General features: G+C 42.2%; 103 protein-coding genes and 2 tRNA genes (2 of these 105 running past the window's edge). 39 read left to right on the top strand and 66 right to left on the bottom strand.

Annotation, left to right across the window (positions count from 1 at the left end; all coding sequences use genetic code 11):
• The 5 genes from DC487_RS03445 to DC487_RS03425 all read right to left on the bottom strand — a co-directional run.
• A protein-coding gene (locus tag DC487_RS03445; RefSeq protein WP_317046319.1) for a TonB-dependent receptor crosses the window boundary here: on the bottom strand, positions 1 to 3 show its start. 2,322 nt of this gene lie to the left of the window's left edge; the window shows 3 of its 2,325 coding nt (coding positions 1–3); its start codon is at positions 1 to 3; the stop codon falls past the left edge of the window.
• Positions 4 to 24: 21 nt separating this feature from the next.
• A complete protein-coding gene (locus DC487_RS03440) occupies positions 25 to 840 on the bottom strand; it encodes an alpha/beta hydrolase (RefSeq protein WP_116774534.1) in 816 nt (271 codons plus the stop codon).
• Positions 840 to 1,739, bottom strand: a complete 900-nt coding sequence (locus tag DC487_RS03435) for a hypothetical protein (RefSeq protein WP_133228340.1) — start codon at positions 1,737 to 1,739, stop codon at positions 840 to 842. Before DC487_RS03435 ends, DC487_RS03440 begins: the two co-directional genes overlap by 1 nt.
• A 31-nt stretch (positions 1,740 to 1,770) precedes the next feature.
• On the bottom strand, positions 1,771 to 2,421 hold the full coding sequence (locus DC487_RS03430; RefSeq protein ID WP_116774532.1) for a hypothetical protein: 651 nt from the start codon (positions 2,419 to 2,421) through the stop codon (positions 1,771 to 1,773).
• Positions 2,422 to 2,508: 87 nt separating this feature from the next.
• Positions 2,509 to 5,424, bottom strand: coding sequence for an FAD-binding and (Fe-S)-binding domain-containing protein (locus tag DC487_RS03425; protein WP_116774531.1), 2,916 nt, complete (start codon positions 5,422 to 5,424; stop codon positions 2,509 to 2,511).
• A 240-nt stretch (positions 5,425 to 5,664) separates the two neighbouring features.
• Between DC487_RS03425 and DC487_RS03420 the strand changes: the two genes are divergently transcribed.
• The 4 genes from DC487_RS03420 to DC487_RS03405 all read left to right on the top strand — a co-directional run bounded on the left by DC487_RS03420 (position 5,665) and on the right by DC487_RS03405 (position 8,599).
• Positions 5,665 to 6,141 (top strand): Lrp/AsnC family transcriptional regulator, encoded by a 477-nt coding sequence (locus DC487_RS03420; RefSeq protein ID WP_116774530.1) that lies wholly within the window; start codon positions 5,665 to 5,667, stop codon positions 6,139 to 6,141.
• Positions 6,142 to 6,159: 18 nt separating this feature from the next.
• Positions 6,160 to 7,260 (top strand): EamA family transporter, encoded by a 1,101-nt coding sequence (locus DC487_RS03415; RefSeq protein ID WP_116774529.1) that lies wholly within the window; start codon positions 6,160 to 6,162, stop codon positions 7,258 to 7,260.
• 226 nt (positions 7,261 to 7,486) lie between these two features.
• Entirely contained in the window at positions 7,487 to 7,912 is a 426-nt protein-coding gene (locus DC487_RS03410; RefSeq protein WP_116774528.1) for a nuclear transport factor 2 family protein, read from the top strand.
• 123 nt (positions 7,913 to 8,035) lie between these two features.
• Positions 8,036 to 8,599, top strand: coding sequence for a DUF4230 domain-containing protein (locus DC487_RS03405; RefSeq protein WP_116774527.1), 564 nt, complete (start codon positions 8,036 to 8,038; stop codon positions 8,597 to 8,599).
• 671 nt (positions 8,600 to 9,270) lie between these two features.
• Here DC487_RS03405 and cmk read toward each other — a convergent pair.
• The 3 genes from cmk to topA are packed head-to-tail and all read right to left on the bottom strand — an operon-like array spanning position 9,271 to position 12,781.
• Entirely contained in the window at positions 9,271 to 9,960 is a 690-nt protein-coding gene (cmk, locus tag DC487_RS03400; protein WP_116774526.1) for a (d)CMP kinase, read from the bottom strand.
• Positions 9,960 to 10,373 (bottom strand): hypothetical protein, encoded by a 414-nt coding sequence (locus tag DC487_RS03395; RefSeq protein WP_116774525.1) that lies wholly within the window; start codon positions 10,371 to 10,373, stop codon positions 9,960 to 9,962. The genes cmk and DC487_RS03395 overlap by 1 nt, the downstream gene beginning before the upstream one ends.
• A gap of 2 nt (positions 10,374 to 10,375) precedes the next feature.
• On the bottom strand, positions 10,376 to 12,781 hold the full coding sequence (gene topA, locus DC487_RS03390; protein ID WP_116774524.1) for a type I DNA topoisomerase: 2,406 nt from the start codon (positions 12,779 to 12,781) through the stop codon (positions 10,376 to 10,378).
• A 295-nt stretch (positions 12,782 to 13,076) separates the two neighbouring features.
• On the opposite strand from topA, the gene DC487_RS03385 reads away from it, so the two are divergent.
• The 4 genes from DC487_RS03385 (at position 13,077) to DC487_RS03370 (ending at position 19,387) form a co-directional block, all read left to right on the top strand.
• On the top strand, positions 13,077 to 13,508 hold the full coding sequence (locus DC487_RS03385; RefSeq protein WP_116774523.1) for a hypothetical protein: 432 nt from the start codon (positions 13,077 to 13,079) through the stop codon (positions 13,506 to 13,508).
• Positions 13,509 to 13,678: 170 nt separating this feature from the next.
• Positions 13,679 to 14,761: an efflux RND transporter periplasmic adaptor subunit gene (locus DC487_RS03380; protein WP_116774522.1), complete on the top strand. Its 1,083-nt coding sequence runs from the start codon at positions 13,679 to 13,681 to the stop codon at positions 14,759 to 14,761.
• Between the two features lie 31 nt (positions 14,762 to 14,792).
• Entirely contained in the window at positions 14,793 to 17,954 is a 3,162-nt protein-coding gene (locus DC487_RS03375; protein ID WP_116774521.1) for an efflux RND transporter permease subunit, read from the top strand.
• A complete protein-coding gene (locus DC487_RS03370) occupies positions 17,954 to 19,387 on the top strand; it encodes a TolC family protein (RefSeq protein ID WP_116774520.1) in 1,434 nt (477 codons plus the stop codon). Before DC487_RS03375 ends, DC487_RS03370 begins: the two co-directional genes overlap by 1 nt.
• A 58-nt stretch (positions 19,388 to 19,445) precedes the next feature.
• On the opposite strand, the gene DC487_RS03365 is transcribed toward DC487_RS03370, so the two are convergent.
• Positions 19,446 to 20,300: a 4-hydroxybenzoate octaprenyltransferase gene (locus DC487_RS03365; RefSeq protein ID WP_116774519.1), complete on the bottom strand. Its 855-nt coding sequence runs from the start codon at positions 20,298 to 20,300 to the stop codon at positions 19,446 to 19,448.
• The gene (gene yihA, locus DC487_RS03360; RefSeq protein WP_116774518.1) at positions 20,297 to 20,911 is read right to left on the bottom strand and encodes a ribosome biogenesis GTP-binding protein YihA/YsxC; all 615 of its coding nucleotides are present in this window, start codon (positions 20,909 to 20,911) and stop codon (positions 20,297 to 20,299) included. The genes DC487_RS03365 and yihA overlap by 4 nt, the downstream gene beginning before the upstream one ends.
• 124 nt (positions 20,912 to 21,035) lie before the next feature.
• Here yihA and DC487_RS03355 point away from each other — a divergent pair, with 124 nt between their 5' ends.
• Both DC487_RS03355 and DC487_RS03350 read left to right on the top strand, forming a co-directional pair.
• A complete protein-coding gene (locus DC487_RS03355) occupies positions 21,036 to 21,956 on the top strand; it encodes an ABC transporter ATP-binding protein (protein WP_116774517.1) in 921 nt (306 codons plus the stop codon).
• 9 nt (positions 21,957 to 21,965) lie between these two features.
• Positions 21,966 to 23,279, top strand: a complete 1,314-nt coding sequence (locus DC487_RS03350) for an ABC transporter permease (RefSeq protein ID WP_116774516.1) — start codon at positions 21,966 to 21,968, stop codon at positions 23,277 to 23,279.
• An 83-nt stretch (positions 23,280 to 23,362) separates the two neighbouring features.
• On the opposite strand, the gene DC487_RS03345 is transcribed toward DC487_RS03350, so the two are convergent.
• Positions 23,363 to 23,680 (bottom strand): hypothetical protein, encoded by a 318-nt coding sequence (locus DC487_RS03345; protein WP_116774515.1) that lies wholly within the window; start codon positions 23,678 to 23,680, stop codon positions 23,363 to 23,365.
• A gap of 171 nt (positions 23,681 to 23,851) precedes the next feature.
• Positions 23,852 to 24,931: a class II fructose-bisphosphate aldolase gene (fbaA, locus tag DC487_RS03340; RefSeq protein ID WP_116775022.1), complete on the bottom strand. Its 1,080-nt coding sequence runs from the start codon at positions 24,929 to 24,931 to the stop codon at positions 23,852 to 23,854.
• A gap of 207 nt (positions 24,932 to 25,138) precedes the next feature.
• Between fbaA and DC487_RS03335 the strand changes: the two genes are divergently transcribed.
• Positions 25,139 to 26,263, top strand: coding sequence for a CofH family radical SAM protein (locus DC487_RS03335; RefSeq protein ID WP_116774514.1), 1,125 nt, complete (start codon positions 25,139 to 25,141; stop codon positions 26,261 to 26,263).
• A 249-nt stretch (positions 26,264 to 26,512) separates the two neighbouring features.
• Complete coding sequence (locus DC487_RS17190; protein WP_165798987.1) at positions 26,513 to 26,653, top strand: hypothetical protein; 141 nt, start codon at positions 26,513 to 26,515, stop codon at positions 26,651 to 26,653.
• A gap of 80 nt (positions 26,654 to 26,733) precedes the next feature.
• On the opposite strand, the gene DC487_RS03330 is transcribed toward DC487_RS17190, so the two are convergent.
• From DC487_RS03330 to DC487_RS03305, 6 genes are all read right to left on the bottom strand, one after another.
• Entirely contained in the window at positions 26,734 to 27,063 is a 330-nt protein-coding gene (locus tag DC487_RS03330) for a helix-turn-helix domain-containing protein (RefSeq protein ID WP_116774513.1), read from the bottom strand.
• An 85-nt stretch (positions 27,064 to 27,148) separates the two neighbouring features.
• On the bottom strand, positions 27,149 to 28,519 hold the full coding sequence (locus DC487_RS03325) for a Mur ligase family protein (protein WP_116774512.1): 1,371 nt from the start codon (positions 28,517 to 28,519) through the stop codon (positions 27,149 to 27,151).
• Positions 28,520 to 28,539: 20 nt separating this feature from the next.
• A complete protein-coding gene (gene prmA, locus DC487_RS03320) occupies positions 28,540 to 29,379 on the bottom strand; it encodes a 50S ribosomal protein L11 methyltransferase (protein WP_116774511.1) in 840 nt (279 codons plus the stop codon).
• A 2-nt stretch (positions 29,380 to 29,381) separates the two neighbouring features.
• On the bottom strand, positions 29,382 to 30,152 hold the full coding sequence (tpiA, locus tag DC487_RS03315; RefSeq protein ID WP_116774510.1) for a triose-phosphate isomerase: 771 nt from the start codon (positions 30,150 to 30,152) through the stop codon (positions 29,382 to 29,384).
• 5 nt (positions 30,153 to 30,157) lie between these two features.
• The gene (locus tag DC487_RS03310) at positions 30,158 to 31,375 is read right to left on the bottom strand and encodes a putative sugar nucleotidyl transferase (RefSeq protein ID WP_116774509.1); all 1,218 of its coding nucleotides are present in this window, start codon (positions 31,373 to 31,375) and stop codon (positions 30,158 to 30,160) included.
• Between the two features lie 141 nt (positions 31,376 to 31,516).
• Complete coding sequence (locus tag DC487_RS03305) at positions 31,517 to 31,765, bottom strand: type B 50S ribosomal protein L31 (RefSeq protein ID WP_116774508.1); 249 nt, start codon at positions 31,763 to 31,765, stop codon at positions 31,517 to 31,519.
• Between the two features lie 199 nt (positions 31,766 to 31,964).
• On the opposite strand from DC487_RS03305, the gene lysS reads away from it, so the two are divergent.
• Positions 31,965 to 33,686, top strand: a complete 1,722-nt coding sequence (lysS, locus tag DC487_RS03300; protein WP_116774507.1) for a lysine--tRNA ligase — start codon at positions 31,965 to 31,967, stop codon at positions 33,684 to 33,686.
• Positions 33,687 to 33,739: 53 nt separating this feature from the next.
• On the opposite strand, the gene DC487_RS03295 is transcribed toward lysS, so the two are convergent.
• Together DC487_RS03295 and guaB are read right to left on the bottom strand one after the other, a co-directional pair.
• The gene (locus DC487_RS03295; RefSeq protein WP_116774506.1) at positions 33,740 to 33,871 is read right to left on the bottom strand and encodes a 30S ribosomal protein THX; all 132 of its coding nucleotides are present in this window, start codon (positions 33,869 to 33,871) and stop codon (positions 33,740 to 33,742) included.
• 182 nt (positions 33,872 to 34,053) lie between these two features.
• Positions 34,054 to 35,529, bottom strand: a complete 1,476-nt coding sequence (gene guaB / locus DC487_RS03290) for an IMP dehydrogenase (protein WP_116774505.1) — start codon at positions 35,527 to 35,529, stop codon at positions 34,054 to 34,056.
• A 191-nt stretch (positions 35,530 to 35,720) separates the two neighbouring features.
• Between guaB and DC487_RS03285 the strand changes: the two genes are divergently transcribed.
• The 4 genes from DC487_RS03285 to gap all read left to right on the top strand — a co-directional run bounded on the left by DC487_RS03285 (position 35,721) and on the right by gap (position 41,374).
• Positions 35,721 to 36,188 (top strand): hypothetical protein, encoded by a 468-nt coding sequence (locus DC487_RS03285; RefSeq protein ID WP_116774504.1) that lies wholly within the window; start codon positions 35,721 to 35,723, stop codon positions 36,186 to 36,188.
• A 216-nt stretch (positions 36,189 to 36,404) separates the two neighbouring features.
• Positions 36,405 to 39,413: a protein translocase subunit SecDF gene (gene secDF / locus DC487_RS03280; RefSeq protein WP_116774503.1), complete on the top strand. Its 3,009-nt coding sequence runs from the start codon at positions 36,405 to 36,407 to the stop codon at positions 39,411 to 39,413.
• Positions 39,414 to 39,743: 330 nt separating this feature from the next.
• The gene (locus DC487_RS03275) at positions 39,744 to 40,349 is read left to right on the top strand and encodes a peroxiredoxin family protein (protein ID WP_116774502.1); all 606 of its coding nucleotides are present in this window, start codon (positions 39,744 to 39,746) and stop codon (positions 40,347 to 40,349) included.
• Positions 40,350 to 40,357: 8 nt separating this feature from the next.
• Entirely contained in the window at positions 40,358 to 41,374 is a 1,017-nt protein-coding gene (gap, locus tag DC487_RS03270; protein WP_116774501.1) for a type I glyceraldehyde-3-phosphate dehydrogenase, read from the top strand.
• Here the strand turns inward: gap and DC487_RS03265 are convergent.
• The 6 genes from DC487_RS03265 to DC487_RS03240 all read right to left on the bottom strand — a co-directional run bounded on the left by DC487_RS03265 (position 41,351) and on the right by DC487_RS03240 (position 45,510).
• Positions 41,351 to 42,127: a TIGR02757 family protein gene (locus tag DC487_RS03265; protein WP_116774500.1), complete on the bottom strand. Its 777-nt coding sequence runs from the start codon at positions 42,125 to 42,127 to the stop codon at positions 41,351 to 41,353. The two genes, gap and DC487_RS03265, sit on opposite strands and share 24 nt — an antisense overlap.
• Positions 42,128 to 42,133: 6 nt before the next feature.
• Positions 42,134 to 43,132: a GTPase ObgE gene (gene obgE / locus DC487_RS03260; RefSeq protein ID WP_116774499.1), complete on the bottom strand. Its 999-nt coding sequence runs from the start codon at positions 43,130 to 43,132 to the stop codon at positions 42,134 to 42,136.
• 23 nt (positions 43,133 to 43,155) lie between these two features.
• On the bottom strand, positions 43,156 to 43,734 hold the full coding sequence (locus tag DC487_RS03255) for an adenylate kinase (protein ID WP_116774498.1): 579 nt from the start codon (positions 43,732 to 43,734) through the stop codon (positions 43,156 to 43,158).
• A gap of 75 nt (positions 43,735 to 43,809) precedes the next feature.
• A tRNA-Arg gene (locus tag DC487_RS03250) sits at positions 43,810 to 43,883 on the bottom strand.
• Positions 43,884 to 44,036: 153 nt separating this feature from the next.
• Complete coding sequence (gene bshB1 / locus DC487_RS03245; RefSeq protein WP_116774497.1) at positions 44,037 to 44,756, bottom strand: bacillithiol biosynthesis deacetylase BshB1; 720 nt, start codon at positions 44,754 to 44,756, stop codon at positions 44,037 to 44,039.
• Positions 44,757 to 44,877: 121 nt separating this feature from the next.
• Positions 44,878 to 45,510 carry a DUF4294 domain-containing protein gene (locus tag DC487_RS03240; protein ID WP_116774496.1) on the bottom strand — a complete coding sequence of 211 codons (633 nt, stop codon included), beginning with the start codon at positions 45,508 to 45,510 and terminating at the stop codon, positions 44,878 to 44,880.
• A 145-nt stretch (positions 45,511 to 45,655) separates the two neighbouring features.
• Between DC487_RS03240 and DC487_RS03235 the strand changes: the two genes are divergently transcribed.
• From DC487_RS03235 to DC487_RS03215, 5 genes are all read left to right on the top strand, one after another.
• A complete protein-coding gene (locus DC487_RS03235; RefSeq protein WP_116774495.1) occupies positions 45,656 to 47,869 on the top strand; it encodes a RelA/SpoT family protein in 2,214 nt (737 codons plus the stop codon).
• 96 nt (positions 47,870 to 47,965) lie between these two features.
• The gene (locus DC487_RS03230; protein ID WP_116774494.1) at positions 47,966 to 48,457 is read left to right on the top strand and encodes a Fur family transcriptional regulator; all 492 of its coding nucleotides are present in this window, start codon (positions 47,966 to 47,968) and stop codon (positions 48,455 to 48,457) included.
• 153 nt (positions 48,458 to 48,610) lie between these two features.
• Entirely contained in the window at positions 48,611 to 49,882 is a 1,272-nt protein-coding gene (locus tag DC487_RS03225; protein WP_116774493.1) for an adenylosuccinate synthase, read from the top strand.
• 11 nt (positions 49,883 to 49,893) lie between these two features.
• A complete protein-coding gene (locus DC487_RS03220) occupies positions 49,894 to 51,186 on the top strand; it encodes an anthranilate synthase component I family protein (RefSeq protein ID WP_116774492.1) in 1,293 nt (430 codons plus the stop codon).
• 309 nt (positions 51,187 to 51,495) lie between these two features.
• Positions 51,496 to 52,557 carry a fatty acid desaturase family protein gene (locus DC487_RS03215; RefSeq protein ID WP_116774491.1) on the top strand — a complete coding sequence of 354 codons (1,062 nt, stop codon included), beginning with the start codon at positions 51,496 to 51,498 and terminating at the stop codon, positions 52,555 to 52,557.
• Positions 52,558 to 52,783: 226 nt separating this feature from the next.
• Here the strand turns inward: DC487_RS03215 and DC487_RS03210 are convergent, their stop codons facing one another.
• Positions 52,784 to 52,975: a cold-shock protein gene (locus DC487_RS03210; RefSeq protein ID WP_066754255.1), complete on the bottom strand. Its 192-nt coding sequence runs from the start codon at positions 52,973 to 52,975 to the stop codon at positions 52,784 to 52,786.
• A gap of 420 nt (positions 52,976 to 53,395) precedes the next feature.
• Between DC487_RS03210 and DC487_RS03205 the strand changes: the two genes are divergently transcribed.
• On the top strand, positions 53,396 to 53,599 hold the full coding sequence (locus DC487_RS03205) for a hypothetical protein (protein WP_116774490.1): 204 nt from the start codon (positions 53,396 to 53,398) through the stop codon (positions 53,597 to 53,599).
• A 36-nt stretch (positions 53,600 to 53,635) separates the two neighbouring features.
• Here DC487_RS03205 and DC487_RS03200 read toward each other — a convergent pair whose 3' ends face one another.
• Both DC487_RS03200 and DC487_RS03195 read right to left on the bottom strand, forming a co-directional pair.
• Complete coding sequence (locus DC487_RS03200; RefSeq protein WP_116774489.1) at positions 53,636 to 53,995, bottom strand: response regulator; 360 nt, start codon at positions 53,993 to 53,995, stop codon at positions 53,636 to 53,638.
• 1 nt (position 53,996) lies between these two features.
• The gene (locus DC487_RS03195; RefSeq protein ID WP_116774488.1) at positions 53,997 to 57,278 is read right to left on the bottom strand and encodes a CheR family methyltransferase; all 3,282 of its coding nucleotides are present in this window, start codon (positions 57,276 to 57,278) and stop codon (positions 53,997 to 53,999) included.
• Between the two features lie 822 nt (positions 57,279 to 58,100).
• On the opposite strand from DC487_RS03195, the gene DC487_RS03185 reads away from it, so the two are divergent.
• The 4 genes from DC487_RS03185 (at position 58,101) to DC487_RS03165 (ending at position 61,301) form a co-directional block, all read left to right on the top strand.
• On the top strand, positions 58,101 to 58,292 hold the full coding sequence (locus tag DC487_RS03185) for a hypothetical protein (protein WP_116774486.1): 192 nt from the start codon (positions 58,101 to 58,103) through the stop codon (positions 58,290 to 58,292).
• Positions 58,293 to 58,660: 368 nt separating this feature from the next.
• Positions 58,661 to 59,185: a hypothetical protein gene (locus tag DC487_RS03180; RefSeq protein ID WP_116774485.1), complete on the top strand. Its 525-nt coding sequence runs from the start codon at positions 58,661 to 58,663 to the stop codon at positions 59,183 to 59,185.
• Positions 59,186 to 59,466: 281 nt separating this feature from the next.
• Positions 59,467 to 59,934 (top strand): hypothetical protein, encoded by a 468-nt coding sequence (locus tag DC487_RS03170; RefSeq protein ID WP_116774484.1) that lies wholly within the window; start codon positions 59,467 to 59,469, stop codon positions 59,932 to 59,934.
• Between the two features lie 242 nt (positions 59,935 to 60,176).
• Entirely contained in the window at positions 60,177 to 61,301 is a 1,125-nt protein-coding gene (locus tag DC487_RS03165) for an acyltransferase family protein (RefSeq protein WP_116774483.1), read from the top strand.
• 5 nt (positions 61,302 to 61,306) lie between these two features.
• Here DC487_RS03165 and DC487_RS03160 read toward each other — a convergent pair whose 3' ends face one another.
• Complete coding sequence (locus tag DC487_RS03160) at positions 61,307 to 62,425, bottom strand: acyltransferase family protein (RefSeq protein WP_116774482.1); 1,119 nt, start codon at positions 62,423 to 62,425, stop codon at positions 61,307 to 61,309.
• Between the two features lie 107 nt (positions 62,426 to 62,532).
• Between DC487_RS03160 and DC487_RS03155 the strand changes: the two genes are divergently transcribed.
• Both DC487_RS03155 and DC487_RS03150 read left to right on the top strand, forming a co-directional pair.
• Positions 62,533 to 62,865: a PadR family transcriptional regulator gene (locus tag DC487_RS03155; RefSeq protein WP_116774481.1), complete on the top strand. Its 333-nt coding sequence runs from the start codon at positions 62,533 to 62,535 to the stop codon at positions 62,863 to 62,865.
• 6 nt (positions 62,866 to 62,871) lie between these two features.
• Positions 62,872 to 63,477, top strand: a complete 606-nt coding sequence (locus DC487_RS03150) for a DUF1700 domain-containing protein (RefSeq protein WP_116774480.1) — start codon at positions 62,872 to 62,874, stop codon at positions 63,475 to 63,477.
• A gap of 22 nt (positions 63,478 to 63,499) precedes the next feature.
• Here DC487_RS03150 and DC487_RS03145 read toward each other — a convergent pair whose 3' ends face one another.
• The 3 genes from DC487_RS03145 to DC487_RS03135 form a co-directional block, all read right to left on the bottom strand.
• Positions 63,500 to 64,669 carry a PepSY-associated TM helix domain-containing protein gene (locus DC487_RS03145; RefSeq protein ID WP_116774479.1) on the bottom strand — a complete coding sequence of 390 codons (1,170 nt, stop codon included), beginning with the start codon at positions 64,667 to 64,669 and terminating at the stop codon, positions 63,500 to 63,502.
• A 118-nt stretch (positions 64,670 to 64,787) separates the two neighbouring features.
• On the bottom strand, positions 64,788 to 65,849 hold the full coding sequence (locus DC487_RS03140) for a sialidase family protein (RefSeq protein ID WP_239016309.1): 1,062 nt from the start codon (positions 65,847 to 65,849) through the stop codon (positions 64,788 to 64,790).
• A gap of 191 nt (positions 65,850 to 66,040) precedes the next feature.
• A complete protein-coding gene (locus tag DC487_RS03135) occupies positions 66,041 to 67,513 on the bottom strand; it encodes a TlpA family protein disulfide reductase (protein ID WP_116774477.1) in 1,473 nt (490 codons plus the stop codon).
• Between the two features lie 195 nt (positions 67,514 to 67,708).
• Here DC487_RS03135 and DC487_RS03130 point away from each other — a divergent pair, with 195 nt between their 5' ends.
• From DC487_RS03130 to DC487_RS03120, 3 genes are all read left to right on the top strand, one after another.
• Entirely contained in the window at positions 67,709 to 70,957 is a 3,249-nt protein-coding gene (locus DC487_RS03130) for a SusC/RagA family TonB-linked outer membrane protein (RefSeq protein WP_116774476.1), read from the top strand.
• A 26-nt stretch (positions 70,958 to 70,983) separates the two neighbouring features.
• Positions 70,984 to 72,504, top strand: coding sequence for a RagB/SusD family nutrient uptake outer membrane protein (locus DC487_RS03125; protein WP_116774475.1), 1,521 nt, complete (start codon positions 70,984 to 70,986; stop codon positions 72,502 to 72,504).
• A gap of 413 nt (positions 72,505 to 72,917) precedes the next feature.
• A complete protein-coding gene (locus DC487_RS03120; RefSeq protein ID WP_116774474.1) occupies positions 72,918 to 74,081 on the top strand; it encodes a calcium:proton antiporter in 1,164 nt (387 codons plus the stop codon).
• A gap of 31 nt (positions 74,082 to 74,112) precedes the next feature.
• Here the strand turns inward: DC487_RS03120 and DC487_RS03115 are convergent, their stop codons facing one another.
• The 26 genes from DC487_RS03115 to DC487_RS17180 form a co-directional block, all read right to left on the bottom strand.
• Positions 74,113 to 76,122: a BCCT family transporter gene (locus DC487_RS03115; RefSeq protein ID WP_116774473.1), complete on the bottom strand. Its 2,010-nt coding sequence runs from the start codon at positions 76,120 to 76,122 to the stop codon at positions 74,113 to 74,115.
• A 184-nt stretch (positions 76,123 to 76,306) separates the two neighbouring features.
• Complete coding sequence (locus DC487_RS03110) at positions 76,307 to 77,476, bottom strand: PepSY-associated TM helix domain-containing protein (protein WP_116774472.1); 1,170 nt, start codon at positions 77,474 to 77,476, stop codon at positions 76,307 to 76,309.
• Between the two features lie 3 nt (positions 77,477 to 77,479).
• Complete coding sequence (locus tag DC487_RS17340; RefSeq protein ID WP_116774471.1) at positions 77,480 to 79,816, bottom strand: TonB-dependent receptor; 2,337 nt, start codon at positions 79,814 to 79,816, stop codon at positions 77,480 to 77,482.
• A gap of 185 nt (positions 79,817 to 80,001) precedes the next feature.
• Positions 80,002 to 82,437, bottom strand: coding sequence for a TonB-dependent receptor (locus DC487_RS03100; RefSeq protein WP_116774470.1), 2,436 nt, complete (start codon positions 82,435 to 82,437; stop codon positions 80,002 to 80,004).
• Positions 82,438 to 82,476: 39 nt separating this feature from the next.
• Positions 82,477 to 83,763, bottom strand: coding sequence for a GNAT family N-acetyltransferase (locus DC487_RS17185; protein ID WP_165799006.1), 1,287 nt, complete (start codon positions 83,761 to 83,763; stop codon positions 82,477 to 82,479).
• A complete protein-coding gene (locus DC487_RS03090; RefSeq protein ID WP_116774469.1) occupies positions 83,763 to 84,773 on the bottom strand; it encodes a FecCD family ABC transporter permease in 1,011 nt (336 codons plus the stop codon). Before DC487_RS03090 ends, DC487_RS17185 begins: the two co-directional genes overlap by 1 nt.
• The gene (locus DC487_RS03085) at positions 84,774 to 85,787 is read right to left on the bottom strand and encodes an ABC transporter substrate-binding protein (protein ID WP_116774468.1); all 1,014 of its coding nucleotides are present in this window, start codon (positions 85,785 to 85,787) and stop codon (positions 84,774 to 84,776) included.
• A 24-nt stretch (positions 85,788 to 85,811) separates the two neighbouring features.
• Positions 85,812 to 86,249 carry an urease accessory protein UreE gene (locus DC487_RS03080; RefSeq protein WP_116774467.1) on the bottom strand — a complete coding sequence of 146 codons (438 nt, stop codon included), beginning with the start codon at positions 86,247 to 86,249 and terminating at the stop codon, positions 85,812 to 85,814.
• A 6-nt stretch (positions 86,250 to 86,255) separates the two neighbouring features.
• Positions 86,256 to 86,975: a hydrogenase nickel incorporation protein HypB gene (hypB, locus tag DC487_RS03075; protein WP_116774466.1), complete on the bottom strand. Its 720-nt coding sequence runs from the start codon at positions 86,973 to 86,975 to the stop codon at positions 86,256 to 86,258.
• Positions 86,972 to 87,322: a hydrogenase maturation nickel metallochaperone HypA/HybF gene (locus DC487_RS03070; RefSeq protein ID WP_116774465.1), complete on the bottom strand. Its 351-nt coding sequence runs from the start codon at positions 87,320 to 87,322 to the stop codon at positions 86,972 to 86,974. The genes hypB and DC487_RS03070 overlap by 4 nt, the downstream gene beginning before the upstream one ends.
• 20 nt (positions 87,323 to 87,342) lie before the next feature.
• Positions 87,343 to 88,263, bottom strand: a complete 921-nt coding sequence (locus DC487_RS03065) for an urease accessory protein UreD (protein WP_116774464.1) — start codon at positions 88,261 to 88,263, stop codon at positions 87,343 to 87,345.
• A 9-nt stretch (positions 88,264 to 88,272) separates the two neighbouring features.
• On the bottom strand, positions 88,273 to 88,884 hold the full coding sequence (gene ureG, locus DC487_RS03060) for an urease accessory protein UreG (RefSeq protein WP_116775021.1): 612 nt from the start codon (positions 88,882 to 88,884) through the stop codon (positions 88,273 to 88,275).
• Positions 88,885 to 88,891: 7 nt separating this feature from the next.
• Positions 88,892 to 89,578 carry an urease accessory protein UreF gene (locus DC487_RS03055; RefSeq protein ID WP_116774463.1) on the bottom strand — a complete coding sequence of 229 codons (687 nt, stop codon included), beginning with the start codon at positions 89,576 to 89,578 and terminating at the stop codon, positions 88,892 to 88,894.
• Entirely contained in the window at positions 89,544 to 90,074 is a 531-nt protein-coding gene (locus tag DC487_RS03050; protein ID WP_116774462.1) for an urease accessory protein UreE, read from the bottom strand. Before DC487_RS03050 ends, DC487_RS03055 begins: the two co-directional genes overlap by 35 nt.
• Positions 90,074 to 91,927, bottom strand: a complete 1,854-nt coding sequence (gene ureC / locus DC487_RS03045; protein WP_116774461.1) for an urease subunit alpha — start codon at positions 91,925 to 91,927, stop codon at positions 90,074 to 90,076. The genes DC487_RS03050 and ureC overlap by 1 nt, the downstream gene beginning before the upstream one ends.
• A 19-nt stretch (positions 91,928 to 91,946) precedes the next feature.
• On the bottom strand, positions 91,947 to 92,318 hold the full coding sequence (gene ureB / locus DC487_RS03040; RefSeq protein WP_116774460.1) for an urease subunit beta: 372 nt from the start codon (positions 92,316 to 92,318) through the stop codon (positions 91,947 to 91,949).
• Positions 92,319 to 92,336: 18 nt separating this feature from the next.
• Positions 92,337 to 92,639: an urease subunit gamma gene (gene ureA / locus DC487_RS03035; protein WP_116774459.1), complete on the bottom strand. Its 303-nt coding sequence runs from the start codon at positions 92,637 to 92,639 to the stop codon at positions 92,337 to 92,339.
• Between the two features lie 38 nt (positions 92,640 to 92,677).
• Positions 92,678 to 93,877, bottom strand: coding sequence for a porin (locus tag DC487_RS03030; RefSeq protein ID WP_116774458.1), 1,200 nt, complete (start codon positions 93,875 to 93,877; stop codon positions 92,678 to 92,680).
• Positions 93,878 to 93,955: 78 nt separating this feature from the next.
• Positions 93,956 to 95,338: a HAMP domain-containing sensor histidine kinase gene (locus tag DC487_RS03025; RefSeq protein WP_116774457.1), complete on the bottom strand. Its 1,383-nt coding sequence runs from the start codon at positions 95,336 to 95,338 to the stop codon at positions 93,956 to 93,958.
• Positions 95,322 to 96,023 (bottom strand): response regulator transcription factor, encoded by a 702-nt coding sequence (locus tag DC487_RS03020; RefSeq protein ID WP_239016308.1) that lies wholly within the window; start codon positions 96,021 to 96,023, stop codon positions 95,322 to 95,324. Before DC487_RS03020 ends, DC487_RS03025 begins: the two co-directional genes overlap by 17 nt.
• 73 nt (positions 96,024 to 96,096) lie before the next feature.
• Positions 96,097 to 97,839, bottom strand: coding sequence for a hypothetical protein (locus DC487_RS03015; RefSeq protein ID WP_116774455.1), 1,743 nt, complete (start codon positions 97,837 to 97,839; stop codon positions 96,097 to 96,099).
• Between the two features lie 86 nt (positions 97,840 to 97,925).
• On the bottom strand, positions 97,926 to 98,966 hold the full coding sequence (locus DC487_RS03010; protein WP_116774454.1) for a hypothetical protein: 1,041 nt from the start codon (positions 98,964 to 98,966) through the stop codon (positions 97,926 to 97,928).
• Positions 98,953 to 100,962, bottom strand: coding sequence for a phospholipase D-like domain-containing protein (locus DC487_RS03005; RefSeq protein ID WP_165799005.1), 2,010 nt, complete (start codon positions 100,960 to 100,962; stop codon positions 98,953 to 98,955). The genes DC487_RS03010 and DC487_RS03005 overlap by 14 nt, the downstream gene beginning before the upstream one ends.
• Before the next feature lie 214 nt (positions 100,963 to 101,176).
• On the bottom strand, positions 101,177 to 101,842 hold the full coding sequence (locus DC487_RS03000) for a response regulator (RefSeq protein WP_116774452.1): 666 nt from the start codon (positions 101,840 to 101,842) through the stop codon (positions 101,177 to 101,179).
• Between the two features lie 12 nt (positions 101,843 to 101,854).
• Positions 101,855 to 103,540: an ATP-binding protein gene (locus DC487_RS02995; protein ID WP_116774451.1), complete on the bottom strand. Its 1,686-nt coding sequence runs from the start codon at positions 103,538 to 103,540 to the stop codon at positions 101,855 to 101,857.
• Positions 103,541 to 103,653: 113 nt separating this feature from the next.
• Positions 103,654 to 103,812, bottom strand: a complete 159-nt coding sequence (locus DC487_RS17180; RefSeq protein WP_165799004.1) for a hypothetical protein — start codon at positions 103,810 to 103,812, stop codon at positions 103,654 to 103,656.
• Between DC487_RS17180 and DC487_RS17365 the strand changes: the two genes are divergently transcribed.
• From DC487_RS17365 to DC487_RS02975, 5 genes are all read left to right on the top strand, one after another.
• Positions 103,812 to 103,937 (top strand): hypothetical protein, encoded by a 126-nt coding sequence (locus DC487_RS17365; RefSeq protein WP_262508148.1) that lies wholly within the window; start codon positions 103,812 to 103,814, stop codon positions 103,935 to 103,937. The two genes, DC487_RS17180 and DC487_RS17365, sit on opposite strands and share 1 nt — an antisense overlap.
• Positions 103,938 to 104,228: 291 nt before the next feature.
• A complete protein-coding gene (locus DC487_RS02990) occupies positions 104,229 to 105,146 on the top strand; it encodes a hypothetical protein (RefSeq protein WP_116774450.1) in 918 nt (305 codons plus the stop codon).
• Between the two features lie 57 nt (positions 105,147 to 105,203).
• Complete coding sequence (locus tag DC487_RS02985) at positions 105,204 to 105,533, top strand: hypothetical protein (RefSeq protein ID WP_116774449.1); 330 nt, start codon at positions 105,204 to 105,206, stop codon at positions 105,531 to 105,533.
• Positions 105,534 to 105,571: 38 nt separating this feature from the next.
• Positions 105,572 to 106,114, top strand: coding sequence for a C40 family peptidase (locus DC487_RS02980; protein ID WP_116774448.1), 543 nt, complete (start codon positions 105,572 to 105,574; stop codon positions 106,112 to 106,114).
• A 57-nt stretch (positions 106,115 to 106,171) separates the two neighbouring features.
• The gene (locus DC487_RS02975; RefSeq protein ID WP_116774447.1) at positions 106,172 to 106,774 is read left to right on the top strand and encodes an HD domain-containing protein; all 603 of its coding nucleotides are present in this window, start codon (positions 106,172 to 106,174) and stop codon (positions 106,772 to 106,774) included.
• A 3-nt stretch (positions 106,775 to 106,777) separates the two neighbouring features.
• Here the strand turns inward: DC487_RS02975 and DC487_RS02970 are convergent, their stop codons facing one another.
• Both DC487_RS02970 and DC487_RS02965 read right to left on the bottom strand, forming a co-directional pair.
• Complete coding sequence (locus DC487_RS02970; protein WP_116774446.1) at positions 106,778 to 108,001, bottom strand: MFS transporter; 1,224 nt, start codon at positions 107,999 to 108,001, stop codon at positions 106,778 to 106,780.
• Between the two features lie 150 nt (positions 108,002 to 108,151).
• Complete coding sequence (locus DC487_RS02965) at positions 108,152 to 109,585, bottom strand: phytoene desaturase family protein (protein WP_317046318.1); 1,434 nt, start codon at positions 109,583 to 109,585, stop codon at positions 108,152 to 108,154.
• A 454-nt stretch (positions 109,586 to 110,039) separates the two neighbouring features.
• Between DC487_RS02965 and DC487_RS02960 the strand changes: the two genes are divergently transcribed.
• Positions 110,040 to 110,900: a sigma-70 family RNA polymerase sigma factor gene (locus tag DC487_RS02960; protein WP_066753499.1), complete on the top strand. Its 861-nt coding sequence runs from the start codon at positions 110,040 to 110,042 to the stop codon at positions 110,898 to 110,900.
• Positions 110,901 to 111,072: 172 nt separating this feature from the next.
• Complete coding sequence (locus DC487_RS02955; RefSeq protein ID WP_116774444.1) at positions 111,073 to 111,573, top strand: ribonuclease H family protein; 501 nt, start codon at positions 111,073 to 111,075, stop codon at positions 111,571 to 111,573.
• A 218-nt stretch (positions 111,574 to 111,791) separates the two neighbouring features.
• Here the strand turns inward: DC487_RS02955 and DC487_RS02950 are convergent.
• From DC487_RS02950 to DC487_RS02930, 5 genes are all read right to left on the bottom strand, one after another.
• A tRNA-Leu gene (locus tag DC487_RS02950) sits at positions 111,792 to 111,873 on the bottom strand.
• Between the two features lie 190 nt (positions 111,874 to 112,063).
• Entirely contained in the window at positions 112,064 to 112,852 is a 789-nt protein-coding gene (locus DC487_RS02945) for an L-fucose dehydrogenase (protein WP_116774443.1), read from the bottom strand.
• An 8-nt stretch (positions 112,853 to 112,860) separates the two neighbouring features.
• Entirely contained in the window at positions 112,861 to 113,688 is an 828-nt protein-coding gene (locus DC487_RS02940; RefSeq protein WP_116774442.1) for an amidohydrolase family protein, read from the bottom strand.
• 42 nt (positions 113,689 to 113,730) lie between these two features.
• Positions 113,731 to 114,582: a fumarylacetoacetate hydrolase family protein gene (locus DC487_RS02935; protein WP_116774441.1), complete on the bottom strand. Its 852-nt coding sequence runs from the start codon at positions 114,580 to 114,582 to the stop codon at positions 113,731 to 113,733.
• 15 nt (positions 114,583 to 114,597) lie between these two features.
• Positions 114,598 to 115,343, bottom strand: the 3' portion of a protein-coding gene (locus DC487_RS02930) for an SDR family NAD(P)-dependent oxidoreductase (RefSeq protein WP_116774440.1). Its footprint extends 19 nt past the window's final position; only the last 746 of its 765 coding nucleotides appear in the window; its start codon lies off the right edge, out of view; it ends in the stop codon at positions 114,598 to 114,600.

The following is a 115,343-nucleotide window of genomic DNA, read 5'->3' as shown; positions in this document are numbered from 1 at the left end:
CATGAATAATTAGTAGTGTGAATTCTATCTTTCTGAGTCAACGAAAAACTGATGAAAAAAGGCAAATTGATAATCAAGCGATTTGCTAACATAAGCCCAGTCATGCTTGCCTGGCATACTTTGATAATGGTGCGGTATGTTGAGATAAGTCATGCGCTCGTGCAGACGCAAGTTGACCTCGTGAAAGAAATCATCGCGGCCGCAATCAATGTAAATTGGTAAAGGCTTGCCACCTGCTAAATGCAGCATTTCCATTATGGTATGCGACTGCCAAGATGCGGAGTTTTCTACATAGCTCCCTAGTCGCTTTGCCATATCCCAATTATTGGGAAACGGACGAATATCCACACCGCCGGCAATACTTCCTACGGCGCCGTATACATCCTGATGTCGCAATGCAAGATATAACGCGCCATGGCCGCCCATACTAAAACCGGTAATCGCGCGATAGCGTGATTCTTCGTTTGCAGGATAATTGGCAGAAATATAGCTTACCAATTCGTTGGACACGAAAGTCTCGTACTGAAAATCCTTATCCCCGTCGATGTCCCAATACCAGGAGCTGTAACCACCATCGGGACATACGACTAAGATTTGATAGCGATCTACCAAATCCTGTAATTGCGCCACGCGCTGAATATAATCGTGGTATTTACCACTGAAGCCGTGTAGTAAATAGAGGGTTGGCAGTTTGGAGTTGAGCTTGTTCGTCGGTTGTACGACGACTGCCTTGATATTTTTCTGCATGCTATTGCTATACACCTCAACGGTATCGACTTGTGCGCCGATCAGCTGCTGACACAACAGCAGGAAAGACAGCAACATAAAAGGTAGCTTCATTATTTGACTAATTGATACCTGTAAAGGTACGATTCCAATCCTAATGGTCGCTCACTAATCGTATAAAATCTTAGTCCATCACGGTCAAAAGCAATTCCTTCGCCTTGCGGCTCGGGCGCGTAAGGCACTTCTACATGAGATTTGCGCAGCGCGGTAACAACAGGCTCTGAAGGATTGCGTTTCCAATGATAGATACTGGTCAAATTTTTTACCAAAATATCTTGTCCGTTGGCCGATATATCAGCAGCCGTCACAAAAAATAAGGGTAATTCCGCTTCTCTTTTTAAGACGTATGGTTTACTCGATTCAGCTAAGTATGAAGTTTGCTTTTGCACGAAGTCGGCGCTATACACGTGGACATGGAAGTCGCGCTTGGTAATTAAGATAAGTTGATTGGTCAGTGGATCTACGAAAAATGCTTCCGCATCTCTCGGCCCATCTGGATACACGGCTTCAAAGCTGTTGATGTGTGCAATCACCGCCTTACGCACTCCTTTTTCCCAAACGGGCTCTGCGAATTCATGGAAAGTGATCTGCTTTCTTTTAGCACGATTATCGCCAATGTCACCAACTACCAAATGGTATTTACCATCGCGCATCATCCAAGCAACCTCTTCAAAATCGCGTGCTACTACACCTTCTAGCGTATAAGTACACAATAGATTTGCTGCAGAATCGATTAAATAGATATGCGCATCGTCACCACTATCATTGTGTACCCAAAAGCAATTTGGATTGGCCACCGAAGGTACAATACCTGATAATTCTTGCAAGGCAGGATTTTTCACCTTGCCTAGGGCTTGGCGATCAGCTGTTGGATGCACCTGCGCGTTTATAAGGCTGGATGATAGCGCAACCAAACTTAAAATCAGGCACAACCTGACATACGTCAATTTCATATTATTTGTCACTTCCTAAATAGGAATTTTCTTAGTTTGCAGCAAAGGCAGCAATAATTTGAGCGCGGAAAGAGTTATCTTTTTCGGAGATTTCAAACGACTTACGATACGTATCTAATACTGCAAATACTTCTGCCTCGGCACCTAGGTCATTCTCCAAGAAAAGTTTAAAGCTGTAAGTCGCTTGTTTATTCTTGTTCAAATCAATGGCTTCATTATTAGAAGAAAACACCAATGGCGCAACGGTATTCATCGTCATCTTTCCGGTATCTTTCAAGTCAAATAATTCTTGTAAAGCTTGCACAAAGTGATCCGAATCTGCTCCGAGCGATGAAAAGCGAATCGCTCCCGGTACGAATCCATTTTCTTGATCTGGCTCGCCCGTCGCGGTAACACCTGCGGCAATCTCTTTCAGCACTTCGATTTTCAGTCCAACGGTATCTTCTTTAAACAGCGATTTCGCCGTGTAAATGATCGTCGAATCGGTCTTCTCTTCGCCAACAATATTTAGAAAAAACTTATACTTAGCTGCTTTCTCATCATTAACAAATGGACGACTTTCTAGTATTTGCTGATCATTATTTGAATCCGCAGTTCCATTATCCTGTTTCTGTGGCGATTGACAACCTAGCATTGCCCCAAGCAATGTCACCATTCCTATAATAGCATATTTCATATTCATAGCCTTTCGTTTTGATCGTTTAACAAATCTGCAAAAAATTAGTTTGAGTCGGAAATGTGTGATGATGATATTTTTAACCCATTTTCTTTAGACCAATGCATCATACAGTACCTCCACCGGATGATAAGCCCGTCGATCGCTACCATCTGCAATCTGATGCCGACATGATGTACCTGCCGCCACAATGATGTCCTCTGTCGCTGTCGAACGCACCGCAGGCAATAATACCAACTCGGCAATGTTCATCGACACTTCGTAATGTTCTTTCTCATAACCAAATGAACCAGCCATACCGCAGCAACCGGATGGAATAAGCTCCACTACGTAGTTAGTAGGAAAAGAAAGTACATTCTTTGTGTGCTGCATCAGTTGAAAAGCTTTCTGATAACAGTGACCATGAATTTTTATTTTTTTTGCATCGCTGATGAAAGCCTTTTGAGCAATATTGCCGCGAAGCATTTCTTGATCCAAGAATTCCTCCATCGTTAGCGCATAGCGAGCCAAGTGCTGTGCCGCTGATTTCCAATCGGTATCGGCCAAGTCCAAGTACTCATCTCGAAAAGTCAAAATAGCCGAGGGCTCAACGCCTATAATTGGTACGGCATCGTTCACTAATGGTGATAGTTTCTGGACATTATAGCGAGCGAGTTCTTTTGCTTCCTTGACAAATCCTTTGGAGAGATACGTACGTCCACTCTCTTTGTGATCGGGAATAATGACTTCGTAACCTAAGCGTTCGAGCAGTAGAATGGTTTTCTTACCGATTTCCGCATCGTTATAATTCGTGAACTCATCACAAAATAAATAAACTTTTCGCACAGCTGATGGCGACTTCCTATCCCTCGAACTCCAACGCTTCAAAGTCGTGCTGGCTACCGTTGGCAAAGAACGTTTGTGGGCGAAGCCCAATAACTGCTTTACAGCAGAAGATGCTATCGGAGAACGGACAACTGCATTATACAGCGGAGCAACTAGAGAAGCCAACTGTTGTGACTTCGTAAAATTTGCAATTACACGCGAACGAAATGATGGACCAAATTGATCGTAATACTGCTGCAGAAATTCGGCTTTCATCTTCGCCATATCTACCTGCGATGGGCACTCGGTTTTGCATGCTTTGCAACTCAGGCAGAGATCCATCACCTCTTTGATTTCTTCATGTGCAAAACGATTTTTCTGCGTAGACGAAGTCAAAAATTGCCTTAATACATTAGCTCGTGCCCGTGTGGTATCTTTCTCATCACGCGTGGCCATGAAAGAAGGACACATCGTACCGCCACTAATTTCCGTTTTGCGGCAATCGCCAGAACCCGAACATTTTTCGGCAAGCCGAAGAATACCTTCTTGTTTCGTGAAGTCAAAGTATGTGGTCACCAATTCTTGCGGATTTCCCACCTCATATCGAAGCGCCGTATCCATCGGTGGCGTGTCCACAATCTTTTGTCGGTTGAAAATACCTGCCGGATCAAAGATCTGTTTCACTTGCTGTAACAGTGCGTACACCTCTTCGCCCAATACTTTCCCGATGAATTCTCCGCGCAATCGTCCATCACCATGTTCTCCACTCAATGAACCATTGTATTTTAAGACCAGATCAGTCGTCTTTTCCAATATCCTGCGAAACTGCTTGACACCTTCCGGAGATTTGAGATTCAAGAACGGTTCAATATGCAGTTCGCCGGCACCAGCATGCGCATAATACGATGCAAGCACACCTTCTTCGGCCAGCAATGCCTGCACATCAGCTACGTAAGCCGGTAAATCTTCGGGTGCGACAGCACAATCTTCTATTAAGTTTACCGGTTGGGAATCGCCCGGCAAATTACGAATCAAACCTAACCCTGCTTTACGCACATCCCACACCAAATTAGATTGATCTCCCATCACTAGTGGATACGCATAGCCTAAATTTTGTGATTGCAAATCGGCTTTCAACGCCTCGGCTTGCGCTACTACTTGCTCAACCGTATCGGCACGAAACTCAACAATAAGCAAGGCCGCAGGATCACCAGATATAAAAAATCGATTGTGCTGATAAGTTGGATGGCCTACCGTGAAATCTAAAATATATTTATCAATCAATTCAGAAGCTTGCGGTTGATGCTGCAACGCCACCACATTGCCATGCATGCAGGAGATCATATCGACAAAATGCACACACAGAACGCCAACTTCCTTTGCAGGCAGCGGCATCAACTGCAGTTTTGCTTCGAGTATAATCCCAAGTGTACCTTCGGAGCCCGCCAGCAATTGACAGAGATTAAATGGTCGATCCTCGTCTGCCAGCAAATCCAGGGCATAACCCGTATTTCGTCTGGTCAACGTTTTTTTGGGATAGCCCTTCGCTATGGCCGATCGATTGGATTTATCTGTTAGCAAATCATTCAACTTTCGATAGACTTCGCCTTCACGCGTTTGCAAATGAAACTTTTGCAGCAATTGCGCAGGCGTCAAAGCTTTCACCTCGATGTGTGATCCATCGTCCAATAATAATATCGCCGACAGCAAATTTTGACGCGTATCTCCCCAAACAATAGAATGCAAACCAGAAGAATTATTGCCCACCATGCCGCCGATCATCGCACGACTTGCGGTGGATGTTTCCGGACCAAACATCCAACCGAAAGGTTTTAGGAATGCATTCAGATCATCGCGTATCACACCAGGTTGTACTCGCACCCAACCTTCTTCTTGATTTAATTCGACAATACGATTAAAGCACCGCGACATATCAAGCACAATTCCATTTCCAACTACCTGGCCAGCCAAGGAAGTACCGGCAGTACGCGGAATCAGCGTCGTCTGGTTTGTTCGAGCAAACTCAATCAATCGCTGCACGTCGACATCATCTTTCGGAATAGCTACTGCCAAGGGCAATTCTTGGTAGATTGAAGCATCTGTGGCGTAGGCCAATCTCATCGTATGATGGGCAGGAATATCATTATCGTAATATAGTTCTCCGCGCAAAATTTGGGAAAGCGACCTCAATACTTCCTTATTCATAAATCTCTCTACAATAGCATGTGGGTGAATGGTCTAACAAACATAATTAAAACCATTTTCATTCTTTCTAAATACTACAATGATAGTCTTATATACAACCACTTAAAATAAGAACATAATTCTCTAAGAAAGATATCAAACAGGTTTATATTCTAATTTAACACAACCAAATGAATATAATTCATAATTTACAATAAATTAACGAACAATATTCATTTTAATGATTACTTTTGCGCCACAATGGAGAAAGTGGAATATAATTTGGATCAAGTCGACCTGCAAATCCTTCGGATTATGCAGCAGAATGCACGCACCAATAATGCGGATATCGCACGTGAATTGGGCATGGCACCATCGGCTATTCTGGAGCGCGTGAAAAAGCTGGAGCATAAAAGTGTTATTCTAGATTATCATACCCAGATTAATCCAGATGCTTTGGATCAAAAAATGCTGTCGTTCATTTTCATTAAATCACACGACAACATTGGCGATCAGCGCGTCGGTCTTTTATTGGCCAAGATTCCCGAAGTATTAGAAGTACATGATATTGCCGGCGATGATGGTTATTTAATCAAAGTGCGCACCAGCGATTCAGGCGGTTTGGTAGATCTGATGCGAAATACCCTGAGTCAAATTGAAGGTATTATATCGACTCGTACCACCATTGTACTGGAGACAGTAAAGGAAAGCCACAAATTGGTTATTCCTAATTCTTAACATTTTAGATTTTTTGTGATGGTAAAACAACTACAATCGCCAATTGGGCTAGTCATATTTGCTTATCTGGTCGTCTATATTGTCTGGGGATCAACCTTTTTCTTTATAGAAAAGGCGTTGCATGCCTTTCCTCCTTTTGTCATTGGCTCTATTCGTTTCTTGACGGCAGGAGCACTACTCATGGGATACTGTAAGCTGAAAGGTTATCGACTTTTTGAACGCACTGCGGTAAAACAAGCTGTATTTGTTGGTTTCTTATTGCTATTCTTAGATATGGCTGCCGTGATCTGGTCAGAGCAATTCATCTCTAGCGGGATTGTATCTATTATATCTGCTGCTACCGTCATCTGGTTTGTCGTATTGGACAAACCACGATGGAAGGAGAATTTCACCAGCCCGACCACGGTAATCGGTTTGGTGATGGGATTCATTGGTGTATTGATGCTGTTTGCCGAACAAATATTTAACAGTAACGGAGATGAACACGATCAATCGATGGTGCTTATCGCGATGATCGTCATGACTATGGGTACCATCGCATGGACAATCGGATCACTGTATAGTAAATACAGCAGAAAACCGAGCGATGATGATAACGCCGAAGACAGTAAGTCTGGAAAAACAAAAGATTTGCACGTGAGCGTCAAAACTGCTTGGCAAATGTTAACCGCTGGTGTGGTATTTACCATTGTGGGTTCTACGAATGGTGATTACGCAAAGTTCGACGCAGCCAGCGTACCGATTGAATACTGGGGAGCGATTGTTTACCTTATTATTATGGGATCCATCTTAGCGTTCAGCTCTTACATTTGGCTATTGCAAGTCCGGCCTGCTACCGAGGTAAGTACCCATGCCTATGTGAATCCTATTGTTGCGCTCTTGTTAGCCCATTTTTTCACAGATCATGTGGTTACCGGACTCCAGATTCTTGGTTTATGTGTTGTACTGAGCAGCGTTCTCTTGATGAACTGGAATATGTACTCAGACAGTAAACTGATTCACAATTTTAAAAGAAAACGTCGAATCAAAAAGCTACGTCACATGGCACCAAAATCGAGCATTCCACGCATCGTGGAAATTGCTGAATTCGCGGAAACAACAAGAAAAGAAAAAGGTTAAAAATATTTAACATATAACGCTGCAACATTCCGTTCTTTCCTCGCGTCTTGAAGTTATGAAAGTAAGCATATAGATCGGCCAAGTGCTATCGAAACAGTAGGTGAAATTTTTACCGGTAAATCTCCCCAACTGACCGAATATAGCACGGTGCTAGTCGAATTACCATTCTGCTGAGGCCATTTGTACGCTACTTTTGAAGAAACAATTAAACATAACTTCAAACAATATGAAAAAGATATTCATCACCCTCATCGCAGCAATCTTGGTAAGTCTAAGTATGAACTCCTTTGCTGCCCCACTGGTAAATCCTTTAAAGAATTACAATTCTAACCGTATCGTCGCTACGTATGTAGAGATGATCTCATCTGGCAATTACGAATGGAGCGAGCACTTGCTATCAAAAGACTTCGAATATGTCAACGATGTAAACCGCACAAAAAACACCCGCTCTGAATATTTGAGCTTCTTGAAAAAGAATAAAGGTTTGAAATACGATTGCACCAGCAAATTTGAAATTTTGGATGAAGTAGGCAATACCAGCATTGCAAAAGCAACGATGGACTTCGGTCACTTCACCCGTGTAGACTATATCACATTAAGCCGTGTGGATAACGGATGGCAAGTGAGTAAAGTCGTGACCACTTACCCTTAGAAACTGGGTATTTTGTTTCAGTGTGTGTAAAGCCTACATTAGATGTAGGCTTTTTTTGTGTTAAATACGCGCTATTAAACCTTTTAGTGCATTGTTGGTCTGTTATTTGAGTATTTATTTATTATGAGAAAGATCTTTATTACATTGCTTATTCTCGTCCTATTGGGCTTCGCTGGATGGATGATCTGGAAAAGATTTAGCCCAGTGGATAATGTTGAATCCAGACATCAGATTCTGGTAGAACGTATTGAAGCTATGGGCAAACTGGAATTGGTGAAATATCGATTGAGTGATGTAGTGGAACATAAAAATATTAGCACGTATCTGCCAGATGCTTCTGTATTATTGATCGTGAAAGCGGATGCTGTTGGTTGTGTGGATTTATCTCGGATCACACCGAATGATATTGAAGTTATTGGCGACTCGCTTACGATACAGTTGCCGCGTCCGGAGATTTGCTATGTGCGCATTGATCACGACAATTCCCGTGTGTACGATACGAAGATGGCTTTCTTCCGCGAAGCGCAATTGGTAGATGCCGCTTATAAGGCAGCCGAAACGCAGATCATGAAAGAAGTACGGCAATCGGATATTCTGGAACAGACGAAATCAAATGCATTACATGTATTTCGCCCATTGCTGGAAGGATTGGGATATGCAAAAGTAAATCTATCATTCGCGCCGTAGGCGCTTGGATGATCGCTAGACAGGTGAACTTTGTTAAAGAAATGTTAATATCTAACATTTACACAACATCCGAGAGAGCTCGGCGTTTTAGTAGTATAATTTCATAATTTAGGTTAATAATTGGTTTGGTAAACTCCTGAAACTCCCCGTTTCAGGAGTTTTTTTGTATGCGTTTTTAAGGGTTTTGTAAGCTCTTGTCAAATCATAACGTCATCGCGAGGCGACGAAGCGATCTATTTTTTTCAAGTTAATAGAATTGATATAGTTAATAAGGTTAATAATAAGATTGCCGCAACCCCGTACCTCGGCTTCGCAAAGACGCAGCTATAGTGAGGATTGCAAATATCATATCGTCATCGCGAGGTACGAAGCGATCTATTTTTTCAAGTTAATAGAATTGATATAGTTAATAAGGTTAATAATAAGATTGCTGCAACCCCGTACCTCGGCTTCGCAAAGACGGCAAGTTCATTAGTACAAGCGAAGGAATAAATCGCGTCATTGCGAGAAGGCACGACGAAGCAATCTACAACATTTCATAAAATAAATCGATGAAATACATGGAATGAGATTGCCGCAGCCTCGTGCCTCGGCTTCGCAAAGACGTAGCATTAGTAAGGATTGCAAACATCTAATCATACCATCATCACGATAGCACGAAGCGATCTAGCTTACTTTGGAGAAGCCTTTTTCGCCTGCTGATACAGATCCAACACAAAATCCAATTGCTGCTCCTGTGTTAATTGAGAATTATCCAATACAACCGCATCTTCGGCTTGGCGCAGCGGACTTTCTTCGCGAGTACTATCAATATGATCACGATGCGCTAGGTTTTCCTTCACCTCTTCCATCGTGAGCTGCTCGCCTTTGGCAGCCAACTCAGCGAAACGTCGTTCTGCACGGATATACGGATCAGCGGTCATAAAGATCTTGAGATCCGCTTGCGGAAACACCGTTGTGCCGATATCACGGCCATCCATCACGATATTGCGTTTTGCACCCAATTTTTGCTGCTGCGCGACCATCGCTGTACGCACTTGTTTCAGTGCACTTACCTCACTTACCAACGAAGATACTTCCATCGTACGAATCGCATCGGAAATGTCTTCGCCGTTCAACAAGATTTGAGTTTGTTGGCTATTAGGAATAAAATCAATGTGTATATCCGCAATGGCTGCCGCGACTTGCGCGTCGTCGTTCATATCCACGTTATTCTGTATAAAATACAGTGTGACGGCACGGTACATCGCGCCACTATCTACGAAAACGAAGTTTAATTTCTTTGCCAAAGCTTTGGCAACCGTGCTTTTTCCGCAGGACGAAAAGCCATCAATAGCAATCACAAAGTTGTTCTTCGCCATTAGTTCTGACCTCCTATCATAACGCCCGGTTTTCCCACAAAAGGAGTTTTAATAAGGTTTTCGTCCACAATGCTTTCTGGCAGGAAGATGTATTTCTTATCATACATCACATTATCTACGTAATAACTGACCCAATATTCATTCGTCAGGCCAAATACTTCGGTATCAATCGCCTCAATCTTGATGGCTGACTGAGCAAGCACATCTCCCAAGAAATGTCGCAAGGTGGTGGTTTTTACCTCTCTGCTATCTTTGACACCATATCCTTTGGAAGATACCAAGACATTTTGCAGTTCGGCCTTTTGCTCATTGATTAAGTATACATTCCACACCTTACCTTGTGGCGAATCGCTCTCTAAAACGACCGCTACATCCACTCCCGACACCTTATTTTCCGGCAGATCCTTTTTCATGATTAGGATTTCTTTTTTGTAGTTGCTTTTTTAGTCGTCGTCGCCTTTTTCTTAGGAGCTTTAGTAGCTGTTTTAGCAGCGGCTTTGGTGGCTACAGCACCTTTTTTAGGTTTCGGTGCTGTTTCAGCCCATTTGAGCACATCTTCGTAGGTGATTTTTTCAACTTCCGTGCCTTTAGGGATTTTGATATTTTGCTTTCCTAATCGAATAAATGGACCCCAACGGCCATTTTCGATCTGCGCATCTGGATTCTCGTCGAATACACGGATCACTTTATCACGATCTTTCTGGCGTTTCTCCTCAATAATAGTCACCGCTTCTTGCTCTGTCACATCCAAGGGATCTACTCCTTTTGGTAGTGAATAAAAAGAACTGTCGTGGCGAATATAAGGGCCAAAACGACCAATCGCGACCGACATATCCTTATCTTCATAAACGCCCACTTTCTTCGGCAATTTGAAGAGTTCCAAGGCATCTTCTAGCGTGATCGTTTCAATCATCTGCCCTTTACGTAAGGAAGCAAAACGTGGTTTCTCTTCGTCATCTGGTGATCCAATCTGTACGAGTGGACCAAATTTTCCGACACGCACACTGATCGGTTTGCCAGAAACTGGATCTACACCCAACTCACGCTCACTATTCGCACGATCAGCATTCTCCATGGTATCTTGCACTTCACTGTGGAAAGGGCCATAGAAATCCTCTAACATATCCGTCCATTCCTTCGCACCATGTGCGATCTCATCAAACTCCTTCTCCACCTTGGCGGTGAAATGATAATCCACGATTCCTTTAAAGTGCTGAATCAGAAAGTCATTTACCAACATACCGATATCGGTCGGAAACATTTTATTGCGCTCCGCGCCCGTTATCTCGGTTTTGGTCTCCTGAATGACTTCTTTATTTTTAACGGTCAATACATCGAACTGACGCTCGCGACCTTCTCGTTCTTCTTTGACCACATAACCACGATTCTGAATAGTCGAAATCGTTGGCGCGTAGGTAGATGGTCTACCAATACCTAGTTCCTCCAATTTTTTCACTAAAGACGCCTCCGTAAAACGCGCTGGCGGTCTCGAAAAGCGTTCCGTAGCCGACAAGTCGTTCAATTGTAGCGCTTGTCCCTTTATCAAAGGTGGCAATAAGGCATTATCACCATCATTATCCAATCCGCCTTCTTGATCCTCATCCATCGATTCCATGTATACTTTTAGGAATCCGTCGAATTTCATGATCTCACCATTTGCCACAAATTCTTCGGCACGGGTAGATATGTGAATCTTAGCTACCGTTTTTTCGAACTCGGCTTCGCTCATTTGAGAAGCAATGGCACGCTTCCAAATCAACTCGTAAAGCCGTTTCTCTGACGCGTCTACATCTACGGTATGATTAGCGAAGTAAGTTGGACGAATCGCCTCGTGTGCCTCTTGGGCTCCGGCTGATTTGGTTCTGTATTGGCGTTGTTTGTGGTATTTATCACCATATGCATTCACAATCTCTGCGCGAGCGCTTTCAATTGCGGTATCCGATAAGTTTACCGAATCGGTACGCATGTAGGTGATATGCCCAGCTTCGTACAATCTTTGGGCGACTTGCATCGTGCGCGCTACCGAAAAACCCAGTTTTCTACTCGCTTCTTGTTGCAAGGTCGATGTGGTAAATGGTGCAGATGGACTGCGTTTCGCAGGTTTCTTTTCTAATGAATTGATCTCAAAGGCAGCGGCAATACAATCTTGCAAGAAATCATGCGCTTCTTGCTTCTTATCAAAGCGTTGCGGCAGCTCAGCCTTAAATAATTCACGTCCATTGCCCGTAGAAAATATGGCGGTTACTTTAAAGGAAGCAGTTGCTTCAAATTTATTTATTTCGCGCTCTCGATCTACAATCAAACGAACCGCCACAGATTGTACACGACCAGCCGATAAAGAAGGCTTTACTTTGCGCCATAAAACGGGCGACAATTCGAAACCTACCAAACGATCCAGCACACGACGTGCTTGTTGCGCATACACTAAATTATAATCAATTTTTCTTGGTGCTTCTATCGCTTTTAAGATAGCAGGCTTGGTAATCTCGTGAAATACAATTCGCTTAGTACTGTCATCTTTAAGACCTAAAGTCTCAAAAAGATGCCAAGAAATAGCTTCTCCCTCGCGGTCCTCATCGGATGCTAACCATACGGTTTCCGCTTGCTTAGCGAGTTTCTTTAATTCGCTAACCACCGCTTTTTTATCGGATGGAACTTCGTAGCGTTGTTCGAACTTATTGGCGGTATCAATAGCATCGTCGGTTTTTACCAAATCCCGGATGTGTCCGTAGCTAGATTTTACCAGGAAATCTTTACCTAAATAACCTTCAATCGTCTTAGCCTTTGCAGGGGACTCTACTATCAATAAATTCTTCGCCATTAATGCCTCTTTAGATTCTTGCAAAGAAAACGTTTTTAGAACGCATTGCCAATAATATTAGCCTAATTTTGTCGGAAAAGTTAATAATAGGATCAAAAGTTGACAACAAATCAGCAATAATCTGATCTAAGTAATTGTGGGAAGATACTATTATTTACAGTTTTCATGGTGATTTTACTCGTATTTGTGCTAGGGCTGTGATTTTAGTCATGTCAAAAAAAATAATACATTGTTCGATGGATATTAATAAAAATTTAACATCGCGTTTTCCGACTTTTTTTTACATTTGCAGCGCATGGAAACGCGCATGAATCGGTTGTTGGCCCTATTAGGGTTTTGGATGTTTACCATCTATATGGTATCAGGCCAAACTATGCCAGACAAACTACGCACTGTTCCGCCCCTCGCTGTACAATGCGAATTTATCACCGCATCTACTACCAACACCACTACCCCACCTACCCTACAACATCATCAATATTCTACTCACGCTTCTTCTCATCACGCTACCGATCAAGCAATTGAACAAGTAGAAGAAATATCGGTCAAAAAAGAGGATGCTGCACCGCATGCAGATCGCTTTGCACAGCAAGGCTTCCATCCTAGATGGTGCTACGATGAGCTCGCTCAATCCGTAACTTGCTTACCGACTTACACTAGACATATCGCCAACCAACTGGCGATACGTACCGAACGGTACATCCTATTCCAAGATTTTCGCATTTAGCCTTCTTCCCTTCTCCTATCTGGAGCTTTGCTAAACTGCACTAATTATAGCAGTTAGCGTTCATTTGGTGTACCATCGCCTGTGCAGCTACAATTTGCATCTGCGCCCACTACGCCATCTCCCAAAACGTATTTATTAAATCAATTTCTGATAAAAACATCATATCTAGTATGAAATTTAACACCATTTTGTATAGCTTGGTATCGGTATGCATAGCTACATCTTGCCAACAAAAGCACACGCATACAGAAGAAGAAGGTCACTACACGGCCACCTCACCTTTAGTACAAGACACCACGATTACCAAACAATATGTCAGCCAGATCCGTTCGATCCGACATATTGAAATCCGCTCACAAGAGCGTGGCTATCTAGAAAAGGTATTCGTAGACGAAGGACAGTACGTGCACAAAGGACAGCTCCTATTCCAAATCATGCCCAATGTTTATAATGCAGAGTTTCATAAAACAGAAGCCGAACTGGAAACCACTCGTATAGAAGTGCTCAATGCGCAAACCTTATTTGATAAAAATGTGGTCTCTGCCAATGAACTGGCATTGGCAAAAGCCAAATACAAACGTGCTGAAGCCGAAATGGAACTCGCTAAAACGCATCTGCAATTCACACGCATCACCGCACCTTATGATGGTTATGTGGATCACTTAAATCTTCGACTAGGAAGTTTGGTCGATGAGGGCGATCTATTGACCAGCCTGTCCGACAATAGCCAGATGTGGGTGTATTTCAATGTACCAGAGGCCGAATACCTTAATTATAAAAACAACGCCAGCGAGCATAACCTCGATCAGGTGCAGCTCTTTTTGGCCAATCAGCAGGTGTTTGAAAACGCAGGTAAAGTTGAAACCATCGAAGCGGACTTCAACAACGAGACGGGTAACATTGCTTTCCGGGCTACCTTTCCTAACCCGAAAAACATCTTGAGAAATGGACAGACAGGTACGATCCTCATGGCTGTACCCATGCCGCATGCGGTGATTATTCCGCAAAAAGCCAGCTTTGAAATCATGGACAAAAGATATGTGTATGTGATCAATGCCGATAATCAAGTGAAATTGACTCCGATTCAGATCAAAGCGGAAATGCCCGATTTATTTATTGTAGGATCTGGATTAAGTGGAAAAGAAAAAATCTTGCTCGAAGGCATTCGTAAAGTACAGGATGGCGATAAAGTGGTAGTCGACTATGAAGCACCGCGCGAAGCGATGAGCAAACTCACCTTGGCTAGCGAATAAGTTATACGTCCACCTTAAAGTATTAAGAAACATGTTTGAAAAATTTATAAAACGGCCGGTGCTTGCCATCGTCCTCTCTATTGTGGTCGTGTTCCTCGGCTTATTGGCCATCGGCACACTTCCGATTTCGCAATTTCCAGACATTGCCCCTCCTGTGGTCGTCGTTAATATTGCTTACCCTGGCGCCAGCGCCAATGTATTGACTGAATCCGTACTCATTCCGATGGAAAAATCCATTAATGGCGCACCGGGAATGAAATACATGACTTCCGATGCCACCAGTGCGGGTGAAGCGACGATCATGGTTTATTTTGATTTGGGAACAGATCCCAGCCAAGCGATGGTCAATGTGAAAACGCGGATTGAGCAAGTCACCAACCGACTACCTGAACTCGTACAACGCGAAGGTTTGGTGGTAAGTTATACATCGCCCAATATGCTGATGTACGTGAATGTGTACAGCAAGGATCCCAATGCGGATCAGAAATTCCTGTACAACTTTGCCAACGTCAATGTCATCCCAGAAATCTCCCGACTAAACGGCGTAGGTAGTGCCAAAATTTTGGGAAGCCGGATTTACGCGATGCGGATTTGGTTGAATCCAGATCGCATGCGCGCCTACAACATTTCTACTGATGAAGTGATGGAGGCGATGAGCCAACAAAGCATCATCGGAACACCAGGTCGCCTCGGACAAAGTACGGGCAAGCGCTCTCAATCGCTGGAATACGTGCTTACCTACAAAGGCCGGTACAATAAAACCGATCAATACGAAAACATCATCATCCGATCCAATCCCGAAGGCGAAAGCTTGAAATTGAAAGACATCGGAACGGTGGAGTTAGGCAGTGAATTCTATGATATTTATTCTAACCTAGACGGCTTGCCTTCCGCCTCCATTACCTTAAAACAAAACTACGGTAGTAATGCCAATGAGGTGATCAAAGAGGTAAAAGATAAGCTCGAAGAGATCAAAGCTTCTTCTTTTCCTCCTGGAATGGATTATAAAATTACCTACGATGTATCCAATTTCTTAAATGCTTCCATTGATAAAGTCGTACATACCTTGGGCGAAGCGTTCATCTTGGTAGCCCTCGTGGTTTACCTGTTTTTGGGCGATTGGCGTTCTACGCTGATTCCGATTATTGCCGTTCCCGTTTCGCTCATTGGTGCATTTATGTTTATGCAGGCATTTGGACTTACCATCAACCTCATCACACTCTTTGCCTTGGTGCTGGCGATCGGTGTGGTGGTGGATGATGCCATTGTGGTCGTCGAAGCCGTGCATGCCAAGATGCATGAAAAGCATTTGCGACCTTATGCTGCCGTAGTAGAAGTCATCAAAGAGATTAGCGGCGCAGTAATCGCGATCACCTTATTAATGACGGCGGTGTTTGTTCCCGTGGCATTTATGACCGGACCAGTCGGTGTATTCTTCCGGCAATTTGCCATCACGATGGCCTGTTCCATTGTCATTTCAGGTTTCGTAGCCTTGACACTCACACCAGTGCTTTGTGCGATGCTTCTAAAACCGCATAAAGGCAAGAAGGCCAAACTCAATCCTATCGAGAAATTCTTGGCTGTATTCAACAAAAAATTCGATCGTTTGAATGTGCGTTATGCCTTGTTCTTAAAACGCATTGTCAACCGTCGCGTGGTGACCTTTACCTTATTGGCAGCATTTGCGGTCGGTATTTTTGGTATTTCAAGAACGCTTCCTTCAGGTTTTATACCTAATGAGGATCAGGGAATGATTTACGCCATCGTACAAACGCCTCCAGGATCTACTTTGGAACGCACCAATGATCTGGCGCGCCAACTGCAAAAAGCAGCTGAGCATGTGGATGGCGTGGCTTCGGTAACAGCTTTGGCGGGTTACGAAATCTTGACCGAAGGTCGTGGATCCAATGCCGGAACCTGTCTGATCGAGCTCAAAGATTGGTCGGAGCGGACGCACAGCGTACCGGAGATTATCGAACAACTCGAAGAGCACACCAAGAATATTGCGGGTGCAACGATTGAGTTCTTTGGTCCACCAGCCGTACCGGGTTATGGTGCAGCAGGCGGTTTTTCACTTCGTCTATTAGATAAAACCAATACTGATGACTATAAAGCATTGGAACAGGTGAATGATGAGTTTATGACTGCTTTGCGTAAGCGTAAAGAATTGACGGGTATGTTTACCTTCTTTTCGGCGAACTATCCGCAATTTGAACTAGAAATTGATAACGAAGCTGCCATGCAAAAAGGTGTGAACATAGAAAATGCGATGAACAACCTCTCTATCTTGATTGGTAGTACGTACGAGCAAGGTTTTATCCGCTTCGGTACTTTTTATAAAGTTTACGTGCAAGCATCGCCCGAATACCGCGCTTTGCCAGACGATATTATGAAATTGTACGTGAAGAATGATCGCGACGAAATGGTGCCTTACTCCGCTTTCATGACCATGCACAAAACGCAGGGATTGAATGAGATTACACGTTATAATATGTATCCATCATCGGCTATTAAAGGCGAACCAGCTAATGGCTATAGTACAGGAGAAGCCATTCAGGCAATTCAAGAAGTAGCCGCACAAACTTTACCAAGAGGTTATGACATTGGTTGGGAAGGATTAACAAAAGATGAAGCCGCTCGTGGTAACGAGGCGATCTATATCTTCTTGGTCGTGCTCGGATTTGTGTATCTGGTATTAGCAGCGCAGTACGAAAGTTTCATCATTCCGCTATCGGTTATCTTTTCGCTACCTGCCGGAATATTCGGCACCTTTTTATTACTCAAGATCATGGGCTTAGCCAATGATGTGTACGCGCAGGTGGGATTAGTCATGCTCGTCGGTTTGCTCGGTAAGAATGCGGTATTGATTGTGGAGTTTGCGATGCAAAAACATGCCGAAGGACTATCAATCTATCGCGCTGCTGTGATGGGCGCGCGCGTACGTTTTCGCCCGATCTTGATGACATCTTTTGCTTTTATCGCTGGTATGATTCCGATGGTGATGGCGCACGGACCGGGCGCGATCGGAAACCGCACTATTGGTGCTGCCGCCGCCGGTGGTATGCTGCTCGGTACGATCTTCGGCGTTATCGTCGTACCTGGATTGTATTTCATCTTCGGAACGATCGCCAACAAACGGAAACTCATCAAAGACGAGGAAGAAATGCCTTTGCTCGAAAAAATTGAAAACTAATGAAAAGAACAACTTTATTATATAGCACCCTGCTCGTAGCATCCGCTTTAGCAAGCAGCTGCGGCACGCCAAAGATCATCGAAAAGCAAGCATCTACTGCAGCTTTGCCGCAAGCCTACGCACAGGCAGATTCTACGCGGAACATAGCCGATCTACATTGGAACAAATACTTCAACGATCCGCATTTGGTGCAACTGATAGATACCGCATTATTACACAATCAGGAATTGAATGTGATGCTGCAAGAGATCGCCATCTCGAGCAATGAGGTGTTGGCACGCAAAGGGGAATACTTACCCTTTGTCGGTGTGCGCGGTGGCGCTGGCGTCGAAAAACGCAGTGAAAATACGCCATTGGGTGCATTGGAAAGAGAAGTGGAGATTCGCCACGGAAAAGAAAATCCAGAACCAATGCCCGACTTTGGTGCCGCATTGTTTGCCAATTGGGAAATCGATATATGGCATAAGTTGCACAATGCCACGAAGGCGGCGCAGCTACGTTTCTTATCTTCGGTAGAAGGCAAGAATTTTATGGTGACTAATCTGGTCGCGGAGATTGCCAACAGCTATTATGAGTTATTGGCGCTCGATCAGCAACGCATCATCTTGCAACAAAATATCGCTTTGCAAGAGAATGCCTTGACGACTGCCAAAGTGCAAAAACTGGCAACTCGCGTCACAGAATTGGCGGTCAAAAAGTTTGAGGCTGAATTGCTTAAAACACAAAGCCTGCAGTTTGAAATAGATCAGCACATCGTAGAAACGGAAAACAAACTGAACTATCTAGCTGGTCGTTTTCCGCAGCACATTGAGCGCACCACTGCCGAGTTTGATGAAAACACGTTAGCCGCTCTGGACGCTGGGCTGCCAGCACAATTGCTGGAAAATCGCCCTGATGTGCGCCAAGCAGAACTCAGCATGGCAGCCGCGGATCTGGATGTAAAAGTGGCCAAAGCACGTTTCTATCCTTCCTTGGGTATTTCGGCCTCGATCGGCTATCAGGCATTTAATCCTGCTTATCTATTGAAAACGCCACAATCGCTGGTCTATTCGCTCGCTGGAGATTTGATGGCACCGTTGGTGAATAAAAAAGCCATTCAGGCAGATTACCTAACGGCCAATTCCAAGCAAATTCAGTCGGTATTTGAGTATGAACAGACGGTATTAAATGCTTACGTAGAAGTGGCGAATCAGCTTTCTAAATACCACAATGCCGTAGAAGGAACGCGCTACAAGAACCGGCAAGTCAATGTACTCAATGAGTCGATACAGATTGCCAATGATCTATTTAGCGCAGCACATGCCGATTATATGGAAGTGCTGACCACACAACGGGATGTGCTCGAATCAAAATTTGAACTAATCGAATCGCAGAAATCACAGTACAACGCTTTGGTGGATCTCTACCGATCGCTAGGTGGCGGTTGGCAATAAAACAGACAGGGCAATCCGAAATGGATTGCCCTGTCTGTTTTATATAGCTAGCAAATACTTATCCTAATACCCATAAATTCAACAGAAAACAGAACATAAATACCACCGAAGCAATGCCGTTCGTGGTCATAAAAGCGCGATCTACTTTACTTAAATCGGTCGGGCTCACAATACGGTGCTGATAGATCAGCAGTCCGCCGTAGCAAACCAATCCAACATAATAGGGCCAGCTAACTGGAATATAAAACAAAGGCAATAAAACAAACATAAATGACAATACGTGTAGCAAAGTCGAAATCTGCAAGGCTTTGGCTGCGCCAAAACGCGCGGGAATAGAATGCAGTCCATGCTCCCGATCGAAGGATTCGTCTTGTAAAGCGTAAATAATATCAAACCCGCTCACCCAAGTTAAGACCGAAAGACCGAAAAAAATTGGAACGATATGAAACTGTCCAGCTACCGCTAAATAGGCGCCGACAGGCGCTAATCCCAAACCTAAACCCAATACCAAATGGCACAACGGCGATATGCGCTTCATGTAAGAATAGAACAACACCACGAACAAAGCAATCGGCGCTAAAAACAAACATAGTGGATTAATGAAATAGGTGGCGACAATGAATATCACACAATTTACGATTGTAAAAATAAGCGCTTCGCGCGGGGCAACTCGCCCTGCGGGAATGTCACGCACCGCGGTACGCGCATTCAATGCGTCGATATCGCGATCCAAATAGCGATTGAAAGCCATCGCCGAGTTGCGAGCCGTCACCATACAAACTAACATCAGCCCAAATAAGAGCCAATCGAAGTGAAACAAGCCCATCGAGACCGCTAAGAAAAAACCAATAATCGCGAAGGGCAGTGCGAAAATACTATGTGCGAAAAGCACTAAGGACATGTACTTCTTCATATTTTCGGAGGCAATACGAAGTTTTCATTAATATCACCAATGGTATTCAACAACTCATCACAGCCGATTTTCGTTTCTGAAGACGTTAGGAAGTGAGCCGGAACTTCTTCAAACCATTGTTTTAAAGCACGACGAAATTTAGCAATGTTTTGGTCGGATTTTACACCGGAATGTTTATCAGCTTTGGTGAAAACCAACATAAAAGGCAATCCTTTTTCGCCCAACCAATACACAAAGTCCAAATCAATTTTCTGAGGTTCGTGGCGGCTATCGATCAATACAAATACACATTGCAACGTTTCACGACGCGTCAGATAAGCACGGATGAATTTCTCCCAGTCGGAACGATTCTTTTTCGAAGTTTGTGCAAAGCCATAACCCGGAAGATCGACCAAGTACCAATTATCATTAATCAAAAAATGATTAATCAACTGCGTTTTACCTGGTTTCTGAGACGTTTTGGCCAGATATTTTCTTCCCGTAATCGCATTGATGAGCGAGGATTTACCCACATTGGATCGGCCAATGAAAGCATATTCTGGCTTATTAGGCTCGGGTAATTTATCAATTTGTGTATTGCTGCAGATGAACTCTGCCGTTTTGATCAACATATGCAAAGGTAGCATTTATCCATGAAAACGGGAGAATACCGCCTAAAACGGCTTATCTCACCAAAAATATCGCTTAGGTCGAGATATTTCAGTAATTTAAGCCTCGAAAAAACCAATCTTATCCATGTTAGACATTCGCAACATTGTGAAACAATACGCCAACCACCGCGCGTTGGACGATGTTTCTCTTTTAGTGCCCGAAGGGCAAATATTTGGCCTATTAGGACCTAACGGCGCCGGAAAAACTTCGCTTATTCGTATCATTAATCAGATCACAGCGCCCGATGCTGGTGAAATTTTCTTTCAGGGAGAGCCATTACAACCCAAACACATCAGCCGCATCGGATACCTACCCGAAGAACGCGGATTGTACAAGAAGATGGAAATCGGCGAACAGATGATCTATTTGGCACAGCTCAAAGGTTTGCCCAAAGAAGAAGCGAAGAAGAAAATCAAATACTGGTTCGAAAAGCTACAAATCGAAAGCTGGTGGAAAAAGAAAGTCGAAGACCTGAGTAAAGGTATGCAGCAGAAAGTGCAGTTTGTCGCGACAGTATTGCACGAACCAGAATTGATTATCTTGGATGAACCCTTCTCGGGATTCGACCCCGTTAATGCGCAAATTATCCAAGATGAAATTTTAGAGCTAAATAAAAAAGGTACAACGATCATCTATTCTACTCACCGCATGGAGTCAGTAGAAGAGTTATGTGATCAAATTGCTTTGATTAATAAATCGAAAAAGATCTTGGACGGCGCGGTGAAAGAAATAAAAGCCAGCCACAAAAACCAAACCTACAAACTGAGCTATACTGCCAAAGATTCGGCGGAATTATTACAAAGTAATAGCGAGCTGTACCATATACTAGATCAGACGGAAGACGATGGCGAACATACGGCCAAAATACAGATCTCCCCTTCTTATAATCTTAATGACGTATTATCATTCCTGATTCCACAAATCAACATCAACCAGATTTTGGAAATAGTGCCTTCTATGAACGATATATTTATCGAGCAGGTCACTAACATTAAAAAGTTTTAAGCATCCGCCATGAACAAAATATCACTTATCATACAACGCGAATACCTATCTCGGGTGCGCAAAAAATCATTCTTGTTGGTTACCTTTTTGGTACCGGTATTCTTTATCGCACTTTATGCGGGAATCTTTTATCTCACCAAGAAAAGCTTTGAAGATACGCATGCTACCGTCTTTGTACTGGATCAGCAAGGTGGCATTAGTGAGCAGCTCGAAAATAATCGCAATATCACGTACAGCAAATCTAACGTAGAATTGCAGGAGCAGATCTCCGAGATTAAGGGTAAAAAAGACAATATCAATATATTGATCATCCCCGCTGATTTCTACAGCAGCAAGCGTATTGAATTGCTATCTTCTGGCAAGCCAAATATGTCCACGCAAAATGAAGTAAAAAGCAACTTGACAAGTATTTTGCAAGCGCATCAATATTCGGAATTAGGTGTAGATCCTTCGATCATTCGCGATTTGGATTCCAATATTCGCATTACATCGAAGGAGTTGACAGAGACGGGAGATACCAAAGATAGCGACACGCGCGTGGCAATGGGAATATCTATTGCATTAGCATTTTTGGTGTATCTTTCCCTGTTCTTATACGGCACGCAGGTCATGCGCGGCATTATCGAAGAGAAGTCAAGCAGAATTGTCGAAGTCATCATCTCCTCGGTCAAACCTTTTCAACTCATGATGGGCAAGATTGTAGGAATCGGATTGGTGGGTTTGACGCAATTTCTATTGTGGGTAATCTTGAGTGCAGGCCTACTCTCTGCGGCCTCTCTATTTATGGATAATTCGAAGGAAATGGCGGCATCAGTACAAACTACGCCAGGTATGCCGCAGACAGATATGCCAGAAACTGCAGGCGGTTTCGATCTAGACGTCGCTTTGGGATCGATTGACTTTCCCGAACTTCTGATCTGCTTCTTTCTGTTCTTCTTAGCCGGTTATTTATTATACAGTGCGTTGTTTGCTGCTGTTGGATCTGCGGTAGACAATGAGACGGAAACAAATCAATTTATGATGCCGATTACCATGCCTTTATTATTAGCATATGCCTTATCGTTTGGTGTAATTGTCAATGATCCGCATGGTTCGATTGCGACTTGGCTTAGCTTTATTCCATTAACGTCTCCTATCGCGATGCTTGTAAGAATACCATTTGATGTTCCACTTTGGCAAATCGTTACTTCTTTCGCATTATTAGTGTTAGGATTTATATTCACCACTTGGGTGGCAGCGCGTATCTATCGCGTCGGAATCTTGATGTACGGTAAGAAAGTCACTTTTAAAGAATTAATCAAGTGGTTCAATTATAAGCGCTAATCGAAGATATTAAATACTAGAAACGGCCTAAACATGTTGAAATGATTAGGCCGTTTTCTTACCTGAAAGTAAAGAATCGTTGATTACAAAATTAAAATCAACAACAAGATAATGATGATAATAGCACCTACTGATAAGTACACACCACCACCCAATGCTTTTGATTCTTTTTTCAATTCTTTCAACTCTTTTTTCATGGCCTTGCGTTCTGCTTTGGTCATGTTGCTGCGATCCATTGCTTTGATCTCGTTTACGCGAGCTTCAATTTCAGAAATACGAGCTTCTGTGGCAGGATCTGCCGTTACTTCTTTAGCAGCTGGCTCATCGTTTGCCAATACAGGTTGTACAAAAGTGATAGCGCAGAAGATGGCAATCATCGAAAAATAAAATTTTGATCTCATAAGGTCTTATTTTTTTGATTTAATTATGTTGTCTTGTAGGTGTAAACAACAATTCGTCCAAAATTGTTTATTAAACACATAAAGTTTTAAAAATTTTCATAAAAAGAAAAAGGGAGACTTTTTAAGTCTCCCTTTTCTGCTCTATTGAAACAGAGCGTAATAACATAATGACTACAATTTATCGTTAGAATTAACCGCGTTTAATTCTTCAAAAGCTTGCTTCAAACGAGCTACAAAAGCTTCTTCACCTTTGCGCAACCATACACGTGGATCGTAGTATTTCTTATTTGGTGAATCTGTTCCTTCTGGATTTCCGATTTGTGCTTGCAAATAATCATGGTTCTTTGCGTCGTACTGACGAACGCCATCCCAGAATGCCCACTGCATATCTGTATCGATGTTCATCTTAATTGCTCCGTAAGAAAGTGCTTCTGTAATTTCTTCTGGAGAAGATCCAGAACCACCGTGGAATACAAAGTTTACTGGTTTTTGAGCATCCAATTTAAACTTCTCACGAATAAATTCTTGAGAGTTGTTCAAAATAACTGGTTGCAATTTTACATTACCTGGTTTGTATACCCCGTGCACATTACCAAAAGCAGCTGCAACTGTAAATTTATCTGAAATTTTAGATAACTCTTCGTAAGCATAAGCTACCTCTTCTGGTTGCGTATACAATTTAGAGCTATCTACGTCTGTATTATCTACACCATCTTCTTCACCACCTGTTACACCAAGCTCGATCTCGATCGTCATGCCTAGTGGTTTCATGCGTGCTAAATACTTAGCAGATATTTCAATATTTTCTTCCAAAGGCTCTTCCGAAAGATCCAACATATGAGATGAAAATAAAGGTTTGCCGTGTTGTGCATAGAATTTTTCACCAGCGTCTAACAACCCATCAATCCAAGGCAATAATTTTTTAGCCGCGTGATCTGTGTGTAAGATTACCGCTACGCCATAGTGCTCAGCCAGTAAGTGTACATGTTGTGCTGCGGATACAGCGCCTAAAACGCACGCTTTAAGATTATCGTTGTTAGCAGTTTTACCAGCATAGAACTGTGCACCACCGTTAGACAATTGAATAATAACTGGTGAATTAACCGCTTTCGCTGTTTCCATCACCGCATTCAATGAATTTGTACCAATAATATTAACGGCAGGCAATGCAAATTTATGTTCTTTTGCTTTCTCGAACAGTTCTTGTACCTGATCTCCTGTCAATACACCTTTAAAATCTTTTAGGCTCATATGTGTTTTGAGATAAATAATTAAAAATACTTTTGTCTTTAAAGATACGGAAAAATACATCATATAAAAATCATAGTGTAAAATATACACTATTAAAAAAGCCACTTTATATGTGCCAATTCTGGCTTGTCAACAAGAACTCATAATTCATATTGTATTACCAACTGCCCTTTACTTATAGTCAAAATCCTGTATATTTGCACTTAGATGAAAGTGAATAATTTATTAGAGCGCGCCCTTCAATTCGACTTCCTGACGCAAGAGGAGGGAGTTTTTCTGTATCATCATGCCGCGACAGCCGACCTAGCTTACGTAGCCAACGAATTGAGAAAAATTCAAGTACCACATGGCAAAGTCACCTGGCAAATCGATCGCAATGTGAACACCACCAATGTGTGTATCGCCAACTGTAAGTTTTGTAACTTTTTCCGTCGCCCAGGTCATGAAGACAGCTATATCACCGACATCGAAACCTACAAACAGAAGATTGAAGAAACCTTTAAGTTTGGTGGAGACCAATTACTATTGCAAGGTGGTCATCACCCAGATCTAGGGTTATCGTTTTACAACAACATCTTCAAAGAGCTCAAATCACTATATCCCAACCTAAGATTACACTCTTTAGGTCCTCCCGAGATTGCGCATATTTCCAAACTAGAAAACATGTCGCACATCGATGTCCTACGTTCTTTGAAAGAATCAGGACTGGATTCTTTACCAGGGGCTGGAGCCGAAATATTAAATGATCGCGTTCGCAGACTGATTTCCAAAGGAAAATGTGGTGGTCAAGAATGGTTGGACGTGATGCGCGCAGCGCATCAGATCAATTTGCCAACCTCAGCGACGATGATGTTTGGCCATATAGAAACCATCGAAGAGCGCTTCGAACACTTAGTTTGGGTACGCGAAGTTCAACAAGAGAAACCCGAAGGTAATTACGGCTTTGTAGCATTTATTCCTTGGCCATTCCAAGATGATGGGACTTTGTTAAAGCGTCTTCGTGGCATCACCAACAATGTGACTGGTGATGAATACATTCGCATGATCGCGCTCAGCCGTATCATGCTGCCCAATATCAAAAATATACAAGCTTCGTGGCTTACTGTTGGTAAGCGTACCGCACAGTTATGTTTGCATGCTGGTGCGAATGATTTTGGATCGATTATGATTGAAGAAAATGTAGTTTCTGCTGCTGGAGCACCACATCGCTTTACTTCTACTTCTATACAAGAATCGATCAAAGAGGCGGGTTTTGAACCTCAACTGCGTAACCAAGTATACGATTTCCGTACTATACCAGAGCATATGGAAGTACAGGTGATCGATTATTAAGAATAAAAAATATATCGTATAAACTTTAAAAGGGCTTGTAAATAGAATACAAGCCCTTCTTTTATCTCCGCTAATCTCACTACCCTGTTCTTGTGAGTAACCTCTATAAGCAGTACACCACAAAAGCAAACATATAACTGCCTGATTAACAGCTTGTAATTTTTTAAAAAAAAGTGGCGAATTTTATTTTTCTTATATATTTTTACAAAAAAAAGAGAGAGCTAATCAATGGAAAACGTGATGGAAACGATGGAAAGAAGTTTACTAGAAGATGAGAAATTACTCAGCTTTGATGGGCCTGAAGACGACGACAGCGACTTCAATGACGACTTGGATCTGGAAGGATTGGATCTAGGTGGTGATGACGACTTCGACGACGACGACTTTTAATTGGTAGATCCTCGTATTGGTCTATTATCTAGTGCGAAAAAGAAAGGGCAGCCGATTACGACTGCCCTTTCGCTTTAATATTACTTTTTATGTAATTGCTCGTAAAGATCAATTACCTTTTTTTGCAAATCGATCACCTCGAGTTCACGTGTTTGCAATCTTTTGCCTAACTCTTTCATCTCTTCCTGCACGCCCTTGCTTTCTTCAGAATCCGCATCAGATAGCAATAACACCAAGCTAAGTTCGAAAAGGTTGGCGATTTGATTTAAACGAGAAAGATTAACGTCAGTAATACCTGTTTCGATCTTTGAAAAAGCCGGAATAGAGATATCTAATCTCTTGGCTACATCTTCCTGACTCCAGCCTCGCTGATGTCTTAACAGTCTAATTTTTTTTCCTAATGTGTTCATAGATAAATTTTGTACTCTTTTGTTTATAGCAGATAGTACAAATTTAACTAAAAAATATAAAACAGAGAAATAAAATAAGAAAATTCTACGCCTCTTTCAAAAATTTATCAGCTAGACTAGCCATATTCACCCCATTATGAGTGTTTGAACTCATAAAGAGCAAGTTATACCCATTTGAACGAAAAGATTCCAAAAACGTTTCCAACTTCTCTATATCACTGATAATATGGAATGATGGGTGGTCAAACGCTTTAGCAAGGTGATCTTCCAGAAGACTTCGTGTAATGTTTTTTTCTTTGTATGAATTTATATTAACAAATGCTACCGCATGATCTGACTCTTGCATACTGTGTTTATACTGCTTCATTAGATCCTCTTCTATCGCATCATAAGGATTTAGTTCAATAAAAGTAACTAGCGCTTTTGCCGGAAACTGCTCTTTAATAGCATGTATACTCGACTTCACTTTGGCTGGACTGTGAGCAAAATCCTGATAGACCACACTCCCATTGCCACTAGCCACAAATTCTAAATAACGAATAGAGCTTTTGAAATCTTGGATCGCGTGATAGAATTCATTTCTTTTAACACCTAACCACTCGCATACGGTATATGCTCCAACAATATTTGAAAGATTATGCTTTCCGAAGACTTTTAAGGAGTAATCATGACCACAAACCGACACAGATGTCACTCCCTTATTAATCGTATACTCTGGCATTTTGTAACCATGTCGATTTATTTTGAGCTCTTTTGTATCTTCCAAAATCTGATGCAGACTTGCATTGTCCTTATTGTATATCAATGTGCCCTTAGGCGTAATACTTTCGATAAACTTTCGAAACTGCTCAAAATAATCTTCACTGGATATCACCGTCCGAAAGCTGTCCCACTCGATACCGGTTATCAACGCGATATTAGGACGATACAGGTGGAATTTTGAGCGATTATCTAGCGTAGAAGCGTAATACTCATCTCCTTCAATGATAATGAGCGGACTAGTACTGGTAAGTTTCACTAAAGAATCAAATCCTTCTAGCTGTGCACCCACCAAATAATCGAACTCTACCTGCATCTTCTTCAACACATGCATAATCATACTGGTCACCGTCGTTTTACCGTACGTCCCTGCAATCACTACGCGTGTCTTATTGATACTTTGTTCGTACACAAATTCAGGATATGAGTATATCTTCACCCCGATTTCGCGTGCTTTCTTTAACTCTGTATTATCCTCTAAGGCATGTTTGCCTAAAATGATCGCATCCAGCTCTTCCGTAATCTGATCTGGAAACCATCCTAACTCCGCCGGAAAAAGATGGGCTTTTTCCAGACGTGACTTCGACGGCTCTACAATCTGATCGTCCGACCCGGTGATCTGATGACCTTGCTCAGCCAAGTTAATGGCCAAGTTATGCATGACACTACCACCTATCGCTATAAAATGTATGCGCATATCCTTCCTATCCTATCTTGCTATTTTTTCACAAACATCGCCGAACACCAACGATCTAAGACGTGGTGATCGTTGAAGATCAAACCAAAAGATTGTGCCTTTTGTTTTAATAACTCCAAATCCTCGCCCTCATAAAAACCCGATATATATAGTTTACCGTCAGCTGTTAAGCTCTCGCTATAGCTCTCCATCTGCTCCAATAAAATATTGCGATTGATATTGGCCAATATTACATCAAATGAACGTCCAGCAATCTGTTCTTGCGAACCTAACGCGGTTTCTATATTCGTGACGTTATTCAACGCGCTATTCTCTATCACACTTTGTACACAGATCTCATCATAGTCAACTGCGAAAATAGATTGAGCTCCACGTTTTGCTGCCGCAATAGCCAGAATCCCTGTGCCACAACCCATATCCAAAACCGATTTGCTTTCCAGATCCGCATTCAGCACATAAGAAAGCATCATCGCTGTCGTTTGATGGTGTCCAGTACCGAAAGACATCTTCGGGTCGATCACAATCTCATACTCGTACTCTGGTTTCGGATTATGAAAAGTAGCTCGAACATACAGACGCTCGTCGACCGTGATGGGCTGAAAGTTACTCTCCCAAAGCTCATTCCAATTTTGATCTTCTATCTCCTGCACTTCATAATCCACCTGATATGCTGTTGATTCGCGAACTAATAAGCTCTCTAATGCGGGGATGTCTAGATTAGCTGTCGGAATATAAGCTACGAATCCGCTCGTAGAATCTTCGAACGTATCGTAGCCTATATCGCCTAATTCAGCAATCAGCAGATCTTTTTGCCAAGCCTCCATATCGGAGGATGAAAAAGCAACTGACGTATATTTCATACTTATTTCGTATTGAATACCTTCACGATATCCAAGAAGTCACGTGATTTTAATGATGCACCACCAATTAGGCCACCATCGATGTCTTTTTGCGAGAATAAACTTTCTGCATTAGATGGGTTACAGCTTCCGCCGTACAAGATCGATGTATCATCAGCAACGGCTTCGCCATACTTTTCTGCTACTGTAGCGCGGATGAAAGCATGCACTTCTTGCGCTTGCTCTGGAGAAGCGGTCAATCCTGTACCAATTGCCCAAACGGGCTCATACGCCAAAACAACTTGTGCAAATTCTGTCGCTGAAAGATGGAATAATCCTGCCTCCAGTTGTGTCTTGATTACATCAAAGAAACTTCCTGACTCACGCTCTTCCTTGGTTTCGCCGATACAGAAAATGGGGTTCAACTGATGTTTCAAAGCAGCATTTGTTTTGTCTGCCAATAAAGCATCCGTTTCTTTGAAAAATGCACGACGCTCTGAATGACCTAAAATAACGTATTCAGCACCAACAGATTTTACCTGTGAAGCAGAAATCTCGCCTGTATATGCACCAGATTCTGCTTGGTGAATGTTTTGTGCACCAACGTGGACATTAGCGACTCCTGAAGAAAGTTTTGCAATGCTAGATAAATGAATGGCTGGACTGCAGACCACTACTTCTTGAGCACCGATCACTTCGTCTTTTGCCATGTTAACAATTTCTGAGAACAAGCTAACACCTTGCTCATACTCTAAATTCATTTTCCAGTTTCCTGCAACGATATTCTTACGCATAATTTTTATTTTGATAATTTGTATAAATACTCTTTTCTTACATTTTCTGTATCAGCATGCTGATACTCAAAGATACGGGAATCCACAGGATTCATCATATTAATTTTTTTCGAATCCCGCCGTTGCATCATCGCCAGAAACTTGTCCAAGTGATACGCTTCGGATCGCTCGTCGGTAAGCCAAGCAAAATCTGGCACAAATTTAGGCACAAATTTAGAAATAGCTATTTGCGCACCTACACCAATCACCGTGCCCGTCGTAAAGCGAGTATGAATAGCTACCATCGCAAAATCGCCCATGATCAAACCACATTTTTGCAAACCCGTATTGCGATAATCCTTTAGCGCATAATCATACAAAAACACGTTCTTCCAATCATTTCTCAGATTGGAATTGGACGTACCAGCACCCAAATTACAACCTTCGCCGATCACAGCGCAGCCAAGATAACCTTCATGGCCTTTTGCTGAGTTACCCCAAATCACCGTATTATTAATCTCACCACAAACTGTAGACCCAGGTCCGATCGTGACATTAGGATAAATGCGCGCTCCAGTTTTCACGCGAGCACCAGCACAAATCGCAGCAGGCCCCTTAATGTATACACCATCTTCTATTATTGCGCCAGCACCAATATAAATCGGCCCATCTTCGCTATGCAATGTCACACCCCGAAATGAATGTACTCCTTCCACCACTATCTTATCGCCATGATAAGTATTCCCTTGGGGCAAAGACGCAACGGAAGAATAATGATCGATATGCAGTAAATCTGCGCCAATCTCGGCCGCATTGGCGATAAAAATATCTTCCGGATAGTGAATGAATTGTACAAATTCGTGGAATGCCACCGCTTGCAGAGTAGAAATATCCGATTCTGAAAAAAGGCTTGTAGCACGGATATGGCATGCGATCCACTGATCTTCTTGCATTAATACAGAGCCTATTGGTAGAGCAGCAATTGCTGCGAATAAGGCATTGGCGGGCAACACATTACCTCTGATGATCAGGGCTGATTTGCCTTCAGGTAATTGCTTACCATATTTCTCCATCAAATGACCAGCCGTGAGATAGGATATCGGCCTATCACCAGCAAATGATCTCCATTTTTGGGCAATCGTAAAAATACCGACTCGAAGATCTGAAACTGGCCTTGTGGCAACCAAAGGTAACAATTGCTCACGCCAAGATGCATCATCAAACAGAAAGATCGTATCAATCATAGGCTAAAGATACAAAACTAAAATGCAGGTATCACATTTGTGTCGTGAATGCAGCAAATATGCCACTGACAATGCACAAAAAAAGTCTCGACCAATATACGATCGAGACTTTTGTATGTAGACATCTGTTTTACCAGAATATTACTTCTTGTTGTAACGGCTACGGAATTTATCGATACGACCAGCCGTATCAACCAATTTCATTTTACCAGTATAAAATGGGTGTGAAGTATGTGAAATCTCTAATTTGACCAATGGATACTCGTTACCATCTTCCCAAGTGGTCGTTTCTTTAGTATCTACACATGATTTTGTCAAGAAAGAATATTCGTTAGACATATCTTTGAAGACAACTAATCTGTAGTTTGATGGATGCAAATCTTTTTTCATTTTATGTTATGATTACTTGTATACTCAATAATTGAGGTGCAAAGTTAACGTATTCCACAAACATATTCAAACATTTTGAACAAATATTATCCTACAAAATTTTGATCGTAGGTTCTAAAGCGTGCTACGCAATTTTAAACCAATTTACCCCTTAAATTTCCTAAGTTTGCAGTTGATAAAAATAAGAAAAGAAAATTATATGGCACTTTCCGCACAGGAACAGCAACGCAGGCAAAACCTTCAGGGCATTATTGATCTAGGGATCAATCCCTACCCTGCTGAGGAGTTTGAGGTCAATGTAACCGCAGCCGATATCACGGAGAACTACGAAAGAGATAAGTTAAACTATAAGAATATCAGTTTTGCAGGACGCATTATGAGCCGCCGAATCATGGGCAGCGCGTCTTTCGTAGAGCTACAAGATTCGACCGGACGCATTCAAGCTTATGTGAAGCGCGATGATATTTGCGCCGGAGAAGATAAAGCATTATATAATACCGTTTTCAAAAAGCTATTGGACATCGGTGATATTATCGGGATACAAGGATACGTATTCACCACGCAAACTGGTGAAATCAGCATCCACGTACAAGAACTCAAAGTGCTTACCAAAGCATTGCGCCCATTGCCCATCGTAAAAGAGGCGGATGGTAAGGTATATGATGCGTTTACCGATCCTGAGCAACGCTACCGTATGCGTTATGTGGATCTGATTGTCAACGCGCAAAACAAAGAAATCTTTGTAAAACGTACGAAGCTGTATAGCGCGATGCGTCGCTTTTTTGATGACGCAGGTTATATGGAGGTAGAAACTCCGGTACTACAATCTATACCAGGTGGTGCAGCGGCTCGTCCGTTTGTAACACATCACAATGCGTTGGATATTCCACTTTATCTGCGCATCGCGAATGAATTATACCTAAAACGTTTGATCGTCGGCGGATTTGATGGCGTGTACGAGTTTTCAAAAAACTTCCGTAACGAAGGAATGGATCGCACGCACAATCCAGAATTCACCGCGATGGAAATTTATGTAGCGTACAAGGATTACAACTGGATGATGGACTTCACCGAGAAACTATTGGAGCATTGCGCGATAGCGGTGAACGGCACTACCCAAGCTACCTTCGGCGAGCACAAAGTCGACTTCAAGGCGCCTTATGCTCGCGTTACGATGACCGATGCGATCAAGCAGTTCACCGGTTTTGATATCTCTGGCAAATCTGAGCAGGAGCTTCGCGAAGCGGCCTTGGGAATGGGCATCGCTGTGAACGAGACGATGGGCAAAGGGAAGTTGATCGATGAAATTTTTGGTGAAAAATGTGAAGGCAACTTCATTCAGCCGACTTTCATCACGGACTACCCTATTGAAATGTCGCCACTAACGAAAAAACACCGCGACAATCCGGAGTTAACGGAGCGATTCGAATTAATGGTATGTGGTAAAGAGATTGCCAATGCTTATTCAGAATTGAATGATCCAATTGATCAACGGGCTCGTTTCGAAGACCAAATGTCGCTTTCGGAAAAAGGCGATGATGAGGCGATGTTTATTGACCAGGATTTCTTACGTGCGCTAGAGTACGGTATGCCTCCTACCTCAGGATTAGGTATAGGCATGGATCGTTTGATTATGTTCTTAACAAATAATCCTTCTATTCAAGAAGTACTATTCTTCCCACAAATGCGCCCAGAGAAAGTGAGCAAGGTATCTACCGAGGAGGAGTTTGCGGCGCTAGGCATCCCAACGGGTTGGGTTCCGGTATTGCAAAAGATGGGATTTGAAACAATCGAATCATTGAAAGAAGCGAATCCAAATAAAGTATTTAACGACTTAGGCGGCATGCGCAAGAAGTTAAAACTGGATCTCTCGATGCCTTCTAAAGAGGAAGTGACGGCTTGGTTTGAGGCAGCGCAATAAACCAAACTTAACAGCATAAAAAAGGGGCGAACATCGAGATGTTCGCCCCTTTTTTATGCTTCTACTTTCTTAGCTGAAGTAGTATCTGAAGCCTTACGGCCTTCTGTTCTTTTTCCCGGTCTACTTGTTCCGTAAGACCCTGTAATGATTTTTCCTCTTTTCGTTTTCTTATCACCTTTACCCATAGTTTCTAGTTTTAATGAACATTAAGATTTAAACTCCTTGTTAGCAATGTATTAATTTATGATGAAAAATGCAAATGCGCACCCTAGATGAAGGCCAGCATAAATTAAAGATCGTCACTATGTATCAAAAAAAAATCCCGCTTCCTTTCGGAGCGGGATTACATGTTGTTTTAAGAAAAACCTTAGCCGCGACTATTGTAGTTTGGCGCTTCTTTAGTAATTTGAATATTGTGTGGATGCGATTCACGTAAACCAGCACCCGTGATTTTCACAAATTGTGCTTCTTGCAAACGTTCAATGCTTGCTGCACCGCAGTAACCCATAGAAGCACGCAATCCGCCAATGTATTGGTACACCACCTCAGCCAATGTACCTTTGAATGGCACACGCCCCACAATACCTTCTGGTACGAGTTTCTTGATATCTTCTTCCACGTCTTGGAAGTAACGATCTTTAGAACCTTTTTCCATCGCTTCTACCGAACCCATCCCACGGTATGATTTGAACTTACGCCCTTCATAGATAATCGTTTCGCCAGGCGCTTCTTCCACACCGGCAAAAAGAGAACCCGCCATAATTGTATTTGCGCCAGCTGCGATTGCTTTAGCAATATCACCCGTTTGTTTGATACCGCCATCAGCGATCAATGGTACACCCGTTCCTTTCAATGCTTTTGCCACTTCATATACAGCGTATAATTGAGGAACACCAACGCCCGCAATAATACGCGTGGTACAAATAGAACCCGGACCAATTCCCACTTTTACTGCGTCCGCACCAGCATCAGCCAAATCTTTTGCCGCTTGACCTGTCGCGATATTACCGACGATCACTTGCAAATCTGGATAAGCTGCTTTTACTTCTTTTAATTTATTGATCACACCCAACGAATGACCATGCGCCGTATCGATTGTTACTACATCCACGCCAGCTTTCACCAAAGCGTCTACACGTTCGATCGTATCATGCGTTACGCCAACGGCTGCTCCGACGAGCAAACGGCCGTGCTCATCCTTAGCCGCATTGGGATAATGTCTGTACTTCTGAATATCTTTAAAGGTAATTAAGCCTTTCAGCACACCGTTGCTATCCACAACAGGAAGCTTCTCAATCTTATAATCGTGCAAAATCTCTTCAGCACGGATCAAATCGGTTCCTTCTGGAGCAGTCACCAAATTAGCTTTGGTCATCAACTCGGCGATCGGGCGCTTCATATCTTTCTGAAAACGTAGATCCCGATTCGTCACAATACCTTGCAATTTGCCATCGGCATCGATTACAGGAATACCACCAATTTTGTGGTCACGCATAATCTGGAAGGCATCACCAACGGTAGCATCGGTAGTTAATGTTACTGGATCTTGAATCATGCCACTCTCCGATCGTTTCACCTTACGTACTTCGGCTGCCTGCTCTTCGATCGTCATATTCTTGTGCAACATGCCAATACCACCCGCTTGCGCAATAGCGATCGCTAAATCGGCACCCGTGACGGTATCCATCGCAGCAGATACTAAAGGAATATTAATTTTGATTTTACGCGTCAGATAGGTACTTGTATCAACATCGCGAGGTAGAATTTCGGAATAAGCTGGAACTAATAATACGTCGTCGTAAGTAAGTCCTTCTGCTACAAATTTGTGTGGGTCTAGTTGCATGGGCAAATATCTAATGGGATTTCTATTTGCCAGACAAAAGTACTGAATAAATATGATTAAATCAACAAAGCATAAATTTTATTGCACAGGAAATTGCGAAACACATACAAAAGGGCATTTCTGGCAAGATAATTGATCAATGCTCGCCAATATCTATTACAATTTTATTACGTTATCAAATTACATTAACTATGAAAAAGGTACTACTATCATTAGGCGCTGCAATCGCAATGGCATTTGGGGTGCAAGAGGCTAAAGCGCAAACTCCTTACGGAACGGCATTGGGTTTGGGAATTGACCTAGGCGACGGAACTACTTTTGTGGGACCACAAATCAAGCATAATTTTGGTGGTTTTAATGCAGCTAACGCGCAAGTATTGTTTGGTGGTGGCGCAACTATCTTAGGTGTTGACTATTCGTATAACAAAGCAATCCCTGGTGCAAGTGGACTAAACTGGTATTTAGGAGTAGGACCTCAAATCGGTTTTGCAAACGAAAGCACCTATTTTGCTATTCGTCCAGCAGCAGGTCTAGAATTCAAAGTGCCTCAGGCTCCCTTAGCAATGCACTTCGACTGGAAGCCTTGGTGGAATCTTACAAACGAATCTAACTTCGAACCAGCTCGTTTCAGCATTGGTTTGAAATTCACATTGAACTAATATCTAAGTTTAATAACGCTAGAACGCTCCTTTTGCTAAGCAAAAGGAGCGTTTTGTTTTTATGGCAGCCTATAATTATGGGCAACACAAACTTAACCGTCAATTGTTTGTGATAATACTCTTGTTTTTTCCTTTTTTTTATACCTTTGCAAATCTTGAATATTTTTATTATTAAACTGAAAATACAACAAATCTTAATTATAACGACTGATAGAAATGCAGAGTAAAGGGCTGATTAAATTTTTGGTAGTAGTGGTTTCGTTAGCATGCCTCTACTCCCTATCATTCACTTTTGTAACCAGAAAAGTGGAAAGTGATGCCGCAGAATACGCGCAGGGCGACATGCTCAAAGAAAAAGCGTATTTAGATTCGGTTGCCGGACAGGTAGTGTACAATCTTGGCGTAGCGAAGTATACGTACCGCGAGGCGAAAGCTCGTGAGATCGCTTTAGGACTAGATCTTAAAGGTGGTATGAACGTAACGATGGAGATCTCTTTAGATGAGTTGATCCGTAACCTAGCTAACAATCCAAAAGATCAAGCTTTCAACAAATCGTTGGAAAACGCCGTAGCTAAAAGTAGAACCACCAACACTTCGTTGATCGACTTGTTCGTAGATGAGTACAAAGCTTCTGGTTCAGGCACACCAATCGCGTCTTTCTTTGCTACTAAAGATAATGCAGCTTCTGTCAACGCAAACAGTTCAGAAGGTCAAGTTCGTACTTGGCTAAAACGCGAAGCAGACAATGCGATCGAGAACTCCTACAAAGTGCTGCGTACGCGTATTGACAAGTTCGGTGTCGCTTCTCCAAACATCCAAATTCAGCAAGGTACCAACCGTATCTTGGTCGAACTTCCAGGTATTAAAGATGAAGACCGTGTGCGTAAACTGTTACAAGGATCTGCCAAACTGGAGTTTTTCGAAACACATAGCAATCCGGATGTATATCCTTTGTTGGAAAACATCGATAAAACATTAGCAGCCGCTTTACGTACTGAGAAATCGACTACAGCAACGGCATCCACAACTAGCAAAGACAGTACATCAACAGATAGCACCGCTTCTGACGCTAACTTATTGGCTAATCTAGGTGCGAAAAAAACTGACACAGATACATCTGCTGTTCAAGCACAGCTAGCACAACAAAATCCATTGTTCGCGGTTCTTAATCCTTCGGTTTACACCGCACAAAACGGACAGCCTCAGTTGACGCCTGGCGCAACAGTAGGTTACGCTAATTTGAAAGATACTGCACGCGTTAACCAATACTTGGCTCGCCCAGAAGTGCGTTCGATGATTCCTTCGAACTTGAAGTTCATGTGGTCTGTGAAGCCAGAACACAACTCGCCAGATTTCTTATCATTGTTTGCCATTAAAACAAGCAACACAGAAAGTGGCGCTGTCCTTACAGGTGATGTAATCACTGAAGCGCGTGATGATTTCGATCAAAACAATAGACCTGTCGTATCTATGGGGATGAATGCAGAAGGCGCTCGCCAGTGGAGACGTATTACTGCGCAAGCTGCTCAGACGAAATCATCTATCGCGATCATCTTAGATGGCGTCGTTTATTCTGCTCCTACGGTGAATGAAGAAATCCCTGGCGGAAACTCTTCTATCTCTGGAAACTTCACAATCGATGACACGAAAGATTTGGCCAACGTATTGAAAGCTGGTCGTCTTCCGACTACTGCTAAAATCGTAGAAGAAGCGATTGTAGGTCCTTCTCTAGGTCAGGCAGCGATTGATGCCGGTGTGAATTCAGCGGTAATTGGTTTCGTTGTCGTAATGATCTTCATGGTCGCGTACTACAACCGTGCTGGTATTGCTGCAAACATTGCGGTAGTATTCAACGTATTTTTCTTGTTAGGAATTTTAGCTTCGCTAAATGCGGTATTGACGCTACCAGGAATTGCCGGTATCGTATTAACGATGGGTACAGCGGTAGATGCCAACGTACTGATTTACGAACGTATTCGTGAAGAATTAGGTTTAGGCAAATCGATGCGTCAAGCGATCGCTGACGGTTACAAGCATGCGATGCCTTCGATCCTCGATTCACAAATTACCACATTATTAGTGGGTGTGATCTTATTTTTCACTGGATCTGGACCTATTCAAGGTTTCGCCACTACGTTGATGATTGGTATCGTTACGTCATTGTTCACCGCCATCTTCATTTCTCGTTTGATTTTCGAATACTTGTTAGACAAGAACAAAAAGATCTCTGTTTCTTTCCCTTGGTCTGCTAACACGTTGCAAAATGCTAACTTCGCGTTCGTAGGGAAAAGAAAAGTATACTTCACCATTTCTATTGTCGTATCGATCTTGTGTCTTATCTCCATCTTCACCAAGGGATTCTCTCTTGGGGTCGATTTCCAAGGTGGTCGTACGTACACGGTGCGTTACGACAATAACGTCAACCTAGAAGATGTACGTAGCAACTTAGATGCGGTGTTTGGATTGACTACTGAGGTAAAAACATTTGGTAGCGAAAACCAAATTAAAGTAACGACTACTTACCACATCGAAGAAACTAGCGACGAGGCCGATGGCGAAGTATTGGCTAAACTGAATGAAGGTCTTTCCAAAGTTGGTGACAACAAATACGAGATTCTTTCGCAACAAAAAGTAGGTCCTTCCATCGCGAGTGATATTCGCGATCGTGCGATCTATGCGGCTATCTTCTCGATCTTAATCATTGCCGCTTACATCTTGATTCGTTTCCGCAGATGGCAATATTCCGCAGCGGCAGCAATCTCGACCACACACGATGGTATTGTATTGTTAGGTATCTTCTCTGCATTGGATGGATTGGTGCCATTCTCATTAGATATTGATCAACACTTTGTTGCGGCATTATTGACGGTATTAGCTTATTCAGTGAACGATACGGTGGTTGTATTTGACCGTCTTCGTGAATACTTATCAAAACCTTTCGGTAAAAACGAAAACTTGGGTAGCACGATCAACAAAGCGATCAACTCTACGTTGAGCCGTACGATCATCACGTCATTGACCTTGATCTTCGTGTTGGCAGTATTGTTTATCTTTGGTGGTGAGGTAATTAGAGGTTTCTCTTTCGCGATCTTGATCGGTATCATTGTAGCAACCTATTCTTCGATCTTCATCGCTGCTCCTACGATGTACGACTTGACACCAGACGATAGCGCAGTGCAAGAAATTACACCAAAAACGAAAGAAGCAAAAACAGTAACAAGCTAGTTGCATACGACAGCTTTACATACATAAAGAGCCGGCTTTCTGCAAACAGAGAGCCGGCTCTTTTTCATAGCTATGCGAAGCAAGGGTTAACAAAAGTTAAACATCTTGCAAGCCGTTCAACGGTGGCGTATATTTGACTATTCATAATTTTAGGTTAATAATTGGTTAGTTTAGCATTGCCACTCTCCCCGAGTGGCAATGCTTTTTTTTATATGTGACGACCCGATCTCCTGAACCATCTTTATAGCAAGGATATGACACTTTTGATTCTTCGCCCAATAAGATATTCCTCATTTTTATTTAGCTTTGACCAACAATTAGAAGACAAAGATGAAAGGTAAGTTCTCCATATTAAGTCTGGCGATCGCGCTTAGCGTAGCAGCCTGTAATAACACTGAATCCAACAAAAATCAAGCGGCGGATCCGCATGCAGACCACGATCATAGCTCGCAAGCAGAAGCATCAACATCGCACGCTCAGACTCCACCACCTGCTCAACCCGAAGAGCAAGATCCAACAGCGAGTATTCCAGAGTTTAAGTTCTACAAAGTAAAATCTGGCTTTGGCTACGAGAAGAAAGATATACCGAGTGGTAAAAACACGGTATTCATCTTGTTTGATCCGTCGTGCGGACATTGCCAACAAGAGACACAAGCACTCGCTAAAAATTATGATAAGATCAAAGACATTAACATTCTCTATATTTCGATGAATGATCCAGGTTTGATGGTCAATTTCTTACCGTCTTTTGGTAAAGAACTTGATGGTAAGCCGAATGTCGAAGTATTATATGACAGAAATCAGGAGTTCATCCGAAAATTCCATATTCCGAGCATGTTCCCTGCGAACTATGTTTACGGAGCCGATGGCAGTTTGAAAAACCACTGGGTTGGCGAAAAAGGAATTGATGAAATTTTAACCGCATTTGTACAGTAATAGGTTAGATGAGGATTGCAATTAATGGTTTTGGGAGAATAGGGCGGCATACGCTAAGGCATCTGCTGCAACGTGAGCTGGATGGCGTCACGGTGGTTGCGATCAATGACCTAGCTGATGCTGCCACATTGGCTCATCTCTTTAAGTACGATTCGGTACACGGTCCAGCACCCATGCCAGTCGCCCACCGCGACGGTTATTTAGAACTGGGAGATCATGCTATACAAATCTTTAATGAGAAAGATCCTGAGCGCTTGCCTTGGTCTGTCTTGGGCATAGATCTAGTGATCGAATCTACGGGTCATTTTACCACCGCTGCTTCCGCATCGAAACACCTTACGGCAGGTGCGCGTCAAGTTGTGATTTCTGCACCTTCACCAGACAAAGAGATTCCAACGGTCGTATTGGGTATCAACGATGATACTTTCGATTGGAATGCTCCTATATTCTCTAATGCTTCATGTACCACGAATAATGTAGCTCCGCTAGTCAAAATATTGGACGACAATTGGTCAATTCAAGATGGCTACATCACCACCGTACATTCCATGACGGGCGATCAGAACCTGCATGATGCACCACACCGAGATTTGCGACGTGCACGTGCAGCATCCTCGTCCATTATCCCGACATCAACTGGTGCGGCCAAAGCCATTACCAATGTATTTACCCATTTGGAAGGCAAGTTAGGCGGTGCCGGCATTCGTGTTCCGGTATTAAATGGTTCTTTAACCGATTTTACCTGCACGTTAGCAAAGCCAACTTCTGTGGAAGAAATCAATGCCACCTTTAAAGCTGCCGCCGAAGGTGATTTGAAGAATGTATTGTATTATACCGAGGATCCGATTGTATCGGTCGACATCATTAATAATCCGTACTCCTGTGTATTTGATGCACAACTGACCTCTATCGTGGGCGGATTAGTAAAAGTAGTGGGTTGGTACGATAACGAATACGGCTATTCGAGTCGGATGGTGGATATTGTACACATCCTAAGTCGCTTAGAGGCGACCCTCGACGCCTAATCCAAAAAGCGCAAAATCATATTTCACGGGATCGGAAGGATCTAGTAAGCGTAATTGAGCCGTTAGCTCCATCGCCATATTCCAGTTGACTGTGGGTGTTGTAATCATCCCTAGCTTCCGCCCTACGCGCTCTACATGTACATCGCAAGGACAAATCAAATCGGCAGGACTGATCTTCGACCAGATTCCAAAATCTACTCCTTGTGCATCGCGACGTACCATCCAGCGCAAAAACATATTCAAACGCTTACAGCTTGATTTCTGCGTGGGCGAGCTGATGTGCTTACGCGTTCGTTCTGGGTAATCCAGTAGAGAAAAGAAATACGATTTAAAATAGTTGAGCGCCTGCTCCACAGACACGTGTTCACGATGCTCCTGCCCCCATACGAAGGCCATTTCCAACGAGTCGTGCTGCGTATAATGATGACGTAAGAATGCGATGAAATAGAGTAAATCCGTATCATTGAAAGTACGATGCTTGAAGCCCAGCAGACCGGCAAGATCTTGATCAGAATGGTTAAGAACAAAGGCATATGGTTCGCCCTGCATCCTTTCGATCAGTTCCGTACATTTATTGATAATCGTCTTGCGCTGTCCCCAAGCTAATATACTGGCAAACAGCCCCATGATCTCCACATCCTGCTTTAAGGTAAAGCGATGCGGAATGACGATTGGGTCGGATTCAATAAAACCCGGACGATTGTACTCAGCCACTTTTTGATCCAAAAATTCTTTTAAATCAAAGTTAGCCATACCTGATTAACCTACAATTTGTTTGTAAATAGCGTCTTTGAGCTGCTGAATATTTTTACCGGAAACGGATGAAATAAACAAATATGGAATATCTTGCGGTACTTGCGCTTTCATCTGTTCTTCTAATTCATCATCCAGCATATCCGATTTGGTGATCGCCAGCATACGTGGTTTGTCGACCAACTCCGGATTGTATGCGGTAAGCTCCCGCAATAGGATATCGTACTCTTCAGCGATGGTGCGATCCGTATCTGCAGGCACCATAAATAGCAAAACAGAGTTTCGCTCGATATGTCGCAAGAAACGATAACCCAAGCCCTTCCCTTCCGATGCACCTTCGATAATCCCCGGGATATCGGCCATCACAAAAGATTTGCTATCACGGTAGGATACAATACCCAAATTAGGCACAATAGTCGTGAATGGATAATCAGCAATCTCTGGCTTAGCTGCTGAAACAACAGACAATAAAGTCGATTTTCCAGCATTCGGAAATCCAACTAAACCTACGTCTGCTAATACTTTCAGCTCCAAGATCATCCATTCCTCTTTACCGGGAATACCCGGTTGAGAGTAACGCGGGGTTTGCTGGGTCGGTGTCTTGAAATGCCAGTTACCCAAGCCTCCTTTACCGCCTTCAGTCAATATTTTAGTTTCCCCTTCTTCGGTGATTTCAAACAAGACTTCGCCGGTTTCTGCATTTTTGGCAATCGTACCTAGCGGCACTTCCAATATTTCATCTTTACCCGTAGCACCCGAGCGCAAAGCACTGCCACCGCGCTCTCCATCGGCAGCAATAATATGCTTACGGTATTTCAAATGCAGCAAGGTCCAGTGATTGGTAGAACCTTTGAGAATGATATGGCCACCGCGACCGCCGTCGCCGCCATCAGGACCACCCTTGGCAGTAAACTTGTCTCTATGCAGATGCGCCGAGCCTGCACCTCCGTGACCAGAACGACAACATACTTTTACATAATCAACAAAATTAGAACCCTGTGCCATATCAATATTATAATTACCGTAGATTAACCTACTAGATGTTTGTCGATAACGTTAGATAAGTTGCCGAATATTTCGTCGATCTCTCCAATGCCATCAATCTTATTCAATTTACCCTGTTTTTCGTAGTATGGCAACACGTGTATCGTTTTGCTGAAATACTCTTCAATACGTTTTTTCAATTTATCTGCCGCATCATCTGCACGACCCGATATTTCTTGCCTTTTGGCAATGCGCGTAGTCAACTCTTCTTCACTTACGTCAAGCGCTAGGACAGTGCTAATCGGCTGACCGTTGGACTCCAAAAATTGATCCAGTGCTTCTGCTTGAGCTACCGTGCGAGGAAAACCATCGAAGATAAAACCCTTCGCATTTTGATGCTCATTGATCTCCTGCTCTAGCATAGAGATAGTAATTGAATCCGGCACCAAATTACCATCAGCGATAATTTGATTTACCTTCTTGCCCAGTTCGGTTTCGTTCTTGATATGAGCACGAAACATATCTCCAGTAGAGATATGATGTAATCCATATTGAGCGATTAGTTTTTCCGACTGTGTACCCTTACCTGCACCAGGAGGGCCAAAAATTACAAGGTTTAACATAACTTTCTGTTATTTTGTTTATTGCAAAATAAAAGCCTAATCCGTGGATCGAATTAGGCTTTGATGTTAATAACGTGCGCTCAAAGGGAGTCGAACCCCTAACCTCCTGATCCGTAGTCAGGTGCTCTATCCAATTAAGCTATGAGCGCCGCTTCCAAAAGCATATCGAGTCTGGCCCGTTTTGTTTTGGTGTTGCAAATATAGTAAAATGCTTTATCCTAACAAATATTTTTTCATGAAATGCTACCTAGATATTATACTATAGAAGTTTAAAAAGAGGCAAAACACTTCATAATGAACAATTAACGCAAAGCGAACAAATCATCTACTCCTAGCAATTTTCTACTCGTAAATCCTTCACCATACGTAGCCTGAATACTACGTCCAAACTCGCGCGCTCTTCCTTCTGTATATAGAATAAAATCTGGCTTAGATATATAGGTCTGTGGCTCATTACTATCTGCTGGCGCATTGAACTGCGTTGTATAGGCCAATATCGATTGCTTTTTGATCTCCCAATATGGTGTAATATCCAATATAATATCTGGCTGTATGTATTTATCTTGAATCAACTGTAATTGCAAACGCGGTCGAAAACTTTCTTGCAAGCCATTTTCATCGCGTGTTTCAATTCGTCTCAATCCGCCCAAAAAAAGCGCATCATTCACCAGCTTGCTTGCTCTGCCATGATCTGGGTGACGATCATCTACTGCATTGGTAATAACTATTTCTGGACGATATTGGCGAATGCACTGAATGATGGCCAACTGATGCGCTTCATTATTTTCAAAAAAGCCATCTCTTAAGCCCAAGTTTACACGAATAGCCACACCCAAAATATCAGCTGCAGCCTGCGCCTCTGCCGCACGGGTTTCTGCCGTACCACGTGTACCCAATTCACCACGAGTAAGATCCACAATCCCGACTTTTTTGCCTTCGGCTACATAACGCGCGATTGTACCACCTGCTCCCAATTCAGCATCGTCTGGATGCACTGTTATCACCATCAAATCCAATTCCATACCGATAGATTATTGTTTAAAAATGTAGACAAAGATAATGTTTAAACGCGTAAATTGAGAGAATGTTTGAAATATGACGCTAATCGCAGAACACGAACAGCATATACTACAGGGCTATCTATTAGCGATTAATAGACATTGGTCGGGCCTGTTCGTACTCCCGAATAATGGATTCTATCACGAAATCTTCCTGGGGATCGTAAGTACTTTTTAGGTTATGACCTACCACGCGAGCTACACCTTGATAGACAAATGCCGTGACACCGCCCTTCATTTCTTTGACCAAATCATAACTGGTATTACCCGTCTGCCTTTCGATCAATTTGATTAAGATTTTACCTTGACTGATGGAAAGATTTTTGACTTCCGAATTGATTTTGTGTTTGATCTCGTGCTCGCATTCTTTAACCAGTCTTTTATGTTCCTTTTTGCTTTGAGCTAGCGCTAAATCGCGATCTAATTGCGCATAACGCTTCTGTGCGTAAATAGCATAAGGAAGTACGCGCAGTACATTTCGTTTGAGACGCAAGTATTGCATTCGCTCCTCTTCATTTTTCCACGGCCTAAAACCAAAGACCGCTACTTCCGGAATTAAAAAATAGGGTACGACTTCACCATTTTCCAAGCGAGCGGTCTGATAACTATCGACAACTTGTGGTTGGCCTGCGCCATAATGAGGCATGACCAATTGTTGAGCATATCCTATTACAGGACACAAAAACAACGCTACAACCGCACTAATCAAAACTCTCATACACGAATTAAATCGCAAATTCATTTTACAAACACACGAATTTTCCTTAAATTTATGTTTAACAAAAATCATGCTACTTTACCATACCGCTTGAATACGTAAAGATAAAGTAAATTGAAAGAACTCACAACCTTTGGGATACGATATGGAAGAATATGTGATTGATATTGAGGCGGAAAACAAAGAGATAAGGAAACGATATCGAGCACTGTTGCGAGCATGTAAACCTACTTTACAACGTGGAGACAAGCAAGAAATCCGGCGAGCCTTTGACTTGTCGCTGGAGAGCCACAAAGATATGCGCCGAAAAAGCGGCGAACCTTATATTTACCACCCGATTGCGGTAGCACAAATCGCTGCAGAAGAGATTGGACTGGGGACTACTTCAATCGTATGCGCTTTACTACATGACGTAGTAGAAGATACCAGCATGACCGTAGAAGAGATCGAGCAACAATTTGGCAAGAAAGTAGCCCGCATTATTGATGGGCTGACCAAGATTTCTGGCATTTTCGACACCAACAGCTCCATCCAAGCCGAAAACTTCCGAAAGATGTTGCTAACGCTTGCAGACGACGTGCGCGTCATCTTGATCAAGCTGGCCGACCGATTGCACAACATGCGCACCATGGAATTCATGGCACGCCATAAGCAACTTAAAATTGCCTCGGAAACTAGCTATTTATATGCTCCGCTTGCGCATCGTTTGGGTCTGTATGCCATCAAATCGGAATTGGAAGATCTGTCTATGAAATATACAGACCCCGATACCTATAAGTTTATCGCCAGAAAGTTGAATGAGAAAAAGGCGGAACGTGAAAAATTTATTGCGGGCTTCGTAGCGCCAATCAAGGAGATCTTAGCTGGAGAAGGCATCAAAGCAGATGTTTTCGGCCGGCCTAAGTCTATCCATTCTATCTGGAACAAGATGCGCAAAAAATCGATTCCTTTCGAAGAGGTATACGATCTTTTTGCCATTCGGGTAATCATTGATACGGTTGATGAGAAGGAAAAGACAGAATGTTGGAAAGTGTATTCAATCGTAACAGATTTGTATCGTCCTAATCCTGATCGCCTGCGCGACTGGATTTCTTCGCCGAAAGGAAACGGCTACGAGTCCTTGCACACCACCTTAATGGGACCTCGGGGACAATGGGTGGAAGTGCAAATCCGCACCAAACGCATGAATGAGATTGCCGAAAAAGGTTTTGCTGCACATTGGAAATACAAAGAATCGAACTCAGACAGTGGTCTGGATCAATGGATCCAGAAAGTACGCGATGTACTCAGCACGGCAGAGCCAGATGCGATCGATTTTGTGGATGATTTTAAGATGAATCTTTTCTCCGATGAGATCTTCATCTTCACGCCGAAAGGCACTTTGGTACAATTACCACATAATGCAACGGCCTTGGATTTTGCCTTCGAGATTCACTCCGACATTGGCGCGACCTGTATCGGAGCAAAGGTAAACCACAAATTGGTTCCCCTATCTCACCCACTACACAATGGGGATCAGGTAGAAATCATTACTTCAGCCAAGCAAAGCCCGAAGGAAGATTGGCTTAACTTTGTGGTTACGGCCAAAGCGCGTTCTAAGATCAAATCTTCGCTAAAAGAAGAGAAAAGACGTGTAGCTGAAGATGGTAAGGAGATTCTGGAAAGAAAACTCAAATCACTGAAAATCACGTACAACACAGACAATATTAATAAGATTGCCAATCACTTTAAGTTTGCCAGTTCACAGGATCTGTTTTTTCAGGTCGCCAAAGGTGCGATTGACATCAAGAACTTAAGGGAATACGCGGCCTCCGAAAAATCGGAAGATGCCAATAACAACCAATTTCAATCGCATGTCACGGGTTTGGTCGATAAGATCAATAAAAAGGACATGGACACGATCTTGATTGGAGACGATTTGCAAAAGATTGATTACACATTGGCACCCTGTTGTAATCCTATTCCGGGCGATGATATTTTCGGTTTCTTAACAGTGAATGATGGTATCAAAATCCACCGTACGAGCTGCCCTAATGCTTCTCGGCTGATGGCAAACTATGGGTATCGGATTTTGAAGGCGCAGTGGTCATCTTCGCAAGGCAACACCTCTTTCTTGACCGGGCTTCGTATCGTCGGAATTGATGACGTTGGCTTAGTAAATAAAATCACAACGGTAATTTCTAGAAACTTCAACGTGAACATCAGATCCTTGTCGATATCCAGTAATGAAGGTATTTTTGAAGGAAGTATCATGGTATTTGTGAATGACATTGAACAACTAGAGAATCTGATTAGCAATGTGCTACGCATACCGGGCATCACAAGTGTGTCGCGTTATGAAGCAGAAACGAGAAACTAATATCAGAAAGTTACTGACTGGTTTTAATAGGACATTAAGTTGATATGATATTCCAGCAAAATTTGGTAAATTTGTACAGAAGAATACAAGGAATGTATGAAGCAAGGTGAAAGTTACGAAACAGTAAAAAAGATATTTGAAGCATATCTGGAAAACAAGAATCTGAGAAAGACTCCAGAAAGGTATGCTATCTTGGAAGAGATCTATTCACGGACGGATCACTTCGATGTGGAATCATTATATATCCACATGAAAAACAAGAAATATCGCGTAAGTAGAGCAACAGTGTACAATACATTGGAGCTGTTGGTATCGTGTGATTTGGTGACCAAGCATCAGTTTGGCCGCAATATGGCGCAGTTTGAGAAGTCGTATGGCTACAAGCAGCATGATCATGTGATTTGCATTGAGTGCAATAAGGTCGTGGAGTTTTGCGACCCACGTATTCATCAAATTCAAAGCATGATGGGCGAATTATTGAAATTCGAAATCAAGCATCACTCTTTAAATTTGTATGGAGTCTGTGAGGAATGTAGAGAAAAAGAAGCTGCCAAGACTCCAACGGAGACGGTAGCATCCGAAGTTTAGTGATATGTCTGCTTTTTTGACATAAGTTTCACTTTTCTAGATAACAATAGTACTTTTGTTCGGGATAATTGAACACTTCATTTATCCCGAACTTTTTTATTTAGTGCGCATTGCAAAGTATACAATTTATTTAATCATATATCTCAATTCAATATGCAAGTTGATGTCCTTTTGGGCTTACAATGGGGAGACGAAGGTAAAGGAAAAATCGTCGATGTTTTTTGCCCAAAATACGATCTGATTGCCCGTTTTCAGGGCGGACCGAATGCTGGCCATACGCTAGAGTTTGACAACAAAAAATTTGTTCTAAACACCATTCCTTCCGGAATCTTTAACGAAGACACCCTGAACCTTATTGGTAACGGTGTTGTTATCGATCCAATCATCCTAAAAAGAGAACTGGATAACTTGAAGCAAGCGGGATTTGATCCAGTTGCCAAAGGCAAATTGGTGATTGCACGCAAAGCACACTTAATTTTACCGACGCACCAACTATTGGATGCAGCATCTGAAAGCAACATGGGTACGGGCAAAATTGGCTCTACCTTGAAAGGTATCGGACCAACTTACATGGACAAAACTGGTCGTAATGGTCTACGTGTAGGGGATACAACCTTGCCAGACTTCTTGGATCGCTATGAGAAATTGAAACAAAAACACCTTTCTATCTTAGCGCATTACGGCGATTTACCTGATTTTTCAGATCGTGAAAAAGCTTTCTTGGAAGCGGTAGAGTTCTTGAAAAGCATTCCACATGTTGATTCTGAGCATTTGGTGAATCAATATTTGAAAGACGGCAAACGCGTATTGGCCGAAGGTGCGCAAGGAACATTATTAGATGTTGATTTTGGATCATATCCATTTGTGACTTCTTCTAACACAACTACAGCCGGCGCTTGTACTGGTTTGGGTATTGCTCCGAATCGTATCGGCCAAGTATATGGTATCTTCAAAGCATACGCAACACGTGTAGGTGGTGGACCATTCCCAACAGAATTGCACGACGAAACTGGTGAAGAGTTGCGCAAATTGGGGCATGAATTTGGTGCGACAACGGGCCGTGCAAGACGTACAGGATGGATTGATATTCCAGCGTTGAAATATGCTATCATGATCAATGGTGTCACCGAATTAATCATGATGAAAGCAGATGTATTGGATACGTTCGATAAGATTTATGCTTGTACCCACTATAAACATAATGGTGAGGTGATCGACTATATGCCGTATGAGATCATCACGAACGCAGCAGAACCTATATACGAGGAGATCGAAGGTTGGAATCAGGATTTAACGGGTATTCGTAAACCGGAAGACATCCCTGCTGCACTTAATAATTACATTGCTTATTTAGAGAAAGCATTGGAAGTGCCGATCAAATACCTTTCGGTAGGTCCAGATCGTGTACAAACAATTGTACTTTAAGTCAATAAGTAATGCCTACGGCAACGTTTTCGATAGAAGATGTAGATTTTCTGGCTAAAGCATTGCTTTGGGCAGATTCTTATGACAGCGCTTGTCTGCTACACTCCAATGAATTTGCCGATCCTTATGCCAATGTACAAAGTATCTTGGCGGTAGGTGTTAAGCAGGAAATTGTTGCCGACGGCACGAATACATTTGGAAAAATAGAAGCCTTTAAAGCCAAACATCACGACGAGTGGATGTTTGGTTTTTTTGGTTACGACCTCAAAAACGAACTGGAAGAGTTACATACCACATTGCCAGATGAATTGGCATTTCCAGAGGCATACTTCTTCACTCCAGAAATACTACTCCGTTTCCAGGATCGAAAAGTAACGATAGATGCGCCTGTGGCGATGGATGTACCGTCCATCTACGAATCTATTTGTGACATCGTGCTTTCGTTCGACGGATCTACATTGGATCGCCCTTTCCAAAAGCGGATGAGCAAAACAGCTTACTTGGAATCGTTTCAGCAATTGAAACAGCACATCCAACGCGGTGATATTTACGAGGTAAATCTTTGTCAGGAGTTTTATCAGGAAGATTGTGCTATCCATCCTCCCAGCGCTTATTGGAAGCTAAACAGCGTCTCACCTACACCATTTTCCACATTTTTTAAGTTTCAGGATCATTATATCTTATCGGCATCGCCGGAGCGTTTTATTGCAAAGCGGGGTACGACACTGCTATCTCAGCCTATCAAGGGCACAGCAAAGCGGGGCAATACCGAGCAGGAAGATCTGGAAATCATACAACGCTTACAATCTGACCCGAAGGAGATGGCCGAAAATGTGATGATCGTAGATCTCGTACGCAACGATCTAACGCGAAGTGCAAAAGCAGGAAGTGTGGCAGCCGAACGCCAGCCTCAGGTACATACTTTTCGACAAGTACATCAATTAGTATCAACCATTACCTGTGAGATCGATCCTAATGTGACAGATTTAGACGCTATTAAGCGCGTTTTCCCAGCAGGATCCATGACGGGTGCACCCAAAGTCAGCGCCATGGCCTTATGTGATCGATACGAAAAGTCTAAACGTGGCGTCTATGCCGGCGCAGTTGGTTACTTCTCGCCCGATGGCAACTTTGACTTCAATGTAGTTATCCGAACACTGCTATACAATCGCACCAAGCAATACCTATCTTTCCATACTGGCGGCGCAATTACCATCGATGCCGAGGCCGAAAACGAGTATGCCGAATGCTTACTAAAAGCTAATGGCATCTTAATAGCTCTAGATACCCAACTAGAGAACTAAACCATATATCCACCGATTATCACCTATAAACGTACAGTTTAAAGCATTGGAAACAACGCTATCTTTCGATGAGTCAAGCATCTGTAGAATGTTAAGAATACGTTATTTATACGGAATGATGCTACTACTGGAACTTAATGTCAGAATAAAGAGCTACATTTACGATGTAAAAAAATGTTTGCATCGCCTAATTTATGGCCGTGCTAATAAATACTGTCTATTATTTCGCAGCTTATCTAAATATCTACCTATCAGACTCTCGATCTTGCATCGTCATGATCATTGCCGCGAAATTTTGCAAAACATCACATGAAAAAATCAACAAAATTCAACAATAAAGACACGTCCTTCTCGAAGATCTTAAAAAGCAGGGTCAATGAATACTTTAAAAATTCTGCTAAAAGAACAACTGGCGGCTCTAAAATGTACCAAAAGACCATCATACTGATCAGCTCGGCGGTGATTTTGTACAGCATATTGGTCTTTGTAACACCTTTTTGGCTAATTTCTATCCCCTTGTGTATCTTATTGGGGATCAATTTTGCAGCTATTGGATTTAATATTATGCATGATGCGGGGCACAATAGCTTATCAAGCAATAAAAATGTAAATACATTGCTTTCTTATTCCTTGAATGCTCTAGGTGGTAATATCTACCTCTGGAAACTCAAACACAATATAGCGCATCATACCTATACCAATATCGAAGGAGAAGATCATGATATCGAGATCAAGTTCATGCGCATTCACGATTCCCAAGAGCCCAAAAGTCATCACCGATATCAGCATGTGTACTTTCCGGTACTTTATGCTATTTCGTACCTAGCGTGGATCTTTTTCCAAGATTATGAAAAATACTTTAGACGTCGATTAGGCAAACATTCGGCCTTATTTAATATGCCGAATAAAGAAAAATGGATTTTTTGGATTAGTAAAGTATTGCACTTTCAATTATTCATAACCATTCCGATATTGGTTGTAGGTTGGTTGCCCGCTTTAGTCGGACTTCTGATAGCAGGTTTTGCTTGTGGTATCTGTCTTGCTACCGTTTTTCAATTGGCACATGTGGTTTCAGAAACTGAATTTACAGCGAGCGAACCTGGTCTGATGGAGGATGAATGGACGGTACACCAATTAAGCACCACCGCAAACTTTGCTACACGCAACAAGGTGCTTACTTGGTTACTTGGCGGATTAAACTTCCAAGTAGAACATCATTTGTTCCCTAAAATAAGCCATATTCATTACCCTGAAATCAATAAGATCGTGAAAAATGTCTGCGAAGAGTTTAGGGTGAACTATATCGAATTTGCGTCACTTGGACAGGCGTGGAAATCGCATACCAGCGTAATTAAAAGCATGTCTAGATAAACATAAACAAGTTGTTCGCAGCTTCTCGTACTCTTTACGAAGCCAATCGCTAACAAGTTCTATTTATACGTACATACAAAAGGCGCAGGCATCTATATGATCCCTGCGCCTTTTGTATGTGTGGTATAGCTTCAAATTGTCAGCAAGGTTTTATACAGAAATAATTGGCCATAAAAAAACCGCCTTGCATAGCAAAGCGGTTTCTACAATATATGCAAAAATTAACTTATATCAACTTAACATTTACTGCGTTTGGTCCTTTACGACCTTGTTCAACTTCAAAAGACACATGATCGTGCTCACGGATATCTTGAGTCAATCCTGAAACATGAACAAAAACTTCTTGACCACCGTCATTTGGAGTTATAAATCCGAAACCCTTGGTCTCGTTGAAAAATTTTACTATGCCTTCTTGCATTGCTTTTTTGGTATAAAATATTATTAATGTTGTAAATGTACACAAAATTTATCGGCTATAGGTACAAAATCTATAAGCAAATCTAAATGATTCATATTCTGCAGTTGTTAACAAAATCTTTCACTAATTATAATGTACTGATCCTCTCTCCTACGCGATAATTAATAACTGAAGCACATGACACTACCGTTTTATTTTTTTAGAATTAATTCATCACTCCTACTTACCTTTTGTAACTTTTAATAATCTGCAATTAATAGTGCTCGTCTATACATGCTGCAATACTGAACATTAAAAAAATATCGAACCTACAGAATAAATACTCGATATGAGCCTTGGCAAAACAATACAATAGTGTTATTCCTTTTCAAGAGTAAGGAAAATGTTTGCACGGAGATATAAAACCTAATTTAATTTATTATGGCAACAAAAGTTGAAACGAAAAACACTGGATTAAAGAAAGACAAAAAGGATGAAACCTATCAAGAATTGACATCGGTGGTAAAAAAGAATAAAGAGAACAAGCAAGATAAGGATGCAGAAGCTGGAGTCGATGCGAAGGAAAAACAAATAAACGATATGCCCAACGATCCAGAAGCTAGAATCCCTCAAAAAAAAGAGTAAGATATAGTAAAAGCTCTGCGAAAGAACAGCAATAGATTACGGACGGCTAAATCGTTTGACGATGGCAATTAAATCTTCCATTTCAAACGGTTTAGCCAAGTAACTATCTGCACCGGCACTAGCGGCAATTTCTGCAATATCTTTATTTGCAGACATGAGTACAATCGGCACATGTTGAGTATGTGGCTGATCTTTTAATGCTCGACAAATTACGCGACCATCCGCACCAGACATCCAAATATCCAATAAAATCAAATCCGGCAAACCATCAGACCCCAGACTAGCAACTTGCTCAGGCTCAATTAGCTGATGTACTTCGTATCCTTCCCCTTCCAATATAATACTGACTACATCTAAAATTCCTTCATTATCATCTATAACCAATATTTTTTTCATACTATTTCTTTAGAGGAAGTGTAATAGTGAATAAAGACCCTTTTCCTTCTGTACTACTTACCGTGAGATCACCATGGTGTCTGCTCATAATCTTTGACGAAATGAATAATCCCAAACCTAATCCAGCAAAAGTATTTTGCAAAAATCCATCTGCACGAAAGAATTGATCAAACACGTTTTGTTGATTTTTGTTAGATATACCAATGCCAAAATCTCGAACCATTAATTTGACCTGGTTCTTTTCCAATAATGTCTCTACCAAAACCTCATCCGAATTCGGGGAGTACTTTATGGCATTTGACAGCAAATTGGTAATTACCTGCCCTATGCGATTACGATCACCAGATATTTCTACCGACGTATCTAACTTGACCTTGATCTGATGTTTTCTAGATGTTTGCTGCATTTCTTCAGTCACTTCGGAGACCAAAGAATTAAAATCAAAGAGGTCAATGTTATATTCGAGCTGCCCAGCTGTTACTTTCGTAGCATCCAGCAGATCTCCAATTAGCGCGGTCAATTTATTAATCTGATTATCCATCTTGGCCAAGAAGGCCTCGGCTTCTTTATTGCCTTCCTTTTGAAACCTCCTATGCAGGGCTTGCGTATAACCCTTTATACTGGTTACAGGGGTTTTCAATTCGTGCGAGGCCATACTGATAAAATCATTTTTTTGTCTTTCCAATTTCACCTTCTCTGCGATCTGCTTTTGGAGTTCTTCTGAAAACACTTTTTGTTGCAACAGATCGTTCTTACGTTCCGTAATATCGTCTAATGCTAATAAAATCAATTGTTCACCATTCGCCTTCTTGACTGGATGTATGTTAAATTTAACCACGCGTTCCCCTAAAGTAGGGAAGATAAAACTGATCTCTTTTTCGATAATTTGCTCATCATTTTGCTGAATTCGGGTGAATTCTTTGGCCAGACCCGGAATATTCCAACCGCCATTCTGCAACTGATAAAAGCTCTTTCCAACAGCTTGATCTTGCGTAATCCTAAATGTTTTACAAAAGGCATTGTTTACACTTTGAATAATGAGATCACTATTCAACATGATAAGCGGCTCATGCAATACAGCAATAGTTGCCTCCGCCAATTTGCGGCTAATATTTAGCTCTTCATTACTTTCAAACAGTTCCTGATTGACCGTAAGCAACTCCTCATTAGTACTTTGAAGTTCTTCCTTACTGGTTTCAAGTTCTTCGTTGAGGCTTTGCAATTCTTCACTACCACTCAACAGCTCTTCGTTAGAACTTTGCAATTCTTCTTTGGCAATTTCCTGAGCTTCGGTAATGTTACGCATATCTTCACGTATTTGCGTAAGTTCTCTTTCTAACTGTAGAATCCTTTCCTGTTCTGCTGTTTTTATTGATTTTGATGACAACTTACGATGTGGTCGTATTGCCAATTCTTCTTTAAAAAGCACTAAAAAGTACGGATCGAAGGTATTAAGCAATGGAATCACCTCAATGCCGACCAGCATTTCGCCACCATTAATGGATACACTGGATTTGGAAAATGATTCACTGGATGATTTTGCCCTGTGTAGGGCATTCCGTAATTCAAAGGAAAGCCCATCCTTAGCCATTTTCATGAGATTGAAAGTTGCCTTACCTGAAGGTGGTTCTAAAAATTTACTCGTTACACCACGAAATTGTACAATATCAAACTGCTCGTTTACAATCACTCCTGGAGGCGCATACTTGGCTAACACAATTTCATCTGCACTTCTTTGATAATCTTCTGTTTTTACTTCTTTACCACGAAGCGTCATATTTTCTTCCTCAACGGCCGTTTGCTTACCCCCACCCATTATAGTGATGTACCTACCGACTCCAGGTTTTCTTGTATAAAATTTACTTTTACGTTGTAATGGATTGAAAAATTCAGATGCCGATCCCGTAGTCTCTGAATTGCCAAGCCACAAAATTCCTTTATCGCGCAAAGCGTAATGGAAGATTGCTATAGTCTTTTTTTGTAAGAATGGTTTAAAATAAATCATCACATTCCGGCAGGAAATCAAATCCATTTTTGCGAAAGGCGGGTCTTTTAAAAAGTTGTGTACAGCAAAGACGCACATATCTCTGATCGTCTTTGAAACAACGTAGTGATCTTTATTCTTATCAAAATACTTGGACAATCTAGCCGCACTGACGCCTTCCAATTCTTTTTTATGATAAATACCACTTCGCGCTATCTTGATGGATTTATCGGAAATGTCTGTTGCAAAAATATGAATACGTTGCTGATGCAATTGTTGTCCAAAAAACTCATGCAAAGCAATAGCGATAGAATAGGGCTCTTGACCTGTAGAACAGCCTGCTACCCAAATTCGAATAGGTTCTCCATTTTTTTTACCTTCAAGAATGAGCGGTACAATTTTCTTGATTAACAACTCAAAGCAATAGGGATCCCTGAAAAAAGCTGTTACCGAAATTAGTAAGTCGTAAAATAACAAATCCTGTTCTACCGGGTGAGCTTCGATGTGGGCTAGATAAGCCGATATATCAGCTATTTTCAACATCAACATCCGACGAACAATACGCCGACGAACAGTAGTCTGCTTATATAAACTAAAATCGGCCTCCTTGCGCTGATGCATCAGCTCCATAATCTTTCGATAAGTGGACTCTTCATCGACAGATTCAGATATAGGTTCATTGGCAGACCAGCCTTGTCGCAACATGGCAAAATAATCGGTTAACTTTTTACCGATTTGTTCAGGAGGCAGAACAAAGTCTACAATATCTGCATCAATCGCATGACCAGGCATGGCCGTGAAACCGGCAGAGTTATCTTGGGCAATGGTCAAACCACCCTGTTCTCTGATTGCTCGCATTCCAGCAGTACCATCTATCCCCATGCCCGATAGTAAAACAGCAGCCGAACTAGCTTCATAAGCAGACGCCATTGAAGTAAATAATGCATCAACGGCCTTATTCGATTTTTCTTTGGTGGGCCTTGGATTGAGTTTAAGCAAACCGTTAGCAACGGTCACTATCTTACCGGGTGGTATGACATATATATGATCGCGCTCAATATGCAAATGCTCAGTGATTGATACCACTGGTATATTCGTGATCTTTTGCAACAAATCAGGCAATAGGCTATTTTTCTCTGGATAGAGATGTTGAACAACGATAAATGCCATACCCGAATACGCTGGTATAGCAGACAGCATGTTTTTGATAGCTTCCAGTCCACCGGCAGATGCACCCACTCCGATCACAGGAAACTGGTTATTTATTTCGGACAGCTTGTTATTATTCTTCATTCCCATAGATCGCAGACTTGCTATGGCAAACTCTGCGATAGCAATATAAGCATTCTTAACACACAAACCATGCTAACTTTCTAAATGAGGGCTTATATCTAATTAGAATTATACACCACCTATCCCCAAGTTTCGGAGATAATTATTACAATCAATGTAGGGCAAGATTTAGTATGATAATACAAATAACTAGCAATTAGTGTTTTATCACGATAACGTTTTCCGAGTTATGTGAAATAGTTTTAATATCCTATTGATAAATTTTAGGATTGATTTTTCGCAACTAAATTGTTGTAGCATTTTTAGGTCACAATAGTCATTATTCCGTGAATTAAGATAAATGTTACAAAACAATTGAAATAGTAGACCGTCTACGATTTTTTTTTTAAAGACACTGCTCCCAGTAGACTTAAAATCAAAAAAACGAGCAAACAATACTCCCATGCAGATACCTCCATGAATACAAACTACATAATAGCAACATGCCACATGAATTGATGACATGACATAAATGAATCAAATAATGCATTTCGATTATGATGATGTCGATATTAACTACATACTACGATTAAAAAAATTGGATAACAACAAGCCAACAAACCTGAAAAGAAAAATTAATAATTAACAAACAAACAACTCTCGCTTAAAATTACACTTGAAGCCATCAAGCATACACTGCTTTAATTACGTAGCGCTTACGCTACAAAAGAAAATTACATATTATCACGCATGCACCAACTTTATTAATTTTACCTCATAATTCAGAGTTTAATCTTACACTTAATCAACACGCATCAAATCGATTGTTATTATTAAATTTAAAGAATAATGAAAAAACAAGCTGGAAAAATCGTAACGTTATTAAAGTATTATTCGTCTCCAGAAATAATCGTGGAGCATGTTTGTTTGGAACATAGCGTAGCCGCAGGATCTGCTATAGTGACCCCATTAAATAGTCAATCTCAAATAAGACAAGAATGGGAGACCGCACCGGATGTGGTTGGTAATCAAGCATGGTAATAGATTACGCTTTGTATACCAAATCCACGACATATTCTTATTGATAAGGTAGCATGTGCATTTTGCATGCGTACTTTTTTACAATTAGAATATGTTTACCATCGATTCTCTTAACATACACTTATGATCAATCGGCAACTCATCCCGCTTTTTTAGTTCTATTTTTATTTATATCTAGTATCCGTTCGCACAACACATCACTCGCAGAAGCTTTATTTTTCACCTAAAATTAAGCTATACGTTATCTTAAACCAACTGCTCTAATTCAGAGATCAACACTATTTTCAGTATAATTGCGCATCTTTATTTAGAAGAATCTCTTGTAATGCACACTGAGCATTTCTTCTGTAAGAAGGCACGACATACCCATGGAGCAACCAATTTTATTTGAAGAAAGTACAAAACCCTATAAGGGCATCATCTTGCTGTTGATGATTTCCTATCTTCTGCTTATATATGGTGTAGTGCGGCAAGTGCTGTACGGTATACCATTAGGAAACAAACCCCTGACCGACGTGCATTTGATCATTTTTACTATTTGCTTAGGTATTTCTATATTTTTATTTAGCAGGATGCGCACCACCTTAAAGATCACCGAAGAAGGATTTTACCTAAGAACTATACCCTTGATTTCTGGTGATTTAAACCGGTGGCATCGTTTAAAGGAAATTAGAATAGAAAAGTACAGCCCGATCCAAGAGCATTTAGGTTTTGGATTTCGCGACATGAATTCGCAAACCTCCTATCTCGCTGGAGGACAACCGGGAGTAAAACTGGAATTTCGCAATGGAGATAAGGTACTTCTGGCAGCTCGAGATCAAGAAAAACTGATCAGTATTCTGAACAAATTGAAACTCATCGTTCCTGATTATGACCAACACGCAGTGAATTAACCTATTAAAAAGAATACTTGTGCTGTAAAGACGTGTGTTGTAATTTACACACAAAAAAACGAGGTCATAAAGAGGTAAATCATTGCTCAACACCAACTAAAACTCCATAAATAACATAGTAGAAATGCGCAAACTTACTCTTTTCATTGCTTCCAGTCTGGATGGATATATCGCTAAACCAAACGACTACCTCAGCTTTTTCTAATATATAGAAAAAGAAGGCGAAGATTATGGCTACTAAACATTATTTTCACTTAATTTTACACGCATTAATCATTGTTATGAAATACGCATTTAACCTCCCAGAATTTCCCGATGCTCAGTTGGAATTTGAATCATCTATTTGGACGGGAAAATCTACTTTATGGTTCGATGGCATGCCATATCAAAGATCTCTGGATGAAGGAAAACCGTTCATCATCCCTATTTCAGGAGGAGAAATCATCAGATTGTATCCAAAACCTGCTTATCCAGATCTGATTCCATTAATCGAAGTTCATGGTGTTCAGCACAGGATTGCCGCTAAATTACCTTGGTACGAGTACACCGTAGCTTTATTGCCCCTTTTGATTATCTTTTTAGGTGGAGGCGTGATCGGTGGTGCCATTAGTGGAGGCGCTGCTTTTTATAATTTGCAAATTCTAAGGACAGAAGATTCTAATTTGGCCAAATACATTAAATTAATAAGTGTGACCTTCCTGACATTTATACTATATGAATTGGTAGTGCACTTATATTATCAAATATAACGCAGCACTATACGTATTAATTTGCTACTAAATCGCCGTAATAGCTGAGTTGATTAAAAAAAAGACAGATACGATAAATCTATAAAACTTCCATTTAGAATATGATCAAGCTTGGCTAACGTGCATAAGATTATCAAAATCAAAAGCTTTTGATACTATTTGGATGATTTTCCAAGTTTCATTTGTTTAGTTTTACGTCTTGATGCAGATCAACAGTTGATCTCCGACCGTAACCACCTATAATGAATACACTACTTAACGATAACCAATCAGCAAAACCGCATTATCTAATCTTGGATGGTTTGCGGGGCGTGGCTGCTATCATTGTTGTTCTGTTTCATCTGGCTGAAGCGATCGCCACAGGACCTATGGACATTTTGGTCAATCACGGCTATCTAGCTGTTGATTTCTTCTTCTTACTTTCTGGCTTTGTGATTGGCTACGCCTACGACGATCGTTGGCGTAAAATGACCTTCGGCAATTTTATGTACCGTCGCATCGAACGGCTACAGCCGATGGTTGTACTCGGCATGACATTGGGCGCCATTACCTTTTACTGCACGGATTCTACGATATGGCCATTGATTCACGACGTACCGATTTGGAAAATGCTGCTGGTACTTGTAATCGGTTACACCATATTACCTGTGCCGCTTTCTTTAGATATCCGTGGATGGCAAGAAATGCATCCACTAAATAGTGTAGGTTGGTCTTTGTTCTTCGAATACATCGCTAATATTTTGTATGCGTTAGGTATTCGTAAACTTTCGAATAAAGCTTTAGGTATTTTAGTATTCCTTTCGGCTGTGGCGTTGGTACACTTAGCGATAAGTCGTGGAGATGTTGTCGGCGGTTGGACGCTAAACGTCGAACACATGTATATCGGCTTTACTCGCGTGATGTACCCTTTCTTTGCGGGTTTATTATTGTCGCGTATTACCAAACCAACTCGCATTAAACATGCTTTACTGTGGTGCAGCCTGTTGATTGCTATCCTATTATTCATGCCTCGTATCGGAGGCACAGATCATGTGTGGATGAATGGTTTGTACGAATCGCTGTGCATCATCCTGCTTTTTCCTTTGATCGTTTATCTTGGAGCGAGTGGTATGATCCATTCAACATTTGAGCAAAAGGTTTGCAAATTTTTAGGAGATATCTCCTACCCACTTTACCTCGTACATTTCCCTATATTATACGTATATATTGCTTGGTTAAGCGATCATGAAGGGAAAACGCTAAGCGACGTCTGGCCAATCTCATTATTGATTCTTGTTGGAAGCATCGCATTATCCTATGCTGCGCTCAAATGGTATGACGAGCCTGTACGCAAATGGTTAAGAAGGAAGTTTAATGCCGTAAAATAAGGAAGCTACGATGACTCTCTAGCGTTGGACATTGCATTCTTTTTCAAAATACACTTGCTAAAATATCGTCTAATTGGTTCATCTAAGAACCGCAAGACCAAGTAAGCCAAAAATACGAGTAAGAGCATTCCTACAGAAATAATAATAGCCATATCGCTATGAGAAGGATTTTCTTGTTCTACATAACTCATAAAGATCCAGATAAAAGGATAGTGTATCACATATAAAGGATAGGAAATATCACCTAGCCAAGCACAAGCTCTTTTCACGAATGGCGATAGTACTTGCTGACCAGCACTTAGGGCTATCAAAAAAGGAAAATAGAAAATTACCAAAATCGGATCTATAAGCGGACTGATGATTTCGGAGTATGGAATGAAAAATACCGCAGCTAATGCTGCCGCCAACATCCAAAAAGGTACTTGTTGACGAAACAAAGCATGGGTACGAAATAGCAAAATACCCGCTGTAAATGAAAACGAAAGACGAATGCCACCAGCCCAAAAATTGTCGCCACCAAATCCTACCGCCAAATAACCCGAGCGATATGACTCCCAGCAAAGTAAACCAGCAGAGAGGGTCACGATAAGCCATAAAATTCGCTTACTTGCCTTAGCTAGGTAGATCGCATAAACAAAACCAGCAATGTACTCCCAAAAAAGCGACCAGGTCGGCGGATTAAGGTGAAAAAGATTATTATACCGCTGTGGCACGATCGGATAAGGAATCAAAAAACAGGCGCTCAAGAAAAGTAAAACAACTTGCCAGCTGCTAAAGGATGTGATCAAATCACTAAATGGATCAAATATAAAAGCAAAAAGTCCGATCACAGCTCCGATCAACACAAGTGGTTGTAGCCTAATCAAACGCCTTTTAATAAAATTCCATTTTCCAATTTTGGACAAACGACCATCATAAGCGTAGGCCAGCACAAACCCCGACAAACAAAAGAAGAAATCTACCGCAAGATAGCTGTGCGGAATAAAGCTATCGCGATAATCGGGAGCGGCAATTTCCATAAAATGAAATAGCACCACGCCCAATGCGGCAATACCTCTCAAACCATCGAGTACCTCAAAGTGCCGTTTCGGGTTAGCTATAGGATTAAATACTATGTTATTCATGGGTTATGCATTATCGAGGTGAAGATACTGCGAACAGCGGAATTTGACGAAAATAAAAAAGAAAACAAACACATAGTTATACAATGTATTTTACATAGCTTTGTATTATGGATAAAGATTTTGTCTTGAAATGGTCATCTCAGTTAAAGAAAGGCACGCTTTCGTTTATCATTTTAAAAATCCTAAACCAAGGCAAGGATTTTTATGGTTACGATTTAATCAATGAGCTTAAAAACAGGACATCGATTCAGATCGCAGAGGGTACCTTGTATCCATTGATGAACAGATTGAAGTCGGAGGACTTGGTGGTATCCAATTGGGTAGAACAGTCTTCTGGCATTCCGCGAAAGTATTACAGCATTACGTCCGAAGGTAAAAAAGTGGTAGCCGAGATGTCTATTTACTGGAGTAATCTAAACCATATTATTCACTCAATATAAAATCGTATGAACTTTACCGAAGTACCATTTACAGATCCTAATGCGGCTAGAATCTACCGAGACTACATGAACAGAGTGCGGCGGATTGCTAGAAAATTGGATCGTGCCACTCAGCAAGAGATCGTAATGGAAATCAATAGCCATATCTATGAGTCATTTCAAGGAGAATCAAATTATGCAGCTCATGAAACTGAAAAACTATTGGATACGTTGGAGCATCTCGGACAACCAGAATTGTTCTTAAAACCACTGATCGCAGACAAGGCGATGGATCAGGCAACACACACCTTCAACCCTATCAAAGTGGTACGTGCTCTAATACTAAATTTGACAAACGGTATTTCTTATTTCCTGTTTGCTCTCTGTTACTTGCTTTTGTTCAGCTTTTTGATCGCCATTATCTTAAAAGAAATATTCCCAACCGAGATAGGTATTTATTCCAATTACAAAAACATTTTTGTAATTGGTAGCGTTGAGGATCAATATCAAGACCTCAAACTAGCCGATGAGTATTTTATGCCTATCATGCTAGTATTGTCTGCAGTAGTGTACCTGATCATTACATTCTTATTAAAGATTAAGCGATCGCTTAACAGAAGGCGCACAGCCTAATCTTAATTAGAATTAAGGCGGATTATTTTCTCTTATTCAACCACACCAAGAATCCGGTAATAGGCAAACTAGCACAAATTAAGCTGATCAAAAGAGCCAAAACCTTACCCGGAAATCCGCCGACTGAACCAACGTGAATATCGTAATTGAGCATCGTCAAGCGATCTGCAAATTTAGATTCACTGTATTTGCTTCCCTCCTGTTCTAGAGGTTGCAAGGTGTAACGATCATAGAAAAAAGCACTTTGATTATAAAAAGAACTAACATCATTGTAGACCAATATTTCGTACGAATCATCATCGTCTGCCAAATGCGGCGTCATGTACATCCCTCCGAAGTGATCCACCTGTTTCATCGTCTCGTACCAAGCGCTATCTAATGGAGAAATAGCCGCTGTCCAATCGCGGTCTTTGTTCGCCAGATCAGAATGCGGATGATGATGCTCAGGCTTATGTTCGCCGCCAGAGGCGATGTAATACACCGCTTGATCAAACCAAGCGAAACTATACACCAGTCCGGTAACGCCTAACGCCAGAGCAAACAATAAACTATAAAAACCCAATACGTTGTGCAGATCGTAGTTGACACGCTTGAATCGGGCTTTCCATTTGATTTTAAAACTCTGTTCTCGCGTGGCACGGGTCCAGCGTTTGGGCCACCACATCACCAAACCAGTGATGAGCAACACAATAAATACCAAAGTAGCCACGCCTACAATCGGACGACCAATCTCGTACGGAAGCCATAGTGCCCGATGTCCGTCAATGACAAATTGAAAAAAATCAAACTTGTCGCCACCTACCGTTTGTTGTTTTCTTACAAATTCGCCAGTATAGGGATTTAGAAAAATGACATGAAAAGTTCTTTTACCGTTTTCATTTCCAAAATAACCGACTGCAGCAGCTCCGGTTTCGTCACTGTAGGTTAATCCACTAGCTTGTTTGCCAGGCATATACTTGGCAGCAGTATCCAACAATATACTTGGCCGAACAAAGCCTTCCGGTTTCACTTCGACAAAGCGCCATGGTTCCAACGCGTCTTTGATCTCTCGCTGAAAAGCGTAAAAACATCCCGTGATACTAACTATGAATACAATGATGCCTGATGCTAGTCCCAACCATAAGTGCAGCCAGTCATTGATTTGCCTCAGTAGTGTTTTTCCTTTTTTTGTTCTCTTCTCCCTCGTATACATAAGAATTCCGACGTTTCACCTCAAAAACATCGGAATTTACTGAAAATAACCAAACTTAAGTAATATGAAATACTTGTGTTGGTTGCTGCAGAAAATGCAAATGAATCTCACTTCTCCGTTACTGGATTTCTAATGCGAAATGTCGGATATTTTTGCGGTTGTGCGTGTAGGAGACATGAATCAAGCCATCGGAGGTTTGCATGATCGTCGGATAGCTAAACTCGCCCTTTTCTTCATCTTCAAAGGTGAAAATATCATGCCACGACTGACCGTTTTTAGAGCAGGCCAATCGCAGTTTGGTACGACCTTCCCACCAATCTTTGCCCGGTATGTCGGGATTATACACGATGAATAACAGATCTTTCACCCGGATCACATCCGTTCCGGAGTTGGGGTTGACGAGGTTGGTTCGCTGCATGGTTGACCATGTGCGTCCTTGATCTCGAGATGTAGCCGTGGTAACCACACCTTCTTTACTTCGACAGAAAACTTGCAGCTTTCCATCTTCGTACTCCACCACGCTAGGCTGAATTGTATTCAGGTCGGAGGGATGGTCGATGGGGTATAATTTCCATGTTTTCTGCTGATCGGAACTAATCTCCACATGCGACAGCCAGCGTTCTTCGCTTAGCTCCGTACTCGATGGCGATATGATCGCACCACTGGTTAATTGTAACGGTCTATTTTTGATTGGTCCAAGAATTCCATCTGGAAGTCGGCGTGGTACACTCCACGTATTTCCGCCATCATCGGATGTTTTTACCATGCCCCACCATTCGCGTGGATTGGGACCTACTTTATAATATAAATAAATTTTTTGTTCATTTTTTGCGCGAAATAATACTGGATTCCAGCAAGGATAATGCGATGTATCATTCACCTTACCATCTGCCCATACTGTCGGATCTTCCCACTTGCCATTTACCTGTCGCGTACCATAGATCGCGACGTCTTTATTCCCCTCATGACTACCGCCAAACCAACTTGATAGCAAAATACCCTCTTTGGTTTCTTCCAAGGTGGAAGCATGGCATTGATCGAAGAAGCGCTTTTCTTCGAAAAGAAATTCGTCTTTTAATTTCAACACACTCGGTGCAATGGTATCTTGACTTAAGGTCTGGCCAAAAGTGGGCAAAATCATCAAGAAAAATGAAATAATATGAAGCAATAAGAATCTCATGAGTGATGGATGTTATTCAGACAGTGATGTATCAACTAATTTATTGTATATCCCTTGCAGCTGTGCGAGGCGAAGCTACAAAGTAAGCAATATGTACAATAAATTCTAGTAGAAAAAACACATTACATGCTAGCAAATAAATTTCATCTTCTGAATCGTTTGGTGTAAAGGAGCTAGTAGTAACTACTCATCTATTGTGCGATTTCAGGGTTGTTCCCAGCTAGCAATGCATCTAAATAGGCGATGACGTTAGATGAAGATGGTCTTATTCCATCGTTATCGACAATCATCCCATCACCATTCAAGATCACAGTATGTGGAATAGCGGATATTTGAAAGAAATCGTTAAATCTATCGTCTGCGTCTTCCAATAAAAGCCAATCCATCTCCTGATCGGCAATGATTTTTTTTCTCGCTGCTTGTTTATCATTACTAGAAGCAACACTGACAAAGATGATATCTTTGTTGCCATGATAATGCTCCTTTAACTTCTTCAGGTAAGGAATCTCGCCCCGACACGGCCCACACCAACTGGCCCATGCTTCTAGAAAAATCACTTTCCCTTTAATGTCTTTGAGATTCACCGGTTCGCCAGTCCACTCATCACGCAAGATAATGTCGGCCGTCAAGATTTTGCCCGGAGCGATTTCGCCAATAGAAGTGGCCGTCTTGAAAGATGTTTGCTCAATATCTTGTCGATACAGTTCATTATGGATGAGTCTGGCGCCTTCATTGAGTTGTTGAAGCGCTGCAAATGTACGAGCCCTAAGCACCTTTTTACTAAGATTTTGATACAATATTTCATCCCGCACCTTGCCTGAGAACACTTCGTTCATGATATGAATATCTGCGAGCGGATGTCCACGATATCGCTCAACAACAGATGTTGGATATGCAAATACATCCTCAGACACCAAAAAATTCATAGCATCGAGCCATACATGAAAGCCTCGAGCACGTAGATTTTTGGGATTGTCGATTTGTTTCCAAAAATCAGCAAAACCGAATTCAGGTAGCGCTGCCATGATCTGCGACCTACTCAATTCATTATTAGGTGCATAACTAGCCACAAATTGCCAAAGATTATAATAGGAAATATCGGTAACCAACACTGATTTCCACTCGTGTATATATGCTAAATCTGGATGAATCTGATCTAAACTATCCAGCTCAGCCTTTATATTCTTTCTTGCTTGGTTGAGCGACGCCATATATGCGTCATATGGAAGTTTGATATCAGACCACGTATAATTGCGAGGCAGCATTTGATAAAGCAAATTATTAATCTCCTTACCCTCGCCACGCATGCGCAATTCTTTTCTATCAATCTGACGTGTAGCGGTATCGACTTTAGCTTCTAAAAACAGTTGATATTGTGGAGCCATACATATATTAATGGACTCACCACGTTGTTGCAAACTATCTTCATACACGAATAATTGTATCTGAGTGGGCACATCAATCCATCTAGATAGATCGACCTCAAAAGTACCTTGGGGTGAAACCGGTATAGTAATAGGATCTATTTGAAAAGGTGGTTTTACCGTGATCTTCATTCTTGAATGATCTCCTGAATGCTGAATATGGCCTGCCAATGTGGTCGGATTTTGTGCATAGAGCGACAATTGCCATGAGCAGAGAAAAAGTAAAAAGAGGTACTTCATTAGGTATCTGTCGATTAGTAGAACATTCTAAAGATAAAGATAAAAATCAACATCTACCCACCTTGTTCACATAAATAAGAAAATATATAATTATTGGGTTAGTAAAACGTTTTAGTTACAATATTTTAAATCATCCTTAACAATTTCGAAACAAGAGAACACGAAGTTTGCAGCACACTATCAAACGCTAAAAAAATGTATTCAAAACCATCCAGATTACTCTGGCTGTTACTCTCACTCAGCGCTACTTCATTATCTACAGAAGCTCATTCGTTGACGAGAAGCAACCTATTCCATCGTGTGGACAATCAACAACAACTTCGGGGAAAGGTTGTAGACTCACAGAGCAACCCAATTGCAGGTGCTACGGTCATGAACAATCGTACAGAGCAGCAAGTACAAACCAGTAATGACGGAACCTTTGCCCTCGCTGGACGCGCAGGCGACCAACTTTCTGTCCGTTTTATCGGCTACAACAATGCTGAACTTCGTGTGACCTCCGCTTCGGATATCACCATCACCATGGAACCTCAGTCGCAGGCTATCGAAGAGGTGATGGTCTCCATTGGTTATCAAAAAGTCCGTAAATCTGATTTGACAGGAGCTATTTCTAATGTAAAAGCAGAAGAAATGAACTTGACCGCACCAAAATTGTCACAGGCTTTAGTCGGCAAAGTTGCTGGTGTACAAGTGATGCAAACATCAGGTGCGCCGTATGATGGTACTAAAATCCGCGTCCGCGGTATGGGTTCGATCAATGCCGGTTCAGATCCTTTGTATGTGATTGACGGTTATCCTGCTGGAAATAACTTAAGCATTAACCCTAATGATATTGAAACAATCGACGTACTCAAAGATGCAGCATCCGCTGCGATCTACGGTTCGCGTGCCGCCGGTGGCGTGGTTTTGATCACCACCAAACGTGGTAAAGAAGGCAAAAGCAATGTAGATTACGAAGTATTAGGTGGTTTTGGTCAATTGTCTAAAAAAATTGATTTGTTGAACGCGGAGCAGTTTATCGACCTATTAATTGACGGACGCAATAATGCATACAAAGATTTGGTCGTAAATCGTGGTTTGACTTGGACAGATGCTATGCGCATGGATCCCAATGCAACTCGTGTAGGCCGCGTGGGAAATGCTGGTTCGGTTTCTATTCCAGAAGAATATTATGACTTCGCTACCGGAACAGCGAAACAATCGCAATACGACACCGATTGGCAAGATGCTTTATACAGAAATGCGCCATTTCAACGCCACCATTTGTCTGCCTACGGCGGCAACGACAAAACGCGTTATATGATGAGTGGATCGTATCAAGATCAGCAAGGTATTATGCTAGGCACAGATCAGCAAACGTTCAACTTCCGTACGAATGTAGATGCGAAAGTAAGCGATCGATTGACCGTAGGAGCAAATGTGTCTTTCACGTACAACGATAACAATGAAGTGACCACAGGTCGTTACGATCAAAGCCCGTCCATGGCCGCCTTGATCTACTTGCCTACTTTACCAGTTTACAATCCAGATGGCTCGTATGCACAATTCTTGATGGGTGATCTATCGGCCAACAACTTCGGTATCCAAAACCCCGAAAATCCATTGGCTTATGTTACACAAATCAAAAATAATCGTCGTGGAAAACGGGGTCTATACAATGCTTTTGCAGACTTCGAGATCATGACGGGATTAAATCTTAAAGTGAATGGTGGCCTATCGACCTACGATGAGAAATATGATTATTTCAGACCAACAAGTATCTCGAATGGCAACAATCCACCATTTTCAGATCAAGCTCGGACGGCAGCTTATGCAGATGCGCGCACTCTGGGCGAAATCGACAAATTGGTAGAAACAACGTTAAACTACAATAAGACTTTTGCTGAAAAGCACAACCTAAATGCCCTTTTGGGATATTCGGCGCAGCGTACCGATATCGATTTTATCTCGCTACGTGCTAACGGCTTTCAAAACGATAAGATTGGCGAAATCACCGATAAAGGAGCCGATCCATCCAACTTTCAGCTAAGAGATGCTTACAAACGCGTTATTTCATTGCAATCATACTTCAGCCGTGTGATGTACAATTACGATTCGAAATACATGTTAGCGGCTTCATTCCGTACCGACGGATCGTCACGCTTTGGACCAAACACCAAATGGGGCACATTCCCTTCGCTATCTGCCGGATGGACTTTATCCAATGAAGACTTCTACGATGCATGGTTAGGTCAAGGATCATCCGTAAAAATGAGAGCAAGCTGGGGTCTGAGTGGTAACAACAATATTCCAGATTATCGCTCACTCACTACGTATGCTTCTCCTGATGGAGTGATTATCGGCGGAAATGTAGCAACTGGATATTATCCGGGAGATCTTAACGATCCGAACCTAGGATGGGAAACGACGTCTCAATACAATGCCGGAGTGGATTTTGGTTTATTTAACGGACGAGTAAACTTGATGACTAACTTCTACCTGAGTCGCTCGTTTGACTTGTTGTTCAACCAACCGATCACCGCGATCACAGGTTCGACATCCATCTTGACCAACTTGCCAAATAGTAAGGTGCAAAACAAAGGCTTTGATGTACAGCTCGACGCCACGCTGATTCGCCGTGGTGATTTTGAATTAGGATTTAGTGGTAACATTAATGTGAACCGCAACAAAGTCCTTGACTTAGGGGGGGCTTCCACGATCATGACTAATGGTGCAGAACGCTCCTACATTACCCACATCACACAAGAAGGAAGTCCAATCGGTATGTTCTACGGATTTAAGGTATTGGGTATTGCGACTGAAGAGAACTACCACGACCTAGCGCAATCTGCCGGATCTACTAATCCATTGCAACCGGGAGATTTGTACTTCGAAGATGTAGATGGCAATGGCGTGGTCAATGATTTGGACAAGCGTGTGATCGGTAATCCGCATCCGAATTTCACGTATGGTTTCGCATTCAACGCCAGTTACAAACGTTTTGACATTCGCGCTTCATTCAACGGGTCGCAAGGCAATATGGTATTAGATGGTTATGATTATTACCTATACAATATGGAGGGCTCTGGCAATCAATATGCCGATGTAGCTCAACGTTACAGATCCGAACAGGATCCCGGCAATGGATCGGTGTACCGTGCTTCTCGTGCTGGAACACAAAGTAATAGCACGCGTTTATCAGACTTTTATCTACAAGATGGTTCATTCCTACGCATGACCAACATCTTATTGGGATATAGCTTGCCACAAAGCATGGCTAATAAATTAAAAATCGGTGGTGTTCGGGTGTACGCTAGTGTGGAGAATCCATTCACCATCAGCAAATACAAAGGATACAATCCAGAGCCAGATTACAACCAGCGTGGTAACTTGACACCGGGCGTAGATTATGGCTTGTACCCACTAGTAAGAGGTTACAATTTAGGTTTGAAAGTAACCTTCTAACGTTTATTTCATCAACAGATATAATCATGAAAAAAAGATATATAATACCCTTCCTATTGTTGAGCTTAGGATCTTGTAAACAAGATTTCCTGAATCAAGAAGATCCGAATGCCGTTACAGTAGAAAATTATTTTAGAACAGAGAATGATGTTCGGCTTGCGGTAAATGGGATTTACCAAGCCCTGCGATCGGGAAACAATCTCGGCGAAGGCAGTGCCCTGTTTAGTGAGGAGCGCTCGGACAATACAGGCCGAGATGACAATCAATCAAATGCAGGCGAGCCATTTCAGTTCAATGATTTCTCCATCTTACCGAGCAACTCGTATTTGAAATCACATTGGGCGAATATGTATGATGGCATCTCGCGTAGCAACACCCTGTTGTCGCGTATTGATCAAGTAACATTTGAAACTGAAGCAATGAAGGGCCGTTACATGGCCGAAGCTAAATTTTTGCGTGCACTCATGTACTTCCATATGGTACGCAAATTTGGCGATTTGCCGTTGTCTACTGTAGAAATCACCACGAAGCAACAAGCTAGCGAATTAGCTTTCAGACAGCCAGAATCGGTAATCTACACGCAGATCGTAAAAGACTTGACAGAAGCCTTAGATAGCAATCTGCCGAATACACAATGGGAATATGCGGTTGGCAGAACGTCAAAGGCAGCCATTAATGCAATCTTAGGACAAGTTTATCTGACCATGGGTGCTACGATGACCGAAAATAAACAAGCTAATTTGGAAAAAGCGGAGCAACATCTGACCACAGCCTATGGCATGCGTACCTTTGGTAAATTGACGGAGATTCCTTACGAGCAAGTGTTTGATGTCAATCAAAAAATGACTTGTAAAGAGTTGATTTTCCAGATCCAATACTTGCAGGGTGATCAGATTTATAGCTCATCCATTGCTCGCAATAATCAAGCACGTGGCGAAACCATCAATTCTCGATTTCCATCGACAGGCTTAGGTGGTAATGTGAAGATGGATCTAGTCAAAGATTATGAAGCCGCCGATACGCGCAAAGATTTTTCGATCAGATTTGCTAGCAGTCCACAAGTGAACGATTGGTTTATTACGAAGTACCGCGATAATAGCGATGCTGCAGGTTCTCAAGGTTGGGGTGGCAATGATTTTATTTTAATTCGCTATGCTGACGTAATGCTATTATTGGCTGAAACTAAAATGCACTTAGGCAAAGATGCTGAAGCTATCGCTTTGTTGGACGAGGTGCGTGAGAGAGCAGGCTTACCATCTTACGCAATTTCTAGCGCAGATGCCAACTACAGCAGCAAATACCCAACTTTGAAAGAGGCTATCTTGCATGAACGTCGGGTGGAATTGGCTTTTGAAAATCACCGTTGGTACGATTTGATTCGCAATTACAATGCAGAAGAATTAGTGACCTACTTCCGTAGCAAGAGCCAAGCAGATTACGGAAATGCACAGATCTCAAATATCAGCACAAAAGATCGTTACTATCCTATTCCATTTGACGAGTATCAGTTAGATCCAACCCGAATGTATCAGAATCAGGGATATTAATACTTCAAGATATTTACAAGAATAATACCGCCGTTGCAGCCTCCTTCGATTTCTAAATCGAAGGAGGCTTTTTTTCACTATTTTATAAAATGACCTAGCCAACAATGTGAACACAGATATACATTAAACTTACAAAGAATTGACTTTCCAAACCATTTCTGCAGTAAAAGGTGATCTAGCGTTAACCAATACTTATATAAGTTGTCATTTCAGAAGTTTCGTTTGAATCATAAGCGATGCTTGCTACAAAATACACTACCCCTTATAAAGCTATTTCTGCAACTTTCGAAAGCGAAGTTTTATAGCAGGGTATACATTGTATCCATTTTTATTTATCCTATGTAAATCATTATCCACGAAATAATCTCCAATTTTGCGACACACCATCAACAGCGTGTGTCGCAAAATTATTCATGAAACATATTATCACTTTTCCGATCCTTCTACGTCTAGCCATGATCTGGCTTGTGGTGGGTATTTTTATACTTTTTGGATCCAGCTTTCTGGCGACAACGATGTCATATACGACAGCAACCACTGTTTTTGTGGTTGTGCTTATTACCATTATCGTAGCTTCCTTTGGTGTAGTTGCGCAAGCCGATAAACTGGCACATTTGCTCGGCGAACCCTATGGAACGCTGATCTTGACTTTATCAATCGTATCTATCGAAGTAGTTTTAATCGCTGCCGTAATGTTGGGACCTTCCGAATCACCTAATATTGGAAAGGATTCTATTTTTTCCGTCATGATGATCATTATGAATCTCGTGATTGGTCTGTGTATTTTACTCGGCAGCTCGAAGCATAAAGAGCAGGAATACAATGCGCAAGGTACACTGACCTATTTTTCTATGATCATCATTTTAGGAGGATTAGCTTTGATTCTTCCAAACTTTATTGTGGGCAAAGGTTTGGGCGAATTTTCGAGGGCTCAAGCCATTACCATCGCTAGTCTGGTTTTGATGATTTATGCGTTGTTTTTGAAATATCAAATGACCGACTACAAGCATTTATACATACAACCGCCAGCTGGATCAATGCGTATCCCCTACCCACGTCAGCAGGAAATCACGACTGAAGAAGTGGCGTTTAAAAAAGATTCGGAGAATACAGTGGTATCGCGCGGAGAAGTTTTAACACGAATCGTATTGTTATTGTTGATGATATTGCCGATTGTATTATTATCACATGATATGGCTATTGTTGTTGATTTTGGAATACAATCGGCCAACTTGCCGCCGGCGCTAAGTGGTGTGCTGATTGCCATTATCGTGTTTACTCCAGAGTCTATGACAGCCGTAAAAGCAGCATTGAACAATGAATTTCAACGCACTATCAACCTTTGTCATGGCGCCTTTGTTTCCACCGTTGGATTGACCGTACCAGCTGTTTTGATTGTAGGATTAATCATGTCTAAAACAGTTCGGTTTGGACTAACGCACGCCGAGTTAGTACTTTTTGTACTCACGCTATTCCTTAGTTTGGTTACTTTTTTGGGCAAACGTACATCGCCCATTTTGGGGATTATCCATTTGGCGCTATTTGCTGTATTTATTCTATTACTATTTAATCCCTGAATAACTAGGAATTATCCGATAGTACGATCTTCTAGTCCTCTTCACTGTTACTAATAAAAAGTTCGTTATCTTCTTGAGAAACAATCTCTAAAAATCGATCGTAATGCTTTAGCACATCGCTTATAAGTTCATTTTTGGTAAAATACTTGACATCATAACCATCTCTCCCATCACCGAAATAAGTTTTGGGATAATAGGTTTTGGTATGTGCTACGTCAGGTAAATTGCTTTCTTGCATAAAATATTCCGCGACTAGCTTACGATGGCATTTTACACCGTAAACAAAATCATCTACGGCCTCATGCGCAATCGAAATCTCGATTTGCAGCGGGTTTTCAAATTTATTTATGCTGGCCACGATGCCGTTCGATTCAAACTCAGCTTTTAGTTCCTTAAAAGCAGGCTCTACATGATTGTCGATAAATTCCTTTATAGCAGATTGGCTTTTAAAATTCACCATTTTCTTTAGTCGTTCCTTCCATGATTCTCCCGACCAAGGTATCGTGGTCACGGAGAATTTACTATCATAATAGTTTTGATCAATCACTAAGGCCTTCATCAATGAAACGGTAAACAGCACCATGATTACTGCAAAGGGCAACGCGGTGATCAATGTCATAATTTGTAGCGACTGCAAACCACCCGCATTCAACAACATCAATGCCAAAAGTGCTAACAATACGCCCCAGAAGATGGTTTGCCATTTAGGAGAATACTTCGCGTTTCTAGTGGCGATGGTGTTCATGACTAAAATACCCGAATCGGCAGAAGTAACAAAAAAAATGATGACAATTAGAATAGCCAGTGCACTCGCTATTTGAGAACTAGGAAGGTAATTGAGAAATTCGAACATCATCGAATCCGGATCAGACACTAACTTGCCTAAAGCGCCATCAGCCACGTGCGCATCCGTCCAGATAGCGCTATTGCCAAACACAGTCATCCATATAAAAATGAAAAATGTAGGAATGATCAATACCGCTGCAATGAATTCTCGAATCGTACGTCCTCGCGATATCTTGGCAATAAATAATCCGACAAAAGGTGCCCAAGAAATCCACCAAGCCCAATACAAGATTGTCCAATTATAAAACCACGGCAGCGCTTGCTCATCATAAATATGCGTATCAAAGGTCAGTGCAAAGAAGTTGTTGATATAATTCCCAACGCCATCCGTAAACGCGCCGATGAGATAATTAGTCGGCCCGAATGATAAGACAAATAGCATCAATACAATAGCTGCCAGTATATTGATATTACTGAGTAGTTTAATACCCTTGTCTACGCCTGAAATGGCCGAAATAATCGAAAGTGAAACAAGAACAGAAACCAATAGCGCCTGATAGGTAAAGCTAGTTTCTGGCAATATTCCCAATTTCTGTAAACCTGAATTAATCTGCACAACGCCAAAACCCAAGGTAGTAGTGATACCGAAAAAAGTACTACAAAGCGCAAAAACATCAATAGTAGTTCCCCAACGGCCTGTCATCTTATCCTTGAGCAGTGGATACAAACAGCTTCGAAGAGAAAGCGGCAATTTATAGCGGAAAGCAAAGTAAGCTAAACACAAGCCTACCAATCCATATATTGCCCAAGCGTGAATCCCATAATGGAAAAAAGTATATAATTGCGCATTCTTGGCGCGCAACTGGTAATTGGTTTCCGAGAAAGCTTCGGTGGTATAGTGGGTCATAGGTTCGGCTACGCTAAAATACATCAGACCAATTCCCATCCCCGCTGCAAAAAGCATCGCTACCCACGAAAAGAAGGAATGGGCAGGTTTGCTGTCATTTGGACCCAGTTTGATATTGCCGTACTTACTAAAGGTCAAAAAACCTAAGAACAATACGAAAATTGTGATTGCCCAAACATAAACCCAGTTCAAGTTAATAAATACAAACACTTTGATGCTAGTTAATGCTGCCTCAGTAGCCTGCGGTAGGATTGCCGAAAATAGGCAAACACCTAAAATAAAGATGAGACTAGGGATCGTAACGCTTAGATCCAAAGAGGTTCTAAGTCCGTGCTTTTTTAATTTCATAACTTGCTTTGATGCGTATTAAACCGACGAAACACCGTATTTGTTTCTATTTATTTCGGCAAGGTTTAAGTAGAAGATTATCAGTATTGTGTGAACAGCAATCCTTTTAACTGTTGGAGAGAAGAGTTTGCATGGATGCTTAGTGATTCCAGAGGAATCAATACTACTTGAAAGGCAAGACCAATTAAATTCGGGATAAGCTTTTCCGTTTTGCTTTAGACCGTTTATTCCACCATAAAAAGTATCCGGTAATGGGAAGACTAGCACAGCCAAGCGCTATAAAAAAAACCAAAATTTTGGTGGGAAGGCCGCCAATAGTGCCCGTGTGTAAATCAAAATTTAACGCAGACATCAGGTCTCCTGCGGATAGCTTATCATGTGATCGAATTTCCTTGATGCTCAAATCCTGCGTATTGACATAATACCAGCGAAACAACCCACTACGATCTTCACGCAAGCGGATTTGCACATCGACTACAGGTGCGTCCGGCTCTCGCAAGCGGATAGACATCATACCCGCATCAGGGTGTTTTTGCAAAACATACGTCAACAAATTGTCGATCGGAGCATGATGCCTTTTACTGATTTGACTTGTTGTGTTTTGTAGTGTGGTACTATTAGGATTGAAGATAGAAAACTGATTAAAAAAATCGCTGTAGGGTTTCTTCCATTCTGGAAAACTAAACAATAGACCAGTCAGGCAGAGTATTAAAGCTATTGGAAATACATAAAAACCCCACACATTGTGCAGATCGTAATTAAATCGTTTCCATTTTACTTTTCGATCCAGCCATACACTGCGTCTTAACGTTTTTCCACGCCACTTTTTGGGCCACCAAAGTATCATACCTGTTGCCAGCAGCACAGCAAAGATAATCGTGCTATAAGCGACGATCGCATGACCATAAGTCTTGCCAAGCAAAAGGTTCATGTGCAACTGCAAGATCAGCTGAAAGAATTCATTTTTAGAATCTTCAACTGCTACACATTCGCCAGTGTATGGATTCATAAACACGCGCTTGTAATAGCGAAAGTAATTCCAATGACCAAAACCTGCTACATCAATGTCCGACGCTCGAAATACCCAACTACGACCTGAAGCTGGGTACAGATCGACCCGACTTATCTCTTCCCCATCGGGAAGTACGGATTGAGCGCGACTAACGAGTTCGGTCAATGGCAACGGCGTCGCTTCGGACGCCGGAGATTGCAAAAAATATTTTTCTGGGTAAACTAATAACTTCAGCTCATCATGGAACGTATAAATAGCACCACTCAGACTGACCAAAAAGACAACTAAACCCGTAATTAAACCTAGCCACTTATGTATCCATAGCACGCTTTTCTTGAGCATATGCTAAAAAGTGTATTGCAGATTTAAAGATGCTAGCGCTCCTTCGCCACGCACATAGTTGGCCGCATTAGCGCCATACTGACTATAAACTGTGTAATAAGTTTTGTTTAACAAATTGGATACACCTAGGCCTAGATTCCAGTTCTTATTCATCCGGTACGAAGCATTCAAATTCAACAAATCAATTGTTTCTACAGCGCCTTCATTCCCGCGGAATACCCCATTTGCGTTGCGTTCAAAACGGGCACGCGACCCAGTATGTACCCAAGATAGTTGAAAAGAAAGATCATTACGTGGTTGGAAATCGAGATATCCTGTCGCTTTTGGCGGCATAATACGCGTACCGTTTAGATAAGTTTTCGTGCCATCTTCCGCTTCAATTTTCCCTTCTACATAGGAGTATGTACCGCCAATGGTCCATTGTGGTGTGATACGGATATCCGCGGCTGCTTCAAATCCGTAAATACGTTCGGGTGCTCGTTGTGACCTGAAAATACCTTCATCGTTGGCCACCAAACTCAATCCTAGTTTAGAAGTGCTGATGAAATACGCTGCCGAAAAATGTATGTTATTCCATTGGCTAGAGAAACCAGCTTCATAGTTATTCGTCACGATTGGATCGGTTTGTATGCGTGTAAGATCACTTTCGGTTGCATTGCGTACGATACGGCCCAACTCATTAATCGTAAAGCCTTGAGAAAAACTAATGAATGGATTGAATAGCGCATACTTGCTGTAGCGCAATCCCGCATTAAATGTAGCAGCACTATAGGGCACTTCTCCCCCTTGTACCGCAACGCTTCCTTCACCATTAGGACCGGTAGCCAGCGTGCTGAAATCATTGATTTTCACATTGGCATTTTCGTACCGGATTCCACCTTTGAAGATCAATTGATCCACTAAGTTTAACGTTAATTGTGCAAAAGGCGCATAATTAATCATATTCATTTTTGGAACGAATACACGTCCATCTGTGAGATCCTGAAAGGTCACATCGTGCAGTACATCCACACCATATGTTACTTCAGATGGCACACTGCCCAAATCAAAAGGCGTATTCAAATCGACACGTAATCCTTTCTTATTAGAGTTGATCATCGTCTGTCCGGGGCCAAACCAAGAGGGCGTTTCTTCGACATAGCGGTTCATAGAGCTAAAGCTATTGATAAATGCTGCGGCATTGAGCGAGGTATTTCCAAAAATTTGGGCATTGCGATAGCTCAACATGGCATTATGATTAAATCGTGTGCCTGTGTTTGCTCCTGGATCGGTACCACGTACACCAATAGTTGGCTCCTCGCCGTACGTACCGATTTGACTTATATATCGCGCGTCCTGCAAACTATTGAAGAAGTTATATACCAATGTCAAATCAGATTTTTCGTCGATGTCGTACCCCACTTTCATAAAAGCATTATATTGTCTATTGTTAGACAATCCATCCGTTTGTCCAAGTGGCAAACCATCTCCATCACGTTGCAAACCGGTATAATCCATGACACCACTTACCGCATAATTCCATTTATTGCTGCGACCATACAGACTTTGTGCAAATCGATATCCACCGGTCTCACTGGCTTCTCCAGGCGCCAAAGTCCCACGTACCGTCGTTGTGCCACCAATACGTGGTGCATTCGGGTCATTCTTTTTAGTAATATAGTTAATAACACCACCAGCAGATCCATTCCCGTAAATGGAAGTTGCTCCTTTGATCACCTCTACGCGTTCTAATACTGCCGGATCTACCGAACGCATATCGCGTGCCCCATTCATTAAAGGAGTAGATTGTGGAATACCATCTATTAAGATTAGTACAGCACGACCACGAAGCGTTTGTCCAGCATTACTTCCTTTTGCAGTCGATGTTCCCAAACCTGGAATGGTATTACCCAGCACACTCGCAATATTCGTGCTGATCTGACTTTGCATTTCAATATCGCGTGCGTTTAGAATAGATATAGACGAAGGGACGTTGGCAATACTTTCGGGCTTCCGGCCAGCGGTTACGACTATCTGTTCCATTTGTTGGCCAGAACCCAAAGTGAACTCGATCGGCGCCGAAACAGTATCTATATGCACATTACGTACCTGATCAGAATACCCGACTTTACTGATTCGAATTTGAAATTGTGATCTGCTCGGCTGATTAAAAGCTAAAACACCCTGATTATCGGTCTTTCCCTGAATGCGAGAATCAACCCAAACTTGTACATTTTCAATTGGATTTGTAGCCGCATCCTGAACGGATACTTGTAAAATTTGTGCTAATAATTCGTTAGAAACCGACAGTAGTGCAATTAATATGATAGTGTGACGGCAAACAGAAAAAAATATTTTCATTCGTTTATTTAGACTTGTTATAAATAATTTCCAAACTTACAAAAATATCCTAATAATTTATTTGTAATCATCAAAAAAATAAAAACCGCCAGATTTTGTGAAAAAAGTCAGTATCAAACCTGACAGTAAAAAAATCACGCAGTTATTAATCAGTCATTTATCACCAAATTATCCATACTATTTTTTTACCAGCTATATCCAATCGAGAACATCACATTCCGCGGTGTCCCGACAAATCCGCGCGTATAATCAAAGCCGCCCAAATAATAATAACGATCAAATATATTGTTCATATTTACTGATAAACGCAGCTTATGAACGTGGTAGTACAATGCGGCATTAGCGACAGTATATGCGGGCCATTGATCCCAAATCATCGTACCCGACTCGTCGGTACGCGCTGCGTTGTCCATCCGACGGCGATCGACGTAATTCACACCAACTCCCATTCCCAAACCTTTGAGTTTGGTATCGGAAAACAAGTATTTTAACCAAACACCCGCCATATTTTTAGGTGCATTACTCAAGGGCTGTCCTTCTTCTCCAATCAAATTAGAGGCTCGCACTTCGGTATGGTTAAACGAGTAATTGGCCATCACTTGAAATTCTCGACTAATCTGACCGCGTAAATCCAATTCTATTCCTTGCGAAATCACATGGCCCGACTGCCGATATACGGGAAATCCCGCATCCGACTGAGCGCCAGTCGCCAACAACATATTGCGGCGCGCAATATGAAATACAGAAAGTTCCGTCTGCAACTGATTCTGAAAAAAGCCGGTTTTGAAACCCGTTTCTATCTGATAACTATCTTCCGCAACGAAAGGTCTGTCGGCACCATAGTTCGCAAAATTGTGAATAAAATCTGCCCCTACCGGAATGTATCCTTTGGAGTAACTCGCAAAATAATTGATCTGCGGATTCACAATAAAAGTTAACCCTGCTCTTGGAAGCCATACATTTTGAGAAGTAGAGAAACTCGATTGCAAGTCGGCACTGCTCGATCGGTAATATTCATGGCGTAAGCCTAAGATCAACTGCAAGCGATCTGCAATGGATACCTGATCTTGTACATAAAAACCATAGCTCTTATACGGATTTAGGAAAGGAAACTCCGCTTGTGGCCGCCAAACATACGAGGACACATCGATCACAGGTTGAGTCGCCGCGTTGAGATCAATGGTTAAAGGCACTTCGGTATCTCCGACCCGACGCGAACGCGCTTCGCGCAAAATATTGTCTAGATCACCTCCATATCCGGAATAATCTATGCCTAAGACGATACGATGCTCATGTCCAGACCTGTCCAAAGCGTACCGCAAATAACCGACGACATTATCCGTATAATCCGTTGCTTGTTTGGATTGAAAACGCATGTTCATAATGGTATTTTCCGGTGGATTAGCAAAAGTATTCAACGTACGAAACTCATTTAAATCCTCCTTGTAAATGGATTTCATATAACTAGCGTGCAATGTCAACGAGGGCGTAATCTGTTGCGTAAGCCGACCGGCGAAAGTCAGAAAATTAGTCCGCAAGAAATCAGATGCTTGATTGACGTTGTACGCACGTGACTGTGCAAAAAAATCATTGTTGCGAATACCCAAGCCACGATCTAAATAGCCATCGAAGTTATCATAGGTCATATCCACATCAATCTGTGTTCCTTCGACCGGTTTGAAAGTGAAAGAAGGTGCTATCAAAATACTTTTGCGGCTATTTTTGTCCCGAAAAGTACGCGAATCTTCATGGGCGACATTTAATCGATACAAGATCCTTTTGGACGTGTCGAGCGCTCCACCGACATCCAAGCTAGAGCGGAATGTCTGAAAACTACCCAAAGAAAAGGATACCGCGCCATGCCGATCTTCTAACGGTTTTTTAGTCACCAAATTAATGGTACCTCCAGGAGCAATATCACCGAAAAGTGACGCGCCAGGACCTTTCAACACTTCAATACTTTCTAGATTGGCCGTTAGCGGCGTACGCCAAAAACTCGTGCCGTATCCATAACCAGAACGCATGCCATTGACCAAACGAAAACCCGTCGTGTAGCCACTGTTGAAACCTCGAATGGTAAGATCATCGTATGCCGAAGCTTGATTCACACCCGCCAGATCTTGCACCATATCCGTAATCACAAAGGCTTGTCGATCTTCCATCAATTCCCGACTCACAAGAGATACAGATTGCGGAAGCTCTTTCAATGCCCCCGAAAATTTACCGCCCAATTCCGTCTGATTAATTAAATAAGAATTATTCCGTCGGCCGGTGATCAGTATTTCGTCTACTTGCACTTCACCTGTAAATAATTGCACCACCAAGCCCGTATTGGGATTCCAATTTAAAGCATCCACCGTGATTTTTTTAGGTTGATATCCCACAATTTGGAAATGCACTTGCGTTGGTAATGAAATGGATTGCGGAAAGCGATAACTGCCGTCTGCCTGCGTTTGCACGGCAGATTGGCCGTTGACAGAAACGGTAACTCCTTGCAGGGATTTTCCATCCGCTTGGATTACTCTACCGTGCAAGCTAGCGACAGTTTGTGCATATTGTGGTGTACTAATTAATACGAGAAGTATGATTATGATCGACCGAAAGATCAGATTTAATATCATTTGTTGTTGTGGTTAAAAGAGTTGAGATCGTTTATAAGGTTAAGAGTCCTGTAAATTGTAGGCCATGTGTATGGTTTCAAAATCACCGTGTACACAAGTTATTATCTCCTCGAAGCCCTGCTTATGCCAAAATAGCTGTGCACCTGGCAAAAATGGGTGCGTATGCAAGTACAAAGTGTCTATCTTTCGGCTGGCGGCTACATTATGTAGCGATTGTACTAAACGACTTGCCAATCCTTGCCGACGCCAAGTCGGATCCACAAATAATTTGACTACTTCCGTTACGCGATGTTGTGGCAAATCAAACTGATCGAATCGGCAGTCGTACGTCAGCATACCAATGGTGCCGATCAGTTTGCCAATTTGATCTCTGGCTTGCAGAAATGCACCATTCTCATCTTTGATGAACGTTTCTACAAACGTAGCCAAGTCGCGCGGCACGATCGAGTGATCCAGACTTGGGAAAAGATGACGCCTTGCTTCGCGCACAAAAGTGACCACTTCGTCGATCTGCGCGTGATCAACCGGACTAATCGTGATAATCTCTTTGTCATGGGAAGCAGATATGTGAGGTACAATCAAATTTTTATCACCATGCTGAATGGCTTCGAGCCGCACTTGATAGGCCTCCTCTAGCATATGATGAATCTCCCCAATTGGTAATCCACTCAGCGAGCGCAGTTGCTTGTGCTGCATGAGGAACAAACGCTCACCATACAGCAATGCCAAATTCGGATCGTGCATAATACACACAATGGTGATTCCATCCGCCGCTAGGCGCTTGAGATTTTCCAACACTTTGACCTGATAGTGCAAATCCAAGTGATTAGTAGGCTCATCCAGTAGAATAATATCAGGATCTTGCACTAGCACACGGCATAGCAATACCAGCTGCCGTTCGCCACCAGAAAGCTGCGTGTACGGACGATCTTTGTACGACCAGAGGTTAAATTGTGTGAGCACATCTTCTACCCGCTGACGATCTTCTGCACGTGGCGCAAAACGGGTAAAAGACGCCCGACCAGTCATCACCACATCGAATACCGAAAACGGAAACGTAGTTTGGTGAAATTGACTCATAAATCCAATCCTTACATCCGAAGCGCGTTGTCGTTTTATACTTTTGCGTTCGATGCCATTGATCGCAACATGACCTTGATACGCATTTTGCACACCCGACAAAATCTGGAACAAGGTAGATTTTCCGCTTCCATTGCGCCCCAGTATAATCGAAAGTTCACCGCGGATAAACGTAGCGTTTAGCTCCTGGATAACTTGCTGCTTCCCGTAGCCGAATGACAATCTATCAATCTTAATCAATTCCATCAGGCGTTCCAGTTTATAGCGTTTTTACGCATGAGATAAATAAACAATGGTGTGCCCAACATCATGGTGAACACACCGACTGGGATTTCGAATGGCAATAACGTCCGCGAAAAATCGTCTATTAATAACAGAAAAGTGCCGCCAATCAAGATATTCGCCAACACGCCCGATGCGTTGCTTGGGCCAACCAGCATCCGGCTAATGTGCGGCACAATCAGTCCGAACAGGCTAATCATGCCCACCGCAGCAACCGACGAAGCGGTAATCATAGTAGCAGCGCCGATCATCACCAACTTAATAATTTTTGGATCAACGCCAACCGCAATCGCTTCTTGCTCGCCCAAAGCCAGCAAATCCAATTTCCAGCGTAAGGCCAGAATAATAGCAATGCCTAATGTAATTGGGATTACAGCGGTACGCACCTTCGCCCACGAAGCGGTGTGCAGATTTCCCATCGTCCACTGCACAATGGATTGCAATTTATACGGATCGCTGAGGTATTGCAATACCGTCAAAAAAGCGGTAAAAACGCCTGATATAATCATGCCGGCTAAGACCATAGTCACGAGCGAACCTTTGGCACCTGTATACGAAACCAGATAGGTGATGACTACGGCAATCACGCCGAAAACAAAAGCCGATAAATTAAGTGGAATCAGAGAAATCAACATCGATAAGGCGGCGCCAAATGCTGCCCCTGAGGAAATGCCCAGTGAGAATGGATCTACAATGGGATTGCGAAATACCGCTTGTAAAACTCCGCCAGCCACAGCCAGTGCCGCACCAACCATAAAAGTCAGCAAAATTCTGGGCAAGCGTACTTGCCAAAGAATGGTTTCCAAGTTATGATCAGCGACTACCGTTTCGATGCCGAGTGCAGAAGCACAAGCCGCATAGCTATAATACAACAAATCCGGTATGTTAACAAAACCGGTACTTCCTAATCCTAGGGATAAAAATAGCACCACGATAGGCACTATGACTAACAAAGATATTTTCCAAACCTGCATTTATTCCAAGCTCATGTTATTTTCATATAAAAAACCGACGATTTCCTGCAATTCTTCTTTAAAGTTTTTGTCCGTATATTCGTGGTAGCCCCAATGCCGCAGCTGCTTAGCAAACAGTAAAAATTTTACGGTGTGCGGATCAAAGAAAAATGTGGGTTCCATCGCAAAAACCTGTTTATTCACGACCGCCGGTAAAGCCGCCAACTCTGCCAAGCTGTATACATCGTCCACATCCGAATTCCACAAAACGATCATGTCAGGATTCCACTTATAAATGGATTCTGCACTCACATTGGGCGCTTCTAAGGGTAGCGGGCAGGCATTTACCGCACCAGCAACCTGAATGGATAAGTCGACTAAAGAACCGCGGCCAGAAGTGGAGAATACGCGACCCTTGGACCAAGCATAATACACACTTTTGCGCACAGAATCTGCTTCGGTAGCCATTCCTTCGATAGCGGAGTTCACGTATGCAACAATATTCTCTGCTCGTTCTTTCTTTCCGATCAATGTGCCTACGCCAACCAACTCATCATAAATATGTGCTTTATCTTTGCTGGAAACCACAAAAACCGGAATATCCAATCCTTCGAGTTGTGCAATAGTTTCGGTATCGTATTCATACACAATCGCCAAATCGGCCTGCAAGCCGATCACCGTTTCTACTTGTGTAGACCGCCCACCAAAGGTGGGCGTCGCAATCTCTTTGCGCGCAATCCGTGAATCCACTTGCGACAAATAGTGATAGGTGGAAGGATTTTGATACACCTGTTGTGGTATGCCTACTAATTTATCGCCTGCACCAAGCATGTACATCTCGTCGACAAATGGTTCGAATAGCACGACAACGCGCTCTGCATAATGCGGCAATACGATTTCCACGCCACGCGCATCGGTCGCCTTCACGCTAAGAACAGCGCTATTATTAGCTTCTCTACCGCCACAACCGATTACCAATCCAAAACCTAGTACCAGCGTACAGCACGCTAGCAATCTTAAAAATACTTTCGGCATCTAATTCCGTATTGTTTTCTTTAATTAGAAATAAAGCAATGCTTGATGGGGCAACAATTTTATTTTTTCTAGCCGAAGATGTGCACCGAATTTAGAAGCTAATGCTTCATACAAGCGCGCATCATACGCTACTCCAAAAGCATTTTCTCCGACACAAAAAACAGGAAGATGGCGATTGCCCACATCATAGCAGAAATCACCAATCACCGCTGGATCTTCAGCCGTCAACACCATGCAGGTACAAGGCAAGGTACTAATGCGCACATACCGATCGGCATCTTGGTAAATAATCTGGCCATCGGTCAGATATTTACCGTTGCGACGTTGCAGATGAAGCGCCGTACCCTGCACGGTTTTTCGCTTGATGAGCGATCTTCCCGCCTCAAACCACTCGATGCAGAATTGCTCCTCTTGCAAACCTGCTGAAGCCAACGCTAAATTGTCATCCGTTACCTGTAGCATATGCTCTTATTCAGAAACCGAAGCAGCTGCTTTTTTAGCGGCGACCCTTTCTTTCAACCAGTTGCACCATTCATCCACGCCATCACCTTTCAAGCTGCTGATGGAGATCACATCCAGATTTGGATTGACCTCACGCGCATCTTTGGTCACTGCATCTACCGAGAACGGCACGTATGGCAACAAATCTGCTTTGGAAACCACCATGAGCTCGCTAGTCAAAAACATACGGGGGTATTTTTTTGGTTTATCATCTCCCTCTGTCGCAGCCAATAGCGTTACGCGGTAATCTTCTCCCAGGTCAAATGCGGCCGGACAAACCAAATTGCCTACATTCTCAATGAAAAGTAGATCTACATTTTCTAGATTGATGTGATCCAAGGCTTGCAAAATCATCTGTGCTTCGATATGGCACATACCGCCCGTCACGATTTGCAAGGCATTGATACCGACTTCGCGCATGCGAATAGCATCACGTTCTGTCTCGGGATCACCGACCAATACCGCGATGTTTAGATCTTGACCGAGGCGTTTGCCGGTTTCTTGCATCAAGGTGGTCTTGCCGCTACCTGGCGACGAACAAATATTGATGACGCAGATGTCTGTCAATCGATCACGAATCGCTTTCGCCACAAAATCATTCGCTTTCAACAAATTAAGGGACGTATTTTCACATTGCACAGAGCCTACCGGCATCTGATTGCTTTTTGGGCTTATCGTATTACTCATATAGCTTCTTTTTTAAATATAACCTGACTTATTCTCAACTCTTCTCCTTGTATCACTTGACTAGATGGCGTGCCGCAGTTACACACAAAACGGTGAAACACGACTTCAAATGCTTCCTGACAGTTTTCGCAGAAAGCGTGTATGGGCAGTACCTTCACCTCCAACTCCACCTCAGCAAACTGCGGCTCATCGATCACGTACGCTTCAAAGGCATTTTGAATCAGAATAGGCTGGATATTGCTCAGCAATCCAGCCTCCAACTGGATCTTCACGATGGATTGGTAGCGATACGGATACTCCTGTTGTAGCGTGTCGAAGATTTCTTGTACTATCCCTGTTTCGTGCATAATGATTATTCTGTTGCTAACTACGCCGCCGTAGATCTCTTTTGTTTCTTGGCCGCCGCAGTCACGGTTTTCTTTTTTCGAGCTGGCAGCGCTTCTTCTACCCGTTCTTCTTCTTGCTTGCTGTTTTCAAGAACTACCTCAGGCAACAGCAACGATTGCTGATGCTGGGTATATTCCCAACACATTTGCCCTAGCATAGAAAGAAAGCTGTACAACAGCTCGCCGTCATTACCCAATGCACGTAGCAGAATGGTATTTTCTCCAGCGTCGGTGAATCCAAAAGAAATATCTTCGTATTCGCCGGCCAAGATTTCATCCATCTCCGCTTTCATCCCTGTGGCAAATGGACTGGAGTAAATAAACGTTGCCTGATGTGTGTAGCCTTCAAAAAATAGCATATCACGCACGGGCTGATCGGCGGTTTTCAAACATTGATTGTCCGTAAAAATCAATTGTTTGTTTCGATACAAGCTCGTCCGCATATGTACCTTGTTGAATAAAAACGCTTCATTCATATAGATCCGTCCAGCACCCAGAATATCGCCCCAAATCAAGGTGGAGGAAGCATCCATATGGATGCTGTTCTCCGCTTTAAAGATGGAATCTTTAAAAGGTGTCACCGGATGCGGAATATAATGCAAGACGCTATTTTCGTTCAAGTTAATAATTGTATCTTGAAAAGCACCATTTTTCATGGGATGCAGCTTATTAAACGACTGCGTATACAGCTTCATGTGCGCTTCCCGCTTCACATTGACGTTGATGGTGAGCCGATCGCCATCCATAATACCCGGAGAAGCACTCATAATAATCATTTCTAAATGTGGTTGAGCACGAGGCGCACCATAGTGCGTAAGTTTATACGGTGCATTGTGAAAACTTTCTTTCAACACACTAAACTGATTCTCCCGTTCTACATTAATATTGATCCTGCTCTCCATGGTTGGGGTTTAGTTTTCTAATAAGGCGTTTTTCTTGATCCAACTTTTCACGTCTTCGAGACCTTGCAAAGTCATGAGATTGGTAAAAATGAAAGGACGGTCGCCACGCATGCGTTTGGTATCGCTCTCCATCACCGAAAGATCGGCGTGTACATACGGTGCCAAATCTATTTTATTGATCAACAGAAGATCCGAACGCGTAATACCTGGACCACCTTTGCGTGGTATCTTTTCTCCTTCGGCCACATCAATTACAAAAATGGTAAGGTCGGCTAGATCGGGACTGAAGGTCGCGGTCAAGTTATCACCACCACTTTCTACAAATACGATTTCCGTATCCGGAAAACGAGCGACCAATTCTTCTACTGCTTCGATATTCATCGACGCATCTTCGCGGATGGCGGTATGCGGACAACCACCCGTTTCTACACCAGCGATCCGCTCTGCGGGTAGCGTAGAGTTTTTTTGTAAAAACTGCGCATCCTCACGCGTGTAGATATCATTGGTCACTACGCAAATGCTATAATCCTCCGCCATCTGGCGTGTCAATCTTTCTATCAGAGCCGTTTTACCAGAACCAACTGGTCCGGCAACGCCTATTTTTACATATTTTCTTTCCATATTATTTTTATGATATATAGATCCGCGTGTATAATTTCTCATGTTGCATACAGCGCAAATCCTGCGCTACGCAACAATTGCCCAACATATCTTCGTCCATATCCGCTTGACTATTGACTAATTCTTGTATCAATCCTTGTAAATCAAACAGAATTTGCTGTCCATCCATCTGACTAATGGGTACTAATTTGGCGCAGTTCGTAACGATACCATTTAACGTATTGTAATAAAATGCACTCAATGCATCTTCGTACGAAATGCCTTGTGATTGAGCATACATAGCGAAGGCAATGGGATAATGCCCTCCCGCTTCACCGCTTTGTATCGCCTCTAAATACGATTTGCAACGGCGTGCCGCACCAAAACCATCCACCACTTTTAGAAAGCGAATCGCCAGCTTTTTACTGGCTTGGCGGATTTCGTAAGGAGATTTGTAAGAACTGACCAATCGATCTAATTCTAGCAGCTTGACTTTAGAAAATTTACCCTCACACAGCTGCCAAGCCTTCGCAAAAAATGCGGCATCGTTATAATACATATTGTACCGCAACATGCTTTGGGCATACGATTTGGTCGTTGCACTGTTATGCACCAATCCTTTGTGGATGTAGGTTTCCAAGCCATACGAATGCGTAAAACTCCCGATCGGAAATACCGAATCATTTATTTGCAGCAAGGTCAATAATGGATTCATCTACGTTTTTTGCTAAGGTTACTCTAAATTTTGTTGTACGTGTCCACTGATGTATTTTCAGGGTTTGAAGCTGCTCTAAAACGGCTTCGGATTGGTCCACTTGATAGCCTTGTTTTTGAAACAGATGATGCAGCGGCGCTTCATAAGCCACCACCACTTCATCTGCTGATTTTATCGCAATGGGCACATGCCGATTGCCAATATCAAAACATACTTTGGCCATCTCCAAACTATTTCTTGGATGAATGAAAAGGCATAGACAAGGCAGCACGCGCACCACGATACAGATCTCCGCATCTTGGTACAATATGTCTCCCGTTTGGAGCGGAAAAGCTTGACGGTTTTTAAAACCAATCTCCCTCCCGGCTACGGTATTTCTGCGCAAGACGCCTTTATCCAAATCGAACCAATCCAACTCGAGATAATCCATTTCCACATCGTGGAAACGCTCGGGCGCCGCCTGCGTATTGCCTAGTATGTCTGTCGCCAGAATCATTAAAACAAGAAGTAGCGCTGTGCCATCGGCAACTCCGCCAAAGGCTCACAAGTGGCCAAAACACCATCGACCGTTACATCATACGTTTCTGGATCGACCACGATATTTGGTGTGGCATCATTGTGTACCATATCTTTTTTCATGACGGTACGGCAGCCTTCTACTGGCAAACTTTGTCTGGATAAACCAAGCGAAGCAATCGTGCCGTTCTCGATCGATATTTTGGACACGAAGTTGAAACAGGTTTTAGTCATGGCTTTACCAAAGTTGCCGAACATCTGACGGTAAATAATCGGTTGTGGCGTTGGAATAGAAGCATTCGCATCGCCCATTTTCGAACCGAGAATCATACCACCTTTGATGATCATTTCGGGTTTCACCCCAAACATCTCTGGTTTCCACAGTACCAAATCGGCATGTTTTCCGACTTCGATAGAACCCACGTATTTATCAATACCATGAGCTTTTGCCGGGTTGATCGTATATTTAGAAACATAGCGCTTCACGCGGAAATTATCATTTCCAGAAGCCTTATCTTGCTCTAATGGTCCGCGCTGTACTTTCATTTTGTGCGCTGTCTGATAAGTACGTGAGATCACCTCTCCTACACGACCCATCGCCTGACTATCCGAACTCATGATGGAGAACACGCCCATATCCTGCAGAATATCTTCTGCTGCAATAGTTTGCGGACGAATACGTGAATCGGCAAAAGCCACATCTTCCTTCACACTTTTATCCAAGTGGTGACAGACCATCAACATATCCAGATGCTCCTCGGCCGTGTTTACGGTGAATGGCTTGGTTGGATTGGTAGATGCTGGCAAAATGTTAGGATACATGGAAATTTTGATAATATCCGGCGCGTGGCCACCACCAGCACCTTCGGTGTGGAATGTGTGAATCACACGTCCATCGATCGCGGCAACGGTATCTTCTAAGAAACCGGCTTCGTTCAACGTATCGGTGTGAATTGCTACTTGTACATCGTACTTATCGGCCACTTTTAGCGCCGCATCGATCGTAGCTGGCGTAGCGCCCCAATCTTCATGAATCTTCACACCTAAAGCGCCCGCTTCGATTTGCTCTTCGATCGGCCGCGTGGTAGATACATTTCCTTTTCCAAAAAAGCCCACATTGATTGGCAAGCCTTCAAAGGACTCCAGCATTTTGTGAATAAACCACTTACCAGAAGTAACCGTCGTTGCATTCGTACCATCAGCTGGACCTGTACCGCCACCAATAAACGTGGTTACACCACTGTAAAGAGCTGTTTCTACTTGCGTCGGACTGATAAAGTGAATGTGCGTATCAATACCACCAGCGGTGAGAATCATCCCTGCGCCACCATGTACTTCGGTGGACGCGCCGATAATCATACCTTTGGTCACGCCATCTTGTACGTCAGGGTTTCCGGCTTTTCCGACACCGACGATTTTACCGTCTTTGATGCCGACATCGGCTTTAACAATACCCCAGTGATCGATAATGATTACATTACTAATGCAAAAATCAAGCACATCCTCATCACGCAAGGCACGTGCTGATTGTCCCATGCCATCACGGATGGTTTTACCGCCACCAAATTTATTTTCTTCGCCATAGACGGCGTAATCCTTTTCGATCTCGATCAACAACTCCGTATCGGCCAAGCGCACGCGGTCGCCCGTGGTCGGACCGAACAAGGAAGCATATTTATCTCGCGGAATGTACAACTCGCCATCCTCATAACGGATGGACGATTTATCTAGTCCTAATTTTTCTAATCCCAAAGCATTGAGCTTGGTCGTAGCAACACTGGCAGAAGCCAATCCTACGATCTTTATCCAGTCTCTTCTATTCCATTCAGCCATAATACACGAATTTTTAGTGTTATTGTGTTGATTTGTACTTCTGTTTTTTCATCTTGGTCATCGCAGACTTTTTCACCTTTTCGTCGGTGTACTTGCCGTTTGTCAATCCATTAAAACCGTGAATCTCGCGCTGGCCGCCCATTTCTACTAAAATGACGTCTTTCTTTTCGCCAGGTTCAAAGCGTACTGCCGTGCTTGCCGGAATATTGAGGCGCATACCAAAGGCATCTTCGCGTACAAACTCTAACGACTTGTTGACTTCAAAAAAATGATAATGTGACCCTACTTGAATCGGGCGATCGCCCGTATTGGCCACAGAAATAGTGGTGGTGCGATAGCCCACATTAGCCTTTACATCGGCCGCTTGTAAAAAATATTCTCCAGGTACCATATATGTATCTATTTTAGGTTATCGAATTGGATCATGTACTGTTACCAGCTTTGTGCCATCAGGGAAGGTAACTTCAATTTGCACATCATGAATCATCTCTGGCACACCTTCCATGACTTGCTTGCGCTTTAATAGTTTGGTGCCCCATTCCATCAATTCAGCCACCGTTTTACCGTCGCGGGCTTTTTCCATCAGTTCCATGCTTATGTAGGCAATGCTTTCTGGATAATTGAGTTTCACCCCGCGCTTTAGGCGCTTCGCTGCAAGCTCTCCCGCCATGTGCAGCATCAACTTTTCAGTTTCTCTTGGTGTTAAATGCATCTTCTATGTTAATTAGATAAAACCTTTGTATACAAATTTTAATAAACTGGAATCGTAAAATATCCACCCACAGCAATCCTGCTGAATTGCACATTGTCGATATTCAAGCGATCTGAATAGGATACATTATTGCCAATGTATCCGAGATAAAAACGTAAATCTTGTTTCTTAAACGGCTTGTGTTGCAATGCCGCAAAGTAGGTGTAGTTTGTACGAAAATCGCTACCAAACGTGTCATCATCTTTACTTCCGGCGGTTTCGACAGCGCCTTTCAAGGCGATTTCCCATTTGTCTGTAAGAAATTGATCGTAACGCAATACCGCAGATTTGTAAACGACATTTTTAGATAGTTGGCGTGCGCCACCAGTCATTGCATAGAAATCATTCATGGTATTGGAAGCAATGAGTGCGTGGTCAGTGCCCAAATGAGAATATTGCAAATCCAAGTAGACCATTTGTCTGTCGGTCAGAAACTTGTTGGCCAACGATACGGCTTGCGTAGGTTTGCCTTCGGCAAATTGGGCTAAGTTGTACGACCATTTGGTGTGAAAGCGTTGATCAGCAAATGCACCTACCCAAGTCAAATATCCGCCGATAGGCGCTTTTGCACGTCGCAGATCACCTGCAACAAAGCCATTATTCGCCAAGTGCGTATCAAAAGAATTGTTGACGGTATTATACATTTGGAGATGGAAGCTATGATCAGGGTTGAGATCATAGGAAAGCTTTCCACCCACCACAAATAGATTCAAGATTCTGTCTACATAATCGGTAAATAGGAATTCGTAAATAGGATTATTCTGGAACTCGTACGAACCCACCATGGCGCTTTGCTTACCTAAGGTGATTGCCCAGTCTCTATTTTTCCCGAATTTGTACTTCATAAAAGCAAAATCCAAGGCTTGCGAGGAATTATCTAAGCCGGATTGTGCGAATGAACGATTGAGCCTAAACCGAATATTGTACGACAGCCGATCATTGTACTCGCCATGAAATAAAATACGAGCTTCTTCCAAGTTGAAGCGTGCCAACGCATCTTCTTTACCCAAATTATCGGCATCGAAGGCAGACCGCATCAGAAAATCAAATTTGAATAATTGAGAGCGGTCGTTTTCTTTCGCGGCGCTGGTATCTACCTGATTCAGACCCAATGCTGGAATGAGCGCTTCGCGCTCTTCCTGCGCCTGCACATGGAAGGCCAAACTACTTAGAAAAAATAATGCTAAAAGGTGCTTCATTATGGAGTGTAAAGTATGCGTGTTAGCAAGGATACTTTACACTCTTAAGAATGCATTAAGAACGAGATTAGAATAGTCTTAGAGCGAGGTGCGCTTGGGTAATATCACCGTAACATGCGTACCTTCTCCTTCGATGGAGTGTATAAGCAGATTTCCGTCATGCAAATCAATAATATTCTTGGCTAGTAATAGCCCTAGGCCAGTTCCTTGAATACTCCGCACATTGCTCGCTCGAAAAAAGGAATCATATACAAAATCCTTTTCGCTAGAAGGAATACCTACTCCCTGATCTTTGATATCGATCACAAAATCATCCTCTTGACTTCTGAGTGAAATAGTGACCTGAGCATCCTTACCATACTTGCACGCATTAGAAACGATATTGCTTAGCGCGATGAACAGTAGATTTTCGTTACCGAAAACTTCCAGCATTTCTCCAATTTCCGGGGTGGCGGCTAAGTCCAAATAGATAGATGGATGACCGCTAGCCTTACTTTCTGAACTCAGTACCCGAAACAATACCTCATCTAATCGTACAGTAGTATAATCTTTCTTGCTATCTTCCAAACCAGATCGTGCGATGATCAACAGATTATTGATCATGGTGATAATCTGATCGGTTTCATTGATAATGCGGAGCAATGATTGTGTGGATTCTTTGTTTAAACCTGGTACTTGCACTGCCAATTCGGCTTCGCCCTTGATGATGGTAAGCGGCGTACGAAAGGAATGCGACGCATTGGCCACAAAGCTCTTCTGAGAATTCACCGATACTTCCAAACGTGCGATCATCTGATTAAAACTTTCAATCAAGGTGGAGATCTCATCGTGCACTTTGTGTGAGTTGGCTATTCGAAGGTTAAGATTAGCAATACTAATTTTATTGATTTCATGGTTAATGCTAGCGATAGGTTTGATGATGTGCCGTGCAAATAAAAAGGAAATCAAAGCCACGATCAGCATACAAACACCAGCTGCATTGAGCAATGTACGATCTAAACTCACCTGTTCGCCCAGTCCATAATCATCCCGACCGGAAGATATGACAATCAAATTTTTGTCGGCATCGGGATCTGAAAAATAAAGCGCGAGATAGGCGGTATCCAGATCCATATACTGTGCCTTTCCTTGCGTGATGACATCTTGATAAAAGTCGGGTGGTAGCGGTAAATCAGGTTTTACGGCTACGTCCGAAAACTGCTTATCTACACGTATAATGTAGTCTTTACCCGCAGACAGTTGGCGCAGGTAAGTGCGCATGATTTCGTAGTAAATCTCATTGATATGCTCCGCTTCTTCGATGGTATGCTTACCCACGATTTGCGCATTTTCTTCCAGACGATGAAAGAATTTGGTACGCAAACTATCTCGGGTAAAATAGGATATATAAATGGCGAAACCCGCAATTAGTGCCCAGCAAATAAGATTGAAGAGGACAATGATTTTAGTTTGCAGTTTCATCCGGATCTTTTAAGATATAGCCCATGCCTACCTTGGTATGCAGCAATTTTCTGTCGAAGCCCTTATCAATCTTGTTGCGAAGGTAATTGATATAAACATCCACTACATTGGTACTTAGATTGAATTCCATGTCCCACACGTTTTCCAGAATATCCATACGGGATACCACGCGCTTGGCATTGCGAATCAAGTATTCCAGCAAGCGAAATTCAGTGGCTGTTAAGGCGATCGGATTGCCAGCACGCGCAGCGCTTTTGCTATCGAGATCTAAGTGAAGATCGGCCAATGAAAGTAAGTTTCTTTGTTCCCTTTCGATAGGATCTGCTCTCTTCCTTAAAAAACGGCCGACTCGGGCTTTGAGCTCGGACATATTAAAGGGCTTGGTGAGATAATCATCAGCATCATTTTCGAAGCCATCGACAATATCTTCGGGCTGATCGAGCGCAGAAAGAATTAATACTGGAACCTGACGACCATGTTCACGGATCTTTTTGCACACCTTCAATCCATCCATTCCGGGCAGCATGATATCTAAAATAATAAGATCATAAGTGGTGGAAAGCGCCATTTCTAGTCCTGACAGCCCCGATAAAGCGACCGAAATATTAAAGTTTGGATCAGCCAGACCTCGACGAATCAATGACACCACGGCGGTATCATCTTCAATCAACAGAATTTCCATCATAACTAATCCAATTTTGCATTTTCAATTTGCGAGTTTATCCTATTCGGTAGCGATAACCCCAAATATATTTAAATTATTGAGTAGTGTACTGATCAGCGGTTATATTTGTCCATGCATCGAAGCAATCTTCGTAATGTGATCCATATTTTTTACGCAGTCTGTGTTTTGCTTTGCGAATTGATTCCTGTCCTACGCCAAGCAAATTGCCCATTTCATGATTACTAACGCCGATTTTTTGCAGCAGCACGATGCGCAACTGCGATTCGGTAATGCCCACCAACTGCTGTATCACATGATCGTAAAATTCGCGGTACTCCGCCATGAACACCCGTTTGAATCGATACCAATTATCCTCAGACATCAGGTGTTCGGACAGTAGATCTTCCAATTTTTCACGCTGCGCCACGTCAGTCCGAGTGGTGGCGCTTTCCAGCTTGCTCACCTCTTCTTTAAGATGATCAATGGCAGCGTTACGTTCCTCGATAAACGTTTTGTACGATTTGATGGTGTGTTGCATCTGCTCGTACCGATTGTCTGACTTATACTTTGCCAGCTCGATGGCGGCAATCTTATTTTCAAACACGGCATGTTGCAAGCGTAGCGACCGTAACTTGGAAATTCGCAGTGACACCGCTAAAATGATCAACAAAGTACAGATCGCTAATAGTGCGATACCGATCAGGTTGGATTTCTGCAATTTGCTTTCATGCACTAACCTATTCCATTCTGCCTGCTCGCGTAAAAGCGTCAGCTTTACATTCTTCACGGCATCAGACCCATCGGTATGCTTGAGTTGTTCTTCTACCTGACGCAGCTTCTGACATAGGGCTAATTGTGCTTTTCCATCGTTGAAATGCTGAAAAAGCTCTAACTTCAATAGAATAATCTCTTGCTGAAATCCTAGAAGATTATCTTTCTCTGCTACATACCTATCCGCCTTCTCAATTAAAGACTGAGCTTCTGCCAAGCGCTCTGTGTCCTTGTATAACCTGCCTAATCGTATCTGTGCAAACATGGCGTTGCGCTGATCGCCATGAAGCTCTGATAACTTAATATCTTCTAACAGCAGCTGCTCTGCATCTGCCATATTCCCAGATTGCATATCGATCAAAGCGATTTCTCCTAAGGATTTAGCATAGCGCATAGGATCTCGATCTTTTGCGCCCGATTTAGCGGCTAGAAAATATTCCTTGGCTCGTGTCGTATCTTCCAAAAAATAATGCTCATATCCCAAGCTATACTGTATAATGGAGGTATCTTTTGCACCAATGCTTGGAGAAGATAGCGCTTGCTCTAAATTGCCGATGGCCAACTGATGGTCGCCAATATTTCCGAAGAAATAAGCTTGTTTGATGAGGCAATCCACTGGATCTATCTCGGCTTCAAAATCGGGAATGGTGAGGTATTTGGAAGCTTCCACAAAATAAGGTAAAGCTTGCTCTAAATGGGTAAGACGGTAATAATAAAACCCGATTTGCGACTTTACCCACATTGACAAACTCGGATAGCCGACTTGCATGGAGAGTGAATCGGCTCTTTTAAGCAACCATTCGGTTTCTTGTTCCGTTTGCGTTTGATTGGCCGCTTCTTGTTGCGCTTGCCGGATCATTTGGATAACCTTCAGCACACCTTCTTCTTTTGGATTCTCCCCTTTTATAGCGGCGAGACCAGATGCAGATTTTGCGGCAGTGGGATCAGTTCGTTCTTGCACAAGCGTAGCATTTACCTGCTGCACAAAGTCCTTGCTGATTGGCTCGGTACAGGCAACACAGAAAATCAACGACAATAAGAGAACAAATAAATTCGGCAGTCGCATTCCAAAAGGCTTGATTTTACGAAGATACGCAAATTTATCAGCTCAATTGCAAGAGGCGCTGCCTAACATTTAATTGCTAGCTACATCTATTCTATAGGACGGCTTCGCAAAAAGTCTTGTACATGGCGCATCGCCTCTCGTTGAGAGCTAGCGGTCGACAATAAGCGATGCGATTTTACGCCCGACTTCGTCAACCAATCCTCCCAAAACAACTGTAGTATCTCCCAATCGGAAGGATGTTGCGTAGCTTTTCCGGATGCATCGATGGAGCGATCGTACATCTCCATCACTAATACATTTAGGTTTTGGAGCAATGGATTTTCGACTGGAATAATACCATATCCTTCTTGCTGGAAAAAGGCTTTTATATCACTCGATCCCGATTTTTTAAACGCTATTCTAAAATCAGCCACTCTTTTTGAATCTAAGAAATAGCACTTATTGCCTTCGCAATTTTTTTCACCATATAATCCAGCTTCTATATAGCCATCCGTGAATAAAACTAACACATTGCAGGCGAACGATCTGTTTAGGCTATGCTGCTTTTTATTCAGCACCGAATCAATCTTATTATCCAAAAGATTGCTTTTAATGCCATTCTTAAAATAAGACCATACGTCTGCCTTCACATTCTTCTGGAGAACCGCATCATTCAACTTTGCATATTCTTGCTTAAATTTTTTCGTGTCCCGATCGAGATTCTCCACACTCTGATTCGTCAGATATTGAATACGCTCTGCTTGATTTTTTCCGAAACGATCTAAGTTAAGTTCCATATCTTCCGGTTTGTAATCACCGCCCATTTTTTGATTGATAAAATCAATCCTTAGAACATCTTTCTGCCCGGTTTTACGCTGTCCCTCCTTTTTCTGACTTAAGTCATAAGTAACGATTTCTGGATAAAAGGCATCTAAAAAGCCATTTACAATAGCAACATCCGACAATGCTCTTGGATAGAGTGCGGTATCAATTCGATTGGAGAGATCCGGAGCAATGGTAATGTTGTAATGGATATCATCAAATATTGTCGGTTCTTCTGGGTCTTCGTCAGGTCCATAACATGCCCCAGATAATAAAGAGAAACACAGTAAAAATTTGAAGATTATAAATTGTTTAACCTGTAACACGGTAGTCTATTTTATTAGTGATAATTTTATTTTCTTGCCATAAATCGATGCTATTATTTGCCATAATAGACATTTCTGTAGCCTTCATAATGGAATATTCTTGATGGAGAAAGTCATTCCAGCCTTCTAAAAAGATATTAATCCGATCTTTTAGCGAGTGTAAAGAAATAGGCAGATTATCATTCTCAATATGACTGATATAAATGTCGGCGGTTTGTTGGATATGCTGCTTTTTCTGATTGAGTAGCAATGAAGCTTTCTCCTTTTCTCGTACAAGTGTAATCGGAGCTTCTTCTATTTCCGCCTGCAAAAGTTGGTTTTCTGCTCTCAGAAGAATATTCTGTTGTTCTAACGCGCCATTATCGTCAGCCAGTTGACGGATGCTTTCTACGCGTTGTTGCTTAGCTTCCTCTTGCTGTTTGATAAATGTTTTGCTTTTTAGTGCTGCATGATCAGGGTTTCGGTCTTCAAAATAGCCAATAAACTTGCTGTAGATGTACTTAAAAAGGATAAGCCCAAGCGCACCCAGTATGAATACCAGATAAAAGTTCGTGTCAGACAATATCTTTGTAAAATGCCATTTTTCAATGGTATCGCCTCGTAAAACCATGACACGATGTACAACCGAAGCGACTTGATACGCAATTACAGCATCTACCAGGAAAATACCCACCCAAGTAATGCCGTCTCGCCAAGAATTGAATCGTGCTATTCGACTAAGCACGGCCAACGCGATCGGAACCAACACAAAAGTGAGCACAAATAAGAGCGCAGCAGGTCCTTTGTCCCAAGCATCGGACAACGCATAGGGATTAAATACCTCTGGAATATCGACCACGCCAGTTTTAAGATTGTATTCTGCATCGGCTGCGCTGTAAATCATAATATAGGCAGCTGAAGAGTAAAAAATAAATAGATAAAAAAGTAAAATAGCTCCAAAAACAACCAGTGGAATTAACTCAAAGTAACGATGCTCTGGACGAATAAAGGTCAGCTTTTGCTCATTAATTTCGTTATCGTATTTTCGGATTTGATCTTCTTCACTCTGTATTTTCCGATCGTTCAAAGTGATTTTTTCGCTGTGAATAGCCATCGTCGAATCATTTGCAACAATTGCCGAAGCAGCTTGTTGCTTTTTTAATTCTAGCTCTGCTTCCAATTGATTTACCCCCAGATCAGATTGATCTCTTGCCGCTTCCGTAGCTTTCAATCGTTGTTCTTCGACCTTGCTCAACAGCCGGCGTTTCTTATCATCAATCACATCAATATCATTGATAAATACGGAGTAAACCGTGTCGAGCGCTTTAGGCAATGTCTGGTGATCGCCATTGGTAGATTTGGCTCGATCAAACCCTTGCTGACGCAATAAGCTTCGATCAAAATTAGCCACTTCGGCAGCAATCATAGAATCCAATACATCCGCAAAGCTGTTATCTTTCTTCACGATTACAGGATCCTTTTGTTTTGCGAGAGTATCATCTGGAGCGATCACGAGCTGTTGATCTTGCTTGGCCGCTTTTTCTTTAGTTTCGTTAAATATTTTGATCATTTTATCGACCGTTCCGGAGTCGTTCGTCACCATGATGCTCTCATTGTTGTTATTGCGCGCATTGACACTCCAATTGTACGAACCATACAACACCTTGGATTGATCAATAACGCAAAACTTATGATGCATCATCCCATAACCTGCACCTCTAACGCGGCACACGAGAGCACCATTTTTGACCAAATCATCAAATGGTAAACGTCTATTATCATCATTGTCAGCGAGGATAATCTCGGCCTTTGTTCCGCTGAGGATTTTCTGCTCCAAAACATCAAACAATTCCTGATCGGTAAACCAAGATGCGGCGATCAGTATTTCGTTTTGGGCAGATTGTAATTGCGACACGATGGCGGCATGAATCGCCTCATTGTCGTGAATAATCTGTTGATCCAGCGGCGCAGGCTGCTTATCTACAGACGTGGAGGTGAAGAGAGTTTTTAAATTCATCGGTATGCATTTCATAGTTTACGGTCGAGCCGCAGTATGCGGCGTACCCGTGGTTTGTCAATGCATCAAAAGTAGTAGCTTAATTCAATTTTGTCTTACGGTTTTCCGTAAGACAGAAAATCACATAAATTTGATTATCAAATGAATAAACAAAAAAGAGACTGCAAATGCAGTCTCCTCGGTAATAATATAGGGATTGGATGGATACTTCTTTTTAGATCAGTCCTTTCTCCTTGCAGTATACGGCAAGCTGTTCATTCTTCACAAAACCCAATGCTTCTTTCATAATATTCAATCGCTTTTCTACACTACTTAAACTGCAAGGTTTTAGTTGTCTTTGCTTCAAGATAAAGGGAATGTTTTTTTGCATTTCACCTTGATATAATAGGGATACAATAGTTATATCTACCGTGGTAAATTCGAAAGAATTTTCTTCTCGAATAGCTTGTTTTATAGCCGAAGGCTGATAGCGTTTTTCGTTATAGACCGTGTGGATCGCTTGTTTGAGATGATCGGCATCATGACGTGCTTTACGAACGTAGCCATCAATCTTCAAATTTTCAAAAAGATCATCGATCACGCTCGGACGATTTTCCCCAGAGAATACAATAACTTTTAGATCTGGATGTACATTTCTAGCTTCACGGATTAGATCGGTGCCATGCTCTAATACTTGTGTATTGTTGTCCGGTTCGAAACTTAAATCAGTAATCAGCAAATCATAAGGTGCTTGGTCGCGTTGTGCATTTTTGATCCATGACAACGCGTGATCGCAATAGTACACATAATCTGTTGTCTCGATTTGAAGGTCATGCAATGTTTTCTGCAACGAGATATTGGCGCTTTGTTGGTCTTCTGCTATAAGAATTTTTTTGAACATACTTTTATTCTATTAACGAATCGGGATATGGATATCTATTTTCATTCCATCACCCACTTCGCTAGCAAAGATAATTTCTCCCCTCAATCCACGAATACGGGAAACCGTATTTTGGCGACCTTTTCCCTTTGGTGCGTCGGCATGCATTCCCACTCCGTCATCCTGATAATGAATATGCAAGTGCTCATCTTCTCGACCAAAACGTATTACTACACTTGTCGCCTGACTATGTTTGGCCATATTCACCATCATCTCAAGCAGCACTTCCTTCAATTCAGATTTTGCTTGATCGCTGACGTTCTCCCATAGTGCCGCATCGTTCCCTGCGATCAATACAAGGCGATTCTCTTTTGCGAAAGATTTCAAAAGCTCTCCCAACACATCAGGATAAGCACTTGGTGCTTCTATAGACTCTTCGGCCTCGTAAGATATATCACGGGATTTATTGTACATGATATCTAGTTTATCAAGTAAGCTATCACGATCCAATTGCTCATTGTATTCTATCTCACTCATAACGCGGTAAATACCATTGGCCACCACATCGTGCACTTTACGGGATGTGGCTAGTTTACTGGCCTTGATTTTATTTTGCGCTTCTAGTTCCAATCGCTCTTTTCGCTTCCTATACCAAAACCTGCCACCAACTATTCCTCCAATAATCAGCACGAAAAGGCCACCAGTCATCCATCGTTGTCGAGTAAGTCGAGCCGATTTTTCCACGTTATCATTTTCCAAACGCAAGTTATCGGCTTTATTTTTCTCGACTTCGTAGCGAATTAATGCAAATTGATTTTTAGCAGCAGCGCGTGCACTTTCCAAACTATCGGTCAATCTGCTATAACTCGTAAAGTATGTTTGTAAGGAATCCCTATTCCCCGTTTGGATTAGTCGCCTCAAAGCATTTACCTGCGCATCTGGACTTTTAAGTTTTAATGCCGTAGCGTATTGTTTCCTGGCGTAGAACAACGAGGAATCTGAACGTTTTTCTTTGTAATAATCAGCCAGATGCGCGTAACTTGCATTTTGACCCCAAATGTCTTTCTCCTGAACACGTATGGATAATGCGTTCAATAAATCTGGAGCTGCTACATAAGATGAGTCATGATCCGATCGGGCATTAGCTCGATTGGATAGCGTACGTGCATATTCTATACTTTTCAAATAAGGTCGCGATAAAATATTCTGGAATATTTTATCTGCCTTACCGAACTGCTTAAGACTTTTGTAAACTAAAGCGATGTTATTCTCTATAATAGAAAGGTTAGCAGAATCTTGAGAATACTTCAATGTTTTTTCAAAAAAAGACAGCGCATCATCATAGTATTTCAGATCGCGACTAATTGTGCCTAGTGTATTGAAATTTGAATTAAGATATGGATAATGATCCAGCTTATGCTCATTCAGATAATCATTGGCTTGTAAAGCTGTTTCTTGAGCTCCGAAATAATCTCCAGCGTCTCTTTGAATAACAGCCATATTTATTAAACAGTTTGCGACATGTAAACTATCATTGATACTTTGATAGTGATCTTTCACTTGACTAAAGCGCAAAAATGCACTATCAGGTTTACCGGCATCCAAATAAGCATAAGCTTCTTCATACTCTTTGTTTACCGATATCGAAGGAATACTTTCGGGCTTATCGACGCAAGATAGAATGACAAATAAGACAAAGATATATACAGGAAATTTCAAAATAAGAATAGGTCGATTTACTCAACTAAAGTATAGAATAATAAGCAGAAATAAACAAAAAAAGGGCAACTCATTCGTTGCCCTTCTGAAATATATCCGTCTTTAAGATTCTTCTACGGTTTTACTGGCGGTTTTGGCGGAAGAATTGTTCCTGCTTCTCCTCCATCACCATCTCCATCCGTATTTTGGATGGTTACTTGTCCGTCTGGTCCTGTAGTAGGAGTTGTTTGTCCACCTTGTCCGATCATTAAAAGAAAAATTAAATACCACATTGCTCAAAAAATTAAAAGTCAAAAACTTGGTAGGTCCGCATGCGCCGCGCATGGGATTGCTACAATGGTTTTCAGAAGGCCTTCTGATTTTTTGGGAAGTAGGAGATCGTACTGCGGAAGACTAAAGCTGCTTCCCAAACCGGCTAAAGAATGCCGCAGTATTTTCTCAGTTTGGAATCTGTTTCGTATCTTTCCTCGAAAGAACAAACTGATCTATTACCTGATTCCGAAAGCAAATGTATAGCGCTCAACACGCTGGCAGAAAGGTATTTCCGACGATTCCGATCTTTCCGAAGCTATTCCGTGAATTCCAGTGAAATTCCGGTTTACCCGACGAAAGAAGGTGATAGGGATATATAAAAAGGCTTATGGTTTTCCGTAAATTCCGATAGGTAGATAGACGTAATTTTGTGCCTATGCCAACAATAATTGACTTTAATAAAGCTGTTATCGAGTTCTACCTACAGAAGAAAGCAGATAATGATCTTAATGAATTACAAAGTATCTCGCCAGCCAAGCTGAAAGATTTACTTTTATCAAAACTTGCATCTGGGGAATTGCAAAAGGATATTCCTTCGCTGGAAAAAATCTTCAACAATGCGAAGAAGTTTGAAAATCTGACACGAGCGATCATGAATGAAAGTATTGACAAGTTCAGGCCCATTCAATACTTTATTCAAGGAAAAACCACGGTCCCAACGGATGACACCATTATCCTACTTTCTATCTTTATTGACTTTCAACCAAGACCATATGCTGCTTGGAGAGAAAAAGGGTTTGATGAAGATGAAACTGTGATATCGGACGGCGACAGAGACAAAGAGGCTGATGGGGAACTGGAAACCGATGAAAATCCGCCAACTACAAAAGGTAGTAATAAAACAGAAATGCCACCTACGGAGAATCCGGAGACACCACCACCCGTACGTGTAAACTGGAAATTAAAAGATAAAAAATCATTGTCCATTATGGCAGGCGCGCTTGTACTTACGATTTTAATGGCATTTTACTCATGGCCACATAAACAGTGTATGTACTGGGATGGAGAAAAATACATCGCAATTTATTGTGACGAAGCGGATTATCAGCTTCAATGCCTGGCCTTAGATAACGAAAAGCTGGAAAACTTTAAACGCATTACACGAAAGGATACCTTAACAAAAGATCACGTTAATAAAGTATGGTATTCGAAGATCGACACGGAAGTAGAATTTTTCACCTGCCCCGGTCTGCATCCGGTCCATCCACATCGATCGCTGAAAGCAGCCACATTACGTATCATTGAGAAATACGCTATAGGCAAAGTCAATAACGAAAAAGGAGCTGTAGATTAACCCACTATTCTCTAACTAATTAGAAAACAATGCTTTTAAACCATTACGCAAGCTTTCATGAAAATAGTCTACTTCCTTTTATTGAATATCCTTTTCACGCATCCATTACTAGCGCAAAATAAATATGCTACTACGACGGATGGAAAAAGGGTAATCCTAAAGCCCGACGGCACTTGGGCGTATGTACAATATGATGTGAGTACTGCCCGAGATCAATCATCCGCGATCAAAAGCAAGGCGACTGACACAAGAGGTACCACAGCAGTGAAGAAAAGTTCATCAGCAGCACGGTCTTCTCGCCAGTATATTCGCGGACCGCGCGGAGGCTGCTATTACATCAACAGTAACGGCAATAAAACGTATGTGGATCGCAGCTTATGTAACTAAATCAGGGCAATTAGCTGATTTTCCGTAGTTTTGCTTAAATGAAAGCAGCGCATCTTATCAAAATATTCTGCCTAACGGGCTTGTGTTTCCTGAATAATCATTCGTTAAATGCCAAATTTCCCGACAAGTCCTACCTTAATATTGGTGCTAATACACATGATATCGTAGCGGTCACATCGGAAGTCGATGCGGAAAAAGAAATCATTGCATTTGCGAAAAAGTTATTAGGCGTGCCTTATCGCTACGGCCAAACAAGCCCTAATACAGGATTTGATTGTTCCGGTTTTGTATATTATGTTTTTAAGGAATTTGGGATCAGCTTACCGAGAAGTTCTGCTGGAATGGGACAGGCTGGAGCAGATGTTGCGTTGGAGGAAGCAAAAGCAGGGGATATAATTTTGTTTACGGGTACCAATCCTGCTAAGCGAAGCATTGGACATGTCGGTATTGTGTTGTCAAATGAGGACAAAGAAGGTTTACGATTTATACATGCCAGCTCAGGGAAAGCACAAGCTGTGACAGAAACCAATCTGGAAGGCAGTTACCAACGTAGATTTATGAAAGTTGTCCGCGTACTTTAATCATATTTAAAGCTATTCGTACCTTATTTGCTTAAAAATTATACATCAATTTGCCACATGACACCAGAGAACCTAAGCAAACAACTTGCCTTCATCAAAGAGATCGATAAGCTAAAATATATTCAGCGCAGAACGAAACTGTTCAATAGTGATCGTTGCGAGAATAGCGCAGAGCACAGCTGGCATTTGGCACTTATGGCCATCGTACTAACCGAACATGCTAACGAAAAGGTAGATGTATTGAAGGTGATTAAAATGGTGCTCATACACGATGTGGTAGAGATCGATGCCGGCGATACTTTTATCTATGACACACAAAAAAGCCACGACAATACGGATGAAGAGCGCTTGGCAGCACAACGCATTTTCGGACTGTTGCCCGAAGAAACGGCTCAAGAACTGATTGCTATTTGGGAAGAGTTTGAAGCTGGGGAAACCGCAGAAGCCAAATTTGCTCGCGCCATGGATCGTTTGGAGCCCTTATTACAAAATAGCTCCAACAACGGTGGCACTTGGCATGAGCCCGGCGTCACTTATGATAAGGTATTCTCTAAGAAAAGTGTGATCAAAGATGGTGCTGCGGATCTGTGGACGTATGGGGAAAGCTTGATCAACGAAGGCGTCCAAAAAGGTTTCTTAAAAAAGAATACGACCGATTAACCGTTATTCTTCAACGTAATCTAAGTCTTTTCCAAAACTCTCTTTTAGTTGACTCAGAGCTAATAGTGCGATGACAATGGTAATCGCCCCTACTAACATAGCGCCTCCCAAAATACCGATCTGATCCTTAAAGAATTGAAAACCTAAGGTTACGGCCACTAAGGATCCACGCACAAAATTCGGAACCGTCGTGGTTACCGTCGCCCTCAAGTTCGTACCAAATTGCTCTGCCGCAATGGTAACAAAAGTAGCCCAGTAACCCGAGGCGAAACCTAACAATAAACTTAGTAGAATAAAACCTTCAGGCGTAAGACCAAAAGAATTAAGATATATACCAACGACTATGGTGGTGAGTAGGATAAAAATCAGCATCACCTTTTTTCTAGATTTTAGTACCTGAGCCAACAGGCCAGCGACCACATCCCCGATAGAAATACCGATATAGCAATACATAATCCCTTTACCCGCATCTATAATGCCTGTAGCATTCAGCGCTCTTCCAAACTCTGGCGAAAACGTAATTAAAACGCCAACCACATACCACAGAGGTAGGCCAATCAAAATACAGCACACATATTTCTTGAATCGCGACCAATTATTAAATAGCATGAGCAAATTACCACGTTGCACATTCTTGTCAGTAGCTTCTTTGAACATGCCTGACTCGACCAAGCCAATCCGTAAGGTAAGCAATAACAAACCCATTCCACCACCTATAAAATAACTTGTTTGCCAGGTATATCGCGCACTTATTAAGGCCGCCATTACCGCACCTAACAAACCAACTGCAGCCACGATCATCGTTCCGTAACCTCGATTCTTTTTACTCATGGTTTCTGTCACCAACGTAATTCCGGCACCAAGCTCGCCTGCTAAACCGACGCCGCCAATGAAACGCACGATCGCGTATTGGTCTACGCTTGTGACAAATCCATTAGCAATATTGGCTAATGAGTACGTGATAATAGAACCGAACAATACACTCAATCTACCTTTTTTGTCTCCAAGTACACCCCACAAAATCCCCCCTACCAACATGCCAAACATTTGACTGTTGATGATCGTAGCACCTACTCGCAACATATCATCTTCCGACACGCCCAAATCCGTCAAACTTTTGACGCGAACTACTGAAAATAATATGAGATCGTAGATATCTACAAAATATCCGAGCGAAGCTACCAACACAATGAGGATGGTATTTCTCCTTTTGACGTGATCGTTCATTTATAATTGATTGTAAAATAAAACTACAAAAAATTAATTTTAAAACAAACCTAAGCTTTGTGAATATTCATTATAAGCCACGGAATTGAGATATGGCATGATGAAAAAGCCGACTGGATCAAACTTACATGATACCAATTTTTGACCACGTCATAGAGTAGGATTAATATCAAAATGATCTTTTAACGCAGTCTTCGCTGCATGATAACCAGACATACCATGTACACCACCACCTGGTGGCGTAGACGATGAACAGATATACACATTTTTGAGGGAAGTGCGATAGGGCGTTAGTGATCTCGTTGGCCGAGTATACAATTGGAAAACATCCATGATTCCACCATTGATATCGCCGCCCACATAATTCGGGTTGTACGCTTCTAACTGCGCCGGACTGTAGGTATGTCGTGCTAAGATCGTATCTCGAAAACCTGGAGCGAACCGCTCTACCTGTGCTTCAATTTCTTCGGTGTAATCTTCTGGTGAGCCATTCGGCACGTGACAATAAGCCCATCCGGTGTGTTTTCCCACGGGAGCCCGTTGACTGTCAAATGCACTTTGCTGCGTAAACAACACAAACGGTTTCTCTACTTTTTTACCCAGATGACTAGCACTTTCGTTTGCTGCGATTTCGGCATAGGTATTACCTAGATGCACGGTAGCGGCTTGTTGGCAGCGTACATCTTTGAAAGGAGTTTTTTCTGACAAGGCCCAATCGATTTTGAACACGCCCATCCCTTGCCTAAATTGTTGCAATTGTCGGGTATATCCTGGTGAAAACTTCAAACCTTTTAGCCCTAATAATTGCTTTGGCGTCAGATCAAGGATCAAAGTTGTATGCGAAGGCAATGCTGCGATATCATCTACCCAATTCCCCGTTTGCAACTCGCCGCCCAACGATCGGTAGTAGCTTAACAGCGCATTCACAATGGCCTGCGAACCTCCAATCGGTACGGGCCAACCATATTTATTCCCCACAGCAGAAAGTACCAAGGCAATCGCCGATGTAGCCCAGTTGCTCAACGGTTGAATACCATGAGCCGCCATACCAGCCCAAAGTGCAGCACCTTGGTCGGTCTTAAAACGATTCGCGATCCAACTGGCAGGTTGCAACGCGTGCAAACCAAAGGCCGCTAGATTCAGCGGTTTCTCCGGAAACCGCAAAGGTCCCATAATCGCTTTGGCTAGCGATTCCCAATGTTCCAATACGGGTTTGATTAAGTTTTTATACCGCTTGCCATCCACTCCCAAACCTGCTGCTGTGTCGGCCAAGTTATTGTGCAGAAAAGCCGTATCGCCATTATCTAAAGGATGAGCAGCCGCGTACTTTGGCGTCACAAATTCCAACCCATGCGCCGCCAATGGAAGCGAATTGAAAAAAGGCGAAGCCATGGCCATAGGATGTATGGCCGAACAGACATCGTGTTTAAATCCCGGCAGCGTAAGCTCCTTCGTACGCATACCGCCACCAATTTGCTCATCGCCTTCAATCAAAAGCGTAGCCAATCCTTGCCGTTGCAAAGTAATGGCGGCCGCAAACCCATTCGGGCCAGACCCCACAATAATAGCATCATATCTGTTCATCGACATATCTAACAACGGAAATAATATACGAAGAAAGCCTCGCGATTACAAATTAATCAAAGCAGCACAGGAGTACTAACTCATTGAAAGATTTACTTCGAAATAAGATGTTAGCGCACCTCATGAAGCATTAATGCTACCATATTATTGTCATATTAACAACTGCATTGTATGTTCAATTTTAGAAATAAGATCTTTGTTGAGGGCTTATACTTTTTTCTTCACGGAGAAAAGAGCTTCGCTAGTCATACTTTAAATCAATATCATCAAAAAATCTATGTGTAAACATGCTATTATTTACGTTTTGGAACAATTTTTGACGATGTTATAGTTCATTAAACCTTTTCTAATTACCTCATTCTGAACAAGTATAATATGGGCATGTTAGCAAGTTTTACGGTTATTTTTCGTATTTTTGCAAACATTTCATTAAGGAAGGCATTTAATATAGTAGATGAGACAGCTTAAAATTACACAATCCATTACCAACCGTGAATCTCAATCGTTAGATAAGTATCTTCACGAAATTGGTAAAGTAGACCTAATTACTGCGGAAGAAGAAGTAATCTTAGCGCAACGCATCCGAGAGGGTGATCAAGTAGCGCTAGAAAAACTTACCAAAACGAATCTACGGTTTGTCGTCTCTGTCGCCAAGCAATATCAGAATCAAGGTCTAACATTAGGTGACTTGATCAATGAAGGTAACTTAGGCCTAATTAAGGCGGCAAAGCGGTTCGACGAAACCAAAGGATTTAAGTTTATTTCTTACGCAGTATGGTGGATTCGCCAATCTATATTACAAGCCATCGCTGAGCAGTCAAGAATCGTTCGTTTACCTTTGAACCAAGTAGGTTCTTTGAGTAAAATTAGTAAAGCTTTTTCTAAGCTTGAACAAGAATATGAACGCGAGCCTTCTCCTGAAGAATTAGCAGACATCCTAGAAACCACAGTAGATAAAGTATCTGATACATTGAGTAATTCAGGTAGACATGTTTCTATGGACGCACCATTCGTACAGGGTGAAGAAAACACTTTGTTGGACGTATTAGAGAACAAAGATCCGGATACGGATAGCTCTCTAATTGATGAATCATTATCTGAAGAAATTAAACGTTCTTTAGCGACGCTAACAGAGCGTGAACGCGAAATTATCGTATTGTTTTTCGGATTGGGATCCAACCACCAATTATCTCTAGAAGAGATCGGTGAAAAATTCAGCTTGACACGCGAGCGTGTAAGACAGATTAAGGACAAAGCATTGCAACGTTTGCGCCACACTTCAAGAAGTCGAATTCTGAAGTCGTACTTAGGCTAAAAACGTCCCGCAACATATTGGACATGAGAACGTAGATGCGTAGCCTAAAGCTACGCATTTTTTTTGTGCTTTACACTCGTTAATAATTCTTCCTCAAAGGGAATCAATCTGTTCAACACAATCTACTCATTATCGATAGGCACAGCCCGACAAAACCTGTATATTTGAAATAATGATTGAATTATATACAGACGGTGCTTCTAGCGGAAATCCTGGTCCGGGTGGATACGGTACAATTTTAAGAACGATTTATAAGGGAGATAATGAAGCTTTGCACGGAAAGTTAATTGAAAAAGAATATTCTGGAGGTTTTCGCAAAACTACCAACAACCGCATGGAATTGCTCGCCGTCATCATCGGCTTAGAAGCCCTCAAATCCATCAATCAGCAAGTGACGGTTTATTCGGATTCTAAATATGTCATTGATGCTATTGACAAAAAATGGGTGTATGGTTGGATACAAAAAGGTTTCGTCGGCAAAAAGAATAAGGATCTTTGGTTAAGATTGATGCAATTATATAAGCTGCATCAAGTAAGATTAGTATGGGTCAAGGGGCACGCGGGGCATCCTTTGAATGAGCGATGTGATCGTCTAGCCGTGGCCGCCTCCAAAAACAAACCTGAATGGAAAATAGACCATATCTTCGAAGCAGAAGCAGCAAAGTTGTCCTAAAATAAAAAAGTCTTGCCCTTTCGGACAAGACTTTCCACATTTAAAACATATAATCAATCACTATCCTACTATTCACCTACTGCCTACACATTGTGATTCGCTTTGTATAAGATAGAGTCGAAAAAGAGCAGAATGTTTAATCGCACTTGTGTTAAAAGATGTTAAGCATTTCGCCAGAAAAAGGAAAAGCCTAATAGTTGTAAAACTATCAGGCTTTGTACCCAGAGCCGGGATCGAACCGGCATGGATTGCTCCACTGGTGTTTGAGACCAGCGCGTCTACCAATTCCGCCATCTGGGCATCTCTGGTTACTTCCGTTGTTTGAAGTGATGCAAATATAGGTACTCCAAATTGATTTGCAAAGAGAAATCACCACCTATAACCAAAGCGACTGATTTATAGCGTATTTATTTTTCACAGTACCATCTAAACATCTTTATTTACCGCCATTAGCTGCGAATAATGCACTAATTCGATAGTTCAGCAACACTTATTCTCTCACTAAAGAGCGATCTAAGTGCACATATCCACCATCAACGTGGATTAATTGTCCTGTAGTATGGCTCGATTTATCCGACAGCAAGAATACACAGGTATCTGCAATTTCCTCTGCCGTAGTCATGCGGTTTCCTAACGGAATACGATCTGTAATCTTCTTCAAGGTTTCTTCCGGATTATCCAATGTTTGAATCCAACGATCGTACTGCGGTGTCGCTGCTTCAGCCACCACGATGGCATTTACCCGAATTTGATGCGGCAATAGTTCTACAGCCCATTCGCGCGTGAGCGCGTTGCGACCTCCGTTAGACGCTGCGTAAGCAGAAGTTCCACCCTGCCCTGTTTCCGCCGTTTTCGAACTGATATTTACAATCGCACCTTTGCTCACCTTAAGTGCATCTAAAGCATGATGTGCCATCAGGTAATAATGCACCAAGTTTTTGTGCAAGGAAGCTACAAATGCTTCATAATTACCCGAAGCTAAGCCGACGCCATCATTCACGCCAGCATTATTTACCAAGCCATCAATACGGCCATATTTTGCAAGTGTTTCCTTGATAGCATGTTCGCAAGCCGCTGGATCTGATAGTTCCGCTACAACCGCCGATGCTTCAGCACCCAGTGCATTCACTTCGTTTACCACAAGCTGATTATCGGCCTTACTTCGACCTACGATCACCGGAATTGCTCCTTCTTTTGCTAAGGATAACACAATACCTTTACCAATACCTTTCGCGCCACCTGTCACGATGACGACTTTATTTTTTAAATGTAAATCCATCTCCAATTTTAAAATTTATAGATTCTACGTGCGGTTTCTCCCCAAAAGGCAGCTTGCTCGTCCGCAGAAAATCCATCTAATTGGCTTGCTGCAATCTCCTTCGTTTCTTTATAGGTACTAGCAACCAAACAAACCGGCCAATCTGAACCAAAAAGCAAGCGATCCTTGCCAAAATGAAGAATCACATGATCTATATAGGCTGCGAAGTCAGACAATATCCAATTCGACCAATCCGCCTCTGTCACTAAACCCGAAACCTTACACACCACATTAGGATAAGTAGCTAGCTCAGCAATAAAGCTAGCCCACTGTTCCACTTCTCCAGCTTTAACATCTGGCTTGGCCATATGATCCAATATAAACTGCTGATCGGGATTCTCTTTGACGCAAAGTAAAGTGGAGGCAAAATGTCTTGGACGAATGAGCAAATCATAGGTGAAGCCATATTTGGTCAACAAACGGATCGATCGTTGCACCGACTCCTGCATCAAAAAGTCTGGATCAGACTCACCTTCTACCACATGTCGAAAACCTTTAATAATCGGAATTTTGCTAAAGCGCTCCAAATGCTCTTCCACATCATCCGAAGTGAGATCCACCCAACCGACCACGCCTTTGATCATGCCATACATCGTCGATAAGTCGACCAGAAACTGCGTTTCTTCTAGCGTGCAGGCCGCTTGCACGGCAATGACGCCATCCATACGGTTGCTATGCAATTCTGCGCGCAAATCTGTCGGTAAAAAATCGCGTCGGATTACGCTCATATCTTCCGTGATCCAGCTATCGCGCTCCGCGTCGTAGATCCAGAAATGTTGGTGTGCATCTATTTTCATGTGTCCTGCTTTTTGTCAGACGGATGTAAACCGAAATATATATTAACGATAAGCGATCACTTCTTGACGTGATTCACCCAAATAATCAGCTCCCAACTCAATCACATCGCCCGGTTTCAAATAGATTGGCGGATTGAAGCCCAAACCAACTCCTGCCGGCGTACCGGTAGAGATCACATCGCCTGGCAACAAAGTCATAAATTGAGAAACATAGGAAACGATAAATGGCACATTGAAAATCAAGTTTTTGGTATTACCATCCTGATACGTTTTGCCATTCACTTTTAACCACAGGCGTACGTTGTTGATGTCTGGAATTTCTTCTTTCGTAGTCAGCACCGGACCGATTGGTGCAAAAGTATCACAGCCTTTTCCTTTGTCCCAAGTACCGCCACGTTCCAATTGATATTCGCGCTCGGATACATCATTGTGCAACACATAACCTGCCACGTAATCCAAGGCATCTGCTTCCGACACGTATGATGCTTTTTTATCAATCACGATACCAAATTCTACTTCCCAATCCGTTTTTTCAGAATTTTTGGGAAGCATCACTTGATCGAAAGGACCTACTAAAGACGTAGTCGATTTCATAAAGATAATCGGCTCTGCCGGAATCGCTGCACCAGTTTCCTCGGCGTGATCCTTATAATTCAGACCGATACAAACGATTTTAGAAGGACGCGCTATCGGTGCACCAATGCGTGCATCAGCAGGCACTTCGGCCAATTTCCCTTCGTGATCTTGTACAAACTGGGCTAATTTTGAAAGCCCATTTTCCGCAAAAAACTGCTCATTATAATCGCCACCAAAGGCTGAAACATCGTAATTTTTCTCTCCAACTTTGACACCGATTTTTTCGTTACCGGCTTCTCCAAAACGTATTAACTGCATGTGTATGTGTTTTTTTTAATTGTTCAATTTAATAAATCCCCCATCAATCGGATAATCATTTCCGGTGATAAATGCTGCGTCATCGCTACATAGGAATAAGGCCAATTTAGCAATTTCATCTGGCGAAGCCATTCTACCGATCGGCTGCGACTTCGACAATTTGTCGAACATCTCCGCTTCCTGACCAGGGTAATTAGCTTGGATAAATCCATCTACGAAAGGCGTATGCACGCGTGCTGGCGATATGCTATTGCAACGAATATGATCGTGTAAATAATCACGCGCCACCGACATCGTCATAGCATGAATCGCGCCCTTACTCATCGAATAGGCAAATCGATCGCTAATACCTACCAAAGCCGCAATCGAAGCTAAATTCAAGATCACACCACCGCCCTGCGCTTTCATCACAGGAACGACCGCATGTAATAGGTTGTAAGCTCCTTTTACATTCACCTGAAATACGCGCTCAAAATCTGCTTCGGCACATTTCTCGACATTACCTACGTGCGCGATGCCTGCATTATTTACCAAAATATCGACCTTATCCAATTGCTGAATCAGATCGAGCACTTCTTTTTGATCGGTTACGTTACAGGTATGGTGCACTGCACGACCGCCCAAATCAGTAATTTCTTGCACTACGGCATTTGATCCCGCTTCGTTCATATCGAAGATATGTACGGTAGCGCCTGCAGCTGCAAAGCTCATACTGATCGCTTTTCCTATGCCGCTACCGCCTCCGGTAACTATGGCTATCT

The sequence above is a fragment of the Sphingobacterium corticibacter genome (assembly GCF_003076635.1).
GTDB lineage: Bacteria > Bacteroidota > Bacteroidia > Sphingobacteriales > Sphingobacteriaceae > Sphingobacterium > Sphingobacterium corticibacter.
Note: the sequence above shows the minus strand (reverse complement) of the source record. Positions and strands in the feature narration are given on the sequence as shown.

What these genes read in the sequence shown, in the direction of transcription:
- DC487_RS03440 (WP_116774534.1), bottom strand. Translation starts at nt 840, where the DNA reads ATGAAGCTACCTTTTATGTTGCTGTCTTTCCTGCTGTTGTGTCAGCAG.
- DC487_RS03435 (WP_133228340.1), bottom strand. Translation starts at nt 1,739, where the DNA reads ATGAAATTGACGTATGTCAGGTTGTGCCTGATTTTAAGTTTGGTTGCG.
- DC487_RS03430 (WP_116774532.1), bottom strand. Translation starts at nt 2,421, where the DNA reads ATGAATATGAAATATGCTATTATAGGAATGGTGACATTGCTTGGGGCA.
- DC487_RS03425 (WP_116774531.1), bottom strand. Translation starts at nt 5,424, where the DNA reads ATGAATAAGGAAGTATTGAGGTCGCTTTCCCAAATTTTGCGCGGAGAA.
- DC487_RS03420 (WP_116774530.1), top strand. Translation starts at nt 5,665, where the DNA reads ATGGAGAAAGTGGAATATAATTTGGATCAAGTCGACCTGCAAATCCTT.
- DC487_RS03415 (WP_116774529.1), top strand. Translation starts at nt 6,160, where the DNA reads ATGGTAAAACAACTACAATCGCCAATTGGGCTAGTCATATTTGCTTAT.
- DC487_RS03410 (WP_116774528.1), top strand. Translation starts at nt 7,487, where the DNA reads ATGAAAAAGATATTCATCACCCTCATCGCAGCAATCTTGGTAAGTCTA.
- DC487_RS03405 (WP_116774527.1), top strand. Translation starts at nt 8,036, where the DNA reads ATGAGAAAGATCTTTATTACATTGCTTATTCTCGTCCTATTGGGCTTC.
- cmk (WP_116774526.1), bottom strand. Translation starts at nt 9,960, where the DNA reads ATGGCGAAGAACAACTTTGTGATTGCTATTGATGGCTTTTCGTCCTGC.
- DC487_RS03395 (WP_116774525.1), bottom strand. Translation starts at nt 10,373, where the DNA reads ATGAAAAAGGATCTGCCGGAAAATAAGGTGTCGGGAGTGGATGTAGCG.
- topA (WP_116774524.1), bottom strand. Translation starts at nt 12,781, where the DNA reads ATGGCGAAGAATTTATTGATAGTAGAGTCCCCTGCAAAGGCTAAGACG.
- DC487_RS03385 (WP_116774523.1), top strand. Translation starts at nt 13,077, where the DNA reads ATGGAAACGCGCATGAATCGGTTGTTGGCCCTATTAGGGTTTTGGATG.
- DC487_RS03380 (WP_116774522.1), top strand. Translation starts at nt 13,679, where the DNA reads ATGAAATTTAACACCATTTTGTATAGCTTGGTATCGGTATGCATAGCT.
- DC487_RS03375 (WP_116774521.1), top strand. Translation starts at nt 14,793, where the DNA reads ATGTTTGAAAAATTTATAAAACGGCCGGTGCTTGCCATCGTCCTCTCT.
- DC487_RS03370 (WP_116774520.1), top strand. Translation starts at nt 17,954, where the DNA reads ATGAAAAGAACAACTTTATTATATAGCACCCTGCTCGTAGCATCCGCT.
- DC487_RS03365 (WP_116774519.1), bottom strand. Translation starts at nt 20,300, where the DNA reads ATGAAGAAGTACATGTCCTTAGTGCTTTTCGCACATAGTATTTTCGCA.
- yihA (WP_116774518.1), bottom strand. Translation starts at nt 20,911, where the DNA reads ATGTTGATCAAAACGGCAGAGTTCATCTGCAGCAATACACAAATTGAT.
- DC487_RS03355 (WP_116774517.1), top strand. Translation starts at nt 21,036, where the DNA reads ATGTTAGACATTCGCAACATTGTGAAACAATACGCCAACCACCGCGCG.
- DC487_RS03350 (WP_116774516.1), top strand. Translation starts at nt 21,966, where the DNA reads ATGAACAAAATATCACTTATCATACAACGCGAATACCTATCTCGGGTG.
- DC487_RS03345 (WP_116774515.1), bottom strand. Translation starts at nt 23,680, where the DNA reads ATGAGATCAAAATTTTATTTTTCGATGATTGCCATCTTCTGCGCTATC.
- fbaA (WP_116775022.1), bottom strand. Translation starts at nt 24,931, where the DNA reads ATGAGCCTAAAAGATTTTAAAGGTGTATTGACAGGAGATCAGGTACAA.
- DC487_RS03335 (WP_116774514.1), top strand. Translation starts at nt 25,139, where the DNA reads ATGAAAGTGAATAATTTATTAGAGCGCGCCCTTCAATTCGACTTCCTG.
- DC487_RS17190 (WP_165798987.1), top strand. Translation starts at nt 26,513, where the DNA reads ATGGAAAGAAGTTTACTAGAAGATGAGAAATTACTCAGCTTTGATGGG.
- DC487_RS03330 (WP_116774513.1), bottom strand. Translation starts at nt 27,063, where the DNA reads ATGAACACATTAGGAAAAAAAATTAGACTGTTAAGACATCAGCGAGGC.
- DC487_RS03325 (WP_116774512.1), bottom strand. Translation starts at nt 28,519, where the DNA reads ATGCGCATACATTTTATAGCGATAGGTGGTAGTGTCATGCATAACTTG.
- prmA (WP_116774511.1), bottom strand. Translation starts at nt 29,379, where the DNA reads ATGAAATATACGTCAGTTGCTTTTTCATCCTCCGATATGGAGGCTTGG.
- tpiA (WP_116774510.1), bottom strand. Translation starts at nt 30,152, where the DNA reads ATGCGTAAGAATATCGTTGCAGGAAACTGGAAAATGAATTTAGAGTAT.
- DC487_RS03310 (WP_116774509.1), bottom strand. Translation starts at nt 31,375, where the DNA reads ATGATTGATACGATCTTTCTGTTTGATGATGCATCTTGGCGTGAGCAA.
- DC487_RS03305 (WP_116774508.1), bottom strand. Translation starts at nt 31,765, where the DNA reads ATGAAAAAAGATTTGCATCCATCAAACTACAGATTAGTTGTCTTCAAA.
- lysS (WP_116774507.1), top strand. Translation starts at nt 31,965, where the DNA reads ATGGCACTTTCCGCACAGGAACAGCAACGCAGGCAAAACCTTCAGGGC.
- DC487_RS03295 (WP_116774506.1), bottom strand. Translation starts at nt 33,871, where the DNA reads ATGGGTAAAGGTGATAAGAAAACGAAAAGAGGAAAAATCATTACAGGG.
- guaB (WP_116774505.1), bottom strand. Translation starts at nt 35,529, where the DNA reads ATGCAACTAGACCCACACAAATTTGTAGCAGAAGGACTTACTTACGAC.
- DC487_RS03285 (WP_116774504.1), top strand. Translation starts at nt 35,721, where the DNA reads ATGAAAAAGGTACTACTATCATTAGGCGCTGCAATCGCAATGGCATTT.
- secDF (WP_116774503.1), top strand. Translation starts at nt 36,405, where the DNA reads ATGCAGAGTAAAGGGCTGATTAAATTTTTGGTAGTAGTGGTTTCGTTA.
- DC487_RS03275 (WP_116774502.1), top strand. Translation starts at nt 39,744, where the DNA reads ATGAAAGGTAAGTTCTCCATATTAAGTCTGGCGATCGCGCTTAGCGTA.
- gap (WP_116774501.1), top strand. Translation starts at nt 40,358, where the DNA reads ATGAGGATTGCAATTAATGGTTTTGGGAGAATAGGGCGGCATACGCTA.
- DC487_RS03265 (WP_116774500.1), bottom strand. Translation starts at nt 42,127, where the DNA reads ATGGCTAACTTTGATTTAAAAGAATTTTTGGATCAAAAAGTGGCTGAG.
- obgE (WP_116774499.1), bottom strand. Translation starts at nt 43,132, where the DNA reads ATGGCACAGGGTTCTAATTTTGTTGATTATGTAAAAGTATGTTGTCGT.
- DC487_RS03255 (WP_116774498.1), bottom strand. Translation starts at nt 43,734, where the DNA reads ATGTTAAACCTTGTAATTTTTGGCCCTCCTGGTGCAGGTAAGGGTACA.
- bshB1 (WP_116774497.1), bottom strand. Translation starts at nt 44,756, where the DNA reads ATGGAATTGGATTTGATGGTGATAACAGTGCATCCAGACGATGCTGAA.
- DC487_RS03240 (WP_116774496.1), bottom strand. Translation starts at nt 45,510, where the DNA reads ATGAGAGTTTTGATTAGTGCGGTTGTAGCGTTGTTTTTGTGTCCTGTA.
- DC487_RS03235 (WP_116774495.1), top strand. Translation starts at nt 45,656, where the DNA reads ATGGAAGAATATGTGATTGATATTGAGGCGGAAAACAAAGAGATAAGG.
- DC487_RS03230 (WP_116774494.1), top strand. Translation starts at nt 47,966, where the DNA reads ATGAAGCAAGGTGAAAGTTACGAAACAGTAAAAAAGATATTTGAAGCA.
- DC487_RS03225 (WP_116774493.1), top strand. Translation starts at nt 48,611, where the DNA reads ATGCAAGTTGATGTCCTTTTGGGCTTACAATGGGGAGACGAAGGTAAA.
- DC487_RS03220 (WP_116774492.1), top strand. Translation starts at nt 49,894, where the DNA reads ATGCCTACGGCAACGTTTTCGATAGAAGATGTAGATTTTCTGGCTAAA.
- DC487_RS03215 (WP_116774491.1), top strand. Translation starts at nt 51,496, where the DNA reads ATGAAAAAATCAACAAAATTCAACAATAAAGACACGTCCTTCTCGAAG.
- DC487_RS03210 (WP_066754255.1), bottom strand. Translation starts at nt 52,975, where the DNA reads ATGCAAGAAGGCATAGTAAAATTTTTCAACGAGACCAAGGGTTTCGGA.
- DC487_RS03205 (WP_116774490.1), top strand. Translation starts at nt 53,396, where the DNA reads ATGGCAACAAAAGTTGAAACGAAAAACACTGGATTAAAGAAAGACAAA.
- DC487_RS03200 (WP_116774489.1), bottom strand. Translation starts at nt 53,995, where the DNA reads ATGAAAAAAATATTGGTTATAGATGATAATGAAGGAATTTTAGATGTA.
- DC487_RS03195 (WP_116774488.1), bottom strand. Translation starts at nt 57,278, where the DNA reads ATGGGAATGAAGAATAATAACAAGCTGTCCGAAATAAATAACCAGTTT.
- DC487_RS03185 (WP_116774486.1), top strand. Translation starts at nt 58,101, where the DNA reads ATGAAAAAACAAGCTGGAAAAATCGTAACGTTATTAAAGTATTATTCG.
- DC487_RS03180 (WP_116774485.1), top strand. Translation starts at nt 58,661, where the DNA reads ATGGAGCAACCAATTTTATTTGAAGAAAGTACAAAACCCTATAAGGGC.
- DC487_RS03170 (WP_116774484.1), top strand. Translation starts at nt 59,467, where the DNA reads ATGAAATACGCATTTAACCTCCCAGAATTTCCCGATGCTCAGTTGGAA.
- DC487_RS03165 (WP_116774483.1), top strand. Translation starts at nt 60,177, where the DNA reads ATGAATACACTACTTAACGATAACCAATCAGCAAAACCGCATTATCTA.
- DC487_RS03160 (WP_116774482.1), bottom strand. Translation starts at nt 62,425, where the DNA reads ATGAATAACATAGTATTTAATCCTATAGCTAACCCGAAACGGCACTTT.
- DC487_RS03155 (WP_116774481.1), top strand. Translation starts at nt 62,533, where the DNA reads ATGGATAAAGATTTTGTCTTGAAATGGTCATCTCAGTTAAAGAAAGGC.
- DC487_RS03150 (WP_116774480.1), top strand. Translation starts at nt 62,872, where the DNA reads ATGAACTTTACCGAAGTACCATTTACAGATCCTAATGCGGCTAGAATC.
- DC487_RS03145 (WP_116774479.1), bottom strand. Translation starts at nt 64,669, where the DNA reads ATGTATACGAGGGAGAAGAGAACAAAAAAAGGAAAAACACTACTGAGG.
- DC487_RS03140 (WP_239016309.1), bottom strand. Translation starts at nt 65,849, where the DNA reads ATGAGATTCTTATTGCTTCATATTATTTCATTTTTCTTGATGATTTTG.
- DC487_RS03135 (WP_116774477.1), bottom strand. Translation starts at nt 67,513, where the DNA reads ATGAAGTACCTCTTTTTACTTTTTCTCTGCTCATGGCAATTGTCGCTC.
- DC487_RS03130 (WP_116774476.1), top strand. Translation starts at nt 67,709, where the DNA reads ATGTATTCAAAACCATCCAGATTACTCTGGCTGTTACTCTCACTCAGC.
- DC487_RS03125 (WP_116774475.1), top strand. Translation starts at nt 70,984, where the DNA reads ATGAAAAAAAGATATATAATACCCTTCCTATTGTTGAGCTTAGGATCT.
- DC487_RS03120 (WP_116774474.1), top strand. Translation starts at nt 72,918, where the DNA reads ATGAAACATATTATCACTTTTCCGATCCTTCTACGTCTAGCCATGATC.
- DC487_RS03115 (WP_116774473.1), bottom strand. Translation starts at nt 76,122, where the DNA reads ATGAAATTAAAAAAGCACGGACTTAGAACCTCTTTGGATCTAAGCGTT.
- DC487_RS03110 (WP_116774472.1), bottom strand. Translation starts at nt 77,476, where the DNA reads ATGCTCAAGAAAAGCGTGCTATGGATACATAAGTGGCTAGGTTTAATT.
- DC487_RS17340 (WP_116774471.1), bottom strand. Translation starts at nt 79,816, where the DNA reads ATGAAAATATTTTTTTCTGTTTGCCGTCACACTATCATATTAATTGCA.
- DC487_RS03100 (WP_116774470.1), bottom strand. Translation starts at nt 82,437, where the DNA reads ATGATATTAAATCTGATCTTTCGGTCGATCATAATCATACTTCTCGTA.
- DC487_RS17185 (WP_165799006.1), bottom strand. Translation starts at nt 83,763, where the DNA reads ATGGAATTGATTAAGATTGATAGATTGTCATTCGGCTACGGGAAGCAG.
- DC487_RS03090 (WP_116774469.1), bottom strand. Translation starts at nt 84,773, where the DNA reads ATGCAGGTTTGGAAAATATCTTTGTTAGTCATAGTGCCTATCGTGGTG.
- DC487_RS03085 (WP_116774468.1), bottom strand. Translation starts at nt 85,787, where the DNA reads ATGCCGAAAGTATTTTTAAGATTGCTAGCGTGCTGTACGCTGGTACTA.
- DC487_RS03080 (WP_116774467.1), bottom strand. Translation starts at nt 86,249, where the DNA reads ATGCTACAGGTAACGGATGACAATTTAGCGTTGGCTTCAGCAGGTTTG.
- hypB (WP_116774466.1), bottom strand. Translation starts at nt 86,975, where the DNA reads ATGAGTAATACGATAAGCCCAAAAAGCAATCAGATGCCGGTAGGCTCT.
- DC487_RS03070 (WP_116774465.1), bottom strand. Translation starts at nt 87,322, where the DNA reads ATGCACGAAACAGGGATAGTACAAGAAATCTTCGACACGCTACAACAG.
- DC487_RS03065 (WP_116774464.1), bottom strand. Translation starts at nt 88,263, where the DNA reads ATGGAGAGCAGGATCAATATTAATGTAGAACGGGAGAATCAGTTTAGT.
- ureG (WP_116775021.1), bottom strand. Translation starts at nt 88,884, where the DNA reads ATGGAAAGAAAATATGTAAAAATAGGCGTTGCCGGACCAGTTGGTTCT.
- DC487_RS03055 (WP_116774463.1), bottom strand. Translation starts at nt 89,578, where the DNA reads ATGAATCCATTATTGACCTTGCTGCAAATAAATGATTCGGTATTTCCG.
- DC487_RS03050 (WP_116774462.1), bottom strand. Translation starts at nt 90,074, where the DNA reads ATGATTCTGGCGACAGACATACTAGGCAATACGCAGGCGGCGCCCGAG.
- ureC (WP_116774461.1), bottom strand. Translation starts at nt 91,927, where the DNA reads ATGGCTGAATGGAATAGAAGAGACTGGATAAAGATCGTAGGATTGGCT.
- ureB (WP_116774460.1), bottom strand. Translation starts at nt 92,318, where the DNA reads ATGGTACCTGGAGAATATTTTTTACAAGCGGCCGATGTAAAGGCTAAT.
- ureA (WP_116774459.1), bottom strand. Translation starts at nt 92,639, where the DNA reads ATGCATTTAACACCAAGAGAAACTGAAAAGTTGATGCTGCACATGGCG.
- DC487_RS03030 (WP_116774458.1), bottom strand. Translation starts at nt 93,877, where the DNA reads ATGAAGCACCTTTTAGCATTATTTTTTCTAAGTAGTTTGGCCTTCCAT.
- DC487_RS03025 (WP_116774457.1), bottom strand. Translation starts at nt 95,338, where the DNA reads ATGAAACTGCAAACTAAAATCATTGTCCTCTTCAATCTTATTTGCTGG.
- DC487_RS03020 (WP_239016308.1), bottom strand. Translation starts at nt 96,023, where the DNA reads ATGATGGAAATTCTGTTGATTGAAGATGATACCGCCGTGGTGTCATTG.
- DC487_RS03015 (WP_116774455.1), bottom strand. Translation starts at nt 97,839, where the DNA reads ATGCGACTGCCGAATTTATTTGTTCTCTTATTGTCGTTGATTTTCTGT.
- DC487_RS03005 (WP_165799005.1), bottom strand. Translation starts at nt 100,962, where the DNA reads ATGAATTTAAAAACTCTCTTCACCTCCACGTCTGTAGATAAGCAGCCT.
- DC487_RS03000 (WP_116774452.1), bottom strand. Translation starts at nt 101,842, where the DNA reads ATGTTCAAAAAAATTCTTATAGCAGAAGACCAACAAAGCGCCAATATC.
- DC487_RS17180 (WP_165799004.1), bottom strand. Translation starts at nt 103,812, where the DNA reads ATGTGGTATTTAATTTTTCTTTTAATGATCGGACAAGGTGGACAAACA.
- DC487_RS02990 (WP_116774450.1), top strand. Translation starts at nt 104,229, where the DNA reads ATGCCAACAATAATTGACTTTAATAAAGCTGTTATCGAGTTCTACCTA.
- DC487_RS02985 (WP_116774449.1), top strand. Translation starts at nt 105,204, where the DNA reads ATGAAAATAGTCTACTTCCTTTTATTGAATATCCTTTTCACGCATCCA.
- DC487_RS02980 (WP_116774448.1), top strand. Translation starts at nt 105,572, where the DNA reads ATGAAAGCAGCGCATCTTATCAAAATATTCTGCCTAACGGGCTTGTGT.
- DC487_RS02975 (WP_116774447.1), top strand. Translation starts at nt 106,172, where the DNA reads ATGACACCAGAGAACCTAAGCAAACAACTTGCCTTCATCAAAGAGATC.
- DC487_RS02970 (WP_116774446.1), bottom strand. Translation starts at nt 108,001, where the DNA reads ATGAACGATCACGTCAAAAGGAGAAATACCATCCTCATTGTGTTGGTA.
- DC487_RS02965 (WP_317046318.1), bottom strand. Translation starts at nt 109,585, where the DNA reads ATGAACAGATATGATGCTATTATTGTGGGGTCTGGCCCGAATGGGTTT.
- DC487_RS02960 (WP_066753499.1), top strand. Translation starts at nt 110,040, where the DNA reads ATGAGACAGCTTAAAATTACACAATCCATTACCAACCGTGAATCTCAA.
- DC487_RS02955 (WP_116774444.1), top strand. Translation starts at nt 111,073, where the DNA reads ATGATTGAATTATATACAGACGGTGCTTCTAGCGGAAATCCTGGTCCG.
- DC487_RS02945 (WP_116774443.1), bottom strand. Translation starts at nt 112,852, where the DNA reads ATGGATTTACATTTAAAAAATAAAGTCGTCATCGTGACAGGTGGCGCG.
- DC487_RS02940 (WP_116774442.1), bottom strand. Translation starts at nt 113,688, where the DNA reads ATGAAAATAGATGCACACCAACATTTCTGGATCTACGACGCGGAGCGC.
- DC487_RS02935 (WP_116774441.1), bottom strand. Translation starts at nt 114,582, where the DNA reads ATGCAGTTAATACGTTTTGGAGAAGCCGGTAACGAAAAAATCGGTGTC.